Annotated in this window: 112 protein-coding genes, 1 pseudogene and 1 other annotated feature (1 of these 114 running past the window's edge); of the genes and pseudogenes, 48 read left to right on the forward strand and 65 right to left on the reverse strand. The window is 60.9% G+C overall.

Features of this window, described 5'->3' with window-relative positions:
• Positions 1-428: 428 nt before the first annotated feature.
• Positions 429-629, forward strand: coding sequence for a hypothetical protein (locus tag FHT79_RS05000; protein ID WP_047610309.1), 201 nt, complete (start codon positions 429-431; stop codon positions 627-629).
• A gap of 184 nt (positions 630-813) precedes the next feature.
• Here FHT79_RS05000 and FHT79_RS32035 read toward each other — a convergent pair whose 3' ends face one another.
• The 3 genes from FHT79_RS32035 to FHT79_RS05010 all read right to left on the reverse strand — a co-directional run bounded on the left by FHT79_RS32035 (position 814) and on the right by FHT79_RS05010 (position 3855).
• Positions 814-2031, reverse strand: a complete 1218-nt coding sequence (locus FHT79_RS32035; protein ID WP_246713927.1) for a hypothetical protein — start codon at positions 2029-2031, stop codon at positions 814-816.
• 234 nt (positions 2032-2265) lie between these two features.
• Entirely contained in the window at positions 2266-3606 is a 1341-nt protein-coding gene (locus FHT79_RS32040) for a DEAD/DEAH box helicase family protein (protein WP_246713928.1), read from the reverse strand.
• Positions 3607-3624: 18 nt separating this feature from the next.
• Positions 3625-3855: a hypothetical protein gene (locus FHT79_RS05010; RefSeq protein ID WP_246713930.1), complete on the reverse strand. Its 231-nt coding sequence runs from the start codon at positions 3853-3855 to the stop codon at positions 3625-3627.
• Positions 3856-4072: 217 nt separating this feature from the next.
• On the opposite strand from FHT79_RS05010, the gene FHT79_RS05015 reads away from it, so the two are divergent.
• Positions 4073-5092 carry a GlxA family transcriptional regulator gene (locus FHT79_RS05015; protein ID WP_018242426.1) on the forward strand — a complete coding sequence of 340 codons (1020 nt, stop codon included), beginning with the start codon at positions 4073-4075 and terminating at the stop codon, positions 5090-5092.
• A gap of 95 nt (positions 5093-5187) precedes the next feature.
• On the opposite strand, the gene FHT79_RS05020 is transcribed toward FHT79_RS05015, so the two are convergent.
• The 5 genes from FHT79_RS05020 to FHT79_RS05040 all read right to left on the reverse strand — a co-directional run bounded on the left by FHT79_RS05020 (position 5188) and on the right by FHT79_RS05040 (position 9746).
• Positions 5188-6519 carry a diguanylate cyclase gene (locus FHT79_RS05020; RefSeq protein WP_047610311.1) on the reverse strand — a complete coding sequence of 444 codons (1332 nt, stop codon included), beginning with the start codon at positions 6517-6519 and terminating at the stop codon, positions 5188-5190.
• Between the two features lie 186 nt (positions 6520-6705).
• Positions 6706-7536, reverse strand: a complete 831-nt coding sequence (locus FHT79_RS05025) for a response regulator (protein ID WP_047610313.1) — start codon at positions 7534-7536, stop codon at positions 6706-6708.
• Between the two features lie 417 nt (positions 7537-7953).
• Positions 7954-8568, reverse strand: a complete 615-nt coding sequence (locus tag FHT79_RS05030) for a TetR/AcrR family transcriptional regulator (RefSeq protein ID WP_028758629.1) — start codon at positions 8566-8568, stop codon at positions 7954-7956.
• A gap of 19 nt (positions 8569-8587) precedes the next feature.
• Positions 8588-9091, reverse strand: coding sequence for a DinB family protein (locus FHT79_RS05035; RefSeq protein ID WP_028758630.1), 504 nt, complete (start codon positions 9089-9091; stop codon positions 8588-8590).
• Positions 9092-9221: 130 nt separating this feature from the next.
• Positions 9222-9746: a DUF6428 family protein gene (locus FHT79_RS05040; protein ID WP_028758631.1), complete on the reverse strand. Its 525-nt coding sequence runs from the start codon at positions 9744-9746 to the stop codon at positions 9222-9224.
• A 42-nt stretch (positions 9747-9788) separates the two neighbouring features.
• Here FHT79_RS05040 and FHT79_RS05045 point away from each other — a divergent pair, with 42 nt between their 5' ends.
• From FHT79_RS05045 to arsK, 7 genes are read left to right on the forward strand one after another with little or no spacing between them, the layout of a single operon-like run.
• Positions 9789-10145, forward strand: a complete 357-nt coding sequence (locus tag FHT79_RS05045) for a metalloregulator ArsR/SmtB family transcription factor (RefSeq protein WP_028758632.1) — start codon at positions 9789-9791, stop codon at positions 10143-10145.
• Positions 10142-10321, forward strand: a complete 180-nt coding sequence (locus FHT79_RS05050) for a hypothetical protein (protein ID WP_028758633.1) — start codon at positions 10142-10144, stop codon at positions 10319-10321. The genes FHT79_RS05045 and FHT79_RS05050 overlap by 4 nt, the downstream gene beginning before the upstream one ends.
• Entirely contained in the window at positions 10321-10764 is a 444-nt protein-coding gene (gene arsN2 / locus FHT79_RS05055; RefSeq protein ID WP_047610321.1) for an arsenic resistance N-acetyltransferase ArsN2, read from the forward strand. Before FHT79_RS05050 ends, arsN2 begins: the two co-directional genes overlap by 1 nt.
• The gene (locus tag FHT79_RS05060) at positions 10761-11465 is read left to right on the forward strand and encodes an MIP/aquaporin family protein (protein ID WP_028758635.1); all 705 of its coding nucleotides are present in this window, start codon (positions 10761-10763) and stop codon (positions 11463-11465) included. Before arsN2 ends, FHT79_RS05060 begins: the two co-directional genes overlap by 4 nt.
• Entirely contained in the window at positions 11465-11893 is a 429-nt protein-coding gene (gene arsC / locus FHT79_RS05065) for an arsenate reductase (glutaredoxin) (RefSeq protein WP_028758636.1), read from the forward strand. Before FHT79_RS05060 ends, arsC begins: the two co-directional genes overlap by 1 nt.
• Positions 11868-12593 (forward strand): arsenical resistance protein ArsH, encoded by a 726-nt coding sequence (arsH, locus tag FHT79_RS05070; protein WP_028758637.1) that lies wholly within the window; start codon positions 11868-11870, stop codon positions 12591-12593. Before arsC ends, arsH begins: the two co-directional genes overlap by 26 nt.
• Entirely contained in the window at positions 12590-13822 is a 1233-nt protein-coding gene (arsK, locus tag FHT79_RS05075; protein ID WP_028758638.1) for an arsenite efflux MFS transporter ArsK, read from the forward strand. The genes arsH and arsK overlap by 4 nt, the downstream gene beginning before the upstream one ends.
• 21 nt (positions 13823-13843) lie before the next feature.
• Here the strand turns inward: arsK and FHT79_RS05080 are convergent, their stop codons facing one another.
• The 4 genes from FHT79_RS05080 to FHT79_RS05095 form a co-directional block, all read right to left on the reverse strand.
• A complete protein-coding gene (locus FHT79_RS05080) occupies positions 13844-14110 on the reverse strand; it encodes a hypothetical protein (protein WP_028758639.1) in 267 nt (88 codons plus the stop codon).
• Positions 14111-14222: 112 nt separating this feature from the next.
• Positions 14223-16760: a mechanosensitive ion channel family protein gene (locus FHT79_RS05085; RefSeq protein WP_028758640.1), complete on the reverse strand. Its 2538-nt coding sequence runs from the start codon at positions 16758-16760 to the stop codon at positions 14223-14225.
• A 91-nt stretch (positions 16761-16851) separates the two neighbouring features.
• Positions 16852-17403: a DUF924 family protein gene (locus FHT79_RS05090; RefSeq protein WP_028757186.1), complete on the reverse strand. Its 552-nt coding sequence runs from the start codon at positions 17401-17403 to the stop codon at positions 16852-16854.
• A 333-nt stretch (positions 17404-17736) separates the two neighbouring features.
• The gene (locus FHT79_RS05095; RefSeq protein ID WP_028758641.1) at positions 17737-19509 is read right to left on the reverse strand and encodes a membrane protein; all 1773 of its coding nucleotides are present in this window, start codon (positions 19507-19509) and stop codon (positions 17737-17739) included.
• Between the two features lie 265 nt (positions 19510-19774).
• Here FHT79_RS05095 and FHT79_RS05100 point away from each other — a divergent pair, with 265 nt between their 5' ends.
• Both FHT79_RS05100 and FHT79_RS05105 read left to right on the forward strand, forming a co-directional pair.
• Complete coding sequence (locus tag FHT79_RS05100; protein WP_028758642.1) at positions 19775-20242, forward strand: hypothetical protein; 468 nt, start codon at positions 19775-19777, stop codon at positions 20240-20242.
• A gap of 24 nt (positions 20243-20266) precedes the next feature.
• Positions 20267-20770 carry a CYTH domain-containing protein gene (locus FHT79_RS05105; protein WP_049816532.1) on the forward strand — a complete coding sequence of 168 codons (504 nt, stop codon included), beginning with the start codon at positions 20267-20269 and terminating at the stop codon, positions 20768-20770.
• A 4-nt stretch (positions 20771-20774) separates the two neighbouring features.
• Here FHT79_RS05105 and FHT79_RS05110 read toward each other — a convergent pair whose 3' ends face one another.
• From FHT79_RS05110 to FHT79_RS05120, 3 genes are read right to left on the reverse strand one after another with little or no spacing between them, the layout of a single operon-like run.
• Positions 20775-21713, reverse strand: a complete 939-nt coding sequence (locus FHT79_RS05110) for a DUF2950 family protein (protein WP_028757189.1) — start codon at positions 21711-21713, stop codon at positions 20775-20777.
• Between the two features lie 29 nt (positions 21714-21742).
• Complete coding sequence (locus FHT79_RS05115) at positions 21743-23128, reverse strand: DUF3300 domain-containing protein (RefSeq protein WP_047610337.1); 1386 nt, start codon at positions 23126-23128, stop codon at positions 21743-21745.
• A 42-nt stretch (positions 23129-23170) separates the two neighbouring features.
• Complete coding sequence (locus FHT79_RS05120) at positions 23171-23485, reverse strand: hypothetical protein (RefSeq protein ID WP_028757852.1); 315 nt, start codon at positions 23483-23485, stop codon at positions 23171-23173.
• A 323-nt stretch (positions 23486-23808) separates the two neighbouring features.
• Between FHT79_RS05120 and FHT79_RS05125 the strand changes: the two genes are divergently transcribed.
• The 5 genes from FHT79_RS05125 (at position 23809) to FHT79_RS05145 (ending at position 29323) form a co-directional block, all read left to right on the forward strand.
• Positions 23809-24150, forward strand: coding sequence for a DUF3302 domain-containing protein (locus tag FHT79_RS05125; RefSeq protein WP_028756256.1), 342 nt, complete (start codon positions 23809-23811; stop codon positions 24148-24150).
• Positions 24150-25307, forward strand: coding sequence for an HlyD family secretion protein (locus FHT79_RS05130; protein ID WP_028757851.1), 1158 nt, complete (start codon positions 24150-24152; stop codon positions 25305-25307). Before FHT79_RS05125 ends, FHT79_RS05130 begins: the two co-directional genes overlap by 1 nt.
• 55 nt (positions 25308-25362) lie before the next feature.
• Positions 25363-27054 carry a SulP family inorganic anion transporter gene (locus tag FHT79_RS05135; protein WP_210304718.1) on the forward strand — a complete coding sequence of 564 codons (1692 nt, stop codon included), beginning with the start codon at positions 25363-25365 and terminating at the stop codon, positions 27052-27054.
• Between the two features lie 132 nt (positions 27055-27186).
• Positions 27187-28029: a polyphosphate kinase 2 gene (gene ppk2, locus FHT79_RS05140; protein WP_183903023.1), complete on the forward strand. Its 843-nt coding sequence runs from the start codon at positions 27187-27189 to the stop codon at positions 28027-28029.
• A gap of 139 nt (positions 28030-28168) precedes the next feature.
• Positions 28169-29323: an AI-2E family transporter gene (locus tag FHT79_RS05145; protein WP_028756252.1), complete on the forward strand. Its 1155-nt coding sequence runs from the start codon at positions 28169-28171 to the stop codon at positions 29321-29323.
• A 35-nt stretch (positions 29324-29358) separates the two neighbouring features.
• On the opposite strand, the gene FHT79_RS05150 is transcribed toward FHT79_RS05145, so the two are convergent.
• From FHT79_RS05150 to FHT79_RS05190, 9 genes are all read right to left on the reverse strand, one after another.
• On the reverse strand, positions 29359-29595 hold the full coding sequence (locus tag FHT79_RS05150) for a hypothetical protein (RefSeq protein WP_028756251.1): 237 nt from the start codon (positions 29593-29595) through the stop codon (positions 29359-29361).
• A 110-nt stretch (positions 29596-29705) separates the two neighbouring features.
• Positions 29706-30071: a potassium channel family protein gene (locus tag FHT79_RS05155; protein ID WP_028757850.1), complete on the reverse strand. Its 366-nt coding sequence runs from the start codon at positions 30069-30071 to the stop codon at positions 29706-29708.
• Entirely contained in the window at positions 30068-31162 is a 1095-nt protein-coding gene (cax, locus tag FHT79_RS05160) for a calcium/proton exchanger (RefSeq protein ID WP_028757849.1), read from the reverse strand. Before cax ends, FHT79_RS05155 begins: the two co-directional genes overlap by 4 nt.
• A gap of 152 nt (positions 31163-31314) precedes the next feature.
• The gene (locus FHT79_RS05165; protein WP_244604787.1) at positions 31315-32178 is read right to left on the reverse strand and encodes an amino acid ABC transporter substrate-binding protein; all 864 of its coding nucleotides are present in this window, start codon (positions 32176-32178) and stop codon (positions 31315-31317) included.
• 71 nt (positions 32179-32249) lie between these two features.
• A complete protein-coding gene (gene potE / locus FHT79_RS05170) occupies positions 32250-33608 on the reverse strand; it encodes a putrescine-ornithine antiporter (RefSeq protein WP_028757847.1) in 1359 nt (452 codons plus the stop codon).
• An 18-nt stretch (positions 33609-33626) separates the two neighbouring features.
• On the reverse strand, positions 33627-35990 hold the full coding sequence (speC, locus tag FHT79_RS05175; RefSeq protein ID WP_028757846.1) for an ornithine decarboxylase: 2364 nt from the start codon (positions 35988-35990) through the stop codon (positions 33627-33629).
• Entirely contained in the window at positions 35987-38248 is a 2262-nt protein-coding gene (locus tag FHT79_RS05180) for an Orn/Lys/Arg decarboxylase N-terminal domain-containing protein (protein WP_097594258.1), read from the reverse strand. Before FHT79_RS05180 ends, speC begins: the two co-directional genes overlap by 4 nt.
• A gap of 164 nt (positions 38249-38412) precedes the next feature.
• Entirely contained in the window at positions 38413-39339 is a 927-nt protein-coding gene (locus FHT79_RS05185; RefSeq protein WP_028757844.1) for a cation transporter, read from the reverse strand.
• Between the two features lie 200 nt (positions 39340-39539).
• Positions 39540-39899 (reverse strand): hypothetical protein, encoded by a 360-nt coding sequence (locus FHT79_RS05190; RefSeq protein WP_244604781.1) that lies wholly within the window; start codon positions 39897-39899, stop codon positions 39540-39542.
• 256 nt (positions 39900-40155) lie between these two features.
• Here FHT79_RS05190 and FHT79_RS05195 point away from each other — a divergent pair, with 256 nt between their 5' ends.
• Entirely contained in the window at positions 40156-41526 is a 1371-nt protein-coding gene (locus tag FHT79_RS05195; protein ID WP_028757843.1) for an amino acid permease, read from the forward strand.
• Positions 41527-41538: 12 nt separating this feature from the next.
• On the opposite strand, the gene arcC is transcribed toward FHT79_RS05195, so the two are convergent.
• The 4 genes from arcC to FHT79_RS05215 all read right to left on the reverse strand — a co-directional run bounded on the left by arcC (position 41539) and on the right by FHT79_RS05215 (position 45104).
• Positions 41539-42477, reverse strand: a complete 939-nt coding sequence (arcC, locus tag FHT79_RS05200) for a carbamate kinase (protein WP_028757842.1) — start codon at positions 42475-42477, stop codon at positions 41539-41541.
• A 1-nt stretch (position 42478) separates the two neighbouring features.
• The gene (locus FHT79_RS05205) at positions 42479-43483 is read right to left on the reverse strand and encodes an ornithine carbamoyltransferase (RefSeq protein ID WP_028755964.1); all 1005 of its coding nucleotides are present in this window, start codon (positions 43481-43483) and stop codon (positions 42479-42481) included.
• Positions 43484-43520: 37 nt separating this feature from the next.
• Positions 43521-44750 carry an arginine deiminase gene (gene arcA, locus FHT79_RS05210; protein WP_063475211.1) on the reverse strand — a complete coding sequence of 410 codons (1230 nt, stop codon included), beginning with the start codon at positions 44748-44750 and terminating at the stop codon, positions 43521-43523.
• 147 nt (positions 44751-44897) lie between these two features.
• Positions 44898-45104 carry a hypothetical protein gene (locus FHT79_RS05215; RefSeq protein WP_028755968.1) on the reverse strand — a complete coding sequence of 69 codons (207 nt, stop codon included), beginning with the start codon at positions 45102-45104 and terminating at the stop codon, positions 44898-44900.
• Positions 45105-45545: 441 nt separating this feature from the next.
• Between FHT79_RS05215 and FHT79_RS05220 the strand changes: the two genes are divergently transcribed.
• The 3 genes from FHT79_RS05220 to FHT79_RS05230 all read left to right on the forward strand — a co-directional run bounded on the left by FHT79_RS05220 (position 45546) and on the right by FHT79_RS05230 (position 49301).
• The gene (locus tag FHT79_RS05220) at positions 45546-46793 is read left to right on the forward strand and encodes an ATP-binding protein (protein WP_127430346.1); all 1248 of its coding nucleotides are present in this window, start codon (positions 45546-45548) and stop codon (positions 46791-46793) included.
• Positions 46759-47427: a response regulator gene (locus FHT79_RS05225; RefSeq protein WP_028757838.1), complete on the forward strand. Its 669-nt coding sequence runs from the start codon at positions 46759-46761 to the stop codon at positions 47425-47427. The genes FHT79_RS05220 and FHT79_RS05225 overlap by 35 nt, the downstream gene beginning before the upstream one ends.
• 92 nt (positions 47428-47519) lie before the next feature.
• Positions 47520-49301: a hypothetical protein gene (locus FHT79_RS05230; protein ID WP_174824445.1), complete on the forward strand. Its 1782-nt coding sequence runs from the start codon at positions 47520-47522 to the stop codon at positions 49299-49301.
• Positions 49302-49364: 63 nt separating this feature from the next.
• On the opposite strand, the gene FHT79_RS05235 is transcribed toward FHT79_RS05230, so the two are convergent.
• Positions 49365-50324, reverse strand: coding sequence for a hypothetical protein (locus tag FHT79_RS05235; protein WP_183903024.1), 960 nt, complete (start codon positions 50322-50324; stop codon positions 49365-49367).
• Between the two features lie 157 nt (positions 50325-50481).
• On the opposite strand from FHT79_RS05235, the gene FHT79_RS05240 reads away from it, so the two are divergent.
• Positions 50482-51126 carry a helix-turn-helix domain-containing protein gene (locus tag FHT79_RS05240; protein ID WP_127430344.1) on the forward strand — a complete coding sequence of 215 codons (645 nt, stop codon included), beginning with the start codon at positions 50482-50484 and terminating at the stop codon, positions 51124-51126.
• Positions 51127-51203: 77 nt separating this feature from the next.
• The gene (locus FHT79_RS05245; RefSeq protein ID WP_047610366.1) at positions 51204-51563 is read left to right on the forward strand and encodes a hypothetical protein; all 360 of its coding nucleotides are present in this window, start codon (positions 51204-51206) and stop codon (positions 51561-51563) included.
• Positions 51564-51657: 94 nt separating this feature from the next.
• Here FHT79_RS05245 and FHT79_RS05250 read toward each other — a convergent pair whose 3' ends face one another.
• From FHT79_RS05250 to FHT79_RS05265, 4 genes are all read right to left on the reverse strand, one after another.
• Positions 51658-53592: a mechanosensitive ion channel family protein gene (locus tag FHT79_RS05250; protein ID WP_183903025.1), complete on the reverse strand. Its 1935-nt coding sequence runs from the start codon at positions 53590-53592 to the stop codon at positions 51658-51660.
• An 11-nt stretch (positions 53593-53603) separates the two neighbouring features.
• On the reverse strand, positions 53604-54812 hold the full coding sequence (locus FHT79_RS05255) for an alpha/beta hydrolase (protein WP_183903026.1): 1209 nt from the start codon (positions 54810-54812) through the stop codon (positions 53604-53606).
• Between the two features lie 393 nt (positions 54813-55205).
• Positions 55206-56270 (reverse strand): histidine kinase dimerization/phosphoacceptor domain -containing protein, encoded by a 1065-nt coding sequence (locus FHT79_RS05260; protein ID WP_183903027.1) that lies wholly within the window; start codon positions 56268-56270, stop codon positions 55206-55208.
• Between the two features lie 279 nt (positions 56271-56549).
• A complete protein-coding gene (locus FHT79_RS05265; RefSeq protein WP_183903028.1) occupies positions 56550-57995 on the reverse strand; it encodes an MFS transporter in 1446 nt (481 codons plus the stop codon).
• 567 nt (positions 57996-58562) lie between these two features.
• Between FHT79_RS05265 and FHT79_RS05270 the strand changes: the two genes are divergently transcribed.
• The 13 genes from FHT79_RS05270 (at position 58563) to FHT79_RS05330 (ending at position 70372) form a co-directional block, all read left to right on the forward strand.
• Positions 58563-59888 (forward strand): ABC transporter substrate-binding protein, encoded by a 1326-nt coding sequence (locus FHT79_RS05270; RefSeq protein ID WP_183903029.1) that lies wholly within the window; start codon positions 58563-58565, stop codon positions 59886-59888.
• Positions 59889-60011: 123 nt separating this feature from the next.
• Positions 60012-60980, forward strand: a complete 969-nt coding sequence (locus FHT79_RS05275) for a sugar ABC transporter permease (RefSeq protein WP_028757829.1) — start codon at positions 60012-60014, stop codon at positions 60978-60980.
• Positions 60977-61930 (forward strand): carbohydrate ABC transporter permease, encoded by a 954-nt coding sequence (locus tag FHT79_RS05280; protein WP_028757828.1) that lies wholly within the window; start codon positions 60977-60979, stop codon positions 61928-61930. Before FHT79_RS05275 ends, FHT79_RS05280 begins: the two co-directional genes overlap by 4 nt.
• Positions 61927-62139, forward strand: coding sequence for a hypothetical protein (locus FHT79_RS05285; protein ID WP_003560267.1), 213 nt, complete (start codon positions 61927-61929; stop codon positions 62137-62139). Before FHT79_RS05280 ends, FHT79_RS05285 begins: the two co-directional genes overlap by 4 nt.
• A gap of 3 nt (positions 62140-62142) precedes the next feature.
• Complete coding sequence (locus tag FHT79_RS05290) at positions 62143-63240, forward strand: ABC transporter ATP-binding protein (protein WP_028757827.1); 1098 nt, start codon at positions 62143-62145, stop codon at positions 63238-63240.
• Positions 63233-64240, forward strand: a complete 1008-nt coding sequence (locus FHT79_RS05295) for an ABC transporter ATP-binding protein (protein ID WP_028757826.1) — start codon at positions 63233-63235, stop codon at positions 64238-64240. The genes FHT79_RS05290 and FHT79_RS05295 overlap by 8 nt, the downstream gene beginning before the upstream one ends.
• Before the next feature lie 53 nt (positions 64241-64293).
• Positions 64294-65934, forward strand: coding sequence for a dihydroxyacetone kinase subunit DhaK (locus FHT79_RS05300; RefSeq protein WP_028757825.1), 1641 nt, complete (start codon positions 64294-64296; stop codon positions 65932-65934).
• 46 nt (positions 65935-65980) lie between these two features.
• The gene (gene dhaL, locus FHT79_RS05305; protein WP_028757824.1) at positions 65981-66601 is read left to right on the forward strand and encodes a dihydroxyacetone kinase subunit DhaL; all 621 of its coding nucleotides are present in this window, start codon (positions 65981-65983) and stop codon (positions 66599-66601) included.
• Complete coding sequence (dhaM, locus tag FHT79_RS05310) at positions 66598-66996, forward strand: dihydroxyacetone kinase phosphoryl donor subunit DhaM (protein ID WP_028757823.1); 399 nt, start codon at positions 66598-66600, stop codon at positions 66994-66996. Before dhaL ends, dhaM begins: the two co-directional genes overlap by 4 nt.
• Positions 66996-67340: an HPr family phosphocarrier protein gene (locus FHT79_RS05315; protein WP_028757822.1), complete on the forward strand. Its 345-nt coding sequence runs from the start codon at positions 66996-66998 to the stop codon at positions 67338-67340. The genes dhaM and FHT79_RS05315 overlap by 1 nt, the downstream gene beginning before the upstream one ends.
• Positions 67324-68919 carry a putative PEP-binding protein gene (locus FHT79_RS05320; protein ID WP_028757821.1) on the forward strand — a complete coding sequence of 532 codons (1596 nt, stop codon included), beginning with the start codon at positions 67324-67326 and terminating at the stop codon, positions 68917-68919. Before FHT79_RS05315 ends, FHT79_RS05320 begins: the two co-directional genes overlap by 17 nt.
• Before the next feature lies 1 nt (position 68920).
• Positions 68921-69328, forward strand: coding sequence for a hypothetical protein (locus FHT79_RS05325; RefSeq protein WP_028757820.1), 408 nt, complete (start codon positions 68921-68923; stop codon positions 69326-69328).
• 51 nt (positions 69329-69379) lie between these two features.
• The gene (locus FHT79_RS05330; protein WP_028757819.1) at positions 69380-70372 is read left to right on the forward strand and encodes a dihydroxyacetone kinase subunit DhaK; all 993 of its coding nucleotides are present in this window, start codon (positions 69380-69382) and stop codon (positions 70370-70372) included.
• Positions 70373-70436: 64 nt separating this feature from the next.
• On the opposite strand, the gene FHT79_RS05335 is transcribed toward FHT79_RS05330, so the two are convergent.
• Together FHT79_RS05335 and FHT79_RS05340 are read right to left on the reverse strand one after the other, a co-directional pair.
• Complete coding sequence (locus tag FHT79_RS05335) at positions 70437-71396, reverse strand: acetylxylan esterase (protein WP_028757818.1); 960 nt, start codon at positions 71394-71396, stop codon at positions 70437-70439.
• Positions 71397-71472: 76 nt separating this feature from the next.
• On the reverse strand, positions 71473-72255 hold the full coding sequence (locus FHT79_RS05340; RefSeq protein WP_028757817.1) for an alpha/beta hydrolase: 783 nt from the start codon (positions 72253-72255) through the stop codon (positions 71473-71475).
• A 223-nt stretch (positions 72256-72478) separates the two neighbouring features.
• On the opposite strand from FHT79_RS05340, the pseudogene FHT79_RS05345 reads away from it, so the two are divergent.
• A pseudogene (locus FHT79_RS05345) lies at positions 72479-72743 on the forward strand (FCD domain-containing protein); the annotation flags it as partial.
• 10 nt (positions 72744-72753) lie between these two features.
• Here the strand turns inward: FHT79_RS05345 and FHT79_RS05350 are convergent.
• The gene (locus FHT79_RS05350; protein ID WP_028757815.1) at positions 72754-73149 is read right to left on the reverse strand and encodes a hypothetical protein; all 396 of its coding nucleotides are present in this window, start codon (positions 73147-73149) and stop codon (positions 72754-72756) included.
• 420 nt (positions 73150-73569) lie between these two features.
• Between FHT79_RS05350 and FHT79_RS05355 the strand changes: the two genes are divergently transcribed.
• Positions 73570-74340, forward strand: coding sequence for a siderophore-interacting protein (locus FHT79_RS05355; RefSeq protein WP_183903031.1), 771 nt, complete (start codon positions 73570-73572; stop codon positions 74338-74340).
• Between the two features lie 156 nt (positions 74341-74496).
• Here the strand turns inward: FHT79_RS05355 and FHT79_RS05360 are convergent, their stop codons facing one another.
• From FHT79_RS05360 to FHT79_RS05385, 6 genes are all read right to left on the reverse strand, one after another.
• On the reverse strand, positions 74497-75708 hold the full coding sequence (locus FHT79_RS05360) for an FAD-dependent oxidoreductase (RefSeq protein WP_183903032.1): 1212 nt from the start codon (positions 75706-75708) through the stop codon (positions 74497-74499).
• A 1-nt stretch (position 75709) separates the two neighbouring features.
• Positions 75710-76939 (reverse strand): Atu1372/SO_1960 family protein, encoded by a 1230-nt coding sequence (locus tag FHT79_RS05365; RefSeq protein ID WP_028757812.1) that lies wholly within the window; start codon positions 76937-76939, stop codon positions 75710-75712.
• Positions 76940-76962: 23 nt separating this feature from the next.
• On the reverse strand, positions 76963-77625 hold the full coding sequence (locus FHT79_RS05370) for an amino acid ABC transporter permease (protein ID WP_028757811.1): 663 nt from the start codon (positions 77623-77625) through the stop codon (positions 76963-76965).
• Positions 77622-78281: an amino acid ABC transporter permease gene (locus tag FHT79_RS05375; protein WP_028757810.1), complete on the reverse strand. Its 660-nt coding sequence runs from the start codon at positions 78279-78281 to the stop codon at positions 77622-77624. Before FHT79_RS05375 ends, FHT79_RS05370 begins: the two co-directional genes overlap by 4 nt.
• Before the next feature lie 7 nt (positions 78282-78288).
• The gene (locus FHT79_RS05380) at positions 78289-79041 is read right to left on the reverse strand and encodes an amino acid ABC transporter ATP-binding protein (RefSeq protein ID WP_183903033.1); all 753 of its coding nucleotides are present in this window, start codon (positions 79039-79041) and stop codon (positions 78289-78291) included.
• Positions 79042-79221: 180 nt separating this feature from the next.
• The gene (locus FHT79_RS05385) at positions 79222-80100 is read right to left on the reverse strand and encodes an ABC transporter substrate-binding protein (RefSeq protein WP_028757808.1); all 879 of its coding nucleotides are present in this window, start codon (positions 80098-80100) and stop codon (positions 79222-79224) included.
• On the opposite strand from FHT79_RS05385, the gene FHT79_RS05390 reads away from it, so the two are divergent.
• The 3 genes from FHT79_RS05390 (at position 80042) to FHT79_RS05400 (ending at position 81942) form a co-directional block, all read left to right on the forward strand.
• Positions 80042-80200 (forward strand): hypothetical protein, encoded by a 159-nt coding sequence (locus FHT79_RS05390; RefSeq protein ID WP_183903326.1) that lies wholly within the window; start codon positions 80042-80044, stop codon positions 80198-80200. The genes FHT79_RS05385 and FHT79_RS05390 overlap by 59 nt on opposite strands.
• 63 nt (positions 80201-80263) lie before the next feature.
• Complete coding sequence (locus tag FHT79_RS05395) at positions 80264-81319, forward strand: helix-turn-helix domain-containing protein (RefSeq protein WP_028757807.1); 1056 nt, start codon at positions 80264-80266, stop codon at positions 81317-81319.
• Positions 81320-81435: 116 nt separating this feature from the next.
• The gene (locus FHT79_RS05400) at positions 81436-81942 is read left to right on the forward strand and encodes a MarR family transcriptional regulator (protein ID WP_183903034.1); all 507 of its coding nucleotides are present in this window, start codon (positions 81436-81438) and stop codon (positions 81940-81942) included.
• Between the two features lie 25 nt (positions 81943-81967).
• Here the strand turns inward: FHT79_RS05400 and FHT79_RS05405 are convergent, their stop codons facing one another.
• Entirely contained in the window at positions 81968-83269 is a 1302-nt protein-coding gene (locus tag FHT79_RS05405; protein ID WP_028757805.1) for an epoxide hydrolase family protein, read from the reverse strand.
• A 231-nt stretch (positions 83270-83500) separates the two neighbouring features.
• Here FHT79_RS05405 and FHT79_RS05410 point away from each other — a divergent pair, with 231 nt between their 5' ends.
• Complete coding sequence (locus tag FHT79_RS05410) at positions 83501-83917, forward strand: NUDIX domain-containing protein (RefSeq protein ID WP_047610413.1); 417 nt, start codon at positions 83501-83503, stop codon at positions 83915-83917.
• Between the two features lie 41 nt (positions 83918-83958).
• Here the strand turns inward: FHT79_RS05410 and FHT79_RS05415 are convergent, their stop codons facing one another.
• Both FHT79_RS05415 and FHT79_RS05420 read right to left on the reverse strand, forming a co-directional pair.
• Entirely contained in the window at positions 83959-85002 is a 1044-nt protein-coding gene (locus FHT79_RS05415) for a DUF3095 family protein (protein WP_047610415.1), read from the reverse strand.
• A 113-nt stretch (positions 85003-85115) separates the two neighbouring features.
• Positions 85116-85511, reverse strand: a complete 396-nt coding sequence (locus FHT79_RS05420) for an Ohr family peroxiredoxin (protein WP_047611672.1) — start codon at positions 85509-85511, stop codon at positions 85116-85118.
• 266 nt (positions 85512-85777) lie between these two features.
• Here FHT79_RS05420 and FHT79_RS05425 point away from each other — a divergent pair, with 266 nt between their 5' ends.
• On the forward strand, positions 85778-86575 hold the full coding sequence (locus FHT79_RS05425) for a class I SAM-dependent methyltransferase (protein WP_168333113.1): 798 nt from the start codon (positions 85778-85780) through the stop codon (positions 86573-86575).
• 22 nt (positions 86576-86597) lie between these two features.
• Here the strand turns inward: FHT79_RS05425 and FHT79_RS05430 are convergent, their stop codons facing one another.
• The 4 genes from FHT79_RS05430 to FHT79_RS05445 all read right to left on the reverse strand — a co-directional run bounded on the left by FHT79_RS05430 (position 86598) and on the right by FHT79_RS05445 (position 91117).
• A complete protein-coding gene (locus FHT79_RS05430) occupies positions 86598-87221 on the reverse strand; it encodes a hypothetical protein (RefSeq protein ID WP_183903035.1) in 624 nt (207 codons plus the stop codon).
• Between the two features lie 126 nt (positions 87222-87347).
• A complete protein-coding gene (locus FHT79_RS05435; protein WP_183903036.1) occupies positions 87348-87695 on the reverse strand; it encodes a CAP-Gly domain protein in 348 nt (115 codons plus the stop codon).
• Between the two features lie 130 nt (positions 87696-87825).
• Positions 87826-89148 carry an extensin family protein gene (locus FHT79_RS05440; RefSeq protein ID WP_127430330.1) on the reverse strand — a complete coding sequence of 441 codons (1323 nt, stop codon included), beginning with the start codon at positions 89146-89148 and terminating at the stop codon, positions 87826-87828.
• 151 nt (positions 89149-89299) lie between these two features.
• Complete coding sequence (locus FHT79_RS05445; protein ID WP_168333115.1) at positions 89300-91117, reverse strand: methyl-accepting chemotaxis protein; 1818 nt, start codon at positions 91115-91117, stop codon at positions 89300-89302.
• Between the two features lie 290 nt (positions 91118-91407).
• On the opposite strand from FHT79_RS05445, the gene FHT79_RS05450 reads away from it, so the two are divergent.
• Positions 91408-91794 (forward strand): acyl-CoA thioesterase, encoded by a 387-nt coding sequence (locus FHT79_RS05450; protein ID WP_049813453.1) that lies wholly within the window; start codon positions 91408-91410, stop codon positions 91792-91794.
• Positions 91795-91812: 18 nt separating this feature from the next.
• Complete coding sequence (locus FHT79_RS05455; RefSeq protein ID WP_168333116.1) at positions 91813-92400, forward strand: hypothetical protein; 588 nt, start codon at positions 91813-91815, stop codon at positions 92398-92400.
• Between the two features lie 117 nt (positions 92401-92517).
• Here FHT79_RS05455 and FHT79_RS05460 read toward each other — a convergent pair whose 3' ends face one another.
• The 5 genes from FHT79_RS05460 to FHT79_RS05480 all read right to left on the reverse strand — a co-directional run bounded on the left by FHT79_RS05460 (position 92518) and on the right by FHT79_RS05480 (position 96374).
• Positions 92518-93216, reverse strand: coding sequence for a DUF4405 domain-containing protein (locus FHT79_RS05460; RefSeq protein WP_127430328.1), 699 nt, complete (start codon positions 93214-93216; stop codon positions 92518-92520).
• 33 nt (positions 93217-93249) lie between these two features.
• Positions 93250-93732 carry a cytochrome P460 family protein gene (locus tag FHT79_RS05465; RefSeq protein ID WP_168333118.1) on the reverse strand — a complete coding sequence of 161 codons (483 nt, stop codon included), beginning with the start codon at positions 93730-93732 and terminating at the stop codon, positions 93250-93252.
• Positions 93733-93804: 72 nt separating this feature from the next.
• Positions 93805-94221 carry a carboxymuconolactone decarboxylase family protein gene (locus FHT79_RS05470; RefSeq protein WP_183903037.1) on the reverse strand — a complete coding sequence of 139 codons (417 nt, stop codon included), beginning with the start codon at positions 94219-94221 and terminating at the stop codon, positions 93805-93807.
• A gap of 26 nt (positions 94222-94247) precedes the next feature.
• Entirely contained in the window at positions 94248-95336 is a 1089-nt protein-coding gene (locus FHT79_RS05475) for an alpha/beta fold hydrolase (RefSeq protein ID WP_168333120.1), read from the reverse strand.
• A gap of 138 nt (positions 95337-95474) precedes the next feature.
• A complete protein-coding gene (locus FHT79_RS05480) occupies positions 95475-96374 on the reverse strand; it encodes a LysR family transcriptional regulator (protein ID WP_168333121.1) in 900 nt (299 codons plus the stop codon).
• A gap of 153 nt (positions 96375-96527) precedes the next feature.
• Between FHT79_RS05480 and FHT79_RS05485 the strand changes: the two genes are divergently transcribed.
• Complete coding sequence (locus FHT79_RS05485) at positions 96528-97517, forward strand: aldo/keto reductase (RefSeq protein WP_047610431.1); 990 nt, start codon at positions 96528-96530, stop codon at positions 97515-97517.
• Between the two features lie 69 nt (positions 97518-97586).
• On the opposite strand, the gene FHT79_RS05490 is transcribed toward FHT79_RS05485, so the two are convergent.
• From FHT79_RS05490 to FHT79_RS05515, 6 genes are all read right to left on the reverse strand, one after another.
• Complete coding sequence (locus FHT79_RS05490; RefSeq protein WP_168333122.1) at positions 97587-98759, reverse strand: DUF1501 domain-containing protein; 1173 nt, start codon at positions 98757-98759, stop codon at positions 97587-97589.
• A 12-nt stretch (positions 98760-98771) separates the two neighbouring features.
• Positions 98772-100283, reverse strand: a complete 1512-nt coding sequence (locus FHT79_RS05495; protein WP_168333123.1) for a DUF1800 domain-containing protein — start codon at positions 100281-100283, stop codon at positions 98772-98774.
• A 184-nt stretch (positions 100284-100467) separates the two neighbouring features.
• On the reverse strand, positions 100468-100815 hold the full coding sequence (locus FHT79_RS05500; protein ID WP_029868240.1) for a DMT family protein: 348 nt from the start codon (positions 100813-100815) through the stop codon (positions 100468-100470).
• 186 nt (positions 100816-101001) lie between these two features.
• On the reverse strand, positions 101002-102252 hold the full coding sequence (locus FHT79_RS05505) for an MFS transporter (RefSeq protein WP_168333124.1): 1251 nt from the start codon (positions 102250-102252) through the stop codon (positions 101002-101004).
• 414 nt (positions 102253-102666) lie between these two features.
• Positions 102667-103476 carry a class I SAM-dependent methyltransferase gene (locus tag FHT79_RS05510; RefSeq protein ID WP_028757582.1) on the reverse strand — a complete coding sequence of 270 codons (810 nt, stop codon included), beginning with the start codon at positions 103474-103476 and terminating at the stop codon, positions 102667-102669.
• A gap of 227 nt (positions 103477-103703) precedes the next feature.
• Positions 103704-104585: an NmrA/HSCARG family protein gene (locus tag FHT79_RS05515; protein WP_168333125.1), complete on the reverse strand. Its 882-nt coding sequence runs from the start codon at positions 104583-104585 to the stop codon at positions 103704-103706.
• A 100-nt stretch (positions 104586-104685) separates the two neighbouring features.
• On the opposite strand from FHT79_RS05515, the gene FHT79_RS05520 reads away from it, so the two are divergent.
• Entirely contained in the window at positions 104686-105609 is a 924-nt protein-coding gene (locus tag FHT79_RS05520) for a LysR family transcriptional regulator (RefSeq protein ID WP_183903038.1), read from the forward strand.
• Positions 105610-105630: 21 nt separating this feature from the next.
• Here FHT79_RS05520 and FHT79_RS05525 read toward each other — a convergent pair whose 3' ends face one another.
• The 4 genes from FHT79_RS05525 to FHT79_RS05540 form a co-directional block, all read right to left on the reverse strand.
• Positions 105631-107097 carry a SulP family inorganic anion transporter gene (locus tag FHT79_RS05525; RefSeq protein WP_183903039.1) on the reverse strand — a complete coding sequence of 489 codons (1467 nt, stop codon included), beginning with the start codon at positions 107095-107097 and terminating at the stop codon, positions 105631-105633.
• Positions 107098-107167: 70 nt separating this feature from the next.
• Positions 107168-107223 (reverse strand) — a sequence feature (sul1 is cis-regulatory element that is thought to sense ions involved in sulfur or methionine metabolism; They are found in Alphaproteobacteria).
• A gap of 137 nt (positions 107224-107360) precedes the next feature.
• On the reverse strand, positions 107361-107612 hold the full coding sequence (locus FHT79_RS05530) for a hypothetical protein (protein ID WP_025554522.1): 252 nt from the start codon (positions 107610-107612) through the stop codon (positions 107361-107363).
• A gap of 77 nt (positions 107613-107689) precedes the next feature.
• Positions 107690-108067, reverse strand: coding sequence for a response regulator (locus FHT79_RS05535; RefSeq protein ID WP_025554521.1), 378 nt, complete (start codon positions 108065-108067; stop codon positions 107690-107692).
• A gap of 298 nt (positions 108068-108365) precedes the next feature.
• Positions 108366-109154, reverse strand: coding sequence for a thioredoxin family protein (locus FHT79_RS05540; protein ID WP_168333128.1), 789 nt, complete (start codon positions 109152-109154; stop codon positions 108366-108368).
• 207 nt (positions 109155-109361) lie between these two features.
• Between FHT79_RS05540 and FHT79_RS05545 the strand changes: the two genes are divergently transcribed.
• Together FHT79_RS05545 and FHT79_RS05550 are read left to right on the forward strand one after the other, a co-directional pair.
• On the forward strand, positions 109362-110009 hold the full coding sequence (locus tag FHT79_RS05545; protein WP_168333129.1) for an ankyrin repeat domain-containing protein: 648 nt from the start codon (positions 109362-109364) through the stop codon (positions 110007-110009).
• 45 nt (positions 110010-110054) lie between these two features.
• Positions 110055-110579 carry a YHS domain-containing (seleno)protein gene (locus FHT79_RS05550; RefSeq protein WP_049812608.1) on the forward strand — a complete coding sequence of 175 codons (525 nt, stop codon included), beginning with the start codon at positions 110055-110057 and terminating at the stop codon, positions 110577-110579.
• An 18-nt stretch (positions 110580-110597) separates the two neighbouring features.
• Here the strand turns inward: FHT79_RS05550 and FHT79_RS05555 are convergent, their stop codons facing one another.
• Positions 110598-111785, reverse strand: partial view of an adenylate/guanylate cyclase domain-containing protein gene (locus tag FHT79_RS05555; protein ID WP_168333130.1) — the 3' portion only. Its footprint extends 1032 nt past the window's final position; the window shows 1188 of its 2220 coding nt (coding positions 1033-2220); the start codon falls outside the window, past its right edge; it ends in the stop codon at positions 110598-110600.

The following is a 111785-nucleotide window of genomic DNA, read 5'->3' on the forward strand; positions in this document are numbered from 1 at the left end:
CTAATCCCTTGACCAAATCCTGATCAGAAAACCATACTCAGAGGTGGCTCACTTCTCGGTGGAAAAACCGGCTCAGTTCCGCGTGGAAATCAACAGTCCGAATGATCGATTTCTGAAAAATAGTGATATTTCATAGCCTTACGGTTTTAAGCGCCGGATGCGAAAACAGTTTCGGAATGGGTGAATCAGTTTCGCTATACGTGATTTAGTTACGCTCTAGGCCGGGTTTTGTTTCGCTATAAAGCGGTTTCGACATGTCGAGGCCAGCCTAGGGCCGCCGGGCACGCTCCGATCATTCAATATCTTTGATGTTATCCATAAGCCCTATTCGTTTGAATGATGAGTTGTCTGGGGCCATATTGGCATTACGGACATGGACGAACCTCCCATCGATCCCCATGTCCTTGACCTAAGAAAGGAACCGGAAAATGACCACGCTCACCTATCGGGGTGGTGGCAAGACCCTCACCTCCAGCGACAGCCGCTTCGATCTGGCACATTATGCCCGCAAGCTCGTGCTCGCCTGGACACGCTGGCAGACGGCCCGCGAAATCGAAGCTATGCCTTTCGACATCCGCAAGGACATCGGCTGGCCGAGCACGGACGACAGCAAACACCGGACCATGTAATGAATGCGACATTCTTCCCAAGATAGGGGCGGCGTCTGCTTCGCGCAACGCCGCCTTTTTCGTCTTCCGAATTCCCGAATCTGCTTGTCGATTGTCGTTCGCCTTGCCGGCATTGGATGGCCCCGCAACTGCATATCAGGCGCAAACGCTGAGGCAGCTGGGAGCCCGCATCATACTTTCCCAATTACTCCCACCGGCTAATTCTATCGGTTTTCCTTGTAAACGCGGAAGCGAATGACTTCGCGCGGAATTGGAGCAGTTTCAGGCGACCCTGGACACTGCGCGTGTAAACAAGTTCCGAATAACCGACGTAACGATTCCAGTGCTGGGCGAAATATATGGCATCCTCCCTTTTCCGACCGATGATCGACGGGACTGCATGATAATCCACCCGGTTCAGCCGCCAGAATTTTGACGACCTGACGAGAATGTAGCGGGGATTCTGTGGGGGAACGAGCACTTCCCGTAGAGCGTCGAGAAAGCGGGACCGCTCAATTGTCGTGGCGCCCTCAAGCCGGCAGTAAATTATGCCGTTTTGGTCGAGCGTCGCCTCGACACTCACATTTCCCAACTCTGTCGTTATGACGCCCATATGATGCAGCGTCTCCAGAACGGTTATTCCCACTTGCTTCATGCTCCCTTCCAGGGAGCCGTTCCGCAGCAACAACAGACTGGCTTTGAGTGCGCCCGGCAAGCAGAAGATGGCCAGTAATGCGAACATAACGAACAGGACCAACTCCAGTTGTTGGAGCGATCGGATGTGCGTGACGCGAAAGCTGTGCAAGAATCCGTTCAAGATCATGCCGGCGAGTGCGGCGCTGTGCGCAAACAGAAACTTTGTCGTATTCCAGTTAACTAGCCCCTTGGGGGCATAGTTGCTCTCCAATGTTTCTTGCATCCTCGCAATGGCGCGTTTGCTGTGCAACGCACTATGCCAGCGGGATCTCAGTGATTTGCGGTCTGCAGCCCTCCGTTCCATCATTTTGTTGATGTCATCAACACCGCGCGCATTCCATTTGGCAGTACCCAGCATCAATCGTTGAAAACCGCTTTGGATCACCGGAGGCTCGCCAAAGGACAAAGCCTCAAACGCGTAAAATCGGCGTTTCAGCGCATCGACGTCGCTGCCCAAGTCTATTGTCATCGTGTCATATGGATCGGGCGCTTTTCTATCGGTCGATTTCCTCCCGAAGCGCAGCGGTATTCTCTGTTCGAGCTTTTCAGGGTCGATGACCGCCAGATGCCAGACGTTCGCAGCCTTCTGAGGGCTTCGAGGATCAATGCGAATGGCACGACCGCGCATCTGATTGGAGAGTACGTATGATCCCACCGTACTTGCCAGGATCAAAGTGTTTACGGACGGTGCGTCCCATCCTTCACCCAGCAAAGCCTGGGTGCCCACCAGGGCCGTGATCCCGCCGCGACTGAACAGTTCGGTGATTATATGGACGATATTGCGGCTCGGCTCGCCGCAGAGTTCAACGCTCAGAAAGCCAGCATCGAATACCGCCTGCTGATAACGGATGTGTTCGGCACCGATGCCTAGACGGTCTGCGATCTCGTCAAGAATCCCTTTTGATTCCGCCGGAATGACAACCAGGCTCCCCGTCAGAATTCCTACCTTGAGATCAAGTTCTCACCGCCGCAGCGTCTCGAAGATTGGCACGACGCCCATTCTCTCGATGGGCTGAAGGTCCGTGGGGGCAGTGGGCAGCGCATCCTTCCTTATATAGTCGGAGAGGATAACCATACGGAGTTCGTCACGCATCGACGCGCTTTCGAGCCGGGCAATATCGACGATCGCGTTGAGCTTGCTCACGCTTGATACCAGCAGCTTCTGAACCGATCGTGGATCAGTCAGTCGCACTCTGGCGTGCTCCACTGCCCTAATTTCCCTCAGCCTGTCTTGCTGGCAGCGGATTGCCTGTTCAGCTTCTTCGAAATCACTGCGATAGGTGTAGATAGCGCCGTTCAGCAATACCTCTATCCATTCAAGCGTCAAATCCGGTACTTCACGCGCCTTGACGCCGAGAATGTCGAGAGTCGACTGCGGCATGTCGACATATTGTGATTTCAGGAAGATCAGCATGCTGGAGAAAAAGCGTGCATCGTCCAGTATATGCTCCACATTCTCGATCGGCTGCGTAATCCATGGATGGCGCAGAATTGCCTCCTTGAATTCTGCACTCTCAAGCAGCGTTTCGATGAAGTCTCCGATCTGCGCACGAAACTCGGCCAGCTTCTGTGCTTCCAGCGCACTCGGCAGGCTGAAGTGGACATAATCCTGATGCGGGCAAAGATCGCCTTGCAACACAAGTTCCGGCACGGAAATTTCACCGTCGATCGGCCCGCAAAGCGCCTGATAGCGGTCCCATTCCTGAGGATCTACATCATAAGGAGGCGTCGCTGTCAGCGCGACGACTGTGGGCTGACCTAGTGCTTCCTTGAGCATCGTCAGGGCCTTCCACCACTCGTTTCTAAGATGGTGCGCTTCATCGAGCACAAGGGTGCGAACCTTCTCCTCGCGCAGCTTCGCGATGATTTTCTTACTCGCCTTCTCCGTTTCCTGCTTGCCTGGTTCACCGACTTGCGCCCCGTCGCTGCCCTCCTCTTCACCGTCGGGAATTTCTTCTTCGGACGGATGGCCCGAGAACGCCGCATGCAGAGCTTGATAGGTGATGATCGTGACGGTTCCGGGCGCTCTCACATCGTGGGAAATCCATTCCGGTTCGGCAAGGTCGGCGGGCAGGAACATCGTGCGCAGCCGATGCGCCCATTGGTCCCGGATGGTCTTGCTCGGAGCCAGAATCAAAGTCGCCTCACCGAGCCTGCACATCACTTCAAGACCTAAAACCGTTTTACCGGAGCCGGGTGCCGCGACAATATGCAATCCGTCATCGCCTAAGAGATTTGCAAGATCATCAAGTATCTTCTGCTGATATGCTCGCCACGTGCCCTGAAAAGCGAGGTCCTTCATTTAATGCTGCCTTTTGGATTAAATGCGACGAGTCGTTGTGGAACCTGCGACTAAAATACTCTTCGGGAAACACAGCACCATCTTGGCGTGGGTCATGCAGCGCCAGTTATGCTTCCCGCATGCCTTTTGGCTAAATTTCAACGACAGCGCAATGACATCAGCTGGCTGCAATGAATGCGACATTCTTCCCAAGATAGGGGCGGCGTCTGCTTTGCGCAACGCCGCCTTTTTCGCGGCCTGACTGTCCATTCCCAAGCCCTTTTCAGTCTTGAATTTCAGTCTCCCGTGAATCTGTCATCTGCGCTGTCCCCGGCCATCCCGATAGTTTGACCGGCCCAAACGTGGGCTATGTCGCATATTTGCTCTTCCCGGCCGCATTTTTCCATGCCAGTGTCGCTTTCAGGACATCGGCGCGACGCATTCCGCGCAACGAATGTGTCATCGCCCCTCGAGCATGGATTTCGCTATGAATAGGATGCAGATCAAGAAGCGTTCACTGGTCTTCTTTATGGTACCGCAATTCACCATGCTGCCCTTTTCGGCGGCCGTGGACACGTTGCGCATCGCCAATCGCATGCTCGGCTATCAGGCCTATACCTGGCGGCTGACCTCTGTCGACGGGGAAAAGGTCTATTCTTCCTGCGGCATCGGCGTCGAGGCCAATTCCTCGCTTGCCGAGGAACGTCGCCATCTCGGCGGCGAAAACCGGCCGGGCATGGTGCTCGTCTGTTCCGGCATCGATGTCGAGCAGTTCAACAACAAGTCGGTCAATGCCTGGCTGCGTGAATGCTACAATCGCGGCGTTGCCGTCGGCAGCCTCTGTACGGGCGCGCATGTGCTTGCCCAGGCCGGTCTCCTGAACGGCAAGCGCTGTGCCATCCACTGGGAAAACCTGCCGGGCTTTTCGGAAGCCTTCCCGCAGGCGGAGGTCTATGCCGATCTCTACGAGATCGACGGCAATCTCTATACTTGCGCCGGCGGCACCGCCTCGCTCGACATGATGCTGAACCTTGTCGGCGAGGATTTCGGCGAAAGCCTCGTCAACCGCATCTGCGAGCAGCACCTGACCGACCGCGTGCGCAACCCGCACGATCGCCAGCGACTGCCGCTGCGCGCCCGCCTCGGCGTGCAGAACGCCAAGGTGCTGTCGATCATCGAGCTGATGGAAGGCAATCTCGCCGAGCCGCTGTCGCTGATCGAGATCGCCGACGGTGCCGGCCTCTCCCGCCGCCAGATCGAGCGGCTGTTCCGCCAGGAGATGGGCCGCTCGCCGGCCCGCTACTATCTGGAAATCCGCCTTGACCGCGCCCGCCACCTGCTGGTGCAGTCCTCGATGCCGGTCGTCGAGGTCGCCGTCGCCTGCGGCTTCGTCTCGGCCTCGCATTTCTCCAAGTGTTATCGCGAACTCTACCATCGCTCGCCGCAGCAGGAGCGCGCCGAGCGCAAGATGACCATGGCGACCGCACGGCAGGCAGTTGCCGCCTGAGGCTATAAGAGGGCCGTCGCCGCTTGAGACGTTGGGAAAGGCCTGTCGCCGTCTGATGTGAAAGGCGGCGGCTTCACCCCCGCGCTGGGATGGCGTTATTGCGCCGCCTCTTCCGTCATTCTGGCGTCGGAATAGACCTGGTTTCGGCCGCGGTGTTTGGCCATGTAGAGGAACTGGTCGGCGGCGTTGAGGTAATTCTCGAAAGTCTCGTAACCGCCGATTTCGGCAATGCCGATCGAAATCGTAACACCGAGTTCCTCGTCGTCGGCCGTAACCTTCAGCCGCGAAATGTCCGAGCGGATCTCGTCGCAGAGCTTGGTCGCAGCAGCGGAATCCATCTGCGGAAAGAGGATGGCGAATTCCTCGCCCCCGAGGCGCGAGAGAAGATTTTCGCTGCCTTCGAAGATCGTAAACAGCCTGTTTGCGACAGCCTTCAGCACCTTGTCGCCGATCTCGTGGCCATAGGTATCGTTCAGCCGCTTGAAATGGTCGATATCGAGAATGGCCACGGAACTCGGCACCTTCAGCCGCAGGCACTCGTTCACCAGCTTCGGGCCGTTGTCGTAGAAATAGCGGCGGTTATAGAGGCCTGTGAGATAGTCGCAGGCCGCCGCCGCCCGCAGCTGCCGCATCTGCGCCAGCGTCTCGGCATTGTTGGCGATGCGGCATTGCAGTTCCTCGGCGACAAAGGGCCGGTAGACGAAATCGCTGGCGCCGGCCTTGAGGAAACTCGCCGAAAGCATGCGGTCGTTGGAGGCGGAAACGCCGATGACACGCAGCCTGTCAGAACCGAAGCGATGGCGGATGCGCCGCGTCAGCTCGTAGCCGCTCATATCGGGCATGTGGTGGTCGGTGACGACGAGTTCGATATCGCTGTAGGCCTCGAGCGCTGCCAGCGCCTCGAGCCCCGAACTTGCCTCGACGACGAGATATTGCTGCGCCTTCAGCAGGTCGACGAGCACCTGGCGCGCCGAGGCGACATCATCGACGACGAGCACCCGCGTCTTGCGGTTGGAGATCGCCCGCCGGACGGTGGCGACCAGATTGTCGAGCGCGAATTCATTGTCCTTCAGCACGTAATCGATGACATTGCGCTCCATGATCTTGTTGCGCGTGTTGAGATCGAATGTCGCGGTAAAGACGATCGCCGGGATATCGTGCTCGATCGTGCAGTCGAGTGCTTCGCCATAGGGCGAATCCGGCAGGTTGAGATCGACGACGGCCATGGTGTAGCCGTGACCGTCCTCGGCAAGTTCTTTGCGAAGAGCCTTCAGTGACGGGCAGGATTTGACGGCAAGGCCGAGCTCGGTCTGGAACCGGTGACAGAGCACGGCAGAAAACATCCGGGAATCTTCAACCAGAAGTATTTTTAGCCCGCCGGAGCGGAGCCCAATGCCATCTCGCTGAAAATCCGCTTGAAACGCCACAGCCGCTATTCCCCCATACGTCCGACGGGCTCGACTCGGCCCTCTCCCCGGGGCGGACGATAGCCGAGAGGCTTATGCGCGTGAAGGGGACAAATGAAAGCGACATTACCTCTAATTGCAAAAATTCGACGACTGTCCCCGACAGTCGCCTCCGCCCCCCTGCCGATACCGATGCCGGAAGAGCCGTCAGGCAACCGCCCGCTCCTTGCGCATCGATTGAATTTGCAGCAGCGTATCGAGGTTCTGGTTGACGCGGCAGTAGAACTCCTCGTCGATGAAGGGACGCAACATGAAATCATTGCCGCCGGCCTTCAGGAATCGTGCCGAAAGCAGCCGGTTCGACGAAGAGGAAACGCCGATGATGCGCAACTCATGCGAGCCGATATTGGAGCGGATGCGCCGCGTCAGCTCGAAGCCGTCGATGTCGGGCATGTTGTAATCGGTAATCATCAGGCCGATATCGCGATTGGCCTTCAGGATCTCCAGCGCCTTGCCGCCGTTCTCGGCGACGCTCACACGGAAATTGTAACGCTTCAGCCGGCTCGACAGCAGGGCGCGCGCCGTCGCACTATCGTCGACGATCAGCACATGGTGGCGATGATTGGTCAGGAACCGGCAGATCGATTCCGCCAGAAGGTCGACGGCGAAGATATTGTCCTTGAGGATATAATCGACGATGTCCTTGGCCATCAGCTTGTCGCGCATGCCTTCGTGGAAGGTGCCGGTAAAGACGATGGTCGGGATGGAAAGATCGACCAGATACTCGAGCGCTTCGCCGTTTTCGGCGCCGGGCAGGTTGATGTTCGAGATCGCCAGCGTGATCGGATCGGAAGACTTGTCGTAGGAAAACTGCAGATCCTCGAAGCTGCGGCAAATCTCGACATCGATGTCGAACAGCTCCTTGAGGCGTTTGCTGATCATCGAGGTGAATACGTTGGAATCTTCCGCGACAATAATGCGCGCGCCAGCAAACATTTCCCCGGAATATTGCATCCCCGAAATACCTAGAAACGCCATAGCAAACCTTTGATGTAAAATCTGTCCCCGGATCAAATCGATACATCAATTGATTTGAATAATTATTAATCAGCGCGCCGGGATATGAAGCGAAGAAGCGGCCCGATGGGATCGCCCCCGATTTCTTGCAGATATGCTTAAGAAATCAGGCGCGAAGCACCGCACTCTCGGCATCGAACGGGCTTTGCCGACAACGTCACATTACGAAGATCGCCACGCCGCAGCTTGTTCCCCTCATAATATAGCCTTTAGAGTGGCTGGACGGACTTGCGACAGGATTTCTGCCTTGCTTTCCAAAGCGTCTTCGTTGCCTCGTGCAGATCTCAGCAATGGAGCCCAGGCTATTCAACACGACCTGGCCGGGTGGATGCCGGATGTGGCAAGTGCCCTCCGGGGTCATCCCTGGATGCCCAGCGCTTAATCCATACCTGACGGCAAGCCCAGCGAGCGCAGGAAATGCGCCTCGATCGCGCGCAGCAATTGGGCGCGAGCAGCCGGTGTCTCGCCGATGCCGGGCCGATTGACCACACCGTGCAGGGCATTGAACAGGAACACCGCCGTGAAGCCGGGATCGTCGACCGACCAGGCATTCTCGCCAGCGCCAGCGGCAAGCAGTTCGCTCAGATGGTCGATCAGGATGTTGCGCGAAAGTCCTTCCTTCGTTGCGGGGGGTGCCGCCACGAAGGCGAGATGATGCAGCCCGGCCGCATCGAGATAGCCGGTGGCGCATGCCGTTGACCAGGCTGCCAGCTTGCCGTGCCAATCCTCCTGCCCTCGTCCTTCGATCGCCGCGACGATGCCATCCAGCACGCTTTGCACGAAACGGGCGCGCAGCGCCTGGAGAACATCGGCCTTCGAGGAGAAGTGCAGGTAGAACGTGCCCTTGGCGACCCCGGCCCCCGTCGTGATCTCCTCGATCGTCGTCTGCTCCAGGCCTTTTTCCAGAAAAAGCCGCTCGGCCGCGATCATCAACTCGTCGCGCCGCTCTTCGGCGGGCTTGGTTCTCGGTTTTGAAACAGGATCGGCCGGCATCGACGGGACTGCTCCACTCTCATTGACGGCGCGCGGGATCGGTCCTGTGCAGGTAGCCGGTAAACACGTCGCGCATTGCGGTGCTCTCGATATCAGGCAGCAGGCGACCGACTTCACCGCGATGATAACCGCCATGCGTCACCACATGGGCGAGCATCTCTTCGCGAGACATGCGCCCGCGTCCGCCATCGGTGAAGGTGAAGTCGACGACCTCCTCCATTTCCTGAAGGCTGATCCGCGAGGTGTAATCGATATACCAACGGTCGGTATCCCGGATATCGGCCGACAGCTGCGCCAAAGGCGGCGTTTCGCTGCTCCAGCTCGCCGCGTAGGTATGACCCAGCCCCTGAAGATTGGCAACGAAGATGCCATCGACGAGATGAGCGTGGTTGAGCACGCGAAGCGCCGACCGAAACGCGTCGGAAGGCGCGTCAGCTTCGAGCGCGTTCAAAGCATCGAGAAGCTCATCGTCGACGCTGGCTTTGTATTGGAACAGAGAGTTCAACAGGGTCTGCGCGCTCATTGCGATCTCCGGGCGTGAAATGGATGCCGCCGGTAGTAGCCGACAGTCTCGATTTATATGACTGACTGGTGGTCAGTCAATACTTTTTCAATTTCACTGCTACCGCTGCTCTGCCGCGATCTCATGAGTTTTACGCGCAGCAGCCGCTCTTTGCCGCGGCCGGACCGCAGCAGGCGGCTGCCCTGCTGCTTTCCTCCGCCAGCCAGCGGTCGCGCGGCTTGCAGCTTGCCGGCCGCGGCGATAGCTCGACATGCACGGCGCCGGCGCTGAGAATCGGTCTCGCGGCGCAATAGAGCTGCATCGGCCGCACGCCGTCACTGACCTCGAAGGTGAGCTTGGCCGAACCGTCGAGCTGCACATGCTCCGTCACCTTGCGGATGATGGAATAGAACTTGCCGGCCGGCATATGTGCGCGGTCGCCTTCCTCGATGTCCCAGAGCTGGATGAAGATCTCCGCCCATGCCTCGGGATTGGCGCCGCAGTCGAGGCCTGAGAATTGGCCCGCCTTGACCTCGGTGACATGATAGCCGGGCTTTACCGGCTTGCCGTCGTAATAAAAAATCAGCGGAGAATCCTTGGCGCCGCCAAGCATCTCGAGCAGCAGGCCGAGATCGATGTCGTTCTCTTGAATTTTGCTGTTGTCGATGATCTTCATATCAGTTAATCCTTGCTTCAACAGTTCAAGGATTATTGAAATATGGATCAACGTCAAGCCCTCATAGCGTTCGGCGCGCTGTCGCAGGAAACCCGCCTGCACATCGTCCGTATGCTCGTGGTTTCGGGTCCCGGCGGTATGGCGGCGGGCGCGATCGCGGAGAAGGCGGAGGTCTCGCCGTCCAATATCTCCTTCCATCTGAAGGAACTCGAACGGTCCGGGCTGATCGCGCAGCAGCGTGAATCCCGGTCGATCATTTATACCGCGAACTACGAGGCGCTAGGTGGCCTAGTTCGCTTCTTGATGGAAGATTGCTGCTCCGGGCATCCGGAAATCTGTGCCCCTGCCGCGAAGGTCGCGGCCTGCTGTGCGCCAAAAGGGAAGGAGAAACTGCAATGACCACTGATCGCGTTTACAATGTGCTCTTTCTCTGCACGGGCAATTCTGCCCGCTCGATCCTGGCGGAATCGATCCTGCAGCCTCTTTCCTCGATCGACAACCTCGCGCTTCAATCGCACCTGCATCAGATCGGCGCCATGGAAGGCACGACAGCAAAACCGTCCAAGGCCGGCTGATGGGTTTCGATTTGAACCAGCAGGCCTTGGAAGGGCCCGATGACAACCTTCGCGCCGTGCTCGCAGCCGCCGGACTTCCGGTCGATGACCTCACAGACCCCGGCCGAAGCTTCTACCGGTTTTCGCGCGGCGGCCAGACGGTCGGCTTCGGCGGACTGGAACTCTATGGCGAGGCCGCACTCCTGCGTTCCATTGTCGTGCTGCCCGATCAGCAAGGCTTTGGCTTCGGCCATACGATTACCCTTGCCTTGCTCGATCAGGCCCATAAGAAAGGTGCTGCTGCTGCCTATGTGCTGACTGAAACGGCCGCCCCGTTCTTTCAATCGCTCGGTTTTCTTCCGATCGCCCGCGATGATGCGCCCGCCGCCATCCTGACGACGCGCCAGGCCGCAAGCCTGTGCCCGGCATCCGCCGCCTTGATGGTCCGGAGCCTGCCGGCATGAGCGCGCCAGTGTTTCCGCTGTCTCGACGACTCGCCGCCGAAGCCCTGGGCACGCTGTTGCTGGTGGCAACCGTCGTCGGATCCGGAATCATGGCGGATAGCCTGACGAACGATACGGCGCTTGCGCTGCTCGCTAATACGCTGGCAACGGGGGCGGTGCTTGTCGTCCTCGTCACCATCTTGGGCCCGATTTCCGGCGCGCAATTCAATCCGGTGGTGTCGCTGGTTTTTGCGCTCCGGCGCGAGCTGCCCGCCTCTACCCTTCCGGCCTACATCGCCGCGCAGATCGTCGGCGGCATTGCCGGAACGATGCTCGCCCATGCCATGTTCGCTCTTCCCCTGCTGCAGGCCTCGGAAACCGTGCGGACCGGCGGCGCACAATGGCTCTCCGAATTGACGGCAACCTTCGGCCTCGTCTTCGTCATCTTCGCCGGTGTTCGCTTTCGCGCCGATGCCGTGGCATGGCTGGTCGGCCTTTATATCACCGCCGCCTACTGGTTTACCGCTTCCACGTCGTTTGCCAATCCCGCGGTCGCGATTGCCCGATCACTGACGCACACATTTTCCGGCATCCGCCCGATCGATCTACCGGGTTTTCTCGTTGCTGAAATCCTCGGCGCATTGCTGGCGCTGATGTTCGCGGGATGGCTGTTGATGGAATCCCGCAATCCTGAAACCCTGACCAAGACGGAATCTGCCTGATGACTATCGATGTGACGATCTATCACAACCCGGAATGCGGCACCTCGCGCAACACGCTGGCGATGATCCAGAACACCGGCATTGAGCCCAATGTGATCGAATATCTGAAAAACCCGCCGTCGCGCGAACAGCTGATCAAGATGATTGCGGATGCAGGATTGAGTGTTCGCGAGGCGATCCGCGAAAAGGGCACGCCCTTTGCGGAGCTCGGCCTCGACAACCCCGACCTTACCGACGACCAGCTTCTCGACGCCATGCTGAAAGATCCGATCCTGATTAACCGCCCCTTCGTCGTCACGCCGCTCGGCACACGCCTGTCGCGGCCGTCGGAACTTGTCCTCGAAATCCTCCCGGAAACGCATAAGGGCGCCTTCACCAAAGAGGACGGCGAGAAGGTGCTCGATGCGGAAGGCAAGCGCATTGTCTGATCTGCCCGCAGCATCTCCGATGCATCTGCATCAGCCGAATATGGATGCACTCAGGCCGACGTTCTCGACGCACAAGCCTCGCATCCTGATCCTTTATGGCTCCCTGCGAACGGTGTCCTACAGCCGCCTCCTCGCACAGGAGGCCGCACGGCTGCTCGAATATTTCGGCTGCGAGGTGCGGATCTTCAATCCCGAAGGTCTGCCGCTGCCTGACGAGGAACCGGCGAGCCACCCAAAAGTTCAGGAACTGCGCGAATTGTCGGCATGGTCGGAAGGCCAGGTCTGGGTCAGTCCTGAACGTCATGGCGCAATGAGCGGTATCATGAAAGCGCAGATCGACTGGATTCCGTTGTCGGTTGGCTCGGTGCGGCCGACACAAGGCAAGACGCTGGCGGTGATGCAGGTCTCCGGCGGTTCCCAGTCGTTCAACGCGGTCGGCCAACTGCGCATCCTTGGCCGCTGGATGCGGATGATCGCTATCCCCAATCAGTCCTCCGTCGCCAAGGCTTTCCAGGAGTTCGACGCGAACGGCCGTATGAAACCCTCATCCTATTATGACCGCGTCGTCGACGTCTGCGAGGAACTGGTGAAGTTCACACTGCTGACCCGTGATGCCTCGAACTATCTGACCGACCGCTACAGCGAACGGAAAGAGGAAGCCGAAAAGCTCGAACAGCGCGTCAGCCTCAGGTCCCTATGACAATCAGCGCCGAACGACCGCCGTTAGCCGCCATCGCCGCACTCGGGCTCACGCAGATCATCGGCTATGGCAGCCTCTATTACAGCTTCAGCATCCTCGCCCCTGACATGGCCCGTGATCTCAACTGGTCATCGGAATGGATCTTCGGCGCCCTCTCCGCGGCGCTTCTGATCGGCGGCCTGGCCGCACCGCTTATGGGCACATGGATCGATCGCTTCGGCGCGGGCAGGATCATGACATCAGGCTCGGCGATTGCCGCAGCCGCCCTTATCGCCTGCGCCTTCGCACCGGGAAAGATCGCTTTTATCGCGGCATTGATCGGCATCGAGGTCGCCTCGAACCTGGTGCAATATGGCGCCGCCTTCGCCTTGCTCGTGCAGATCAGGCCACGGGTTGCTCAGCGCAGCATCACCTACCTGACGCTGATCGCCGGCTTTGCCTCGACCATCTTCTGGCCGATCACCACGGCGCTGCACGCGCATCTATCATGGCAGAATGTCTATCTGATCTTCGCCGCGCTTCATCTCGCCATCTGCCTTCCCCTTCACGCCTGGCTCTCCCGTGGCTTCAGCGAGACCAGGAAACGGACCGGAGAGGCGGCCGCAAAACACGTCGAGCCGAGCCTTCAGCCGTCGGTGCGCCGGCCGGCCTTTATCCTGATGGTGACGGGCTTTGCTTTGGAGAGCTTCGTGAACGCGGCACTTCTGGTTCACATGGTGCCTGTGATGTCGGCACTTGGCCTCGGCGCCATGGCAGTGGTGGTCGGAACGCTCTTCGGCCCGTCACAGGTGCTCAGTCGCCTCATCAACATGGTCTTTGGTGAGAGCTTGTCGCAAGTGATGCTGGCGATCATCTGCGCCGTCCTGCTGCCGGCAGCCCTTGTCATCCTCATCGCCACCGCACCCTCGGTGCCCGGCGCTCTGGTCTTTGCAGTCGTCTTCGGCCTCGGTTCAGGCCTTAACAGCATCGTCTACGGAACCTTGCCGCTCGCGCTCTTCGGAAGCGATGGCTACGGCCGGCGGCAAGGACAAATCATGTCGGTCCGTCTCGTCGTCGCCTCGATGGCGCCGTTCGCACTCGCCTTCCTGATGGGCAGTCTCGGCGTATCATGGTCACTGTCGATCGCAGCATTGCTCAGCACCGTCGCCGTCGCCGCATTCTTCGCCATTCTGCGGCTGACGCGCCCGATTGCCCGGTCGGAAGCGGTTCCCAATCCCGGAGAAGCTTGAGCGCATCAATCAGTGCAGTCGCTACTTGACGACGGCCGAGCCCTTGACGATGTCGATAGTCTCGCCGCCGTCGAGTCCGATGCGGTCGCCGTCGGGCGTCGTCATGAAGCAACCGGAGGGGCAGAGGCTTTCCGAAGCGCCGGCATCGACCACAACCTCGACGCGCTGGCCGCTCTCGGTGATGACGAGCACGACGGCCGCCGGATCGGTGTTGGTAACGGATGCCGCATAAGCCGCGGGCGCGGCAAGCAGCGGGACAAGCAGAACGGCGGCAAATCTTGCCATCATGTGCGGCGGCGCTGGCGCGCCCTCCCCTCGAACGATCGGTGCTGCCCCCGGCAGCGATCCCGATGGAAGGGATCATGCACGCACACCCGTGAATGATGGCTGAATGACCCGTTCAGCTCTTGAGATTGCCGTCCGCCGTCCGGCTGCGCAATTGCCGCACCGGCCGCTCTTCCTCCTCCATGGGCTTATCCCCTGGATTTTCTTGGTCGCCCTTCCGATCCCTGCCCGCATCGACAAGGACGGGAGGAGCCTCTCGATGGATGGTGAGATCGCTCTGCGGCAACGGGATCTCGATCCCCTCGGCCTTGAAGCGCTGGAGGATCTCAATCCTCAAATTGTTGCGCACCGTCATGCCGTCGCCCATGTCGGCGAGGAAGAAGCGCAGCTCGAAATCCAGCGAATAGGGACCGAAACGCAAAAATTCGACATGCGGCTCGGGATTGCGCATGACGAGCGGAATCTTGGCGGTCAGTTCCAGCAGGATATCCATCACCTTCTGCGGATCGGCGTTGTAGCTGACGGATACGGGGATTTCCGAACGGCCGATCTTGTTGCGATGCGTCCAGTTGCCGACGAGCCCGTTGATCAGCTCCGAATTCGGCACAATGATCGACTGCTTGCGGAAGGTCTCGATCTCGGTGGCGCGCACCGAGATACGCTTGACTATGCCTTCGGCCGTGCCTGATACAACATGGTCTCCGACCTTGAACGGCCGCTCGACGAGCAGGATCAAGCCGGAGACGAAGTTGGAAACGATGTTCTGCAAGCCGAAACCGATGCCGACCGAAAGTGCTGAGGCGACGAGCGCGAAGCTCGACAGATCGATGCCGGCCGCCGAAACGCCGATGATCGCCGCGATGCCGACGCCGAGATAGCCGATGCCTGTTTTGACCGAATTGCGCACGCCGAGATCGACATGGCTTCTTGCCATCACATTGCCGTCGAGCCAGCGCTGCAGCCAGCGTGTCAGCAGGTAGACGCCGGCAAACAGCAGAATCCCGGTGCAGATGCCGAGCAGCGAGATGCTGATGCCGCCGAGCCTGACCTCGGTGAACAGCCGGTAGGCGATCAACTGCAGATCCTGCACATGGAAGCCCCAGAGCAGCAGGATCAGCGGGATGCCGACGAGAAGCGCCACCGCATAGATGGCAAGGCCGACGAGCAAGCCGGCCTGGTCGATCGCCACCGGCCCAAGCTTGAAGCGGCGCGTCAGGAAGCTTGCAAAGAAGGTGTCGCCGAAGCTTTCCTGCTTTGATATCGCCTTGCCGGAGAGCAGGCCGACATACATGGTGGCAACGACCGCGCCGGTGATGATGAGCTGCGTGGCGACGAAGCGCGCCAGCCCGACATAACCGCTCAGCGCGGTGAGGATGAGACCGGCGCCAACGACGCGCAGGATGATCCCCATGCCGCGCGGCCAATGCCGGCCCGGCGCATCGGGATCGCCGTTCTTCGCCAGCATCGGTTTGCCGAACGAGGCCGCGATCAGGATCAGGCCAATGATCAGCGCGGCAATCAGGCTCCTGACCACGGTCAGCACCAGCGGCGAGCCCATCGCCTCGCCGATCGTCCCGAACAGATAATCGAGCGCGTTGACGATCGCCATCGCCAGCAGGCAATAGCCGATCGAGCGTGCGCCGAGATTGGAAAGCCGGACGAGCCGCCAGCGAGGTTCGTCCGGTGCAAAGATGGCGTTGACGAAACGGCCGACGAAATAGACGAGCCCGATCGCCGCAAACAGGGCGCCGATGACAGGTGCGATGTCGGGCCGCAGAACATTGAAACTATTGAGGAAGAAGAACGAGGTGACGAGCAGTACCGAAAGCGCCAGGGTGCGGATCAGCGTCGACCAGAAGGCGATCGACAGCCGGCCGATATAGGACGGGTTCTCGATCGCCTCGTCCCGGCGCAGATACGAGCCGAACAGCCGATAGCTGCCGGATAGCAGAATGAGCGCCGAAGCAAGCGACAGGAAGATCGCGGCAAACAGCGGGAACCGCTTGAACTTCCAGACGAAAGAGGCCCAGCTCGACAAAGCCTGCGAGAATTCGCTGGCCTCGTGCACGAAAGCGCTCACGGCATCGTCGAGCACCGAGACGGAGATCTCGGTGCGCCTGAAAAGCGTGTCGGCGAAAAGCCGCCGCCGCATTTCGATGATTTCGTTGAGGAGCTTCGTCACCGCGATCGACAGGTTTTCGGCGTCACCGGTCACCGCGTTGATCTGCGCACGCTCGGCAGTCAGCGCATTGCGCTCGTCCGTGACAATCTTCGCCTCGGGCGGCTGCCCGTCCTTCGGCGGATCGCCGATCTCGGCAAGCCGGTTCTTGATCTGGTCGAACCGCGGCCGGAGATTGACCGATATGGTGATGACGGCGCGGCTAAGCTCGTCAGCCTTGGTGGCGAGCCCGACCAGGGCATCGTCATTGTCGGCACTCTGCTTGGCGCCGTCCTGAAGCGCCGTCAGTTGGACCTTCGCCTTGTCGATCTCCTTCGCCGCCTGATCGAGTGGCGTATCGGTAAGCGGTGCCTCCTGCGCGGCAGCCGGTGCCTGCGGCTCCTGGGCGAAGGCCGCAGCACCATTGAAATGCGCGCCCGCGACCGCCAGCGTCAGCAGAAGAATGGTGCGAAGCAGGATCGGTCTCAGCCGCAAAAGCGCCTCCGGAAGGGTTGTCGTCAGGATAGAATGCCTGCTTGTCATAGCAAAGAAAGGCGACAGAAAGGCGGAATATCCCCGGAAAGCCTCAGAAACCGGCATCGGGCCTGGAGAGATAGTCGCGCTCCGCCGCCGTCGACTCCCGCCCGAGCATGGCATTGCGGTGCGGAAAACGGCCATAGGCGGCGATCACGTCGCGGTGGCGGATCGCATAATCGCGATATTCCTCATCGCCAAGCGCGGTGAACAACGCCACCGAACGTTCCTGCTCGTCAAGGTCTTCGGCATGTTCGAAGGGCATGTAGAAAAAGGTGCGGCATGCCGCTTCAACCGCCTGGTCGGCGCCTGCTGCGAGCGCGAGCTTGGCTTCCCGAAGCGCCAGCCCGTCGGTCGCGACGGCAAGCGGGGTGCCGCGATAGATATTGCGGGGAAACTGGTCGAGCACGATGACGGCCGCCAGCCGGCTTTCCGGGTCGGCCCGCCATTCGTCCCGGACGCCCGCGGCAAGCGCCAGATGGGTATCGCGGAAGCCTTCGCGGATCTCGGCGTCAAGCTCCGGCGTCGCACGGAACCACAGCTCCCGGCCGCATCTGACGAACCAGAAATCATAGACTTCCCCAGGCCTGCGGATCGTCGTCATGCTTCCTTCCCTAGAGTGAATGGATTCAATTCAATCAATTAAATTATTGTAAATATTGGAAATTTTTATAAAATCAACCCCTTATTCGGCTGCCGGCACCTCTCCCCGTAAACGGGGCGAAGAGGATATGCCGCGACCTCTCCATCCCCGCCCCGTCTCGTTTGGCTCGTCCCTCGTCCCGTCAGAACACTAAGGGATTACACATCTCGCAAGGCCCAACCAGCGGCACATGCTTTGAAGTATTGTAGGCCATTGAAGAAGGTGATGGGGCCCGGCAGCTTGGAGGAGGCAGCCGCTCCAGCCTCAGAGCTTGGCGATGATCCAAGCTTCGCCCTATTGCACAGACAGGCCAGCGGCTTCAATTCCCGAAATAAAACGCTTTTGATCTTCGGTCCGCGCCAGCCGCCTGGCGACCTCCTGTCTGATGTTCGGGATCAATGCGGGTGACTCGCGCCTGATCCACTCAAGCTGTTCCTCTGCTTGCTGTTTTTTTCCAAGCGTGCCGAGAATGGAGAGCAATACGAGACGATGCATCGGATTGTAATTGAGGTCCGACATGCGCGACCATAGTTCCGCAGCCTGCGTATCGCCCCGCATGAAGGCACAGAGCGCCATTCCGACCTCGTAATATCCGCGTGGTCCGGCATTCTTGCCGACTGCCTCCGAAATCAGCGTGCAGCCTCTATCCCATTCCCCCGACATCGACAGGCGCAGGCCGTATTCACCTGCCACCTCGGTATCGTTCGGATTGCTGGCATAGGCGGCAGCGCCGGCGCTCAGGGCTCCGGCCGGATCATTGCCGAAAAAGTTGGCAAGCATCAGTGCCTGAAGAGCGCGTGCATTCTTTGGGTCGAGCCGCACGGCCTGCTCGGCAAGTTCCTTCGCGAGGTCGAGCGTGGCAGCCGTCGATTTCGTGTGAAGTTGGTATGAAAAGCGGAACTCGTCGAGATGAATCAACGAAAGAAGGGCGAAGATATTGGAATCGGACGGCACTTTTTCCACGGCCTGCTGCAGGCAGGATTTTGCCACCTCGTGCGCCTGCACGGTCATTTCGCTGCGGTAGCTATAGTAGGATAGAACGCATGAAAAAGCGTCCGTGCTTCCGGCGATGGTCGCGGTATCGGTCTGGAACATGACGCCGAACGGACGCGCGACCGCCGTCGCGATATCCCCGGCAAGGCTCGCTTGCGTTTGTGGGATGCCTTGCACCTTCATGTCGGCATCATAATTACTTGCCCAGATGACGGCGGCATCCGCCCGCCGCACGAGTCTGGCTGTCGAGCGCAGCTTGCTGCCTTCGAGCCGCACACTTCCTTGGAGGGCATAAAGCGGCTGCGACAAAACTTCGCCGGTTCTATTCCGCGGCATGGCGGTGACGACAACGATATCATTGAAGCGGACCAGCTTCTCGATGATGTCGTCGGTGATGCCGCGAGAGATGTCGGAGGCAAGGCTCCCGTCGGAGGCGCTTTCGAAACGCTCGACGATAATGGTAGGGCGATTATCAGCTCCTGATATCGTTTCACGCTCCGTGCTCGGCGACCCGACCTGCTGAAGGAGGGCCGCCGCCGAGGCCAGGACGATCACCGCAACTGCCGCAAGAAGCCAATATCGGCCCGGCGATAAGCGCCGGTCCGCCTGGTCCCGGCTGATCGTATCCGCAGCCGCACTGATCTGAGCGTTATTGTCGTCTGACGAGCTTGGCAGATCGGACTGCTTGAGCGGCGAGATATCATTGGGTTCAGCGCTGCTGATGACATCGAAGACCGGCGCGTAGCCGCCCTTGGGGATGGTGATGATGATCCGGTCCGCGTCGCCGGCGGTCAGGTAGTAGTGTTCCAGTTCCCGTCTCAGCCGACCGGCTTCGATGCGAACGCAGGGATCCTGTTGGGCATCGAAGTTCGCGTCTCTGCCAAAAACGGCCTGTGCGATGGTAAAGGCCTTCAGGTAGTCGCGACGGCCTGCAAGCGTTTCCGTGACCACGAATTCAAGGAAACGCCTTGCCCGTTCGGGAAGGCGGAATTCCCGGCTGGAAAGAATGCGCTGGAGTTGCTGCTGCACCTCCTCCTGTGAGGCGGTGACCCTGTTTATGCCTGCACTCGTCATCGGTTCCCCCAGACTCCGATTGCGAACAACCAGCTGCACGCAGTCCTAAACAGTAGTCCCCGTCAGGCGTGACGGCAATGCCGCCCAGCCGAATAACCTAACCAATGCTGACCGGATCCCATGAATAGCCAAATGACGGACGTAAGTCACAGTTTACGAAATGCCCGCGTAGGATACCGTATTCTACCGGCACCGACATGTATTTTACTGCCTTAGGCTCCACGCGCGCTCTATCATCGCCATGTATTCTCTGGAGGAGCCTGCGATGACATCACCTGAGACCTCTACACCCCATCCCATGACAAGCGCAGAGGAACTGCGCAAACGCGCTCTGGAGCTTCAGCTTGTCGAGATGGAGCGCAGCGAAAAGATCAAGGCGCGTGAAGCAAAGAAACACGCGGAGTTCGTCGAGGATTTTTTCCGCAAGCAGATTGGCGAAGCGGAACGCGCCGTCATCAAGCGGCTGGTCATGAAAGCGGCCGCAGACGGCAAATATGAGGCGCTGATTTACAGCTTTCCGTCGACCTTCTGCACGGACAGCGGCCGGGCCATCAACAACAACCTGTCCGGATGGCAGAAGACACTGCAGGGAAAGGCAAAGGAACTCCTCGAACTCTTCGAGGAAGTTGCCAGACCGCAGGGTTACGGGTTGAAGGCCATGATCATCAGCTTCCCGGACGGCATGCCGGGAGACGTCGGCTTCTTCCTCACTTGGGAGCCGCCCGTCGAGTGACCGGCAGCAGATAGAGGCATCAACTTGAAAGCAATCGAGATCGAGCGCAAATTTCTCGTGCGTAACGATAGCTGGCGCGATTGCGCCGGCATGTCGCATGTCCTGCAGCAGGCCTATCTGTCTCGAGATAAGAACTCGGTACGTGTTCGCTTGATCGACGACCGTTCTGCTTGCCTGACAATCAAATTCCACACAGCAGGGCTCGCCAAGGACGAATATGAATACGAGATTCCTGTCGAGGAGGCACGGGACCTGCTTCTCCATGCGACTGGCCACGTCATTGAAAAGACCCGCTACCGGGTTCTGTACGAGGGCAGAAACTGGGATGTAGACGTCTTTGCCGGAGTCTATGAAGGATTGACGCTCGCCGAGATCGAGATAGCGAGCGAAGATGATCTTCCGGCCCTGCCGAAATGGCTTGGCCGGGAAGTCACGGGCAACAAACGCTATTCCAATCGCGCCATGGCGGTTGCATCATGCAGCCGCCCCCGGGTGCATGGGGCGGTTGACGACCGCGCCGCGCTGTAAGACCCTATTCGCTTACAATGGTCCAATTGGCGTCCGGATTGAATTCCTTGATCGCGGCGGCGCGCTGCTCCGTTTGCGGCCCCAAATCGCGTTGATAGATGACGCTCATCCCGTTGACGACAAAGGTCTGCACGCCGGTCACCCGATATGTGACCGGCCAGGCGACGAGCGCAAAGCCACCGGTCATATAACCATTGATGACGTAGCTTTGTTTGCCGCCCAGTACATTGTCGCCCTGGGCGGTCAGGATGCGATAGCGGTATCCGAAATAACCTTCCCCACGTTTGGCGGCGCCGAAAGCGGCCGTCTCGACCAGCGCGCTTGCCGGGCTTTCCTCTGCAGAGACGCTGGGGTCCCAGTAGAGGCCGTCCAGCTTGCCCGGGCTGCTGATCAATTTTTTGGCAAACTCGTAAATACCGTCACCGTCGCGATCGTCGGACACATATTGATACTGCGCAGCCACATATTCATGCATCGTGTCGATCGTCGCGAGTTCGTTTTCGCCGATGCGCCGATTGATGATCTCCTCGAAGCCGCGCTGCGTGTCGAAGGACCACTTCCCGTCCTTGTCCTCAGTCAGCGGAAACGGCAGAGGCCAGAGTCGATTACCGATCACGACGATCTTGGCACCTTCGACGTCTTTCAAGCTCATCTGTCGTTCGGCGCCTTCCCGGATCAATCCATAAGCGATCATTGCCTCGTTGCTCGAGCGCAGCTTGTCTGCGTTCAGACCGAGCAGATCCCCAAGATCCCCGATATTGTTGGAGCCGAGCACCGATTTCAGCCGATCGAGTGCAAGAGACGGGCTGTCGAATTTCGGTGAGGGCGTTGCCGCCTTGTATTCGGCGAGATCCGTCTGCCCCTGCGAAAACGCCGGCTTCGTCGGCATCGTGCAGAGCGCTGTCGCAAGCATGAGCGGGATTACCATCGATTGACGTCTCATGATGTAACTCCATGGGCTCGTAAGGGGTGTCATCGCCGCCCGCCGCCACCGCGGCCGCCACCGCCACCGCGGCCGCCGCCGCCGCGAGACGGCATCGGGCGCGAGTGATGCTGGGGACGGGCTGCCGGGCGATGAGCGCCCATGCTTTGCGCACCTCGTTTCGAGGCGACGGTCTGCTGGCGGCCGGACTGCACGTTGCCGAGTGCGCTCGACTGGCGCCCGCGATTGTCGGGCCGGGCAGCCATCTGCGGTTTGTTGGGTTTCTTTACGGATTTCTGGGCGGGCTTGGAGGGGCGATTGGCCGATTTTTGAGGACGGGTTTCGGGCCGGGATACGTTCTGACGATTGGCGGCCGTCGGCCTGTTCGCCTGCGGTTTGGCCTTCAGTCCTTGCGCCGTGTTTTTTCGGATATCTTCCGCGCGAGCGGCCGTCCCGCGATTGCCCGGCCTCTGGCCTGCCTGGATATCTGCGGCTTTGTTTCGCAGTTGATTGCGATTGTCGGCCTGAAGTCCCGATTTGATCGACGACCGATCCAGCTTGGCAAGCTGGTCTTTGCCGATGCTCAGCTTGCTGCGGTCGACATTCGCCCAGTCGACGTCGTTCCACTTCATTTTTCCGTTGAAGTTGCGATTATTCAGACAATTGTTGCAATCGATGTCGATATCGCCGTCCCAGCGACCACCCCATACGCCCCAGTCGTCCCAATTGACGACGGCGGCCCAGGCAAGCCCGGTGACCGCTCCGGCAAAGAACGCGGCACCCGGATAGTAGTAGCTGTCGTAATAATCGGGATAATAGGAGATCGGCGCCGCGGCATAGTCCGGTTCATAAAGCATTTCCGGCGGATATTGCGGGATATAGATCTTCTCGGGATCGGTCGGACGGATAATGATGTTGTCGTTTTCGGTGACGACCGTCACCTTGTCATCCGTCTTAATGATGTTCTTTGCCACCGCCTCGTCGCGAAGCTGCTGGATGGCAATCAGCACGTCCTTCTGCTGATTGGCGAGCGCATCGGCGAGTGATTGAGTCCAATCGAGATCCTCGCTCATCATCTTGACAATGTCAGGGTAGTTGAGCAGCGAAACGACGCTGCCGTCCCAATCGCTTTTGGGCTTGAGATCGGCATTTTTCTTTTTCGCTTCCAGGAAACGCTGCGCTTCGATGATCTGCAGGGGAAAGAGGGAGGCGGCCGAAATCGCCGCGACCAGTTCGTCCGGATAAAGCGCGATCCGCGCCACCAGCACCTCGAGTTCATCCTCCGAAAGAAGGGCAGCCGCGGGTTGTTCTGCGCTCGACTGGGTGGGCGCCGCAGCCGGCGCAGGGGCCTGTGCTCGCACGGGGAAGGCTGGCTGCAGTGCAATGATCGCCAGAGCTGACAACCCACCAAGCAGTTTGCGGGAAATTGCTTTCATCGCACATTGACCTCCCTAGATTCAGTTGAATGACGGATGCGTTCACGGAGATTTCGGGCCGATGGCGGGTGACCGCCGGAGCACTACAATTTTCGACTGTGAAATCGCCTCCCTCATCTCTTTCAACAAGGCATCGACCAAGCCTGCATATTCCAGCCGCCGCGCTTCTCTCAACGTGTCGGGCAACTGTTCGACATGCGCCAAAGCCTGCTCCGCGGCAGCGAGATCCTCGCACATGCTATGAAAAGCCTCATCGACGTAGAAAAGCCGCTGCACCAGCCTTGCCTGGTCGGGAAAATAAGCCTCTGCCGTTTCCAGAGCGGACAGATATGTCGAACCACTTTCTCCCGACGCCATCTCCGCCCCCGCCGACGAAACTGCGCTAAGCAGTGTGGAAACTATATAACAGGCGGACCCGTCTGGAGACGTAAAATACGCGATCCTACGGTGGCTGGCTTCTGAAGGACGCATCCCATGCCCGATACGAGACGGCGAACGGGTTTCGTCTCGCCGATCTCGCTCCTTTCCTTCGAGCGCAGGCAATTCCCTCAGACGGGTCGCCCGCGAACGCCCCGATAGAGATTACGCGATGCTACGGGCCTTTGCGCCGAAACGGGCCTACAATTCCACCTTCGCTTGCGATCGACGGCTCGGGTAGACCAAGCCGGAAGGGAGGGGTCGTGTTTCTCGACTATTTTGCCTTGGGCGTATTGGCCTTTGTCGTGGTCACCCTCTTCTATGCCGTGATTGCCATTCACGACATTCCGCATCTGATCGCCAAGGCGCGCAATCACCCCCATCAGGATGCCATCCATGTCGCTGGATGGGTCAGCCTCTTCACGCTTCATGCGATCTGGCCGTTCCTGTTCATCTGGGCGACGCTTTACCGTGAAGACCGCGGCTGGGGTATCCGGCAGGACGGAAAATTATCGGCGGAAGCCGAAGCGAATGCGGAAATTGCTCGTCTCCATGCCCGGATCGCCGAGCTCGAGGCGCAAGCGCCGGAGAAGGAGACCGCCTGATGGATCTGCTCCTGATACTGACCTATGCCGCGATTTGCTGGACGATCTTCAAAGTATTCAGGATTCCGGTAAACCAGTGGACGCTCGCGACGGCCGTTCTCGGCGGGATCTTCCTCATCTCCACCCTGCTGCTTTTGATGAGCTACAATCATCCCTATTCGAGCGACGGGCGCATCTATTTCACTTCGGCTCCCGTTATTCCCGTCGTCGGGGGGCAGGTCGTCGAGGTGCCGGTGACACCGAATGCACCTCTGAAGAAGGGCGACATCCTTTTTCGCATCGATCCCCGGCCCTATCAGTTCACGGTTGATCAGAAGAAAGCCGCGCTCGCCGAAGCCGAGCAGTCCGTTCTGCAATTGAAAGCGGCCGTGGATGCAGCCAACGCGGCAGTCACGGGCGCCGAGGCCTCAAGGGACCGGTCCCGGCAGGCATTCGAGAAATTCCAGCAATCGAACGAGAATGCAAAGACGAATGGCAGGGGCGCCGTCTTTTCCGAACTCGAGGTCGAAAACCGGCGAGGCATCTATCTGACGTCGGAAGCTACGGTCGACACCGCCCGCGCACAAGCCGCGCAGGCAAGGCTCGCCTACGAGTCTGACATCAACGGAACGAACCCGACGGTTGCAAGGCTGCAGGCGGAGCTGAACAATGCCGAATACGAGCTTGATCAGACGGTGGTGCGGGCGCCGAGCGACGGCTACGTCACGCAGGTCTTCCTCCGCCCTGGAATGATGGCTAATCCCCTTCCGCTCAGGCCGGTCATGGTCTTCATCGACAGTCAGGACCGCATGCTGGGGGCAGCCTTCATCCAGAATTCGCTGCAGCGCGTCCACGTCGGCGACGAGGCCGAGGTCGCCTTCAAAGCCGTACCCGGCAAGATATTCAAGGCGCGGGTGCAAGAGGTCATCGATGTGATGGCCCAGGGCCAGCTGCAGCCGAGCGGCGCGCTGATCGACCCGCAATCGCCCGAGCGCCTATCGCCCGGACAAACGCTGGCTCGGATCGAGTTGCTCGAAAACACCGATGATTATCAACTGCCGGGCGGCGTGGTCGCGGAGGTCGCGGTCTACACCCACCATTGGCACCATGTCGCCGTTCTGCGCAAGGTGCTGCTGCGCATGAGCAGCTGGATGAACTACGTGTTCCTTGAACATTGATACATCATGCCAGCGGCAAAGAATAAGGAGCCAGCGGGTGATAGGAAGTCTTCCGATGTTGCGGGGCTTGGCTGGCTTCAACAGAGACTGGCTCCGCAGTGACATTCCGGCCGGGCTGTCGATTGCCGCAGTCGGCTTGCCGAGCGCCATCGCCTATCCCGCCATCGCCGGCCTGCCGCCGGAAACCGGCATCTATGCCAGCATCGTTGCTCCGATCGCCTATGCGATCTTTGGTCCTTCCCGGCTTTTGGTCGTCGGGCCTGACGCCGCGACCATGACCGTGCTGGCCGCCGCCATGGGCGCCATCATCGCAGCCGAACCCACGACGGCAGGTATCGACAGGGTCGCCATCGCGTCGGCCCTTGCGCTTGGTGTCGGCGTCTTCTGCATCGCGGCGAAACTGCTGAGGCTCGGCGTTCTCGCGAGCTTTCTCTCCCGTCCCATTCTGGTGGGTTTCTTCGCCGGCGTATCGCTCTCGATCCTTGTCGGACAAATCGGTCGTTTCACGGGGGTAAAGATCTCATCGGATGGACTGATCCCGCCGCTCGTCGAAATGCTCGCCAAGAGCAGCCTGATCCACTGGCCTTCGCTCATTCTCGGCCTGATCATGTTCGCCCTGTTATGGATCGTCCGGGCCTTTCGGTTCCGAGTTCCAGGCCCTGTTCTGGTGGTTGTCCTCTCGGTCGTCCTTTCGGCGATCTTCGACTTCCAAGGCCGGGGCATTGCAGTTGTCGGCGATATCCCAAGCGGAATGCCGAGCCTATCTCTGCCTGCATTGCATCAGATGCCTCTCGATAAGATCGTGCTCGGTTCGGCCGCGATCTTTCTCGTCAGCTTCGGCGCAGGCATCGTCGCGGCAAGAAGCTTCGGCTCACGAACCGGAGAGGAGGTCGACGCCAATCAGGAATTGATCGGACTTGGCGCCGCCAACATCGCGCCCGGCTTGTTCGGCTCGTTTCCCGTCAGCGTCTCGGATTCCCGAACCGCGATAAACCTGTCGACAGGCGGCGTCTCTCAGGTCGCTGGATTGGTATCGGCCGCGACGCTGATCGCCGCGCTTGTTTTCCTTCACAGTGCGCTGCGGATACTCCCCATTCCCGCGCTCGCCGCAATCCTCGCAACGGCGGCAATCAGCCTCATCGATATTCACGAATTGAAAAAGATCTGGCGCATCAGCCGCATGGAATTCATTTTTGCGCTGATCGCCATGTGGGGCGCAATCAGCTTCGGTGTTCTCAACGGCGTCATCGTCGCGGTTGCGGCAACGCTCGTCTATCTCTTGCGTCAGACGATGTTTCCCCGCGACGGTCTTCTTGGACGTATCGAGGGACGGCACGGCTTTTTCGATCTTGCCCGCTTTCCGGAAGCGCGCCCTGTCGAGGGGGCCGCCGTCTTCGCCATCCAAGGCAGCATTCTGTTTTACAACGCCGATTACGTGCGCCTGCGGCTGGCGTCCGTAGCGAAGGAACTCCCTGCCGAAACCAGATGCCTCGTGCTCGATGCCAGCGCCGTCACGCATATCGACAGCACCGGCGCAGCCGCGCTCGATGCCGTGGCCGAGATCCTGGCAAAGCGGAATATCGTTTTCGCAATGACCGACCTCAGCGAGGAAAGCCGCGGCATCCTCGAGCGCGCGGGGGTCGTCGAAGCGATCGGTGTTCACAATCTTTTCAACGGCAGGGAAGAGGCGTTGCGAGCGCTGATAGGAAATGTCGGCGAGACCGGCAGCACCGCGTCGGCAGGCTAAAGCATGTCGCGCAAAAGTGTGCAGCGGTTTTGCGGCAACGACATGCGTAAAAACAAAGAGCTAAAGCGCAAGGAGCGAATCTGAAAGATCGCGACGCGCTTTAGAATATGTTCGCGCAAGGGAGGTAGAGAAATGGACGAGAATTACGAGCCCGCAAAGACGTATGGAGGGGCAGGCCGCGTCGGAAAGGATAAAAAGAAAAAGAAATCATGGGACTATGACAAGGAAATCGAGCGACTGCAGGTGGAGTTGGCCCATTTGCAAGCCTGGATCAAGAAATCCGGTGCGAGAGTCGTCATCGTCTTCGAGGGACGGGATGCCGCCGGCAAAGGCGGCATGATCAAGCGCATAACAGAAAAGGTCAGTCCGCGGGTCTTTCGCGTCGTGGCACTGCCGGCGCCCACCGACCGCGAGAAATCTCAGATCTACATGCAGCGCTATATCGCTCATATGCCGGCCGCCGGCGAAATCGTCATATTCGACCGCAGTTGGTACAACCGCGCCGGCGTTGATCGGGTCATGGGATTTTGCAGCGAAAAGAAAGCGCAGCGCTTTCTTGAATTGGCGCCTCGCTTCGAGGCCGCGATCGTCGAAAGCGGCGTCGTTCTACTGAAATACTTCCTGACGGTCAGCGAGGAAGAGCAGGAACGCCGTTTCAGACGCCGGATCGACGATCCTCTGCGACAGTGGAAACTCAGTCCGATGGATGTTGAATCCTATCAGCGCTGGTGGGACTACACGCGTGTCTATGACGAGATGCTGCGGATGACCGACAGCAACCATGCACCGTGGTGGGTGGTGCCCTCGGATGACAAGAAACGTGCCCGGGTCAACTGCATCTCGCACATCCTGCAATCCATCCCTTATGAGCGGGTGAAGTTCGAAGCACCCGATCTCGGCAAACGTCAGAAGCGGCCGTCGGATTTCATGGAGGACCACAGCATCCGCCATGTCGTGCCGGACGCGACGTCATAAGACGACCTCAGCCTGAAGCAATTCCAGGCAAAGCGCGAAGCGCTTTTGCCGGGAATCGCGTCAGAACAAAAGGTTAGAGCAGTTCTGCGTTTCCGCGAAAAGCTGAACCGCTCTAGAACATGGCGGACGGGACGCAACGATGGAGACCACAGGCGATACGGCGGCGCAGGGAGCCGGGTCAGGGCAGATTTCGATAGAGGCGAGAATAAGCGATCTTGTCCGATTGGGCATCATCGGGCTTTTTGCCTATTGGACCATCGTTCTGATTGCTCCCTTTGCGCTGATCGTCATCTGGTCGGCCATCCTTGCGGTCGCCCTTTTCCCGATATTCGAGGCACTTTCGAGGCTGATCGGAAACAGGCCCGTCATCGCGGCCGCCATCATCGTCGTCTTTTGCCTCGTCCTGATCATTGCGCCCCTGGCCCTCGTTGCGGTCAATTTTGCCGACACCACGCAGGCGTTGATCGGCAAGCTGCGGACGGGGAACTTCACGCTCCCCTCGGCACCGGTCGCTATTCGGGAATGGCCCGTCGTCGGCGAGCGGATTCACGACGCCTGGAATCGGATTGCAAGCGATCTGGCCGCTACCATCATCAAGTTTCAGGCGCCCATTCGTGAAGTCACGGCCGTTATCGTCACGAAGCTCGCCTCGATCGGCGGCGGCGTTTTGAGCTTTGTCGTTTCGATCATGCTTTCGGGCCTATTGCTGACGCGATCAGCACGCCTGGCTGCAGCCATACAGGTGCTGGCAAGCCGGATCGCCGGTGAAAAGGGTGTCGGCTTTGCCCGGCTGGCGGGAGCCACGGTGCGCAATGTATCGCGGGGCGTCATTGGCGTTGCCTTCCTGCAAGCGCTGTTGTGCGGACTGTGTTTTGCCCTTTTTGACGTTCCGGGGAGCGGCCCCTTGACCTTTCTTGTGCTCGTCCTGTGCCTGATGCAGCTCGGGCCTGCGCTCATTCTTTTGCCGGTCATCATTTGGGCGTGGTTCTCCTGGCCCATGTCGATCGCCTTGGCTTTCACCGTCGTGACGATCCCCATCATGATCATCGATAACATACTGAAACCGATCTTGATGGCGCGCGGCCTCTCCACTCCAATGCCGGTGATACTGATCGGCGTCATCGGCGGCACCTTGTCACAAGGCCTGCTGGGGCTGTTTTTGGGGCCGGTCGTTCTCGGTGTCTTCTACGAACTGCTGAAAGCCTGGGCCTGGCCTTCGGTTTCGACCGGATCGGAAAATAGCCGCTCCGCGAGATTCGATGCTCAACCGGAACGCATCGAACACCCGCAATGACGATCGTCGAGGCGCCAGCGGCGGCCTGGCGGGACTCACCTGTTCTTGCAGTAGACGACAACCTCCTGCTCGATTTCGCGGCAGAGCTGTTCATACTCGATGATGAGCTTCTCTTCCCTCGGGCTCTTACTTCGGAACCGCTCCAGCGCATCGACAGCAAGATCGTAGGATTCAAACATCTCCGCGAGCGCTTCACTGGTCATGCTCTCCAGGAGATGCCGGATATCGGGGAGCCGCAACATCAGTTTTCTGCGGCCACGCTCTTTGCTCATGGATCAGCTCCGCATTCAACGTATCCCTGCAATGGATACGAAGTCACCAAGGTATCGGATCGTTCCCCGAGATCACGAATAAAATGTACGGCGGCGCAATCTGATCAAACCTAGCTGCCGTCTCGGTCCGTCACGCTCAAGGCTTTTACTGTGATAGCTGCAATGACGCCGGTCAGCACGATCCCTGCAAACCCGATGACCAAAGCGAGTATCCGTGCCGAAACATGTTTGGGCGTAAAGTCGCCGTAGCCGATGGTAAGTCCCGTCACGAAGGTAAAATAAAGCGCTTCATCGATCCGCCAATTTTCGATCCGCCAAATTGCCAGTCCGGATGCGACCATGATCGACACGATGCCGGAAAGGATCGGCCAGATGACACGCAGCTGCTGTGCGAGTGCGATGAAGAACAGCCTTCTCACCTGCCGGGTATGCGGTCCGCCGCCCGATCGCTCCTGTTTGGGAACGCGGGACCTCATCGCACTGCCGGCGGCAGGACGTACAGCGTTATGGCGAAAATCATGTACACCATCAGCACCAGGACGCCGACAAACCATGCCGATCGCCCGCTGTTGGTGACGAACATCGCAGTCACCGTCGCAAGGAACATCATCGTCACGGCACCCGGCCAGAATTGCAGATCCATCGGCGACGGACCGATGAAATAACTCGTCAAGACCAGAACGGGCGCAACGAACAAGGCAATCTGGGAAGCGCTCCCGAGCGCGATGCCCACGCTCAGATCCAGCCGGTTCTTGCGCGCGCCGGAAAATGCCGAGGCCATTTCGGCCGCACCGCCGACCAATGCGACGACGATGAAACCGACAAAGGCGGGGGTCATTCCGAAGGCCTCCGCCGCCTCCTGCACGGACTCGACGAAGATCTCGCTCACCAGGGCCACGATTACGGTGACGCCGGCAAGCGTGCCCAGAGCAAGGCCGATCGGCCACGGCGCTTCGCCGGCCTCGGCATGTTCCGTTGAAGAAAAAAATTCCCGATGCGTCCGAAGCGTGAACAACAGCCCAAGCCCGTACCCGACGATCAGCAAGGCAGCCAGGCTGAGACTGAGCGTTTGAGTGACTGGTGCGACCGATGCCGAGTCCAATCCACCAAGCGCCGAAGGCATCAGCAGGGCGATTGTGGCCAGGAAAAGCAGGCCGGCTTGAAGTCGCGCGCTGGCTCGGTTGAACTCCTGAATGTGGTATTTGAGCCCGCCGAGAAGAAACGAAGCACCCAGCATGAACAGCGTGTTGGTGACGATCGCTCCGGCGATGGATGCCTTGACCAGCGTATATTCGCCTGCCTGCAGGGCAGCCAGCGCGATGACCAGTTCGGTGAGATTGCCGAGGGTCGCATTCAGCAGCCCGCCCGCGGCGTCACCCGTCTTGGCGGCAACGGATTCGGTCGCATGGCTGAGCAGTCCGGCCAACGGGACGATGGCCAGCACCGACAGGACGAAAAGCGCCGTGTGGGCCTCGGGGAAGAGCGCCGCAGCTGCGAACACCACCGGCACGGCGGCCAGCAGCCAGAGCATGGGGCTATCGCGAATCTCTTTGAAAAGAAGGCTCAACCTTCACTCCCCTCTGATCACCTAGCCCCTGATTACCTGGCCCCCGATAACCTGGCCCCCGATTACCTGGATCGCGATGATCTGTTGCCGCTAGCTCCCGGCCGACGCCAATGATCCCTGTCTTGCTCGTCTTCCCTGATCTGCTCGCGGCCTCATTCCGGAAGAGCCGTCTGCTGGAAGAAGGTCACGACTGCGTCGTCAGGCTGGCCAAACCATGTTGTAAAAAACACCCGGAAATTCTGCGCCGCATAGGCCTGGCTCAGGGCGCGATCGACGGCCAAGCGAAAATCCTCGTCCCCGCGCGCCAGCTCGAGGCCGAGCGGTTCGTAGGTGAAATGACGCTCGAGGATTATGAGATTGCCGGAGCTGTCGCTGCGGGCGGCGGCATCCATCAGAAGCGGCATGTCGCCGAAGAGCACCGCCGAACTGCCGTCCAGGACACGCTCGATCCCCTGTTGATAGCTGTTCACGGGCGTCGCCGTTGCCGCGAGCTGAAAGGTCTTGATCCTGTCGGACAGCCAGCCTTCGCTTGTCGTGCCGGCTATCGAGGAGAATGTCTTGTGCTCGAGGATCGTGCGGGCCGGCGCGCCGCGCCAGACGGGCCGGCTCGATGGCTCGCCATATTGCAGAACCTCGCGCAGCGCCAGCGGAGCACTCGCATTGAGCAGCGCCCCGGTACCGCTCGGGAAGATCGGGAGTGAGAATGAGACCTGCTGCCTGCGGCTGAGCGTCACCGGCTCCGCCCCGCAGACAAGGTCCACCGTGCCATCCTGTATGGCACGCAGCTTGGCGTCGCCCGAAAGGGAAACCCATTCCACGTCGAGCTTCGGCAGGTTCAGCTGAGCCCTCAGGCTGTCGGCTATCCGGTTGCAGAGGGCAACCGCATAGCCATCGGGTTTGCCCTGCTGGGCATCGAATGAAAAAGGTCTCGCGTCGGGGTCGTAGCCGAATTTCAGCGCGCTGGACGTCCTGACGCGGTCGAGCGTCTGGGCGGGCGCGGGCGGTGCGACGGCCATCACGGCGAGGACAGAGGCGACAATTGCCGCCCAGCGACCATTTCTACCTGACATGTTTGGTCCTCCCTGTGTTACTCGGCCGGCGCCCGGTTCACGCCGCTGGCGAAACGCGGGGCGATAAGCCCGTAAATGATGAAAGCGATCCCTGTAACGATCATGCCGCCGAGTACCGCATCCTTGCCGGAGGCATAGATGGCGAAAACGCTGTAAGCCATGCCGACCAGGGCGATCGTGGCATTCAGCCGGTATTTCGCCGGCGGCACGCGAGCGGCCTTCATCATGACGAACAGGGCAGACAGCGCGATGATGTAAGGCAGCACATTGGTGACGACAGCGAGGTTGACGAGCGCGGAGAACTGCTCGCTCAAAGTCGGCGATATGGTCATCAGGGCAAGACCTGTCTGCACGATGCCTAGAATGATCATGCCGCTGACCGGCGCGCCCATCTCGTTCACCCGGGAAAATATGGACGGGAACATCCGCTCATCGGCAGCGGTTTTCGCCGTCTGGGCGATCGTGAACTGCCAGCCCAGCAAAGAGCCGAGGCAGGCAAGGACCGCCAGCGCCATGATGATCGAACCGATCGTCGGATTGAACATCGTGGCATAGGCCAGTGCGAACGGACCTGTTGAAGTGGCGAGCTCGGCATTCGGCACGATGCCCTGAATGACTGTCGTCGACAGGATATAGATGACGGCTGCCCCGAGCGTGCCGAACATACAGGCGAGCGGCACGTCACGCTTTGGGTTTTCGACGGCATCCGAATTCTGCGCCGCCGACTCCATGCCGAGGAAGGCCCAGAGCGTCAGCGAAATGCTCGATCCCATGCCCTGGGCCAGTGTCAGCCCTTTCGGATTCCAGGCAGCGCCGAATGTGCTTGAACTGAACCAGAGCCAGCCGATGATCGACAGCAGCCCGACCGGAAGGATGACGCCCCAGACTGTGATCGAACCGATACGCCCGGTAATGCGCGGACCGCCGAAATTGGCGGCCGTCGTCAGCCAGAGAAGCACGATCAGCGCCAGGCAGGTCATGATGGGCGTGGATGTCAGCACCGGAAAGAAGCCGGCGAGATAACCGACGGCCGAAATACCAATCGCCACATTGCCGATGGCGAGCGACAGGAAATACAGGAAGAACACCAGGAAATAGCCGTCTTTTCCATAGGCATCTTCCGCGTAGGCGGACATGCCCCCGGGGCGCTGATTGAACAATCCGGCCTGAGCAAAGCCATAGGCGATCGCCATCGAGCCGACGGCGGTCACCAGCCAGGAAAGGAGCGAGATTGCACCGACCTGCGCCATGTTGGCGGGGAGCATAATGATGCCCGACCCCATCATGTTCACGGCGACGATGAAGGTGAGCTGCACCAGATTCATCTTTTTCTTCGCGGTGGTCTCGGCCGCGAGATGCATCGTGTTGTCGGTCATGATGAAATCCTCCTGCCCCTACTCGCGAACGACATATGTGTGGAATTTGATCCGCCCCTCGACCCGCTCCTGGAACACGCCCTGGACCTCGTAGTTGAAACCCGGAAACCGGTTGAAGGATTCCTCGAAGGCGAGGAAATAGTCGCGCATGGGTCGAGCGCGGTCGTCCCAGCGCTCTCCCGGCACGATCACGCCGATGCCGGGCGGATAGATCAGCGCCAGCGTTGCCGAAATGCGGCCGGCGGCTTCCGTCAACGACACATAGTCGACATTGTTGGCGACCAGCGCTTCATAGGCCTGCTTCGGAGCGATGGCCGGCTCCGGGAAGCTCTCCGAGCGGAAGCAGAGACGCTGCAATTCCTTGACGCCGGCATCGCGATAAAAGGTATGCATTTCGCGGCAGACCTGGCGGACCGTATAGCCGGCATAGCGCTCGCGATTGGCCGCAAAGACGGTCGGCAGCACCTCCTGCAGCGGCGCGTCGCGATCCCAGAGATTCTTGAACTTGACGAGTTTGGCGACGAGCGTGTTCAGCTTGCTCTCGTCTTCGGCTGGAGTGAGCAGGAAAAGCAGGCTGTTGAGGTCGCATTTTTCGGCGACGACCCGCTGCTCGCGCAGATAGTTGGCGACGACGGTCGCCGGAATGCCGAACTCGCGATATTCACCGGTCTTGCGGTCGATGCCGGGCGTCAGCAGCGTAAGCTTGTTCGGATCGACCATCGTGTAATCAGGCGCATATCCGGCATAACCGTGCCACTTTGCCTGTGGATCGAAACGCCAGCATTGCTGCTCGCGCTTGAGCACATCCGTGGACACATCTTCCCACCGTACGGCTTCGAGGTCGGTGGTATGTTTTGAGCCCGAAATGGTGACCTTGTCCGGCACGAAGGGATCGAAGAACCATTGCTCTTCCGTGCCTGCGGCTTTGGACTCGTAGTGCTCGACGAAACCGCGCAGCTTCTTGCGCACCTCGATCCCCAGTTCGATGCAGCGGTCCCAGAGCATCTCGCCCGCCTTGCCCTCATGCACCTTGGCGTTGACGTCAAGCGAGGCGAAGAGCGGATAGAAGGGAGAGGTCGAAACATGCATCAGCAGCGATTCGTTGAAACGCTTGTGTTCGACGAACCGGCGCTGGCCGCTGATATGTTCGTCCCGCTTGTGGATCTGCGATGCCTGCGAGAAGCCGGCGCCCTGCTTGTGCACGGATTGGGTGGAGAACAGGCCAGGCATGTCCGCCCGCAGGTCTTTCAGGCGCATCGGGCTGTGGCCCTCGAAGAGCGGATGAAAGGCGTTGTAGCCGATCCAGGCCTCGTCCCAGAGCACGTAGTCGCAGAGATGACCGATCTTCTCCATGACCTGCCGGACATTGTAAATCGTGCCGTCATAAGTCGCGAGCTGGATGCAGGCTAGGCGGAAAGGCCTCTCCGCCTGCGCGCGGCTCTTGTCGGTGACAAGCGGATGTTCCTCGATCTTTTGCCGCAGCCAGCTCTCGTCCCAGGCCGCCCAGTCGACCGCGCCGATCATGCCGAAGGAATTGCGGGCGGTCGGCAGATAGATCGGGATGGCGCCCGCCTGAACCAGCGCGCCCTGATGCAGGGATTTGTGATTGTTGCGGTCGAAGAGCACGAGATCGCCGCTGCGCAGCACCGCGTTGGCGACCACCTTGTTGGAGGTGCTTGTTCCGTTCAGGATGAAGTAGGTGCGGTCCGCGCCGAAGATGCGCGCAGCCTGCTTCTGTGCTTCGACGGCGGGGCCTTCATGGATCAGGAGGTCGCCGAGATCGACGTCCGCATTGCAGAGATCGTTGCGGAAAATGCTCTCGCCGAAATATTTGAAGAAGAGCTGGCCGGCCGGTGATTTTCGATAGAACTGGCCGCCCTGATGTCCAGGGCAATCGAAGGCGATATTGGCCTCGCCGTCATAGGCCATCATGCCGCCGAAAAACGGCGGCAGCAGCGACTTGCCGTAATTGACCGCGCTGGAAACGATCTGCTTGGCATAGAAGGTCGGCGTCTGCTGGCCGAGATAGACGAAGCCATCCACCTCGCCGGCCATCTCGACGACATCCATATCCGCAATCGTCAGCGTATCCGCCATTGCCCAGATCGGCGTGCGAAAACCGATATCCCTGACCGAGCGGAGAAAGTTACGTGCCGCCGGCAGCTTGCCGCCCTCGACCGAGCCGATATAGGCGCCGACGTCAGCATCCTCAGATACATCAGCGGAATAGTCGTGCCGCAGCTCCACCTGGAAGCCCTGGGCGGTGATCTGCGCCACCAGTTCCTGGGCCTGAGAATTGTCGCGGTCGATGACGGCCACGATCTTCAGCATCTTGTGAAACGGTATGGCGACCGTCGGAGACTTCACATCGCGCGGGATCATTCCTGCCCCTCCTCTGCAATGCAATCGACAAGATAGCGGCGACCGCCGTCACCGGGCAAGAATCGAAGGCCGTGGATATCCGTCTCGAAACCGGGGAACTTCCGGTCGAAATCACGGGCGTAAAGCAGATAGTCCTGAATGGATTTCGTCGACTGGGTGATCCGCTCGCCCGGCATGATCAGCGGGATACCCGGCGGATAGGGTACGATCATCACGGCGAGGATGCGGTTCATGAGATTGTCGATCTCGACGCTCTCGATCCGCCCCTTGACCAGCCGGTCATAGGCGTCGGCGGGACGCAACGCCATTTCGGGCAAGACGGTGTACATCTCGCGCTGCGCCTTCGGCACATCGTCCTTGCGGTAGATCGCATGGATCTGTTCGCAGAGGTCTTTGAGCCCCATGCCGCCATAGGCTTCCGGATGGGAGGCGGCGAGTGCCGGCAGCGCGCGGGTCAATGGCGCATTGGCGTCATAGAGATCCTTGAAATTCAGGAGCTCGGTGACGAGCGTGCTCCACTTGCCGCGCGTGATGCCCATCGAGAAAAGCACCAGGAAGGAATAGAGGCCGGTCTTTTCGATTTCTATGCGTCGGGAGGACAGGAACTTCGTGATGACGGCCGCCGGTATCCCATGCTCGTCCATCGCTCCGCTTGCCGACAGGCCCGGCGACAGAATAGTGACTTTGATCGGGTCGACCATGACGTGGTTTTCGGCAAGGCCGGTAAACCCATGCCAGGCATCATCCGGCTTCAGAACCCAGTCGGCATGGATATCGGTCGGCGTCTGCTCGGCGACCGTCGGCTCCCAGACGTCAAACCACCAGCTGCCTTCCGTCTGTTGCCTCATCGTGTTCATCGCCCGGCGGAAGCTGATCGCCTCGTCGATCATCTCCTGGACGAGCGCGCGTCCCGCCGGTTGCTCCATCATCGCTGCGGCGACATCGCAGGAGGCGATGATGCCGTATTGCGGCGAGGTGGAGGTGTGCATCATGAAGGCTTCGTTGAAGCGGGTGACGTCGAGCCGCGTGGTCTCGGCATGCTGGATGTGGATCATCGAGGCCTGCGAGAACGCGGCCAGAAGCTTGTGCGTCGATTGCGTGGCAAAAGTGATGGCGGTTTTCGAACGCGCCGGCTTCGTAGACGAAATCCCGTGGAAGCCATCGTAGAATTCGTGGAAATTGGCATAGGCGTACCAGGCCTCGTCGAAATGCAGCACTTCGACTGCGTCGCCGAGCGATGCCTTGATCGCATCGACATTGTAGCACAGCCCGTCATAGGTCGAGTTGGTGATAACCATCAACCGGACCTTGCCGCTCGTCTGCCCGGCAAAGGGGCTTGCGGCAATCTTGCGACCAATCGATTCCGGGGTGAACTGATCCTTCGAGATCGGGCCGATGATGCCGAGCCCGTTGCGCGACGGCGTGAGATAGATGGGAGTTGCGCCCGTCATGATCAGCGAGTGCAGGATCGACTTATGGCAGTTGCGGTCGCACAGCACCAGATCGCCGCGCCCCACCATGCCATGCCATACGATCTTGTTTGCCGTCGACGTGCCGCCGACCACAAATAGGGTCTCGTCGGTGCCGAAGATGCGTGCGGCATTGCGCTCGCCCTCGGCGATCGGCCCGACGTGATCCAGCAGCGAACCAACGCTGCCGACCGATACGGAGATATCGGATCGCAGCGTGTTTTCACCGAAGAAAGTATAGAAGAGCTGGCCGACGGGGCTCTTGCGGAAAGCGACACCACCCCCATGGCCGGGCGTATGCCAGGAATAGGCGCCCTCGAGGGTGTAGTCCATCAGCGCCTTGAACATCGGCGGCGGCAGCCGGTCGAGATAGTTGCGCGCAGCCTGCGCTATGGCGCGCGCCATGAATTCCGCCGTATCCTCGAACAGCCGGAAGAAGGCGTTGGCGTGGCGAAGCACCCCGGCCGGGACGTCTTCCGCGGTCGTTTCGTCGCCGAAGAGGAAAATCGGCAGGCGGTCGTTCCTCTGCCGCTTGGCGGCCAATACCTCTCCCAACAGCTGCCAGCGCGTGGTCTTGTCCTCGCTCCCGTCGACGGATACCAGCCAGCAGGATTCGGTGTTGAAGATATGCACGAGGCGCCGCGCATCCTCGTAGGAAACGCCGGAGACGATCCGGAAGCCTTCCTTTTCGATTGCGGCCGCCAGATCGCGCATGCCGCGTCCTGCGGCGCTCTTGCCATCAAAGTCTTCGTCGATAACGGCTATCGGAAATGCCATCTGGAATTCCATGCGTTCCTCCGGAAACCGAGGGTCAAAGGCCGTGGCCGCTCTGCAGCGACGCGTATCTCAGCTGGAGGGATCGTACATGACGGGTGATGCACCGTCGTTGATTGCAATCAACCTGAGGCAAAGGATTTCGATATCGATGGGAACGCTGACGTCGCCTGTTCCGCCTATTCCGCCCATTCCGCGTCGGCCGTGAAGGCGATCGTCAGCCAGCGATTGGCGCTCTCGTCTCCGATCGAGGCCCCTATCTCGTCGCGGAGTGCGTCCCATTCCTCTACCGTCTTTGCCGGAAGCCCTTCCGGTACGATGAAGTAGAGTTCGATCTGCATTGCGCGGCCGACCCGGGCGACATAGGCGCGGTGCGAAAGGAAGCCGAGGCGGCGAACCGTTTCCGAGGCGACGCGGTCGACATGCTCCTGGAGATCGACAGGGGCGATCAGCAGGATCTCGCTCAACGCCTTCCGGACAGTGCCGATCGGAAGCGGGATCATGACCAGGCAGACCAGCGCCAGAACCGCGGGATCCATATAGCTGGCGACCCATGCGACGGGCGTCGCCTGCACAGCCATGCCGATCAGAAATGCAATCAGCAGCGCTAACGCGATGCCGCCGGACATGATCCACGCCTTGATGTCGAGCGAGATGAAATCGGATTTGATGCCGGCATTCAGCCTGATGCCAAGGAAAGCCATGGCGGCGCAGACAAGCAGGGTCGCCGCAGAATAGGCGACCGCCATGCCGAATTGCAGTTCGTGGCCGCCGTTCAGGATGCTGATGATCGCGCTGATCAGTGCATACACGGCGACCGTCATCAGCAGGCAGCCATTGAGCATCAGCACGATGGGCTCCAGATGCCAGAAGCCCATGGTAAAGCGGTTTCGGATTCTGCCCGACTGCGCGTCGCTCTGGGTCGATTGTATGATGAGGCTGGAAACCCAGAGCGCAAGCCCGGTCATCGCCGCATCGGCCAGCGAATAAACGCCGTCGAAGGCGATGGAGAACGATCCGGAAAGGATGCCGAAAACCACGCCGAGCGTAGCGACCACAACCGTCGCCGCGATCGAGATCCTGAGAAATCCCTGCTCGCCTAACATCATTGTCCCCGCCTCCGACACCTTTCGTTCCAATCGTTTTATGCTGGTCGTGAAGGTGAGACGAGGTGTGAGACGGAGTGGGCCCCCTTTTTCCATTGCCGGCCGCAGCCGCGCCATGGCAACCAGCCAATCATGCGGTGGGCGCGCAGGGAAGGCCGCGCGGCTGCCCCAGCCTGAAATTTACCCGGCACAAATGCCGCTCATTTTGTATAGAAGGTCATATTGCCGTTGCGTGCCCGCGAGACCCATTCGATGTCGTTCGCGGTAAGCTTCTTGGCCTTGAGCTGGGCCGCAAGCCATTTGTTCGCGCGAATTGCGTCTCTGATGGCTTTGACATGTTCTTCACTTCCCTGCTTAGGGTGTGAGCCTGTCTCCGAAAAATCCGCCATCCTGTAGCTAACGATCGTGAATCGTCTGTCGTGATAGGTTCTCACCGCCTCGGGCAGATTTTCGCTCCAGTTCATTCTCCTATATTCGCGTCGATTCTGCTGGGCCTCGACCGGAGCAATTCCGGCGGCGGCAGTGAATACGGCAAGTCCAATGATCATGGCCATCTTCATCGCTCTTACTCCCGAGAACTAAATGACGTTCGGTGTCGAAGATAGCTCATGCACCGACGCCAAGCATTGAGTACGATCAATGCTGTTCAAGCAGGTACATTGCCGATGGCCCGCATATTTTCTGATGCTTTCAGACCGTCGCCCACTACGCATTGAACCGGATTGCGGCATCTGTTCTTTGGGAGGAAGATTGCGTCCGGGAACAGATGTCCGAGGCGATATCGGCGTCGGAAAGGATGTTTATCGGGAGGGGACCATGACAACGTCGCCAAATGGCAAGAGCCTCGGACTTGCTGCCTGCACCGCCATCGTGGTGGGAAACATGGTGGGGTCGGGCTTTTATCTTTCGCCGGCCGCAGTCGCGCCCTATGGCAACCTTGCGATTATCGTCTGGATCGTCATGGGCGCCGGCGCGATCTGCCTCGGCCTCACCTTTGCGCGCCTGGCGCGCCTTGTGCCCGCTGTCGGCGGCCCCTATGCATATACGAGGCTCGCCTATGGCGATTTCGCCGGCTTCCTGATTGCCTGGGGCTACTGGATTTCCATCTGGACGTCGCTGCCGGTCATCGCCATTGCCTTTGCCGGCGTCATGGTCGATCTCTTCCCTGCTCTCGGCAACCGCTTCGCCGCGACCGTGCTGACGCTTGGCGTGATATGGGCGATCGTGCTCGTCAATCTTCGCGGCGTCCATGCGGCGGGTGTCTTCGCGCAGGTCACCACCTATGCCAAGCTGCTTCCCTTCGGCGCCGTCGCCATCATCGGCCTTCTCTTCATCGACACCTCGCATTTCTCCGAATTCAATCCGAGCGGACAATCGCTGCTGCAGTCGGTCGCAACGCTGGCGCCGCTGACGATGTTCGCCTATCTAGGGCTGGAATCGGCGACCGTGCCTGCAGGCGATGTCGAGAATGCCGAGCGGACCATCCCCCGTTCGACCGTGCTTGGGATCTCGATCGCCGCCGCCCTCTATGTCCTGGGCACCATTGTCGTGATGGGCCTCCTGCCGCGCGAACAGCTCGTTCGCTCGGTTGCGCCATTCTCCCAGGCCGCGGGGATCATGTGGGGACGGCCCGGCGAGCTGGCGATCTCGATTGCCGTGCTGCTCTCCTCGATCGGCGCTCTCAACGGCTGGACCCTGCTGATGGGGCAGGTCCCGATGGCTGCTGCCCGGGACGGGCTGTTTCCGCCGCTTTTTGCGCGGCTCTCCGCGCGCGGCGTGCCGGCATGGGGCATGATCATCTCAGCCTCGTTCGCAACGCTTTTGGTGCTTGTCCAGGCGATCGGCTCCGAAGGTTTCGCGGCGGCCTACCGGCTCATGGTCGGTCTGAGCACCATGGCCGCCGTCATTCCCTATGCCTTCTGCTCGCTTGCCCGAAGCCTCGTTGCTGGTGCCGCCCATGGGCGAATGCCACGGGTGAGCGCAATCGAGATCATCGCCTTCGTCTTTGCAATCTTCACCCTCTACGGTTCCGGCGCCGAACCGGTGCTATACGGCCTCGTGCTGTTGATGCTCGGCATCCCGGTCTATGTCTGGCAAAAACGAAATGCGACTGGCGCCACAGACAAGGAGACGGCAGCAGGGGGCGCGATACCGCGCCCCCTGCCCTCTCAGGATAAGTTTGCTTGAAAGATCGGGCGGTCAGCTGTGCCAGCTCAGGCCGGCAAAATTTTCATTGATGATCGTTCCGCGTTCGCCGCGCACCATTCCCGCAATGTCGGCAAGCGATCCGATGGCCGCGGTCTTGCCACCGGCCCGCGCAAAATGGCAGGCGGCATCGATCTTCGGGCCCATCGACCCGGCCGGGAAGGAAAACTGCTTGAAATCGTCGGGACGGGCCTGATGGATCGCCTTCTGGGATGGCTTGCCCCAATCGGTGTAGACGGCCTCGGCATCCGTCGCCATGATCAGGAGATCGGCTTGGAGCTCGCGCGCCAGCAGCTCCGAGCACAGATCCTTGTCGATCACCGCTTCGACACCGATCAGCTTCCGGTCGTGGCCCTTTTCGTACATTGTCGGAATGCCGCCGCCGCCCGCACAGATGACGATGGTGCGCTGTTCCAGCAGCCATCGGACCGGGCGGATCTCAAAGATGCGTTTGGGCGCCGGCGAGGCGACGACACGCCGCCATTTTTCGCCATCCTGCTTGAAAACCCAGCCCTTTTCCTTGGCGATCCGGTCAGCCTCGGCTTTCTCATAGACCGGGCCGACGAACTTCGTGGGGTTCTGGAAGCCCGGGTCGGCGGCATCGACCTCCACCATGGTCAGCAGCGTGGCCAAAGGTTGCTCGAACGGCAAGAGATTGCCGAGTTCCTGTTCCAGCATGTAACCGATCATGCCCTCGGTCTCGGCGCCGAGAACATCGAGCGGATAGGCTTCCTCGGGTTTGTAGGCCGCCCCCTGCAGCGCAAGCAGCCCCACCTGCGGCCCGTTGCCGTGGGTGACGACGATCTCATGTTCGGCCGCCAATGGCGCGATCGCCTCAGCCGCGACGCGCGCATTCCGTCTCTGGGTATCGGCGGTCATGGCTTCCCCACGCCGCAGAAGCGCATTGCCGCCAAGCGCAATCACCACACGCATGTCAATCTCCCAGGGTCGCGACAAGCAGGGCCTTGATCGTGTGCAGACGGTTCTCCGCCTGCTCGAAGGCGACATTGGCCTCGGACTCGAAGACGTCGTTGGTGACTTCAAGTCCGTTGTCCATGCCGTAATCTTCGGCGATCTGTTTGCCGAGCGTGGTTTCGGTGTCGTGGAATGCCGGCAGGCAATGCATGAACTTGGTCTGCGGATTGCCGGTCGCCTTCATCAGTTCCTGATTGACCTGATAGGGCGTGAGCAGCTTGATGCGTTCGCGCCAGACCTCCTTCGGCTCGCCCATCGAAACCCAGACGTCCGTATGGATGAAATCGACGTCTTTGACCGCCTCCTTCGGATCTTCGGTGACCAGCAGGCGAGCGCCCGAGGCCTGCTGAAGATCCCTGGCGATCTTCATATATTCTTCCGAAGGCCACAGCGATCTCGGGCCGCAGATACGCACGTCCATGCCGAGCAGGCAGCCGACGATCAACAGCGAATGCCCCATGTTCGAGCGGGTGTCGCCGACATAGGCATATTTGATCTGGGCGACCGGTTTGTCGCTATGTTCGCGCATGGTCATGACGTCGGCAATCATCTGCGTCGGATGATATTCGTCCGTCAGGCCGTTATAGACCGGCACCCCGGCATAACGTGCCAGCGTCTCAACGCCCTTCTGCGCCGAGCCGCGATATTCGATGGCATCATACATGCGGCCGAGCACTCGCGCCGTATCCTTGAAGGATTCCTTATGCCCGATCTGCGAGCCGGACGGATCGAGATAGGTGACGTTGGCGCCCTGATCCGAGCAGGCGACTTCGAAGGCGCACCTCGTTCGCGTCGAGGTTTTCTCGAAAATCAGGCAGATCTCCTTGCCTTTCAGGTGTTCCTGCTCGGTGCGGGCATATTTGGCCCGCTTCAGATCGCGGGCGAGATCAAGGAGGTAACGGAATTCCCGCGGTGTATAGTCCTGCACGGTCAGAAGCGATCGATTGCGCAGATTGAAGCTCATGGTCTTGCTCCGTCAGCCTGTTTCGTGGATGGAAACGTCAGTAAGCAGGGTCGCGCCAGATGGGACATGTCATGCAGTGCCCGCCACCGCGGCCACGGCCGAGTTCGGCGCCGCGAATGGTGACGACCTCGATCCCAGCCTTCCGCAGAAGCGTATTCGTGTAGGTGTTGCGGTCGTAGGCGACGACGACGCCGGGCTCGAGCGCGACGACATTGTTGCCGTCATCCCATTGTTCGCGCTCGGCCTGGTAGGAATTGCCGCCGGTTTCGACGGTGCGCAATCGCGGCAAGTCGAGCGCCTCGCTGACGACATCGAGCATTGGTCGAGTTTCAGGATGAATCTCGAACGTGCCGTCGTCGTCTTTCGGATACATGCTGTAGCAGCGGACCTGGTCGACGACCTCGGCAAACAGCGTGACGACATCGCGATCGCAAAAGCTGAAAACGGTATCCAGGTGCATTGCCGCACGGCTCTTCGGCATCAGGCAGCCGATCACCCTCTTCGCGGCCTTGCTCCTGAACAGCGCCTGCGCCACCTGACCGACGGCCTGATAGGTCGTACGCTCGCCCATGCCGATCAGGACGGTGCCGTTGCCGATCGGCATGACGTCGCCTCCCTCCATCGAGGCGTTGGCGAACTGATTGTCTGAATCGCCCCACCAGATCTGGAAATCACCGCCGAGGAAGATCGGATGAAACTTGTAGATCGCACGCTGGATCAGCGTTTCGGCGCGTCTTGCCGGCCAGAACATCGGGTTGCAGGTCACGCCGCCGTAGATCCAGCAAGACGGGTCGCGCTGGAACAGGGTGTTCGGAATCGGCGGGATGACGAAATCCGTCTCCGGCAAGGCGCTGAGCATCAGCGACTTTGCCTTGACCTCAGGCAGGTCGGAGATTGCGATGCCGCCGATCATGAATGCGGCAAGCTGCGTGGGCGGCATTTCGTCAAGCCACGGCCGCATCGCCTCGGCGATCTGCGAGCCGAGCACATTCGGAGTAATGCGCCGGTCCAACACGAAATCGCGCGCCTGTTTGTTGGCAAGCGCCTGGCCAAGCAAGTCGTGGAGCTCGAGAACTTCAACGCCCCGTTCCTGCATCTTCAGCACAAAATCAAAATGATCTTTCTGAGCCTCATGTACCCATAGGACATCGTCAAAAAGCAGATCATGGCAGTTAGCAGGTGTCAGTCGCTGATGAGCCAACGACGGTCTGCAAACCATGACGGTTCTCAATTTCCCGACCTCCGAGTGAACCCCGAAACCACGCATGTGGTCCTCCTTCCGGCTTTCCAGATCGCGGCCGCGTCGGCCGTCCTTCGAAAAGCAGACTATTTCGGCCCGATCGGTCGTGTCATTGATCGCAGACAATCCACGGCACAGTATGTTGCGATCCTTCCGCCGCTTTGGGGTGGGAGGTCATTGAAGACCCGGAACATCGCAGCGATGGATTTGCCATAGGCGCCAATGGGTGGGATGAATGTCGAGCGCGTCGCCGGTCACCGCATTGATCCAGCCGTCGGGGAGACGCTGGCAGGGGAAAACCAGGGCATGGACGCCTTCGTCGTCGATGACGGCGAGCTCTATATCCTGTTCGAATGGAGCTTCGACTGGCAATCGCCACATTACCAAACCCTCCCGACGATCCACCGGGTCAACCGGACACGAGGTTGTCATTCCGGCACACCAATCATCCAACCGGCAAGTTTTGGCCTGACCGGCGATCAGCCGGCAAGTGTGGGTCTTGTCTGCGGAAATAGATCCGACGAGCTTTGGCCATCGCTCGATCGCCGATGTTCCTTGCGGCTCGCCCGCCCACGGGCGGCCCGGCCACTTGCCCGCTGTTTGTCACCATAGTGGAACAATGAGACGGAGGCATTGAGCCGGATCAATGGCGACGAAGTCGGACGACGCGCTATGGGTTTGCGCCGAAGGTTCGCGGAGCAAGACCAATAGAGGCTACGCGATACTACACGGATTACCCGCCCAACGGTGGTATTGTGACCTCATTCTGGAGGAAAAGACGGTCCATGGGCCAAGACTTCTCAATGGACGGAGGAGACCATCATGTCCATCAAGATGGCGCCGCCGCGCGTCGTCGCCGAAGCCAGTTCCACCGTCGCAGTCGTCGCAGGACAAGTCCGATCCGGGACGTCGCAGGTGGTGTCTCACGAGCCGGTGCGCGCCTTGCGCGAAGGAAACGACGGGCTACGGATGGACTGTATCCGGCAACTCCACGAACACATGCCGGACGCCGTGTTTTTTATCGATGGCCGCCATAGAATTTCCGGCTGCAACAAGGCTGCGGTTGCCATGTTCGGTTATGAAGAGCGCGAATTGATGGGCCGAAAGATCGGCCTCGTCTGGCATCCGACGCCGAATGTTCGATTGAATGGGCGTTGGGCAGACCACGGGGCGGTGCGTGCCGGTCTGGCGATCACCAAGAGCGGAGTTCAATTTCCGACCGCACTTACCATTATCAGGAAGGATGATGAAAAAGGCGTCTTCACTGCGGCGATTTTTGAGGACTTTCGAACCGAACGCCAGACCTTGCAGCAAGTTCAGGAGCTGCAGCAAGAGATTGCCCGGCTTGCAAGAATGACTGAGCTGGGGGAGATGGCGTCCACTCTTGCCCATGAGCTTTCCCAGCCGCTGTCGTCTATCGCGGCCTATTCAGAGGGGTGCGGGCGCCTTGTCATGGGCAAGCGTCGCCGGCGCGGTGAAGAGCTTCACGAAGCACTGCTGGAAATTACGCAGCAGGCGCTCTGGGCAGGAAGTATCGTCCAGAACGTGAGAGAATTCGTCGAGCGTGGCGCTTCAGAGAGGAAACCGGAGGCGATGCACGAACTGATCCATAGGGCGACAAGGCTCGCACTCATTGGGTCGCGGCGAAAAGACCTTCACACCGACTTTCGGCTCGAAGCAGTGAAGAACACCATCCTTGGAAACCGCGTTCAGATCGTGCAAGTGCTCACGAACCTCGTTCGCAACGCCTTGGAGGCGACCGAGTGTGTCGAGCAGCCCTTGATTACGATCCGGACAAAAGACAATTCCTCGTATGTCATTGTCGACGTGTCCGACAATGGCTGCGGGATTGCAGCCGAAATGGAAGAGTCGTTGTTTCGTCCTTTCGTGACCGGCAAGCCGCATGGCCTTGGCATGGGCTTGGCATTGTCCAAGCGCATTGTCGAGGCGCATGGAGGCCGAATAAGCGCGCGTAGAAGTACAGAGAATGGTTCAGTCTTCTCGTTCTCGCTTCCGCTGGTGGAGACAGAAATCGATGGCGAACGACCTTACGATCCATCTCGTCGATGACGAGGAGGTATTGAGACGATCTTTGACATTCTTGCTGGTATCGGCAGGGTTTGCCGTGCGAGCACATAGTTGCGCAAAAGCATTTCTGGATATTCTGCCGCTTTCGGGCCGAAACTGCCTTGTGACGGATCTGCGCATGCCTGATGTCGACGGCATCGAATTGCTCCAGCGTCTGCGCCGGTTCGGCGTGGACGTTCCGGCGATCGTCATTACCGGCCAGGGCGATATCGCTGCAGCCGTTCAGGCGATGAAGGCGGGAGCGTCGGATTTCCTCGAAAAGCCTCTCAGGGAGGAAGCACTGATCGCGGCGATCAATCTGGCAATGGGACAAAGGCGGCCAGGCAGCGCAATCGCCGGTTCCGAAAGCGTCGCGGCACGGGTTCGTCAACTCACGGACCGCGAACATCAGGTTCTGATCGGCGTGCTCGACGGTCTGCAGAACAAGATGATCGCCTATCATCTCGGCATCAGCTCGCGCACGGTGGAGGTCCACCGCGCCAATGTCATGGCCAAGATGGGAGCTCGCAATCTTGCAGAGCTCATGCGCATGGCCATCGCCATCGACGCGGTCGAGCAGTCGACCGAAACCGGACGGATCTCACCGGCCAACACCTGGCCAGCCTGCGCGCGATAATTCGAAAAGCGGTGCTTGCAACTGGACGCTCCTCAGATATGATGCTTTAGAAAACGCTTATATAATTGCGTGATCTTGTCGTAGGGGCGATCATGAGAAACGCAACAAAGATCGATGTATTCAGCAGTCTTGGACCGACGGCTGAGGAAATCTGCCGGCAAGTCGAGCGAATTCTCGCAAGTGAAGAATTTCACGCGCCGAAGCGCGGGCGAAATTTTTTGGAATTTGTTGTCAGCGAGACGCTCGCTGGTCGATCAGGTTTCCTGAAGGCATTTACCATTGCAAATATGGTTTTTGGTCGGGAAGCGTCATTCGACCCGCAGAATGATCCGGTCGTCAGGATCGAGGCGGGTCGAATACGAAAGGCCCTGGAACGTTATTATCTCGTCGCAGGCCAGGCGGATGACGTCATTATTACGGTGCCGAAAGGCGGATACGTGCCGCATTTCGAATACACCCGCGACGCGCCAATGCCGGCTCGGCCCGAAAAAGACCCGGAAAATCCGCGGATCGGAGAATTTGCTGATCAAGATCATTCACCTCATGAGGCGCGCCGTCCGCCGCCGATTGCTCGTGGTCTCGGAACCGGTCTGCTGGCCATTCTTCTTCTTCTCGCCCTTGCATCGGCATTTCTTGTGGCGGGAAGTGCCCCGATCAGACCATTGCCGACGCATAAACATACCTCCCCGCCGACGGTAGCTGTCGAGGTTTTTGCAGAGAGCAACTCCGTCGATTCCAATTCGGATATCGCCCGCGGCCTGAGAGACGATGTTATCGGCCAGCTTGCCCAGCTCGAAGACATCGTCGTGGTCGCCGATCCGCCGCCGGGTGATCATGCCGCTGCTGCCGACTACGCGCTTCAGGGCAACGTCCAGACGGATGGAAGCCGGTTGCGCTCCGTTGCCAGGCTGGTGCGTCGGGCAGACGGGGCCGTCATCTGGGCCAATAATTTCGATGCCGATCTTCGCGCTCAGAACAAGCTCTGGATTCAAACAAATGTTGCCCGGCAAATCGCCAGTGCGATAGCGCAGCCCGACGGCGCCATCTTTCAGGCCGAAACAGCCATGATCGCGCAGGCGGCGCAGAAGGCAGACCAGGATGCCCGTGCCTGTATCCCGGCCTACTATAGCTATCTCCAGGCGATGACTTCGCAAAGCCATGGCGCGGTGCGCGAGTGCCTGCAACAGGCTATCCGGCGCACCCCCGATAATGCGACGTCATGGGCGCTCTTGTCCCTGGTCTATCTTGACGAAATCAGATTTCGCTACAGGCTCGGCACACCATCTTCGGCCAAGCCCCTCGAATTGGCAACGGCTTCGGCGCAGCGGGCGGAATCGCTGGCGCCGGATAATCCCCGCGTGCTTCGCGCCGTTATGCTGGTGAACTTCTTCCGTGGAGATATCGACAAGGCGCTGGCGGCCGGGACGGCGGCCTATGGCGCAGATCCCAACGATGTCGAAGTTGCGGGCGAGTACGGCTTGCGATTGGCGATGTCGGGCAAATGGCAATCGGGTTGCGAGTTGATATCGATCGCGCTTGACAAAAATGCCGGCCCCAGTGGCTATTACGAGGCGGGTATGGCGATGTGCGCATTTATGAGAGGCGATATCGAAGCGGCAGAACAATGGTCGCGAATATCGGATCTCGACGGCAACCCCATGCGCCGCCTTGCCTTGTTGTCCATTCTCGGAGCCGCGGGGAAGATGGAGGAGGCCAAGTTGGAGCAGGATTGGCTCCAGTCCCACGCACCGGCATTGATGACGAACATCCGCCAGGAGGTTTCGCTGCGCTTGCAACGCCCGGCGGATCAGGAAAGGTTCTTTGCCGGCCTGCGCGCCGCAGGGGTGGCCGTTGACCTGCCATCGGGAGGATAATGGCACGAACGATCCGGGTGGACGGTCCCGCCGGCGATGGGAAGGCGGTCGCTTGCTAGGGGGCTATGGAATCGGGTCTGCGCCACTCAGTTTCTGGTTGCTTGAAATTTCCATAACGATTTGAGCGGCAATTTCGTCCTCGACATCGAGAATGGTTTGATCGCGCAACTCGCGATCATATTGATTTGCCCAGACGACCGCGCCGTCGGCGCCGTTGATCAGGCGGACATGCAGATGCAGGACTGTGCCCTCGACAAGGATGCTTCCCTGCAGATTGAACAGCGAGCCGGTCGTCTCCATCCCGGATCGATCGGGAGCAAGCACGACGAGGTTGTCCACTTTCATGAGCTTGGCGATCAGCTGATCGGCCAGCCCCTTGGCAAAATCCGCGCCGCGCGCAGTACCGCCGAGGGCTGCGAAGGGTTCGACAACAATCCTGGTTTTGCTTTTCAACGTCGAGACGGCAGCCGGCGGCGTTTTCGGCGGCGACAGGTAGGATTCGAGCGGGCGGATGAGGGCGAGTACCGCCATTGCGCCGAAGAGCGCGGGAATGCCGATCGGCAGGAGAAGATCGCGATATCGCATCGATCGCTCATGCCCGGGATGGCGGTGCCTGTTCTCCCGATTTGGCGCATCGGCGGCCTCGACGTTCGAGGTGTCTTCATCGCTTGAAAAATGTGGAGCATAGCCCCCTTTGGGAATGGTGATTTGTATCGGGTCGCTGCTTCCGCAGACGAGATAGTATCGTTCAAGGGCGCGACGGATCCGCCCCGCTTCGATACGGACAACCGGATCGTTCTGTGCATCGAAGGAGGCATCGCGACCGAACACGGCCTGTGCAATCGTAAAAGCCTCGAGCTGTCCGGCGTGGCCTTCAAGCGTTTCTTCCACAATATATTGCAGGAAGCGGCGCCCGCGTTCAGGCGCAAGAAATTCCGGGCTTGCGAGTATACGATCAAGCTGCGCGCGAACGCTTTCGGTGTCTTGACGTGCCTGGCTGCCCCCTCCCTCTTCCGGTGCCATCTAGACCTCCCGCGATACCGCCGTATCACTCTCAAGGGGTGGAAGCATTATACACCCATCGGCGGTCGCGTGCTTCCGTAGCAATACGTAAGGGGTATCTCGAATACCGAGGCACGCAGCGATTGCTTATGCTGGACGCGGATGGGGGACCACGCACATGTTCCAGGGTCACGCGATCGGAAAATACACAACGGTTCCCGCCCACCACCATGGAGCGGTTTCCGCGACGGCCAAAGATCAGTCGATCAAACTCAGCGCCGACGAAACGATCTACAGCGAAGGCGAATATGCCCTTGCCATCTACCAGGTCGAAGCAGGCGCCGTGCGAATTTACCGCCTGACGTCGAGCGGCCAGCGGCATATCCTATCCTTCTGCGGCAAGGGCGAGTGGTTCGGGCTCGAAAACGGGAATGTCCGGACCGATTTTGCAGAGGCCATTTGCGAAACGCGCGTAAGGCCGTTTCGCACCAATCAGGACGCGGTCGTCCCCATCGATCTTTTGCACATTGCCCTGACGAACCTGGAAAAGGCGCAATGCAAACAACTCATCATCAGCGAGCAAAGCGCCTTGAAGCGCCTTGCAGCCTTCGTTCAGGAGATGGCCGACCGCCATCCCGAGGATCCGGAATTCGATATGATGATGTCTCGCAGCGATATTGCCGACTATCTCGGGCTGACGGTCGAAACGGTTGCCCGCTCTTTTACGAAGCTCCGGGAGAAACGCATCCTTCGTCTTGCCGGCAAATCACAACGGATTGTACGGCTTCTCGATCGCGATGCGCTCGTCGCCTTGACGATTTAGCAATGCAGAGTGTGACAGCGGCCTTTGCGAATCTGACGATACGCGCGGCGCTGCAGGCTACGATAGAGGATTGAACCATGACACATGCGTCCCGCCGAAAATCGATCGCATTGGCCAGAAGAGTTCTTGCAGGCCTGGTCGCCGCGCCGACTCTGGTCGCAGCTTTTCCACTGCACGCCGTCCATGCCGAGGATGATCCCTTCTCTCAGTTTCCGTTGGTCATCCATTGCAAGTACAACGAAACCTACCATGCCTTTTACATATCGCGTGTCTCGCAAGACGGCGTGGCGACCTATGTCGCATCCGATCGGATCGCCGGCACGATCACGCTCGATGGACAGGCAAAGGCGATCGGCGGCGCCGGCGGCGGCAGCTGCGTCGGCAAGACGCTGGTGGAGCTTCGTGCGTCTCAGCAGGCCTATGATCTGAAACCTTAGCGCATCGGCCCGAAAATCGGAATCGATTTTCGGAAAGCACAATGCGACGATTGAACGTGTTGGAGTATCCTTTCATCTGCCGTGGCCGGCGAGGTCACTTCGCCGGCGTCGCCGATTTTGCCGCCTGCTGCGCAAGGATCGCTTGAGCGGCCGCCGCGCCGCCACCCTTGTCGTCGCCTCCGACTTGCACCGTTGGCTGCGCGAATGCGATGCCGTTGGCCAGGAACAACTCGCGAATCTTGGCATAGGCTTTGCGACGGATATAAGTCTGCATGCCCGGAACCGTGGTCATGGCGAAGCTCAACACGATGCCGTAGTCGCCGAACTGCTCGACGCCCTTCATTTTCAGCGGCTCGATGAAGTGCTGGCCGAGTTCCGGATCTTCCATCAGATCGGCTCCGACCTTCTTGGTCAGCTTGCGCGCCTTGTCTATGTCGGTATCGAATCCGACGGTGATCCTGAACTTGTCGATCACCCAGTCCCGGCTCATGTTCTCGACGGCACCCAATTCGCTGAACGGCACCGTGAACACCGGGCCGCGATGATGGCGCAAACGCACCGAGCGCAGGCTGAAGCTCTCCACCGTCCCCTTGTAGTCCTTGGCCTGGATGTATTCACCCACACGGAAGGCGTCGTCGAGCATGTAAAAGACACCGTTGATCACGTCTTTGACCAAAGTCTGCGAGCCGAAACCGATGGCGACCCCGAAGATGCCCGCTCCGGCGATCAGCGGTCCGATCTGCACACCCAATTGGGCCAGCACGATCAGCCCCGCCATGACCGCGACAGCAACGGCCAATGCATTGCGAAGGATCGGGAGAAGTGTCCGAAACCGCGCGCGTCGGGCTGCGTCGGCCGGCGCAAGCGATGTCGTGCTGGTCGATACACGCAGCGTTCGATCGATCCAGCCCCGCGCCACTTGCCAAAGAAGGTCGGCGACCACGAGGATCAGGACGCTCTTCAGGCCGCCGTAAAACAGAGCCGCGATCATCGGGTCGCGCCGACCCAGCGTGTCTGGATTGAGACGCCAGACAAGCGCCAGCCATCCCACGGCGAGCGCGATAACTGCGGCGCGCGCACCGCGGGCGACCAGGATACCGCGCAGGCTGCCGGGATCGCTGGTGAAGGACAGCGCCATGCGGCCGACGGCATTCAGGACCGCCGGCAATATCAGCGCGTAGATGCCGATCCAGAACAGGCCCTTCATATTGAGGCACCAGACGAGCCACAGGACGACGAGGAAAGCCGTTAGCGCCGCCTTCCAGGCGCGGCTTCCTTCCCAGATCGACCACACGGACTCGATGGCAAAAAGCAGCCCAATCACGGAGAAGCAGTAGCTGATTGCGTCGCTGGCTTCAGGGGAAACGCCGAGCGGCTCGCCGACGGCTGCTGTCGCGCTCGCAAAGCTGATGAGCCCGAACAAGATCAATAGCCTCATCCGCAGCGACGAGCCCATCGCTACCGCGGACAGGAGTGCAGCCGCCAATCGAAACAGGATGAAAGCCGAGAGATAGGCAAGGAGCGTCACTCGCGCGAGCGGCGGCCATTCGACTGCGAAAAAGACAATGCCCATCGCGCCGGCGAATATGCCGACTGGGATAAGCCGGCCAAACAATGCCTCACGACGTGCGGCAAACCTGCGATACACCGCCTCGGCGGCGAGACCAATGGCGACCAGACCGCCGAATATGACGAATACCGGCGCATAGCCTCTGTCGGCAGCTTCGCGCCTTGCTCTCGTTGCCGCCGCCGTCACCTCTGCCGGAATCGCCGGGATCGCCGCCAGAATCGCGTTCACACGCCCCCGCACGCCGGCCTCCCACCTAGCCAAGGCCGAATGGCCGGCCGGTGAAACGGATGGCGCGGATCCGCTCTCCTGCTTGCGGCTATCGAGCCAGACTTTCACCTCGGGATCCTGCAGCAGGCGCACGAGTTCGTCGATCTTCTGCTGAGGGCTTACCGGCGGCGTTTGCGCCAAAGCGCTCAATGCGAAGAAAAAGGCGGCGGTGAAGGAAAGCAGCCATTTCAACCTGAGACTCCTCATTGCGTCAGCGTCTGTTGTTTCAGGTCGCCGTCGAGCGTCTCGTTGGCGGATCGTGGCGGCCTCCTCCACGTGACGGGCTGCTCGATGATCGCAACCGGCGCCGCGACGGCGGTGGCCGCTACAGTGCCGATATTTGCCACCGTGCCGCCGACGACAGCTGTAATGCCCTGGCCCAGCGTGACCTTGGAATCGGTAAGCGTCTGGCCGGTCATAAGGCGCTGGCCGATGAGTTGGACAATCTCGGGACTTTCCGCAAATTTGCCGTGATTGAGCTTGTCGTTGGTCTTCACCTTCGTCAGATCGATGGCGGTGATGCCGGCCTTTTCCAGTTTCGAGCGGTAGGGCTCTTCAGCAGGGTTGATCGCACCGAGACGGGATACACTTCCGGTGAGAAAGCTGGAGACTGCAAGAGCCTTGTCATCCTGGGAGACGAAGATCGTGAATTTCGGGCGCGGTTCGCCCATCTCCACATATTGTTTGGCGAAGACCTGAATGTCGATGTCGGGCGAGGCCAGGATGACATTGTGGATTTTCGAATTGACGTGACCGTCGCGTATCCCCATCTGCCGCAGGGATTCCATGGCAAGCCAGGTCCCCATAGAGTGGGCCATGACGGTGATGTCCTTGACGTTGGGATCGGCCGCCAGCGTGCGAAGCGCCTGCTCCAGCGCCGTGCGCGAATAGTTCGTACTTTCCTTGTCGTACTGATAGGCAGTGATTTCCGCTCGTGACGGCCAGGTGAACAGGACGGGCGTCGCCTGCATCTTGCTGTCGTGCACGATCTGCGCCAGCCGGAAGACGGAATCCTCATAGGTGTTGTTGAAGCCATGAATGAAGACGAGTGCATGCCCGCCGTTCACGTGCTGTCGGAACCAGACGCGGCCTTGCGCGACGGTGTCGATCTGCTGAACGTTCGTCACGGCAAAGTCGGTGGCGGGATCGGGGGGAAGGCGTTTAGGCCACTGAACCGTGCCGGCTTCACGCTTTGCCGGGATTGAAATGGAGATCTGGGTCAGATGTGGCTTGGAACTGCGCTCGCCGTTGAAGAGTGTGGCCGGGCTTCCGGAAGGCTCGCGCGTGGTCGCAACCAGCATGTCGACCCTTGATGTTGGCGGCGTCGATGAAATTGAAACGGGTGTCATCACGCCGCCCGGATGCCCGCAACTCGTTAGAAGAAGAAAAAGAGCCACGCTACGCTTTGCCATTCACGCATCCAGCAATCGCCCAGGAGGAGGCTTCGGAGCCGGAATACTAGCAGCTGGGTCGCAGCGGCGCCTGTAGCATCACGTAATATCTGTATGCTTTGAAAGCGATCGTTGCGCAGAGGCATGGATAGGAGTCACGTCCCGCACAGGCCGTCCGAGCGCAGCGAAAGAAAGCAGGCTTTGGCAACAGGTGTCGGATATAGCATAGCTTACGGCTATCCGACCGGAAGATCGTGTCCGGCACGATCTGGCTGCTGCGGGGCAGACTTCTTCCCCTGCCCGCTGCGGGTCGACCGTAAACAGATCATCGCGCTCTGGAGCTCGGGCGCTGCTTCAGGGGCGCGCAACCTTTCAAGAAAAGATCGGCCGGCAAGCCTTTAGGCTGCACAAACACTACTTCCCCTCATGCAACGAAAACACCAATGTCGCCTTGGTGCCGTCATGCCCGGGATCATAAGCGAAATCCGATTTCAAACTCGCGGCCATGGTCGTCAGAATGCGCGTGCCGAGGCCGGTTCCTCTGGCCGGGCTCGACGGGTCGAAACCGGCGCCGTCATCCTCGACGATGACGCGCAATGTCTCGTCCGTTTGGTCGACGAGGACGCGGATCTCGCCCGGCACGCTATCCGGATAGGCATATTTGAAGGCATTGGTGACAAGCTCGCTGACGATCAGCCCGAGCGTGATCACCTTGTCGGTCGCCAGGTTGACCGGCTCAGCAGTGAGCACGATGCGGTGTGGCCGCTTGTCGTCGCGCATCGAGGCTTCGAGTTCGGTGAGCAGGCTGTTCAGATATTCGTCGACCTGCACCGAGCCGACCTGCCGGTTGGTGTAGAGCCGGCGGTGCACGCTGGCGATGGCGTTGATGCGCATCTGCGTTTCATGCAGCGCATCGATCGCCACCTGGTCCTTGGTCATCGAAGACTGCATGCGGATCAGCGCGCCGACCAGGCCGAGGCTGTTGGCGATCCGGTGGTTGACTTCGGTAAGCAGCATCTCGGCAAGGTCGCGCTGCTGTCGGATCACCTCCTGCGCCTGCGCCGTTTCGCGGCGAAAACGCGCCCGCTCCAGCGCCTGTTCGAGGGCAGCGGCCAGCAGGTCGAAATAATCGGCTGAGATCTCCTTGAGCATGTAGTCATCGGCGCCGGCCTTCAGCGCCGCAACCGCGATGCTGGTATCGTCCGAACCCGTCGCATAGATGACCGGCGGATGATCCGGCATCGCCGTAATGCAGGGCAAAATGTCGAGGCCGGTCTCGTCAGCCAGGACATGATCGAGCACGACGGCATCGATACCGCCTTCGCCGAGTCTCGCAAGGCCGGCAGCGCCATTCTCAGCCCACTCCACCGAAAAGCCGCGCCGGAGCAGGTTCTTCTGCATCAGCAGGGCAAGCTCCTCGTCGTCGTCGATATAGAGGATGTGGATCAGGGCATCCGCATCGCCGCTAGAATTGCTCATTCCGTCTCCCGGCGTTCTCTCTGAGCGACGAACGCCCGCAAGCGTCCGAGTCGTCCGCATGGCAATGTCGTATTGCATTGACCGCCTGGGGTAAACAGCGGTTATCCCTCGCTCTTGTCGCAGGCGACGCGGAAGAAGGATGTCGGGCAGCCGGCATTTTCAGATCATGACCCTGGCCTGGGGAAGATCCCATGGAAGCCGATGAAAGAGGTTGGGAAACGAGAACCCTGAAGTAAGATCCATAAACGCCGAGTGGCCCGATTGGTTCCGCAGGCCAAGCTAATTTTTCTGGAATTTCCGATGGCCGGATACTTCCGCCCCCGCCTCCACCGGCAATTGCAGGAAGCGTAGCGACGAGACGATGCCGATCGCGCCGACCACGACGAAAGCCCAGCGAAAATCGGCAAGAACGGGATTGTCGGCGCCCCTGAGAGCCGCGGCGATATTGAGTACGGCCGCCGCCACCGCCACGCCGAGCAGCATCGACACCTGCTGCAGCATGCTCGACAGCGTCGAGGCCGAGCTTCGCTGCGCCGGGCCGATATCGGCAAAAGCCAGCGTGTTCAGCGCGGTGAATTCCATCGACCGCGACAGGCCGGCGAGAAAAAGCAGCGCATGGATGAAAAACGGCGGCGTCGCCAGCGAAAGGAAACCGCAGCCGACAATCGAAAGCGCCGCGATCAACCCATTGACCCCGAGCACGGTGCGGAAGCCGAAGAACCGCAGCAGCGGCGTCGTCACCGCCTTCATGCTGAAATTGCCGAGGAAATAGACGAGCAGATAGGTGCCGGCGGCAATCGAGCTCAGTCCGAAGCCGAGCTGGAACAGCAGAGGCAGTAGGAACGGCGTCGCGTTGATGGCCATCCGGCAGGCCGTGCCCGCCGACAGCGTCGACATCGAAAAGGTCTGGATGCGGAAGGCCGAAAGGTCGAGCAGTGGATTGTCGACGGCGAGAAAATGCCGAGTCGCCATGACCGAAAGCACGATGCCCGCCGCCAGCATTGAAATGATCGGCAAGAGACCGCCGTCCCATTTGACCGAAAGCTCCAACGCGGCAAGCAGGAAGGTCAGTCCCGCAGCGCTGAGGACGAAGCCCATCAGATCCAGCCGGCCGGGATTGCTCTCGCGCTGCTCCGGCACGAAGCGTAGCACCAGCGCCATGCCGAGAATGCCGATCGGGATGTTGATGAGGAAGTTCCAGTGCCAGCTGGCATAGGTGGTGATGAAGCCGCCGAGCACCGGGCCGATCACCGGCGCCGTCAGCGCCGGCCAGGTGATCAGCGCGATCGCCTGCACCAGTTCCGACTTGCGGGCATTCTTGAGCACGATGATGCGCCCGACCGGCGTCATCAGCGCACTGCCCGCCCCCTGGACGGCGCGCCACAGCACGAATTCCGCAAGGCTGCCGGAGAGCCCGCAGAACAGCGAGGCGCCGGCAAAAACGGCAATCGACATCAGGAAGATACGGCGCGCGCCGAACCGATCGCCGAGCCAGCCCGACAGCGGAATGAAAGCGGCCATCGTCAGCATGTAGACGGTGATGCCGATGCTCATCGACACCGGCTGCACGCCGAAGCTTGCCGCCATCTGCGGCAGCGAGGTGGTGACGATCGTGCCGTCGAGGATCTGCATGAAGAAGGAAACGGCAACGACCAGCGCCACGATTTTCGCCTGGCGGCTGCTCGCCGCCTCTTGCCCGTTCTCGCTCGTCTCTGCCGTGGTCATCGATCTGCCAATGAAAATTCCGGATGACGCGGCAGGGAAACGGGAAGGAAGCCGATCGGAGATCTGTCGCGCGGAGGCGCGCGGACATGGAAAGCCGCGCACTGGCTGAATACGCCCGTTGCAGCCGGCCGGAAAGGCTAAATCTCGCACTGCGCAGGAATATTCCCGATAGGGCCGGACGGCGGCCGACATCGATCCCCAGAAAGGATTCAAGAAAAAGGCCCCGCCGAAGCGAGGCCAAGCCTGATCCGCTCCGGGGAAAAACAGGAGCGGCGCACAATCCATATCGGGCGATCGATGTCGCAGCGAGGCCAGATGTCGCTGCTTTGGTACGCTTGCGGAGAAATTTCCCGATTTCGCGGAAAAGATTGCGCCCAGAAAGTCGCTGCCGGGTGGGCGCGACAGCTGTGCACTGCAGCAACGATTGCCGCTTGCAATGTTTATAAAAATAGTTTTCACTAAACATATTGCTAAACATGATGATTGAGGAGTTCATGTGAGCATTTTCTGAAACGGGTGAGCATGCGACGCCGGCGGGGAGCCGGCCCTTGGTTCTGGGAGGAACTTATGCAGAAAACATCGAAAGCCCTTTTGGGGTTGGCCACGGCATTCGTCATGTCGTCGGCATTGCCCAATCTCGCCAAAGCCGATGAACTGACGCTGTGCTGGGCCGCCTGGGACCCCGCCAATGCGCTGGTTGAGCTGTCGAAGGATTTCACCGCCAAAACCGGCACGCAGATGAAGTTCGAATTCGTTCCGTGGACGAGTTATGCCGACCGCTTCCTCAACGAGTTGAACTCCCATGGCAAGCTCTGCGATCTCATCATCGGTGACAGCCAGTGGATCGGCGGATCGGCCGAGAACGGCCACTACGTCAAGCTCAACGACTTCTTCGACAAGGAAGGCATCAAGATGGATGACTTCGTGCCGGCGACGGTCATCGGCTACTCGGAATGGCCGAAGAACACCCCGAACTACTGGGCACTGCCCGCCATGGGCGACGTCGTCGGTTGGACCTACCGTAAGGACTGGTTCGAGAAGCCGGAACTGCAGAAGGAATTCAAGGCAAAATACGGTTGGGATCTTGCAGCGCCGAAGACCTACGATCAGCTGAAGCAGATCGCCGAATTCTTCCAGAAGCGTGAGATCGACGGCAAGACCGTCTATGGCGCCTCGATTTATACGGAACGCGGCTCCGAAGGCATTACCATGGGCGTGACCAACGTCCTCTATGACTGGGGCTTCCAGTACGACAATCCGAAGAAACCCTATGACATGGAAGGCTTCGTCAACTCGGACGACGCGGTCAAGGGCCTCGAATTCTACAAGTCCCTCTATGATTGCTGCACCCCGCCCGGCAGCTCGAACGTCTACATGGTCGAATCCGCCGATGCCTTCAAATCCGGCCAGGTCGCCATGCAGATGAACTTCGCCTTCACCTGGCCCGGCCTCTATAAGGACGAAAAGGTCGGCGGCGACAGGATCGGCTTTTTCCCAAATCCAGCCGAAAAGGCGCATTTCGCCCAGCTCGGCGGCCAGGGCATCTCGGTCGTCTCCTACTCCGACAAGCGCGACGCCGCCCTGCAATATATCAAGTGGTTCGCCCAGCCTGATGTGCAGGCCAAATGGTGGGAACTCGGCGGCTTTTCCTGCCTGAACTCCGTCGTCAACGCGCCAAGCTTTGCCAAGAGCCAGCCCTATGCCCAGGCCTTCCTGGACTCGATGGCGATCGTCAAGGACTTCTGGGCTGAGCCGAGCTACGCCTCACTGCTTCAGGCCATGCAGAAACGCGTCCACAACTACGTGGTCGCCGGCAACGGCACCGCCAAGGAAGCGCTGGACGGTCTGGTGAAGGATTGGGGCGACGTCTTCAAGGACGACGGCAAGATCTAGCGCGTGGCATCACTGTTGCGTGTCATCCTCGCCAGGATGGCGGCCCGGATCGGCAGACGAGCCGGGCCGCCAGATCTGCCATATGCCAAAAGACCCCGTACCCCAATAAGACCAGGTGAAAACTTGACTATGTCCCATTCCTCCATCGTCGAGAAGGCAGCCGACGCAACAGCAAGGGCAACGCCGGCCTCGGTCGCCCGGCGCGTCCGCGGGCTCTCCGACAGGGCGATCGCCTGGCTGTTCATTGCACCGGCCATCACCTTGCTGCTGGCGATCAACATCTTCCCGCTGCTTTGGGCGGTCTATCTCTCCTTCACCAATTACCGCGCCAACCGGCCGAATGCGCCGGTCCAGGGTGTCGGCCTTGGAAATTACCAGCGCGTCCTCAACGATCCCGACATCTGGTTGGCGATGCAGACCACCGCGCATTTCGTCTTCTGGACGATCGTGCTGCAGACGGTGATCGGTTTCACGCTGGCCTATCTGATCGACCGCAAGTTTCGCGGCCATGCCTTCTGGACGACGATCATCCTGATTCCGATGATGCTGTCGCCTGCCGTCGTCGGCAATTTCTGGCGCTTTCTCTACGAGCCGCAGATCGGCCTCTTTGCCTATGCCGTGTCGCTGATATCAGGCATTCCGACATCGGAGATCCAGATGCTCGGCAACGTCACTCTGGCGCCCTGGGCGATCATCATCGTCGATACCTGGATGTGGACGCCCTATGTGATGCTGATCTGCCTCGCTGGCCTGCGCTCCATCCCCGATTATATCTATGAGGCGGCCGAGGTCGACCGCGCTTCGCCCTGGCGCCAGTTCTGGTCGATCACCGTGCCGATGGCCCTGCCCTTCATCATGCTCGCCGTGCTCTTCCGCGGCATCGAGAATTTCAAGATGTTCGACATGGTGACGCTGCTCACCGGCGGCGGGCCCGGCTCGGTCACCGAAGTCGCTTCGATCACGCTGAAACGCGCGGCCTTCGAAAGCTGGGCGACCGGCCGGGCCTCGGCCTTCGCCATCATCCTCTTCGTCGCGGTGTTTGGCCTCGCCAACATCTACGTCAAGGCATTGAACAAGGTGAAGCAACGATGAGCGCCGCCAACTCCGCCCATTCGGTCGTCGAACCGAGCCTTTCCAGCAAGCGCATCGCCGGCACCATCGTCGTCCTATACGCGCTGATCACCCTCATCCCACTCGTCTGGATCTTCCTGACCAGCATCAAGTCGCCGCCGGATTCGATCAGCTATCCCCCGAAGATCGTCTTCACCCCGTCGCTCGAAGGCTATTGCAACCTGTTCACGACGCGCACCCGGCAAACGCCTGATTATATCGCCTCGCTGCCGGCGCCGGTCGGAGCCTGCGATGAGGTGACGCGCAAGCGCAACATGGTGATCGCCGGCCCGTCGAACTTCCTGCCGCGCTTCGTCAATTCGCTGGTGATCGCCTTCGGCTCCACTTTCCTGGCAGTCTTCCTCGGCACGCTTGCCGCCTATGGCTTCTCGCGCTTCAAGGTGCCGCTCGCCGACGACCTGCTGTTCTTCATCCTGTCGACACGCATGATGCCGCCGATCGCCGTCGCCATCCCGATCTACCTGATGTACCGCGAACTCGGCCTGTCGGACACGGCGCTCGGCATGATCCTGCTCTACACCGCCGTCAACGTCTCGCTTGCCGTCTGGCTGCTCAAGGGCTTCATCGACGAGATCCCGCGCGAATACGAGGAAGCGGCGATGATCGACGGCTATACGAGGCTGCAGGCATTCCGAAAGGTCGTGCTGCCGCAGGCGACCACCGGCATTGCCGCGACGGCGATCTTCTGCCTGATCTTCGCCTGGAACGAATATGCCTTCGCCGCCCTTCTGACCTCGGGCGAGGCCCAGACCGCGCCGCCCTTCATCCCGACGATCATCGGCGAAGGCGGACAGGACTGGCCGGCGGTCGCCGCGGGCACGACGATCTTCCTGATCCCCATCCTCGTCTTCACCATTCTTCTGCGCAAGCAGTTGCTGCGCGGCATCACCTTCGGAGCCGTCCGCAAATGAGCCATCTGATCGAGACACGCACTCCCGCCCGTCCGAAGCGACCGTTCTTCCTGCGTCGTGGCCCGATGGAGACCATCGCGACCGTGCTGATCGGGCTCGGTTTCCTGATGCTGTTCCAGCCCTTCCTGCTGGTGCTCTACACCTATTCGCTGGTGACCCTGCTTGCAGGCACCGTCATGTTCATCATCGTTTCGAAATTCCCGGAGTGAACCATGGCGGATATCCGGATCGAAAATCTCCGCAAGGAATTCGGCAGTTTCGTCGCCGTTCAGGATTCGAGCTTCACCGTCCATGACGGCGAGTTCCTGGCGCTTCTCGGACCTTCCGGCTGCGGCAAGACGACGACGCTGCGCATGATCGCCGGCCTCGAGCTGCCGTCGAGCGGCAAGATCTATCTCGATGGCGAGGACGTCACTTTCAACCGCGCCAGCGCCCGCGACATCGCCTTCGTCTTCCAGCTCTTCGCGCTCTACCCGCATATGAACGTGCGTAAGAATATCGGCTTCCCGCTGCTGTCGCAGGGCATGGCCAAGGCCGAAATCCGAGGCCGCGTCGAGGAGACGGCGCGCCTGCTGCAGATCGACCATATTCTCGACCGCTCGGTGTCCGGCCTTGCCGGCGGCGACCGCCAGCGCGTGGCGCTCGGCCGTGCCATCGTCCGGCGCCCGAAATGCTTCCTGATGGACGAGCCGCTCGGCACGCTCGATGCCGAATTCCGCGAGGTCATGGTTCATGAGCTGCGCGAACTGCACAACCGCATCCACGCGACCACCGTCTACGTCACCCATGACCAGCACGAAGCAATGGCCATGGCCGACAAGATCGCCGTCATGAACCATGGCGTCATCGAGCAGTTCGGCACGCCGCAGGAGATCTATGCCAAGCCGGCGACCATGTACGTCGCCGATTTCATCGGCTCGCCGCCGATGAACTTCATGCGTTTCAACTCGGGCCTGAAAAGCGGCGACCGCTCCATCCTGCTCGACGGCATCGATGTCGCCGTTCCCGAGATCCACCAGGACATGGCCGAGAGCGAACTGGCGCTCGGCGTCCGGCCGGAGCATATCCGCTTCAGCGATGCCTCGGCGCTCCGCGGCGCCGTCTATGGCAGCGAATATCTCGGCACCAACCAGGTCGTCGCCGTGGAAACCCCGGGCGGCCTGATCAGGGCCCGCGTTCCAGCCAATCGCAGCTTCCGGATCGGCGAGAGGGTCGGCCTGGAATTCAATCCGGCGAAACTCGCACTCTTCGACTGCAGGTCGGGCCGCGCGGTGCCGTCCTCACTCTATCAGGAGACCCGGCATGGCTGATGTCGTCCTTAGGAATCTCGCCAAGCGCTTCGGCGACACCCAGGCTCTGGCCGATCTCGATCTTTCGATCCGCGACGGCGAGTTCGTCGTGCTGCTCGGTCCCACGGGTGCCGGCAAGACCACGACGCTGCGGCTGATCGCCGGCTTGGAAAGACCAGATAGCGGCCGCATCGAGATCGGCGGCCGCAATGTCGCCACTGAGGCCCCCGCCGAACGCGACGTCGCCTTCGTCTTCCAGCAATATTCGCTCTATCCGCATATGACGGTTTACGAGAATCTCGCCTTCCCGCTGAAGGCGCCGGTCCGCAAGCTGAGCGCCGAGGAGATCGATCGGCGCGTGCGCGAGGTCGCGCGCATGGTTCGGATCGACCATAAACTCGAGAACCGCTCGACCAGGCTTTCCGGGGGCGAAATGCAGCGTGTCGCGATCGGCCGGGCGCTGGTGCGCCGGCCGGCCATCTATCTGATGGACGAGCCACTGTCCTCGCTCGACGCCAAGCTGCGCGCCGAACTGCGCCTGGAACTGAAGCGTATCCAGAAGGAACTGGGCTCGACGCTGCTCTACGTCACCCATGACCAGGTGGAAGCCATGACCATGGCCGACCGGATCGGCATCGTCGCCGAGGGACGGCTGATGCAGGTGGGAACCCCGCGCGAGATCTACGGCAATCCCGCCAACCTGCATGTTGCCGCCCGCCTCGGCCAGCCGCATATCAACCTTCTGCCCGCCGACCTGCTGCCGGGCGGCCGTCCGCCGGCCGGCACGAAAACCGTCGGCGCCCGCACCGAACATCTCGATATCATTGTCGGCAAGGATGCCAATGCGGAGATCGACTGGATCGAGCATCTCGGCGACCAGAACCATCTGCATATCAGAGCAGGCAATCACAAGCTCGTCACACTCGCCGATCCATATCTGGCGATCGCGCCGGGCGACCGGATCAGCCTGACGCTGCGCGATCCGCTTTATTTCGATGCGGCTGGACAGCGCCTTTCCTGACCGGCAAACAGACATGACGACGGCATGAAAAACAAACAGACGGGTCTCAATCGATGAAACATTTCTTCAACCGCAGGGAAAACATCGTCACCGAAGCCTTGGACGGACTGCTTCTGACGAGCAGCAACGGTCGTCTCGCCCGCCTCGACAGCTTTCCCGACATCAAGGTGATCCTGCGTGCGGACTGGGACAAATCGAAGGTGGCGATCATATCGGGCGGCGGCGCCGGCCATGAGCCCTCCCATGCCGGCTTCGTCGGCAAGGGCATGCTGACGGCAGCCGTCTCCGGCGAGATCTTCGCCTCGCCCAGCGTCGATGCCGTGCTGACGGCGATCCGCGCCGTGACCGGCCCGAAGGGCGCCCTGCTGATCGTCAAGAACTACACCGGCGACCGCCTGAATTTCGGCCTCGCCGCCGAAAAAGCGCGCGCCGAAGGCTTCGACGTCGAGATGGTCATCGTCGCCGATGATATCGCCATCCCCGGCATCAACCAGCCACGCGGCGTCGCCGGCACGCTGTTCGTCCACAAGATCGCAGGTTATCACGCCGAAAGGGGCGACGATCTGCAAACGGTCGCGGCCCATGCCGCCGCCGCCGCCGGCGACATTGTCTCGCTCGGCATGTCGCTGTCCACCTGCAGCGTGCCCGGCCAGGCGCATGAGGACCGTCTCGGTGCTGATGAAGGCGAACTCGGCCTCGGCATCCATGGCGAGCCCGGTGTCGAGCGCATCACCCTGCAGCCGGTCGCCGATATCGTCGCCACCATGGTGGCGCGCCTGTCGCCTACGCTGCGCGAAGGCGCAAGCCATGCCCTCCTCATCAACAATCTCGGCGCCGTGCCGCCGCTCGAAATGACCGTCATCGCCAAAGCAGTACTGTCCTCCAGCCTCGCCGCTCGCATACGGCTGATCATCGGCCCGGCGCCGATGATGACTGCGCTCAACATGAACGGCTTCTCGCTGTCGCTGATCCGGCTGGATGCCGCGCGCGAGGCGGCGCTGACGGCGGCGGTCGAGCCGCATGCCTGGATGCCGGCCGTCGAGCGCCATGAGATCCGGATCATCGCCGCACCGAGAACATCAGCCGGCTTGAACGGCGCGGCCGTGGCCGGGGAAAACACCCGCAACCGGCGCTTGATCACGGCGCTCTGCGAGCATCTGATCTCGCAGGAAAGCGAGCTCAACCGGCTGGACAGCCGCGTCGGCGACGGCGATACCGGCTCGACGGTGGCCTCGGGCGCCCGCAGCGTGCTTGCCCGCTTGGACATGCTGCCGCTCGACCGACCGGCCGCAACGCTTGCCTCGCTCGGCGACATCCTTGGCACCAGCATGGGCGGATCGAGCGGCGTGCTGCTGTCGATCTTCTTCACCGCGGCGGCAAAGGCGATGGCCGATAAAGCCGATATATCAGCCGCCCTGCTTGCCGGGCTCGACAGGATGACGTTCTATGGCGGAGCCGGAGTCGGCGACCGGACGATGGTCGATGCGCTGTCGCCGGCCCTGCAGGCGCTCGAATCCGGCGATATCACCGCGGCGGCAAGGGCAGCGGCAGCCGGTGCGGAGTCGACGAAGACGATGATGAAGGCGAGAGCCGGACGCGCCTCCTATGTCGGCGAAAGAGATCTCGCGGGCGTCGCCGATCCCGGAGCCGTCGCGGTTGCCGGCGCGTTCGGCGTGGCGGCAAGCCTCGCCTGACCAAAGAGACGTTTGAAAGCCCGCGGGAGGCGCGGCGACAGGGAGGATGGCAGTGCAGGCGGAACCGGTGCTTGTGGCAGGATTGATCGAGGTGTGCCGCGCGACGATCGCTGATAATACCGATCACCTCTGCGCGCTCGACCGCGCCATCGGCGATGGCGATCACGGAACCAATATGCGGCGCGGCTGCGAGGCGGTGAGCGCCGAAGGCGAAAGCCTGTCCAGCCTGCCCTTTCCCGACGCCGTGGAAAAGATCGGACTGACGCTGGTGATGAATGTCGGCGGTGCGGCCGGGCCGCTCTACGGCACGCTGCTGATGGAGATCGGCCGCGAGCTTCGCAAAAGCGAGGAAAAGGCCGATTTTTCGCAGGTGCTGAAACAGGCGATCGATGCCGTCGCCAGACGCGGGCGGGCGCATGCCGGCGACAAGACCCTGCTCGACGTGCTCTATCCCGTGCATGCCGCGCTGGCGAAGCGGTCCCCGCTCGGTGACATCGCCCGCAAAGCCGAGCGCTCCGCCGACAGGACGGCCGCGATGAAGGCGATGCGCGGGCGCGCCGCCTATCTCGGCGACCGTTCGATCGGCCATGTCGACCCCGGCGCGTCGAGCTGCGCGCTGCTGACCACGGCGATCTGCCGCTATCTCGGGGAGCACCGTCAGCAATGAATGGAAAGACCACAAACGTAGGCATCGTGATCGTCTCCCACTCGCCGCTGGTGGCAAGGGGCATCGCCGACATGGTGCGGCAGATGGTCGGCGACTGCTTGCCGCTCGCCTGGTCGGGCGGCAACGTCCACGGCGAGCTCGGCACCGATGCCGGCGGCATCCTCAAGGCGATCGAGGCGGCCTGGTCCGATGCCGGCGTCGCCGTCTTCGTCGATCTCGGCGGCGCCGAGACCAACAGCGAGATGGCGATCGAAATGCTGGGGCTTCCCCGCGCGGCGCTCGTCTCCATCTGCAACGCGCCTTTGGTCGAGGGCGCCGTCATCGCCGCCGCCGAGGCGTCGGGGGGCGCATCGCTGGCCAAGGTCGTCGCCACAGCCGAGGAACTGTCCCCTTGATGACGAGCGGATTGCGTAGTGAAAAGCAGGAGCCCGAGCCATTGCACCTGAACTGCCAGACGGAAGTGGAAGTCAAGCACGGCGTCGGGCTGCATGCCCGTCCCTCCGTCACCTTCACGCGGCTTGCCAAGTCCTTCCCCTGCTCGATCGAGGTCGCCGTCAACGGCAGCGATGTCTGGCTGAACGGCAAGAGCATCATCAAGATCATGGGCGCGAGAATTCGCAAAGGTTCGATCCTCCGGATCCGCGCTGACGGTATCCTCGCCGAAGAGGCGATCCGCGCCCTAAAGGAACTCATCGAGCGCAACTTCGATGAGGAAAAGAAACATGGCCGAACCGCTTAGACTGAAAGCGAAGAGCGCATCCCCGGGCATCGCATCCGGCCCGGCCTTTCTCGCGGAAGAGCCGAAGTCTCCTTCCTCGGAGCGGCCGGACGTCCCCCCTGTGCCCAACGCGGCCGGCGGATACGGCGCGCTGGAGAAGGCGATCGACATCTCGATCGGCGAACTCGAGCGCCTTGCCGAGGGCACTGACCCCGAAAGCCGCGATATCATCGATTTCCAGATCGAGGTGCTGCGCGATCCGACGATTGCGGAAGCGACCGGCGCGCGCATGCAAGCCGATGAGAACGTCGTCTTTGCCTGGGTCACCACGCTCGACGCCTATATCGGCGAACTCGAAGCGGCCGACGAGGAGCAGATGCGCGCGCGCGCCGTCGACATTCTCGACATCAAGAACCGCGTGCTCGGCGCGCTCGCCGGCACCCCGATCGCCGATTTTCCGCCCGGCTCGGTCTTCGTCGGCAAGGACATGGAGCCCAGCCGCTTTCTCGCCCATGATTGGTCGAAGGGCGGCGGCATTGCGCTGTTTGCCGGCAGCGCCGCCGGCCACGTCGCCTTGCTCGCCCGGGCGAAATCGGTGCCGATGGTGGTCGGCACGGGTCGCTTTTCGGCCGCCGACGGAGACCCCGTCAGCGTGGATGGCGACGCCGGCGCGGTCATCCTGCAGGCGGGCGGCATGCTGATCCCGACACCGGCACAAGCACCTGCTGCCGACACCCAGACCGAAAGCGGCGAGCTGCGCACCGCCGACGGTGTGCCGATCCAGCTGTCCATCAACATCAACGATCCCGCCGAGATCGATGCACTCGATCCGGCAACGGCAGGCGTCGGCCTGATGCGCTCGGAATTTTCAGTTGCCTCGGTCGCCGATGCCGCCAATGAGGAACGCCAGCTGGCGATCTATCGCCAGGTGCTGGAGCGGGCGGGCGATAAGCCGGTGATCATAAGAATGCTCGATATCGGCGGCGACAAGCCGCTCGCCGGCCTCCAAGACCTGCCGGCCCTCGCCTCGGGCTTGCGGGGCATTCGGCTGTTGCTCGCTCAGCCGGAAATCGCCCGCGTGCAGGCCCGCGCCCTGCTGCGCGCCGCCGTCTTCGGCAGGCTGTCGGTGATGCTGCCGATGGTGACATTTCCCGACGAAATCGACAGGATACGGGACATATTTCGCGAAGAAGCCGAAAAACTCGGGCGCCGCGCCGTGCCCCACCGGATGCCGCCGATTGGCATGATGGTCGAGGTACCATCAGCCGCATTGATGCTCGACACCTTCGGCTCGGCCGCATTCTTCTCGTTCGGCACCAACGATCTCACCCAATATCTCGCCGCCTCGACCCGCGACAGCAGCGAAGCCGATACCGGCAAGGCGGCACCCGCCGTCCTCCGGCTGATTGCCCAGGCAGTCAAGCTGGCCGCCGGCAAGCCCACCAGCATCTGCGGCGACATGGCCGGCGATCCGCACTATCTGCCGGGGCTGCTCGCCGCCGGCCTCCGGCATTTTTCCGTGGCGCCGGCCCGGCGTCCCGCGATAAGATCGGCGATCATCGGCCTCAATGCCGATGGCACAAGGGCAGCCGGAGAATAGAATGGCGCGCGAAGACACCGAAGACGCCATTATCGCCTACAAGTCCATTCTGGCGCAGATCATCGACAACAGGCCATCGGGCACACGCCAGCGCCTGGCGACGGCGCTTGGAAAACATCGAAGCTTCGTCACCCAGATCACCAGCCCGACCTATGCGACGCCGCTGCCGGCGCGTCATCTCGCGACCATCGTTCGCGTCTGCCATTTCAGCGGTGCCGAACAGGAGCGTTTTCTCGAAGCCTATCAGGCCGCCCATCCCGGCAAGCTGCCGGACCTCGGCCATTCCGAGAAATTGCGGCACCTGTCGCTGATGGTGCCAGATTTCGGTGACGACAGGAAAAACCGCCTGCTGGAAGAGGCGATCTCGGATCTGGTGCAGAAAATCGTTGCGATATCGGGTGCGGAATGACGAGTGAACTGGTTGACGTAACGTAATGTCTTTAGCCTTGGGAGAGGCTTGATGAAGAAGTTCATGAACACTGCGGAAACCATGGTCGCCGAAAGCGTCGAAGGCTTCGTGCGCGCCCATGAGGCTTTCGTGGTGTTCGGGGCTGAGCGCAAATGTATCCGCCGCCGCCATCTCACGTCAGGCAAGGTGGCGCTTATTTCAGGCGGCGGCGCCGGCCATGAACCGATGCATATCGGCTTTGTCGGCCAGGGCATGCTGGATGCCGCCTGCGTCGGCCATATCTTCACCTCGCCGACGCCGAGCCAGATCATCGCCGCCATCGAAGAGACAGATACCGGCGCCGGCTGCCTGCTCGTGGTCAAGAATTACGACGGCGACCTGATGAATTTCGAAATGGCGATCGAGATGGCCGGCGACCGCCACAGCCTCGATATGGTCGTCGTCAGTGACGATATCGAAACGTCGAGAACAGGCGAGGGCCGCGGCCGGCGTGGCGTCGCCGGAACGCTCATCGTCGAAAAGATCCTGGGTGCTGCGGCCGAACGCGGCATGTCGCTTGCCGCATTGAAGCAGCTTGGCGAGGGACTGAACTCGCGGATGCGCTCGATGGGTGTGGCGCTCAACGGCGTGACGGTGCCGCAGACCGAACGCAGCACGTTTTCGCTCGGACCCGGCGAAATGGAAATGGGCGTCGGCATCCATGGCGAGCCCGGCCATGCCAGGCAGCCCTTCACCACCGCCGACGCCATCATCGGCCATCTCTGCGAGACCATCGCCGACGATATCACGGTGGCGCCGGGCACCTGCGCCCTGCTTTTCGTCAACGGCCTCGGCGGCACGCCGCCGGCCGAACTCTACCTCGCCTATAACAGTGCTCGCCGTTTCATCGAGGAAAAAGCCATGCCGATCGAGCGCTCGCTGGTTGGAACCTATGTCACCTCGCTCGACATGCAGGGACTGTCCGTCACCCTCGCCTTGCTGACCGAGGAGGAACTCGCGCTCTGGGACGCGCCGGTGGCTACGGCAGCGCTGCATTGGCCGTAACCGCATCCTGCCGTGCGTCTCTCCAGGAGATGACTTTATTCTTAAATCGATGCCGAATTGCGGTTTACGGCACTCCGAAGAATTGACCGACCCTGTCGCGGAGAGCGGCCTCTTGCTCAGCGCTGCCAGGATAGTCGAAATGCCCCGCATCCAGGATGAAGATCTCATTTGGTTTCGGTATCGCATTGGCGACAGCGAACTGGCAGGGCGGTGCCACCGCGGGATCGAAAAGGGCGACGGCCGTCAGCATCGGCACGTTGATCCGTCTGGCGGCGGTCGCCGCATCGTAGAAGCGCAGCGTCTCGAGCGCATTTCCGTGTTCTGCCTGATATTCCTGCACCGATTGGGCGCTGCCGACAGTTGGAAGCTTCAGCCGTAGTGGCTGGTGCCCGAAGCTCGGCAGTGCCAGATGGCCGCGATCGATGCGCTCATCATAGGCGATCGCCATCGCTCCGACACCGCCGCCGAAGCTGATGCCGCTATAGCCGATATGGCCACAGAGCCAAGGATAGAACGCCGTAAGCATCGAGACCGCAAGCCAGATATCCTCGACACAGCCGCCGATAATATAGGAGTCCGGCTTGTCGATATCGTGCAGCACATGCCAGGACGGATTCTGGGAGATTGGCGGATGGGCGCTGAGCGACAGCCCGCGGCAACAGGGAAAGAGGATCGCCGTTTCCTTGATCGGCAGCTCGAAATCAGGACGATCCCGCCCGCCGTAACCATGGCCGACGACCAGACCGCGCCGCACCTCCCCTTCACGCGGCAGGATGAGCCAGCCGCCGATCCGGAATGCGTCTGTGGAGAGATAGACGAGATCGAGCACATGCCAGTCGGGATGGGTGATTTCACTCCGGGAAAGCACCGGCTGCGGATCGACCGCCAGCGCCCTGCGATACCGCGCCTCCCAGAAATCGTCGAAACCCTCGGGCGCCTCCGGCGGTTGAACCCCGAGAAGCTCTTCGAGCCGCATGCCGTAGGTGGGATCGAAATCAAAGGGGTGTGTCTTCGGAATACTCATCCGGGCTTTGTCCCGTGAAACGGCGGGCTGCGCAAGCCTGGGATCCACGCCCGCCTCCACCAGCCGCGGGCCTGGCTCAGTCCGTATTCTGCCCCGCCGCCTCGAGGATCAGCCTCGTGATCTCGTCGGGATGAGAAATCAGTGAGAGGTGGCTGGCCTTCAGCTCGATCGTCTTTGCGCCCATGCGCTTGGCCATGAAGCGTTCAAGATCGGGATTGATCGTCCGGTCCTCGGTCGAGACGGCATACCAGCTCGGCTTGGAATGCCAGGCGGCCTGCGTTGTCTTGCCGGTCAGCAGTTCTTTCTGGAACGGTTGTTGCACGGCATAGAGCACTTTCGCCTTCGCCTCCGGCAGGTCGCCGGCGAAATCACGCAGGAAGGCCTCCTCGCTGAGCCGGCCCTCATCGCCGTCGAAGACGATGCCGGCCGAAGCTGGTGGAGTCGGGAAGGTCTTGGCGAGAGCGGTATAATCCTCGCCCGCATCCGGCGCCCGGGCTGCGACATAAACGAGCGCCGAAACATCAGGGTGAACGCCGGCCTCGGTCACGAGCATGCCGGAAAACGAATGCCCGACCAGAACTGTCGGGCCGTCCTGCCGGTCGAGCACTCGCTTCACGGCAGCGACGGCCTCGGGCAGCGTCGTCAGCGGATTCTGCACAGCGGTGGCATTGAGCCCGGCCGCCTGCAGGCGCGCGATCACCTCGGTCCAGCACGAGCCGTCGGCAAACAGCCCGTGCGCCAGCACGACGTTGCGCGCCTTCACCGGAGCGGATGTCGCGGCCATGCCGCGGGTGGCGAGCAGAGAAGTGGCGGCGCCGGCAACAAGGGCGGCCGAGAAAGTCCGTCTGTTCATCATCATGATCTGGTTCCTTGTGGGTCAAGAAATTGAAAGATCGAAAGCATGTCGGCTCAAGCCTGAACAACCGAAGCCCAGTCGAAATCGGCTGATCTACAATGCGATGTCGGGATGGTTCGCCCTGCCCGGCGCAAGGCGTCAACCTTCGCCCCGTTGCGCTCCCGCATATTCAAACTCGGCATTTGAAGCGGCTTCATCTATGCAGAAGCCTGCTTGCTGGAGACTTACGTATTCCCATCCGGTCCATGAAGCCATCCATCCCACCGCGCACAATGGCGTCCTTGCCGGCAGGCGTCGCCATGCGCAACCGCATGCCCCTTCCGGCGCACACACTGCGCCAGGGCGAACGGCTGCGCCGATCTCAGGACAAACATGAGGCTATCATGCAGGCGATCGCCGACGGCGAGATGGCATCACGGCGCATGCGCGCCCACATGCTGAACGCCGCCACCTCGCTCAGCCGGTTTATCGAGGCCGGCAAGCTGATATGAGCTTGACGTCCTACGGCACGGGGCAACGGTATTTATAGGCCATCAAGGTCGTCATCAGCTCGTCGCCGGTGGCCTCACGTATGCCGGGGTTCTCATCCAGGAATCTACACAACGTATTGCCGATCGCCTCAGCGGTGGTTCCAACCGGGACGCACAGGTTTACGCCGACGGAATTGGCAAAATAAGCCGAGTTCACCATCGCCTTCGGTGCAGGAACGGCTTCGGTGAAAATACGGCGGGCCAGATACTCGTCCCGGCTCCACTTGTCCAACCAACCCGCGACATATCCGACGACAAACTGCCGTGAGCCGCCGCAATCAGAATAAAGGAGATCACCGCTGGCAAATCCGGCGGGAATCTTTGCTGAAACCGTTGCCAAAAGGGTGGCGATAAGAATGCCCGACATCGTATCTCCAAAGCTCGCAATAGCGCAGAGCTTCGATCGGGAAAGTGTCGGAAATTAGCTTCAAACGTGTCATCTTTTATGCTGCATTCAAAAGTAGCAACCAGGGCAGATGGCGCTTGGGAGGTTATCGTGGCTGGGCGCCAAATCCCTCCTCCATCGGACGGAACCTGCCCGCTGATCGACCGATCATTGCCCGGCCCGGAACGGCACCGGAAAGTTAAACTTTGGCAATCATCGCCGTTGTCGGCTCCCTTGCGGTTGCACATGCCGCCGTCGTCGGCTACATCATGCCGTCAATGGTCGGGTCACCCGGCCACGTAAGCGTTAACGTCACTCAACGCGTATGATCGAACGGCTTTGCGGCTTCGATCTGCGCGACTGTGTCCTGCGGATCGAGCTCAAGAAAGCTTCTGAGGACACATGGACAACAATCAACTCAAAGATCAGACTTCACCTGCCCCCGGCATCGAACGGGTCTGCCACGACACGCGGCGGCGCACCCTCGCCGTCGACAGCGTCGTCGATGTCACCCCCGGTATGCGTCGCATCACATTGACCGGCGATGATCTTGCCGATTTCATCAGTCTTGCTCCCGACGACCACATCAAGATTTTCGTACCGGCCGCCGATGGCGGCGAAGAACGCCGGGACTACACGCCGCGCCGTTACGACAATGCTGAGCGGACACTGACCATCGACTTCGCCTTGCACGAGGCAGGCCCGGTGACCCGATGGGCAATCGACGCGCGCGCCGGCGACAGGCTCGAGATCGGCGGACCAAGGGGCTCCGCCGTGGTCTCCAAGACGGTAAAACGATGGCTGCTGATCGGCGACGAAACGGCACTGCCGGCGATCGGCCGCCGGATCGAGGAGAGCAGCGCCGGAACCGTCATCACCGCAATCGCAGCCGTCGCCGGCCCGCTGGAAGAACAGGCCTTCGAGACATCAGCCGAACTGCATATCCGCTGGGCGCATCGACCTCTCTCACAGGCAACCGATGCCACCGCCCTGCTGAAGCTCCTGAGCACGGTCGACATCCAGCCGGAGATCTTCATCTGGGTCGCAGCGGAAGCCTCGGTAACACGCGATATCCGCGCCTACCTGCTGGAACGGGGTTGCCCGCTCGGCTGGATCAAGGCATCCGGCTACTGGGTGTTCGGCAAGGCCGATACGACCGAGAAATTCGGCTAGGACCAACCCCGCATTCCGGATTCCATTTGGTGATGAGTTCTCACTCCCTTCGTTCCGGATTTTATGATCCGGAACGATCCGATGGATGTGAAGAGCTATGAATTGAGCGAAGTCTCGGCAGACTCTGCCCGAACGCACCGGGTGCCAGCCACCGACTTATTGAAAGAGATCAACCACGCGGCGGGCAGAGCCTAATGCAAGCGTCCATCCCAACATGCCGTGACCGGCATTGATGTAAAGACCTTTGATGCGTCGGGAGGCGGCGATAATGGGCTTGGAGGTCGGAGTCATAGGCCGCTCGCCCGACCATCTCATCAGTTCATCCGATCGCTCGAAAAGGTCGGGCAGCACCGCCGACGCGGCCAGCTTGAGCGTGTCGAAACGTCTGGCATCAAAACCGGCCCCAGGACGCTCGATGTCTGCCAGTCCGGCGACACGAAAACGGTCGCCGATGGCAGCAAAGGCAAGCTTTCGCTTGACGTCTGTCAGGCTGATACTGGGTGCAAGGCCAGTTCTTGGAATGGTGAGCGAGTAGCCTCTGACGGGGCGTATGTCCCGGGCCTCAGGCAAATCGGATATGAGGGAACCGATCTGCGGTCCTGCCGCAACGATGGCGGCATCGACGCGAAGCTCGTCGCGGTCCTCGAACCTCAAGCCTGTCAGCACGCCTCCCGTTTGGACGAAGCTCGAGACCCTCCTGCCGAAAAGCGCCGACACCTGCCCGCGCTCGATCATCCAGATGGTGAGCTGGCGGCAAAATCCAGCCGCATCGCCGAGGGCATCACCGGGAGTGTAAACGGCGCCGGCAATCTCTCCCTGATACGCGGCGAGTGCAGGTTCGATGTTTTCCGCCTCCATCCGCGTCAGCAGGCACTGTTCGAAGCCAAGGGCATTCTTGCGCGCCACACTGGAGTCGGCGGCAGCAAAACTTTGCCGATCGGCATAGAGATGCAGCTTTCCGGCGACACGGTAATCGAATTCGACATCGGTTTCCTTAAGCAGGATGGCGAGTTCGTGACGGGATTGCTCGGCAAGGCGCAGGATGTCCTGCGTATTGTTCCACCAACGCCTGAGCGATGTATTGGCAAGAAATTTCAAACCCCAGCACAGAAAGTCCCGATCGAGTTGCCACTGGATCCGAAAGGCCGGATCGCGGCTCATTGCAATGGCTGGCAGATGCTTCAGCAAGGCTGGCGACGCCATTGCGTCACCGTAGGCCCAGGACAGCTGCGCGGCGTTGCCGGCACTCGCCCCCATGCCCGGCTCGCTTGCCGCATCGATAAGTGTCACATCATGCCCCGCCCGGGCCATCAGATAGGCCGACGATACGCCGATGACGCCGGCGCCGATCACCGCAACGCGCGCCATCTCAAGCCTCATCGCCGACGACGGCTGTCAGCTCGACTTCAACAGGAACCCCGCGCGGCAGGGATGTTACGCCGATCGCGATGCGGGCATGCGCCCATCGATCCGGGAAAAGCGCTCGGAGCAGTTCCGAAGCCCCATCGACGACGGCGCCGTGGCGCTCGAAAGCAGCATCTGCCGCGACATAGCCCGCCAGCCGGACGAAGCCCAGGATGTTGCCGAAGCCGCCAGCAGCCGCCTCCAGCTGCGCAAGCGCATTGAGAAGCGCCCAGCGCGCGCATTCCCGCCCCTCTTCGATGGAGACGTCCGCTCCGAGATGTCCCGTCTGCAGCACGGCGCCATCCTTCAGCGGCACCTGACCGGAAACGGTGATGATATTGCCGGTCCGCACAGCCCCGGAAAACGCGCCTGGCGGCGAGGATGCTTCCGGCAGAGCAAGCTCGAGCTGTGCCAGCCGTTCGCGCACGCGATTGCTTCCAACCGATGAAACATTGCGCGCCTTGCGGGCTGCCGCTTCTGCGCTGCGGCCGACGAAGGCTCTCATGATATTCCTGTCGAGTTCGGTCAGCCGGTATTCTGGGTGCCATTGAATGCCCAGACAAAAGCCGTCCGTTTCTCCTTCGAACGCTTCGATGGTGCCGTCCGGCGCCCGCGCAGCGACACGGAAGCGTCCGTCGCCGGCCAAAGCATGGCGGTGCAGGCTATTGACGCGCGCTGGACCTTTCCCGACCCAATTGGTGAGCACGCTGTCCGGCTCGACCGTGATCTCGTGCGCCAACACATCGGGAATCCCTTGCGGGATGTGGGATATGGCGGCGGCCGGCAGCTCGGTGCGAAATTTGCCTCCAAGGCATTCCCCGATCAGTTGCATGCCGTGGCAGATGCCGAGAAGCGGCTTGCCCGTTTTCAAGGCCTGCTCGATCAGCTGAATTTCGAACCGCCTGCGTGCGCCTGTCACCTCGGTCCCCGGCCGCGCACCGGTAAGGACGATTCCATCCGCAAGAGCCAACGCCGATGACAGGTTCTCGGTATTGTAAGGCAGGATCAACGGAATTCCCCCGGCCTCGGCTATGGCGTCCGCATAGTTGGCGCGCACCACATACTCCGTCTCGGTCGGTACACCAGGCGCCTCGCTGATGTCGGGCGTCATGAGGATCACCGGCGAACGAGGTTCATGCGATTGCGTTGCATGCCGACGGTCGTCGCCCGTGGCAACGGTCGTTTTGATGGTCATGGTCTTGGCCTTGTGATGACGAGTTAGCGGGCGGCCGGAAGGGCTAGCCGGCGCGAGAGGACCGAGAAAGGCCAGGCTATCGCGAAATAGCAGAGGCCGACGGCAATGTAGATCTGCAAGGGCAGGAAATATTCCGTCGCCATCGACCGCCCGGTGAGGACCAGTTCGTTGACGGTAATCAGCGAAGCGAGCGAAGAATCCTTGAGCAGCGAAACGAAGGTGATGATCATCGGCGCCAGAATGACACGCGCGACCTGCGGCAGGATGATCAGGACAAAACTCTGGGCCGGGGTGAAGCCCGCAGCCAGTGCTGCCTCGCTCTGGCCGGCCGGTATAGCCTTCAGGCCGGCGCGGAAAAGCTCTGCGACCTGGGCCGCGAAACACAATGCCAGGCCCGCAATCGCCGCGCCGAAAGCATCAAAGACGATCCCGATACCCGGCAAGCCGAAATAAAGCAGAAACAAAACCGCCAGCAGCGGCACGCCGCGCACGATCGTCACATAAAGGTCCGCAAAATACCTTAGCGCCGCGAAACTGGATTTCTGGCAGAGCGACAGCAGCAGGCCAAAAACGAATGCCAGGACAAAGGCACAAACGGAAAGCAAGGCCGTATTCATCATCGCCCGCAGCAGCAGAGGCAGCCATTCGGCACCATAATCGCCATAAGGCGCCAGGAAAGCGCTCATCCTTTCAATCTCCCGTAACGTCTTTCGAGGAACCGCGTTGCCTGCATCAATGGCAAGCTCAGCAACAGGTAGAGTGCCGCCGCCGTCGCGTAGATCATTGTTGTCTGGAAGGACGACGTCACCATGGAACGGGCAAAGAACATGATTTCCGGCGCCGCGATGGCCGAGACGACGGATGTATCCTTGAGAAGCTGCACCGCGTAGTTCCCGAGCCCTGGAAGCGCTATCCGCATGGCCTGCGGCGTCAGGATCTCAAAGATCGTCTGGAGCGGGGTCAGCCCTGCGGCAAGCGCCGCCTCCGCCTGCCCGCCCGGCAGCGCGGCGAAACCGGCGCGAAAGATTGCGCAGGTAATCGCCGCTCCGATGAGCCCGAGGCCCAGGACGGCCGCCGTGATCGACGTCAATTTCACGCCGATGCTGGCAAGCCCGAAATAGAGGATGAACAGATGCGTCAAGGCCGGCACATTGCAGAGGATCTCGCAGCAGGCATCGATCGCCAAATCGATAAGCTTGATCCCGGCAAATTGCCTGAGCAAGGCGAGAAGGAACCCGAAGGCGGCTGCGAGCGCCAGTGAGGCGATCGTGACGAAAGCGGTTACGCCAAGCCCGGCGACAAGTCCCTCGACGATCGAGAAGAATATGGAAAATCCGGTCATGGCGCGCCTAATGCCGGATCTTATTCAGAAACGCTTGCGTGCGCGCTTCGCGGGGAGCGGTGATGACCTGGCGTGCCGGTCCGGCTTCGACGATGGTGCCGCCGTCAAGAAACAGGACGCGATCGGCAATGTCGCGCGCAAACGCGATCTCGTGCGTGACGATCAGCATCGTGCGCCCCTCGGCCGCCAGTTCCTCCATCACTTTCAGAACCTCCTGGACCAGTTCGGGATCGAGTGCGGATGTCGGCTCGTCGAACAGCATCAGCTTCGGCTTCTGAGCAAGCGCCCGCGCGATCGCGACACGCTGCTGCTGGCCGCCGGACAGTTCGAGCGGTGAGGCGTCGGCGCGGTGTGTCATATGGACTTTGGCCAACATCTCCAAAGCCAGTTCGCGTGCCTCGGCAGCAGGCAGACCGCGCACCTTGCGCGCCGCGATCGCCACGTTTTCCGTCACCGACAGATGCGGCCAGAGATTGAAGAGCTGGAAGACCATGCCCATCTCGGCGCGCTGCGGTGCCAGTTGCCGATCACTCATGACATGGCCGTTGCGCACACCGATCCGCTCGCCAGCGAGGCGGATCTCGCCGGCACTGGGCTTTTCCAGAAAATTCATGCAGCGCAGACAGGTGGATTTCCCGGAGCCGGATGGACCGATCAGGGCAATCTTCTCACCTGGCGCGACATCGAAATCGATGCCTTTGAGAACTTCGATAGGACCATAGCTCTTGCGCAGGCCTGCAACGCTGAGAAGCGCATTCATCGCCGTTTCCTTATGCGATCATATCTAAAGCGCCGCGCGTCTTTTCAGACGCGCCAATGACGCTGTAGCACTTTGAATTGCTGCATAATTTTCTCCTGAAATCGATTCTGATTTCAGGAATTATGCAGTAGGCGGAGAGGGACGAAAGCCGCCAATTGCAGCTTCCGTCCGCACGGCCGTTCAGCCGCCAGCTGCGCAGGAGGGCAGCTTGTAATCTGCAGGGCGATCCACGCCGGCGCGGAAGTTTTGGCCCACAGGCTTGAACCAGACATCCGACGACAATCCGTAGCGGGCGCCGATTTCCTTCATCTCGCAGGTCTTCCACATGTCGGCGATGATGGCGTCCATCTTCTGGCGCAGATCGTCGTTCTTCTGATTGAGGCCATAGACGACCTGGCCGAGACCGGTCAGCAGCGGGAAATCGGGACTGTTATCGGTGAAGGCAAGGAAGTGCATATTCCAATCAGGGTTCTGCTTGATGGCGTAGGAGATCACCGGCGGATCGCCGATGACAGCGTCGATGCGCCCGGCGATAAGATCGCGGACGGCCGCATCGGAAGTGTCGTAGAGCGAGAGCTGGAGATCTTTGATGCTCTTCAATTCCGGAATGAACGAAAAGCCGGTGATCGTGCCGATCTTCTTGCCTTCCAGATCGGAAAGCTTGTCCCAGCTGGTCTTTGTCGATTGCATGATGCCGTTCTTGAAGTAGTGGATCGGTTCGGACAGGGTCATGATCTTCGTACGCTTTTCGGTCCAGCCCATGGTGCCGAGCATGACGTCGACGCGGCCTGACTGAACCGACGCGATCGTACCCGACCATTCCATGAGCGCAGGCTGGATCTTGAGGCCGAGCTTGTCGGCAATGCGCTGCATGATTTCACCGTCATAGCCGACCAGCTTCCCGTCCTGCCAGCCGGAGCCGGGCATGTCGCCGGTGAAGGCAACCGTCAGCTTGCCCTGCTCGGCAAGCTCGAAAGCACTGGCGATAGATGAAAGGGACATGAAGCTGCCTGCCAGCAGAGCGCACGTCACCATCCTTCTCGAAAGAGAAAGTGCCATTGTTCTGATCCTTGATTTGTTGGTTCCCCGGTCCGGTGGTTTCCGTTCCCCGGATGTCGCGTTCGACGAGAGCAAACTTGACACCGAAGGTCGCCCTTGAATTTTACAAATCGGACATTTTCTTTGAAAAAAGGACATGACTTCTCTATCGTTGCCATGCGCCATGATCACATCCGAGAAACCTTCCGAAGTATCAGCCAACGAGCCGGACTATGTGCGCTGGCTCGACGATCTTTGGGCCGAGCGGCTTCTGGCCGCACGCGACCGAAAGGCCGATCTTTCCATCGGCATTCTCCTCTGGCCGACCTTCCCGATGATGTCGCTGACGGGTATCGTCGAGCCTCTGAGGCATGCGGCGGACTTTGCCGACAATTCCCGTCCATTACATTGTCGCTGGTCGATCATGGGGGCTCCGGGCCATGCAGCGGTGGCCAGCTGCGGCATCCGGGTTCACGCCGATGCGCCCTACATCAACCCGACCGACTTCGACTACGTCGTGGTTATCGGTGGCCTGCTGCCACATCTGCGCGCCGCACCCGGCAAGCATCGCGACTATCTCAGGGTGGCGGCATCGGCAGGTGTGCCGGTAATTGGCGTTTGCACGGGCGCCTTCGTATTGGCACAAGAGGGACTGCTCGCCGGACGGAAGGCGTGCGTTCATCCCTTTCACGCAGAGGATTTCCGGATTGCCTTCCCGCGTCTTGCCTTCTCCACGCGCGATGACTTCCTGATCGAAAACGGCCGCATTACCGTGCCTGGCGGCGTATCGATCCTGTCGCTGATGACGGAACTGATCCGAACGCATTGCGGACCGGATCGGGCGGCCAAGGCCGTGCACCAGCTTTCGCTGACCGAGCAGAAGCACATGAGCGCCTTCGATCACGGCCGCGCCACAACATTTCGCCGCACAGAAGATTCGCGCATACAGCGAGCCGTCGTTCTCATCGAGAGTCGGAAAGGCCGCGACGTCTCACCGGAACAGGTGGCCTCTCTGGTCGGCTTGTCGCCGCGCCAGTTCGCGCGTCTCTTCCAGGACAATATCGGCATGACCCCGAAGCGCTTTATCGTCGAGACGAGATTGCGTTACGGGCGTTTTCTGGTCGAAAATAGTACGCTTCCCATGACAGCCATTGCCTTTGAAATCGGATTCTCCGACTCCGCCCATTTCGCGACCGCTTTTCGCAAGAAGTACGGGAAGCCGCCCAGGAGTTTCCGCTGATCTTTGCCGAGTGCCCACAAGCGGCAGGATTGAAAACCGACTTCAACACCATTGCGATTTAATCGGATACGATTTATATAGATCTGATCGTTAGAAAGCCTGGACAGGATGAACCGATGCCGACGTCTAAAGCAGCTAAGGGGCCGGATGTGCCCGAGCCCACCTCGCCTCAGGCAGGCGCAGACGGCAGGAAACTTTCGAATTTCCTGTGTTTCGCGGTCTATTCGGCAAATCTCGCCTTCGGCCGCGCCTATAAGCCGATCCTGGATGAGCTTGGCCTGACCTACACCCAATATATCGCCATGGTGGCTCTCTCCGAAGAGGACGACCAAACCGTCGGCGTGTTGGGGGAAAAGATGTTCCTCGAATCCAACACCCTGACGCCCATCCTCAAGAAGCTGGAATCGAATGGTTATATCACCCGTCACCGCGATCCCGCCGACGAACGGCAGGTGCGGGTCAGCCTGACGCCGGCGGGACGCCAACTCGTTGAAAGCGATCCCGCCAACGCGCTGCTTGGCGCCACCGGCCTCGGCGACGACTTTCCCGTCGTTCAGAAATCGGTGACGACGCTGCGCGACAACTTGCTGCAGTCAATGCTGGGCGAACCGGGGAAATCTTGAATCAGTCGCCTGATTCCGCCTGGGTCTACTGCCGCAGCGGCCGGAACGCAGTCCTGAGCTCGGCAGTGAAAGCCATCGGCTGTTCCCAGGCGGCGAAGTGACCGCCTTTCGGCAACCGGTTGTAGTGGATGAGCTTCGGATAAGCCTGCTCCGCCCAGCTCTGCGGCGCCTGGTAGATCTCATCGGGGAAAGCGCTGACCGCCACCGGGATCTTTATGCCCCTGGGATCGAAGAAGCCGCCCGACGGATGGTGCGCGTTGTCCCAATAGAGGCGTGCCGAGGAGATGGCGGTGTTCGTCAGCCAATAGAGCGTGACGTTGTCGAGAATATCGTCCTTCGTCAGCCCCTCGGGCTCTCCGTCGAAAACGCGGGCGATCATCCGGTAACTGCGGATGTCGTGATCGAGCATCCACGACGCAAGCCCGACCGGCGAGTCGACGATCGCGTAGAGCGTCTGCGGCCGGTTGTTCATCTCGATGGCATAGCCCAGCCCATTCTTGTAGAAGTCGTCGAGCTGATCGAAGGCGCGCCTTTCGTCCGGCGACAGGTCGGCGGGCGCCGGACCGCCAGCGGCAAGAGCCTTGGCGATGTCAGCAGGAACCGTAGCCGCCATGTTCGTATGGATGCCTAGCAATCCAGGCGGCTGCTGCACCGCCATCAATTCGGTGACCGCGTTGCCCCAGTCGCCACCCTGCGCCACGAACCTGGTGTAGCCGAGACGTTGCATCAGCGTCACCCAGGCGTGCGCGATGCGCGGCGGGTTCCAGTTCCCCGACCCCGTCGGTTTCCCGGAAAAGCCGTAGCCCGGCAAAGACGGGATCACCACGTCAAATGCGTCCTCTTCGCTCCCGCCATGCGCCGTCGGATCGGTAAGCGGCTCGATGATCTTCAACTGCTCGATGATCGAGCCGGGCCATCCATGCGTGACGATCAACGGCAGCGCATTTTTATGCTGGGAGCGCACGTGAATGAAGTGGATATCCAGCCCGTCGATCTCGGTGATGAACTGCGGCAGCGCATTGAGCCGCGCCTCCATCTTGCGCCAGTCGTAATCCGTCGCCCAATGGTTCGCGAGTTTCTGGATCGTTGCGAGCTGCACGCCCTGCGTATCGTCCGTGACGGTCTCCTTGTCAGGCCAGCGAGTCGCTGCCACGCGCCGGCGCAGATCATCCAGCGCCTCCTCGGGGAAGTGGACGCTGAAGGGGCTAAGCCCGTCGCCGTTCGCCTCAGCGCCGCGCGTCCCGGCAAGCATGCTCATGGCTCCGGCGGCGGCCGTGGCGGCAAGCAGCTCGCGCCGCGTGGGCGTTGATAGGGATGTGGGTGGCATGACGCTTTCCTCTCCGTTTGATCTCTTCGGAAACGGACGAAGATCGAGTGACCGACCTCGTTCGCAGCAGCAGGTCATTCGCGTCTGTCCGGGGACTATGCTCCCCAGCAATAGAGGGGTCAACTTACCCTGTCAGGCTATGTCTCGACTATCTCGATGAACGACCGGTCCATTGCAAGAAGCCGTAGCTGCGGGCAGCATGCGCGAGATCGATTGGGGAGAGGAGAATGCATGCCCGACATCGCGATGGGCGTCTTGAGCCGGAACGGAACCGTTCTTCTGGCAAGACGCAGTTCAAAGCGCAAGGTGCACCCGGATCGCTGGAGCCTTCCGGGCGGCCATATCGAAGAGGGCGAAGACGCCGAGACGGCAATGTGCCGGGAATTGATCGAAGAAATAGGCGTGGCGCCGGAGCGCTGGCAGTTTGCAGGACGGTTCGCATCGGAAGGCCCGCCCGAAGCATTCACCACATTCTATGTCTATCACGTCGATAAATGGTACGGCCAGCCGCGACTTATTGCTGATGAACATACCGAACTCAGATGGTTCACCGCCGCCGCGATAGAAACAGAAGCCGAATTGGCGTTGCCTCAGCTCACTGAAATGCTGGCGAACCTGGCTGGCCGGGAAACACGCCCGCCCGCTTAGGTTTCTTGGCGGTCACGACGTCTCGCCGGCTGAACCGGTCTTCAGCGAGCATGATGCTGTGCGTCGCCAAGTGCCCCTTGCTCCATCATCTCGGCCGCCCTGGCATAACCGCCGCCCATTCCGTCGAGGAAATGCAGATGTGAATCCGGCCTGTCCGACGGCACGAGACAGGTCATCAGCGCATGCGACTGCCGATGCAGTCCGAAGTTGATCTCGCCGCGCGTCCTCGCCGCAACGAGCATGGCTTCGACCCTGTCGATCTGTTCGGGCGTGCAATCCAACGTCAGGCGCAAACCGTCGTCGAACTTGCGGAAATCCGAATTGGCGGCGACCTCAGACCAGCCTTTCGCATCGACCTGTCGCCCACTGTCCTTGGGAATAGCCATATCCCCCGACAGCGGATGAAACCGGCGCCGCGCGGTATCGAAAACCGCAAGCACCCGTTTTGCCAGCGCTGCAAAGGCCTCGGGACTGGTATGGTCATTCGGCTCGACCAGCAGCGACAGGATCTCGCCCTGCCGGCTCGGAAACGGGGTCCAGTCACAGCTGAGGCCGGTCAGATCAGGCTTCGTCGCATAGCGTCCCGGCTTGACCAGATACCGACCGTTCTTGATCTGCTGCTCCGCCCATTTGAGGCCGCCTCCTGCAAACATCGCATAGGTCGCACTTTCCGAAGCCGCGTAGCGCGCAACGCGCACGTCGCGCCCACTGGTACGGATTTCCCGCACGGTGACGAGCCCGATACGCAGGGTAAGACCAAGATCGGCTGCGGCAAAGCTCGCCACCTGCCGCAATGCCGATGTCGCGGCCATGATGCCCTGCGGCGGCAGAGCGAATGCCGCCCCGTCTCCGCGAAACACGAAGGGAAAATCGAACGATTCCCAGGCATTGCCGAGCGCCGCGATCACAGATGCGCCCGCGAAGTTCACGTCTTCATAGCGCCCCGAGCGGATCGCCGAGGTCGAGTTGACGACGTCGGTGATGCCGATCAGCCAATCATCAGGCAACGGCTCATAGACATCAGGATCGAGCACGCGTGAAAACTCGTCATAGGCCTTGTGCGGCTGGGCGTGGCTATTGATCATGGCATGTTCTCCAGATCGGCAAGGTTTCCGGTGCTGCTACATCAGGAAGGGGGTCTGCCGGCCGATCGGCAGGCCCTTCACATCACTGACAGTGAGGTCCTCCCTTCCCCCGCTCAGAGAAGCGTGGTCTCGACGTCGATATTGCCGTGTGTCGCCTTGGAATAGGGGCAGATGCCATGGGCTGCCTCGATCAATTCCTGCGCAACCTCGCGATCGATGCCGGGCAGGCTGACACTGAGGCGCGCCCTGAGGAAGAAGGAGCCGTTATCGACGTTGAGATCGATCTCCGCATCGACCTCGGGACCGGCCGGCAGGGTGATCTTCCGCTGTGATGCGGCAAGCTCGATGGCGCCGATATAGCAGGCCGACCAGGCGATTCCGAACAGGTTTTCGGCAGCTGGATGCGGTTGCGGCAGCTTGATGTCGATCGTGCCGTCGCTACTGCGCGCAGAGCCGTTGCGGCCGCCGGAGATGTGGGTCTTGCCGGTAAAGAGAAGCTTCTCGGTCATGATGATATCCTTTCGGTTTGGGTTTGTACGCATCCGATTTAATCGGATGCGCTCTAATACGCCTCACCAAAATCGATGTCAACACCATTCCGATTTAATCGGATACGATTTATTTTGATAGTCAAACTCGCCATACCCGGACAATCCTCAACAGCGATATGCGAGAGGTCCGACCTGCAAGTCATGTCTTGTCGGGCGACCGAGCCCTCTATACGCTCTGCTCACAAGCTCGAGCCGATGCCCCCGTGAAGAGCCAGAGAGATGGGATGTCCTCCATAACAGAAGACAATGCGGGCCACTATGGCGACAGCCGGAAGCTCGCCGCGCGGGCTCGACTGCATAGCCAATACACCATCGCCGAGACGGCATGGTTTCCATGGGTTGCGGCGCAGCTGCCGGTGAAGCCGGGCGATCGTATCCTCGACATCGGCTGCGGGCCGGCTTGGTTCTGGGCGGCAACGGCAGGTCTGCTGCCGGAGAATCTTGACCTGACGCTCGCCGACCTTTCGCCTGGCATGGTCGACGAGGCGGTGGCGCGCTGCAGCGCATTGCCATTTGGCTCCGTTCGAGGCCGCCAAGCCGACGCCACCGCGCTTCCCTTCGAAGACGGCGCCTTCGATGCCGTGGTCGCGATGCATATGCTCTATCACCTGCCCGACCCGAGCGCCGGCATCGCCGACATGTCAAGAGTGCTGAGGCCGGGCGGGTCTTTTGCGGTCACAACCAACGGCGCCGGCAATATGGGCGAGATCTACGCGCTGACGACCATCTTCGGAAGCGCGCCATCCGATCCGGCTGCCGAAGCCTTCGGATATGACGCTGCCGAGCAATCGATGCGGTCACAGTTTGGAAACGTCTCCATGTCGCAGCATCCGGCAAAGCTGCGGATCACCGAGCCCGAGGATGTATTCCTGGCGCTGACCTCCTACCCGCCCGGCGACAGCGCCGGCGAACTCGAGCTCACCAAGCTCCGTCAAGCCATTGCCGATGCGTTCATGCAATCCGACGGCGTCCTTGAGGTTCGTAAAGAGACCGCGCTGTTCCTGAGCAGGAAGGCGGCCTGATCAGGATCGCGGGTTGCTGGCCCTACGGCCGCGGCGGCCGGCCGTCATCGAACAGCGTGGCCAGCCACTGGTAGTATCGCGGCTGTTTCTCCCGCAGCTGGCTGCGTGAATAAGGCGGCCGGTCGATGTCGCCGAACAGGTAGACGCTGGCCGTGACCGCGAAAAATTCGTGATCATTGCTCATCATGTAGGAATCGCCCGGCCAGACCCCCCGGCCGATATCGAAGAATTGCTTGACATCGGCATTGCCGAATCCGTCCGGAAGCATCCGGTCGTGATGGGCATGCAGAAGTTCATGCAGGATGATCGGCTTGTCGGACGCAAGACCCCTGACGCGCAGGTCGATGCCGGTCTTGCTGCTGTAGTGGCCGGGCCCGGCCTTTGCGGCGGCCGGATTGGCCCAGATCCTGATCGACCGCATAAAGGTGAGGACATCGGGTTTCAGATCGACATGCTCGACAATATCGAGCTGCCGTTTGACGGCCGCGACCATCTCCCGGTCGGGCTCCGCGCCCCTGGCATTGGTGAGATCCACCTGCCATCCGCGATAGGTGAAAACCAGCGGATCGGCGGCCGCCGTTCCCGTTGCCGCGATCGTGATGGCGATGACGGCGCAGACCGCCAGGATTCTCGAAATCAGCCTCATAGAGCGCCCTCAAACCTGCCCCTCTCGGACTGTCGCACAGGCAAACTAGATCGTATGTTCACAGGAAGAAAGTGGCCTGCCCCCGCGCCCATGAAGTCAGGAAAATGCTGATGTCACCGGGGGCGCTCAGACCTTCTCTTTCTTCTTGATCTTTTCCTTTGGCTCCACCGGCGCATCCGGTGTCGGCGCCAGAAGCTTGCGCAGCGATGCGATCTTGTCCTTGACCAGCGGCCGGAAGCGCGTTGCGCGGTAAGGCATGTCGGCCGCACCATAACCTTCCGGCCCGTCATCATTGCCGCGATGGATTTCCGCGAGCTTCACCCCGATGAACGTGCCGTCGACATAGTGGGTATATTCGCCCACCCAGCGGATCGTATAGATCTCGCCCTTGCGGATGAGTTGGTCGATGCTGACATGCTTGAAAGTATCGTTGATGCAGACGACCTTCTGGCCGACATGGAAATAATAGCTCATGGATCAAACTCTCGAAAGGCAATCCGCCTGACCGATCTATAGCGCGCGCCGCGGCGGGGATGAACCATTTTCTGCCAGCCGGGGCGATTGCTACGATATCAACCGCACCCGCGCCGTTCGCTTTAAGATGTCAATCGCAATAGGCCTTGCCGCTCTTGCGGGAGCGCAGGTCGAAGTGGAAGTGGTTCCAATGTTCCGGGTTGCTGCCCGGCCCGAGGACGGTGTTGAAATAGCGGCAGCTATCGGTGCGCACCGCCTTCAGCAGCCGGCCCTCGCGCAACGAAAACAGGCCCTTCTTGCGCACGTCGATCTCGTGGCCGTTCTTCAGCACGAACTTGCCGACGTCGATGGCGTTGCCGCGGGCGTGTTCCGACATCGGATTGTATCTCTGCCGGCTGTTGTTCATGCGGCGGCAGGAATAGCCGCCGAGCGGCTGGATCGTCTTGATGCCGGTCCAGTAGCGGAAGCGCGCCGACGGCGCCAGCTCGTTCTTCACCCATTTGGCGAAGGCGAGCGTCACCTGGCAGTTCAACGTCACGGCCGGCTTCACGCCGATATTGCCGGAAAGCCCCTTCAGCGATACCGGATAAGGCACCTGACAGGCCGGCCCGTTCGAGATTGGCGGCTTTTCATCGAAGAGCACGCCCATGCGCTTCAGCTCGCGCCGGCAGGCAAGCTCAGAGGACGGCATGACGCTGGGATCGACGGGTGCCGCCGGTTCGCTCATCATCGGATTGTTCGGCCGCAGCATCGCGACCTCTTCGCTCTCGTCCTCTTCGGGAACCCGGGTCGGCGCCACGACAGGGCTGCCGTCGCTCCAGGCGGGCGCCCGGCTCATCTGTGCCTCGGCCGCCGGCTGCGGCATTGGCTGCTGCGCGGGCTGGCGCATCGGCTGGTTGAGCTGCGTCGGATTGTCGGTGCCGATGCCGTCGACAACCGGCTCGGTGGCATTGCCTTCGGCGATCTGCTGCTGTTGTTCCTGCGCCAGCCCGACGACCGGCTGGGCCCCGAGCTCATCATCCATGTTGACGCCGCCGGAAGGGATCGCAAGGTTCTGCGTGCCGCCCCAATTGCCGCTCGGCTGGCCCGCCGCCAGCGCCTCGTCGCTGTCGATCATTGGCAGCCGCCGCGACCCCGGTGCGGTCTGCGCCGGTGCGACTCGTGCCGCGTGGCCGGTGCCGGCGAGGTTTGGTGTATCAAGATAATCGACGGAGCCTTGCGTATTGCCGACGACCGCGCTGGAAACCGGATAGGAGGCCTGGCTCTCCACCGGCGCCATGCGCACGGCAGGCGCCATGCGCGCAGCCCCCCGTGCCGGTGAGATCGAGCTGACCCTGGTGCCGCTGTCGACATTGGCCGGCGGCACCAGCCCATCACTGATCGAACAGGTCGTCAGCGCCGCCGAGAGGATAACGGGCAAAAGGGTTCGCCGAGGAAAGGAAACAAACGCCATACTCTTATCGCTTCCGCAGGCTGGCTGGGCAGTGACCGAAAAAACTCACTTCAATTTTAGTTAAAAACGGTGAATGAAAACTTACCGGCACAATCTGAACGCGACGCAATTGAAAAAGGCCGGTTTCCCGGCCTTTAATCTCTCCGCTTCCTCACGCTGCCCGTGTGTATCGGGCCACCGCCGATGGCTCCGCGCGCAGGCGGAAATTCGCGAGCAGCGTCTTCAACTGGGTGCTCTCGTCAGCGAGCGTACGGCTTGCCGCCGTCGTCTCCTCGACCATCGCGGCATTCTGCTGGGTCATCTGGTCCATATGGTTGACGGAACCGTTGATCTCGTTCAGCCCGGTCGACTGCTCGCGCGCCGCCGTCGCGATCGAGGCGACATGATCGTTGACCTGGTTGACCAGCGCCTCGATCTCCAGCAGCGCCTCGCCCGTCGAGCGCACCAGCGCCACACCGCCCTCGACTTCCGTTGCCGACCGGCTGATCAGTTCCTTGATTTCCTTGGCTGCATTGGCGGACCGCTGGGCGAGTTCGCGCACTTCCTGCGCGACGACGGCAAAGCCGCGACCCGCCTCGCCTGCCCGCGCGGCCTCCACACCGGCATTCAATGCCAGAAGGTTCGTCTGGAAGGCGATTTCGTCGATGACTGAGATGATCTGGTTGATACGGCTCGACGATTCCTCGATCCGGCCCATCGCCGTCACTGCATTGCGAACGATATCGCCGGAGCGTCCGGCGCTTGCCTTAGTCTCGGCCACCATCTCGCGCGCCTCGTTCGCGCGCTCGGATGCCGTCTTCACCGTCGCGGTGATCTCGTCGAGCGCTGCCGCCGTCTCTTCGAGCGCGGCTGCCTGCTGTTCGGTACGCTTCGACAGGTTGCCGGTCGCCTCGCTGATGTCGGAGGCGCTGTCGTTGACGACGCGGCTCGATTCGGCGATCGCATGGATGACGCCGTTCAGCGCATCGACGGCGGCGTTGAAATCGCTCCTGAGCTTGGCGTAACCCTCGCCGATGTCGCCGATCGAAACCGTCAGGTCGCCGCCTGCGAGCTTCTCTAGGCCAACGCCGAGCGCCTGCATCGCTTGGGTCTGTCGTTCGGAGGCCGAACGCAGGCTTGCCTCGTTGCCGCGGCGCTCTTCCTCGATCTGCCGCTGCCTTTCGTCTTCCCGGCCGCGCAGCGCGCTACGCTCGTCAACGGAATCACGCAGCACCAGCAGCACCTTGGCCATCTGGCCGATCTCGTCGCGGCGGTCGCTGCCGGCAATCTCCACCGATGCCTCTTCGGCTGCGATCGCGTTCATCGCCGCCTTCAGCCGGGCGATCGGCACTGTCACGCTGCGCACGATGGCATAGGCGATGGCCATCGTGGCGGCAGCCCCGAGCAGGCAGAGCACCGCCGCCCAGATCGCGTTCTGGCGATAAAGCGCGGCAAGGTCATCCGCATAAACACCAGTGCCGACGATCCAGCCCCAGGGCTCGAAACCGGCGACATAGGAATATTTCAGCACCGGCTCTTCGGCGCCCGGCTTCGGCCAGTAATAATCGACGAAGCCCTTGCCGTCCTTCTTCACCTTGTTGACGAATTCAACGAACAAGAACTTGCCCGTGGGATCCTTCATCTGCGAGATATCGGTACCGTCAAGCTGCGGCTTGATCGGGTGCATCACCATGGCGGGACGCATGTCGTTAATCCAGAAATAACCGTCGGCGCCGTAGCGCATCGCGCCAATCACCTCCTTGGCCGCCGCCTGCGCCTGTTCGCGGGTCATCGTGCCCGCCTGTTCCATCTTGTAATATTTGTCGAAGATACCGAGCGCCGTCGCCTCCATCTTCTCCAGCCCCGCCTTCCGCTCCGCTTGCAGCTCGGAATAGGAATAGTTCAGAAAGAAGATCATCGCCGCTGCAAGCACGGCAAGCGTGAAGCCGACGAGGCAGTAAAGGCGGGTGGAAATCTTGACGTTGCGCATGAGGTTCCCGGCGATTCTTTTAAGTGAGATCGATCGCATTCTGAATTGCCGGAATTACTGGAGCGTAAAGCTTAATTAGAAGACGATTAAATAACGTAAGGTCAGGCCGAAACGCCTGAAATCAACCGTTTGAAATCGAATGAGATTTCGATCTGCGAAGGCTGCAACATTTTTCCCGTCGGCTGCCTTCAGCGCCCGGCCGTGCCGTCTTTTACAGCCCACGGCCTTTGCACTAGGGTGATCCGCAGTGAATCGCCGGCCCATGGCCCATACCAGATGGAGAAGACGTGATGACCGATGCCGCCAAGCCGAGAGGCGAACTGACGCTCAGGACGCTTGCCATGCCCGGCGATGCCAATCCGGCCGGCGATATCTTCGGCGGCTGGGTCATGGCGCAGATGGACCTTGCATCCGGCATCCGTGCGGCCGAGCGCGCCAAAGGCCGCGTCGTTACCGCCGCGGTCAAGGAGATGGCCTTCGAACTGCCGGTCAAGATCGGCGACACGCTGTCGGTCTATACCGATATCGAGCGTGTCGGGCGTACCTCGATCACACTGATCGTCGAAGCCTGGGCGCATCGTTCGCGTTACAACCAGCAGGAAAAGGTCACGGCCGGCACCTTCATCATGGTCGCGCTCGACGAAGAGGGCAAACCGAAGCAAGTCCCTGTGGAGTGACAGGCCGGGATCGAAAGCATGGAAACGGTCAGCTCGCCGGAGGTCTTCCTTCACATCAAGGTGGTGATGGGCATGGTCATCAGCCTGTCGCTCGCCAGGGTGCTGACCGGCGTTGCCGGCATCGTCCAGCATCCTGGTAAGGCCAAAGTCTATCCCATCCATCTCGGCTGGGCGCTGTCGATGTTCCTGTTCATCATCCACATCTGGTGGTGGGAATATCGCCTGCAGGCCGTGCCTGCGATCGGCTTCGGCATCTATCTCTTCCTCGTCTGCTTCTGCAGCCTGTTCTTCCTGCTTTGCGCCCTGCTCTTTCCGGCTTCACTCGACGAATATGGCGGCTACGAGGAATATTTTATTTCCCGGCGCAAATGGTTCTTCGGCATTCTCGGCCTCACCTACGCCATCGATATCCTCGACACGGCGATCAAAGGCCAGGAGCGCATCCTCTCGCTCGGCTGGGAATATCCCGCCCGCAACATCATTTACATCATCCTCTGCGCCATCGCCGCCTGGACCCCCAACCGCCGCTTCCACACCGCCTTCATCACCGCCAACCTGCTCTACCAGATCAGCTTCATCTTCCGGCTCTATGATGTGCTGGGGTGAGACGTGGTCCCGCGAAGCGGGAGCAATCGATCCAGTGAATCGATTGCAACGTCGAACGCCCTGAGCCCAAGCGAAGGGCCGGCGGCCGCAAGTTCCATCCGCCCACTAAACCACACATCACTCCCCGGCATCCGTCACCCGCCGCACCCCACCCGCCCATCGCAGCCATCCTGCTGCATAATGCGCAGCACAAGCACACGCCCCCAGGATCGCGACGTGATGCAAAAAGAAGCCCGCGGTCGACTCCTGAAAGTCCCAGAAATCGATCGATGGCCTGGCCAAGAGCCTGTCTCCGATGCCCGTGACCACCATGCTGTGAATGCCGTAAGCCGCAATTGCGCCCGCAACGGCACGAATGGCTGCGGTCCGGATCGCGTTTGGCGACCCGGCCCGCAATAGCCTGCCCGCGACCGCTGTGATCATCGACCAGTGAAGGCCGAGATGGACAGCTGCGAGGATGAACGCCCAGTAGGCAGCAAGGATGTGAATTTCACGCGCCGTCGGTCCACCGCTGACGGGAAGGAAAGCAAACACACTGCGCGACATCAGCAGACTGGTCACCAGCAATGCGGCCATTACCAGGGCAATCGAGATATTCGAGGCGATTGTCACGAGCCCAGGCCTGCCCCGCGCCGCCCTTGGAAGCCTCGCCCACCACCGCCTGTTGAAGACATTGTGCGATAGGAGAAGGACGAACATACCGCTTCCGATCAGTTCATGTGACGTGTTGTCGAGCCACCAATAGGCGAGCGCGACCAGAAGCAGCCCGGCGGCCGTGAAGTCCAACACCAAGCGTATCAGGAATAGCGGGCTCATGACGCGGCGCTCTCGCAGCGGCTTCGATCTCCTCTAGTCAATGACAGCTCCGTCGAAAGCCTTGAGATCATCAAGCGTGTAGAGGAAGTCTTCGTCGGCCCGGGAGGAATGGCAGGATTGGCACCGCGCCGTGTTCTCGGCCATGTTGACGCTGCCGTCAGGCTTGAACCATTGGAACTGCCAGTCGCCGGTGCGACGGTCTTCGTCATAGTCGCCGCCCCAGCCGGAGCCCTTTTCCATAACGAAAGTGCGATAGACTTGCCCGTCGCGGTAATCGACCAGCACGAAATGCGTGCCCGGCGGAACAGGCTGCCCGTTCTTCACCGCCTGGATGGCTTCCTTCGTCGTCATGATGTGCTCGGTCACGTTGCCGCGTCTGACGGTGGTGTAGTGAACGAGACCGGCCAATTTGGGCATCGTCGTCCGGTTCGGCTCAGCGTCGACCTTCCAGCCGACGAGAGTGACGGCGCCGGCCACGGCAAAGAGAATTGCAATGCGTTTGATGAAATGACGCATGGATGTCTTTCCTGGTTTTGTGCGGAAGGCGTTTGGGCGACCGGCTCCGGCAAAAGCGGAAGGCCGCTCGCCTCATTCACTTGCGAAAACGTCTTTCGCGATGGCAACGGCCGAGACAGCACTCGGCCAGCCGGCATAGAAGGCAAGGTGGGTGATCGTCTCGATCAGCTCGTCCTCGGTCACGCCGTTCTGGCGGGCCCTGGCCAGATGGGATCTCAACTGGTCGGGCCGATTCATGGCGATCAGCGCCGCAACGGTGATGAGGCTGCGATCCCGCTTCGACAGCTGCGGGCGTTCCCATATGTCGCCATAGAGGACGTCGTCGGTCAGTTCAGCCAGCTTCGGTGCGGTCGCGCCCATCAGCTGTTGGGCGCGCGACCGCCGGGACTTGTCGTCGCCTTCGGCGGGTGTCTGAGCGCTGACGACGCCCGGTAGAACCGCCAACATCATGCTGGCCGACAGCATCAGGTTCCCCAACAGTTGTTTCATGGTCTTCACCTCAAGATTTCCGGGAATCAGTCGAGCTTCTTCTCGCTAAGGAAAGCCGAGACCAAGTCAGCGATCTCAACGTTGTTCAGGTCGGAGAACGCGAAGTGGGTGTTGCCGCGGATGCCGATCTCCGGAAGATGCACGACGGTGACATCGCCGCCATGCCTGTTCACCGTGTCCCGCCACAGGCGGGCCATTGCCAGGCGCACCCGCCAGCTGTCCTGCGCCGGCATCGTCGTCGGCTGGTCGGGAATGTTATCGCCGTAATAGATGACGATCGGGATCTTCGTCAGCTTGAGAAAATCGTCCATCGGCACCGGCACGCCCTTCAGCGTGTCGAAGGCGCTCGGCATATCGGCGGGGACCTCGCCTGCCGGGAACACGAAGCTGCTGCCGGGTTCGAAGGCGATGATGGCTTTGACTTTGTCGCTCTTGATGGCCGTCAGCCAGCCGGGTCCGCCGCCCTGCGAGTGGGTGAACAACACGGCCGGGCCGATCTTCTCGAACAGCTTTGCCGCCGCATTCGACGCGACCTCCATATCGAACGGCCCGGTGTTCGGCGTCATCGCGCGAAAATACTGGTTCAGCGCTTCCGGATCACGGGAGAATTGCACGCCGTCGAAATAGTTCGGCCAGATGCCGACGCGAAACTGGTTGAACCAGAGCTGCTCATCCGGCGTCGGCTTCACTGTTGTCTCGACCATGGTCCGCCCGGCCCCGCCCCGGCGCGGCTGGTCGACGAGATAGGTGGAGAAGCCTCGGCGCAGGAAGAGGTTCTGGAAGCCTTCGCGGCCGTCGGGCGTCGTCTCCCAGGTCTTGGAGAATTGTCCGGCACCGTGCCACATCACGATCGGATACTGACGCGGGTTGACCGGCACCTGGTAAAAGGCAAAGGCATGATCGCCGTGATAGGTCTGGCCTGTGGGATCGAGAGGCTTCAGCGGATCGAAGGTTCCGGGCGCCGTCGTGCTGGTTCCCCCGACGGCAAAACTGCCCTGCTCCTGGATGACCAATGGCTCGGACTTTGCCGCATCGGCAGCCGTCGCCAATGGCGCGGCAAGCTGTGCTGAGGCAAGCAGCAATGCGGCCAGGGTGTTGGACAATCCATATCGCATGGCGGCTTCTCCCGTTTCAGATGGCGAGAAGGTAGCGGCATCGCAGAGAAAGGATTAGACGGCTCGGACAGCTAGGGTCTATTAGTTCAGCTAATCAATCACGATCTTTTGATAAGCCGTGATGGAATAAAATCGACATTACTTTCCTCTGTAACGGAGCGCGTCGACGAACAGCGTGAATGCCGGAGACGCATGCCGCCTGTTCGGATAGTAGAGATGGTATCCTGGGAAAGGCTGGCACCAGTCTTCCAGAACCCGGATCAGCCGCCCGTCTTCGATATAGGACTGAACCTGGTCCTCGGGCATGTAGGCCAGTCCCAGCCCATCCAGCGCCGCGCCCATCCGCATGGCGATGTTGTTGAACACCGTCTGCCCCTCGACACGGACGCGCAGTTCGCGGCCGTCCTTCTCGAACTCCCAGGGATATATCGTCCCGTGCGTCGGCAGCCGAATGTTGATGCAGTTGTGCGCCGTCAGGTCCTGAGGAACACCAGGGCGCGGATGCTGCTCGAAATAGCAGGGCGCGCCAACGACCGCCATGCGCATCTCGGGGCCGATCCGGACGGCGATCATGTCTTTCGCCAATTGCTCGCCGAGCCGGATGCCGGCGTCGTAGCGCTCGGCGACGATATCGGTCAGGCCGTAGTCGACGATCACCTCGACGTTGATATCGGGATGATCTGGAAGAAAGCGCGCCAATACAGGGGCAAGAATGGAAATCGCGGAGTGCTCGCCTGCCGTGATGCGAATGGTGCCGGCCGGCCGCTCGCGCATTTCGCTCAAGGCGGCGATCTCGAACTGGATTTCTTCAAATCGCGGCCCGACCCGTTCCAGCAGGCGTTCACCTGCCTGTGTCGGCGACACGCTTCTGGTCGTGCGAGTCAAAAGGCGAAGCCCGAGCTTCTCTTCGAGACCGCGCACCGTCTGGCTCAACGCCGATTGCGACACGCCAAGCTTGGCGGCGGCCCGGGTGAAGCTGCGTTCCCTGGCGACGGTGAGAAAGGCCACGAGTTCGTTGAAGTTGTTGTCCTGAGGCATTCATTAGTCCGTCTTATAGGTTCATGCGCATTACAGCATCTAATCGAAAGCTGGCACGAGGACTAAGTTCACGTCAACTCAACTGCGAGACCGGCGGCACTGAATCGTCGCCTTCACCCTCAAGCCCACACAAAGCCACGAACGGATACGACCATGAAAACACGCAATATCGGCGATCTCGAAGTCTCCGCACTCGGTCTCGGCTGCATGAGCATGAGCGCTGCTTACGGCCCGCCCGCCGACGAAGGCGAGATGATCAGATTGATGCGCACCGCCCATCAGCAGGGCGTAACCTTGTTCGACACGGCCGAAGCCTATGGCCCTTTCGTCAATGAAGAGCTTGTCGGCAAGGCGCTCGCACCTATCCGCGACCAGGTGGTCATCGCCACCAAATTCGGCTTCGATATCGACCAGCAGACCGGTGAACGCCGCGGCGGCACCAACAGCCGCCCCGAACATGTCAAGGCGGTTGCCGATGCTTGTCTGCGCCGTCTGAAGACCGACCGCATCGACCTGTTCTACCAGCACCGCGTCGATCCCGCCGTGCCGATCGAAGATGTGGCCGGCGCCGTCAAGGAGCTGATCGCAGCCGGCAAGGTCAAACATTTCGGCCTTTCCGAAGCCGGCGTTCAGACGATCCGCCGCGCCCATGCCGTCCAGAAGGTGACTGCCGTCCAGAGCGAATATTCGCTCTTCTGGCGCGGCCCCGAGGCGGAACTGCTGCCCGCCCTTCAGGAACTCGGCATCGGTTTCGTGCCCTTCAGCCCGCTCGGCGCCGGTTTCCTCACAGGCAAGATCGACGAGAACACCAAATTCGATCCGAGTGATTTCCGCAACAGCGTGCCGCGCTTTTCACCTGAGGCGCGCAAGGCCAATTTTGCGCTCGTCGACCTGATCAGGCGGATCGGCGACCACAAGGGCGCAACACCCGCGCAAATCGCCCTCTCCTGGCTACTGGCCCAAAAGCCATGGATCGTCCCGATCCCGGGAACGACGAAGCAGCATCGACTGGAAGAGAATCTCGGGGCTGTCGACATCGACCTTCTGGCCGACGATCTCGCCGAAATCGACGCGGCCCTCTCCGGCATCCAGGTTCAAGGCGAGCGGCTTCCCGAAGCAGCACTGAAGATGACCGGTCACTAAAGGCCCTCTCTCCAGCCTCGTCCTTCGAGACCCCTGCGGGCACCTCAGGATAAGGCTGGTCGCCAGGCCTTACGCCTTGAGAAACTGCGACCCCTTATCAAACCCCAGCCCCGGAAAGATCTTCCCCGTCAGATCATCCGCACTCACATCGAACTGCCGGTAGAGCATCGCTGCGGCCAGTTCGCGCACGTCCGCGGTCGGCATCAAGTCGCGGTCGTCGAGCAGTTGGCCGTCGCTGACACCGGGCCAGCGGCCGAGGATGCGGCCGCCGTTGATGGCGCCGCCTGATAACACCGCGCAGCCGCCGGTGCCGTGGTCGGTGCCGGCCGAGCCGTTCTGGCGGACGGTGCGGCCGAATTCGGTCATGGCGAGCACCACCGTCTTTGCCCAGATCTCAGGCCCGAGCGTGGTCTTCAGCGTGTTGATCGCCTGCGAAAGGTCCTGCACCGGCCGCTTGAACTGGCCGGCCTGGCCGATATGCGTGTCCCAGCCGGTGATGGAGAAGCTGGCGATGCGGTAGTCGCCCTTCAGCATATTGGCCGCGAGCGCGGCCACATCGGCGGTCTTTTCACCGCGCTGGCCATCCGGCTCGACCATCATCGCGGCGGTGTCGGCCCGCGTCGCCTCGGCGAGTGCTGCGGCAAACGGCGGATCGCCGGCATAGAGCCGCGCCAGGAACTGCATCTCGTCACGCGCCGGCGACAGATTGGAATCCGACGCCCAGACATCGACATTGTTCGGCCCGGAGAGGATCAGCTCCGTCGAGGTGTTGACGTCGATCGCCCTGCGCGCATCCGAGCGCGGGATGACGGCGAGCGCCCGGTTCAGCCAACCGGTCTTTTCCTCGGCGACGTGCTCGCCGCCGGATTCCAGCATATCCTGCCCGTCGAAATGGCTGCGCTGGTCGCGATAGGGCGTCGACACCGCATGCACGAAGGCGAGTTCCCCGCTCTTCCAGAGCGGCATCAGTTCGGCGGCGGCAGGATGGAGGCCGAAACGCCCATCGAGATCGAGAAGCCCGGTGTCGGGCGTCAGCGCCAGGGTCGGCCTGAGCGCCGCAAAACCGGCATCGCCATAGGGCTGCACCAGGTCCAGCCCGTCCATCGCGCCGCGCAGCACGATGGTGATGAAGCGGTTGTCACCCGGCATCGCCGCGAAGGTGACCGGGGTGAAGGCGGGGGCGGCGGCGAGACAGCAGGCCGACGTCAGAAAGCCACGGCGGGAAAGCAGGATCTGGCTCATGGGCAGACGCTCCTATCGGCGATTGAATTCGGGGGAAGCCAGCACCAACGTCAACCCGCTGATCTTGTTCGGCGCTTGGGAGACCACGCGGATCGTCTCGTCGCGGGCTGCATCGGCAAGCGTCGATTTCAGGAATTCGCGCGGATCCTCGTCTCGGCCGAACTGCGCTGCGGCCCGTCTTGCCCAGGCCAGCCGTTCGGCAATCTGGCTGCCGGTGATCCAGGCGGAGAAGCCTTCTTCGAAACCGGCCGGGCTCGGCGGCAGCCAGATCGGCTGGCCCATGCGCTTCAACGCACCCTGCCCCAGCGCCCGCGCCGTCCGGAAAGCCTTGAGACGCTTGTCTCTTGCCTCGCCGGCGGGATCCGTCGTCACCGGTGATCCCGCCATGCCAGGCGTATTGGCGGCCATGTCGCCCTCTTCAGTGCCCTGCTGGTTGGCCGCCAGGAAGCTGCCGACGACGCCGTTGACCGGCCCCGCATTCAACGCCCTGAGACCCGCAACGACATAATCGAAGGGCTGGCGCGCCTTGGCGCCCTCGTCGCGCCAGGCGGCGGGATGGTCGAGCATGGCGGTATAGACGGCCGTCAGATCGCCATCCGTCTTCTTCCAGGCTTCAACCATGTCGGACACCATGCCCTCGTCGGGCTGGTCGGAGACGAAATGCACTGCGAGTTTGCGGCTGATATGCGCCGCCGTCTTCGGATGGACGGCGAGATCATCGAGCAAATCGAGATAATCGTCGCGCGAGCGCCTGTTGCCACCATAGCTGACGCCGAGCACCTGATGCGCGCCGGGCTCCGATATATTCGGCCGGAAGGCGATATCCATCTCCTTGCGGTCGATGGTAAGCCCCGTCAGTACCATGGCTGCCGCCGTGACATCCGCCTGGCTATAACCGCTGCCGGCGCCGAGTGTGTGCAGCTCCAGCAGTTCGCGGCCGAGATTCTCGTTCAGCCCCTTGTTGCGCTTGATGCCGCCGGCCGAGTCCGGCCCGAGCGAATCCGCCTGGTCGAGATAGATCAGCATGGCCGGATGGGCAGTGGCGCTGCGCAGCAGATCGCCGAACCTGCCCGATATGAACGGCCGGATCGCCTCGGCCTCGTAGAGCGGCACGATGAGGCGCATCGGCAGGCTCTTGTTGGCGCTGGTGGAGAAATGATCGGTCCAGAAGGTCGCCAGCCGCTCGTAGAAACCGTAGGGCGATAGCACCGCCTGCATCAGCCGCAGGTTCGAATCGTGCTGGAACTGCTGCTGCGCCTGGCGCTGCACCCCCTTGCGCATCTCGCGCTGCACCGTATCGTCAGTCACCGTCTTGGCGTCCTGCCGGATTTGCGTCAGCTGCGACTGCAGGCTGAGAATCGCCCGGTGGCGCATGTCCGGGCCGCCCATGGGAAAATCCGGCATCGCCGCCGCCCCATTGCGCAGCTGGCCGATGAGCTCGTCCTTGCTGTCAGGTGGCGCCTGGCCCGGCCGCAAGCCATAGCCGAACCGGATCGCCGCCATCGTCGGGAAAGACAGGCTCATGGCAGATCACCTCCTGATCAAGGCTGAAGCAATTCCAGCAAAAATGCACAGCGGTTTGCGCCCGGAATTGCGCAAAACAAAAAGCTTGAGGTGACAGGCTGCCAGCCGAATGCGACCGCAATCTGTAGGAAATGCGGCGATATCGAGACATGGACGATTTGTAATCTGTTGAAAAGGCTAAAGTTTATGCACGGAAGATGAAGGATGCACCAATTGCGATCAGGGCGAAGCCGATCGCATGGTTCCAGGTCAGGTTCTCGCCGAGCCAGAAGATCGAGAAGCCGGAAAAGACGATCAGCGTGATCACCTCCTGCATCGTCTTCAACTGCGCCGTCGTATAGACCGCCGAGCCGATACGGTTCGCCGGCACCGCCAGGCAATATTCGAAGAAGGCGATCCCCCAGCTGACGATGATGGCGAGGAAGATCGCGCTGCTCTTGTGCTTGAGATGCCCGTACCAGGCAAAGGTCATGAAGATATTCGAGGCAAACAGCATGACGACGGGCCAGATGGCGGCGGGAGAAAAAGACATGAAGAAACTCGGAGGGCTGTTAAGGGAAAGTTGACCGGCGAGATACCGGCGGGCCTTACCTAGCATGCTGGCGTTCCGCCGCAAGTCCCCGGGCATGGACCGATCGTCTCACGCCATCGAGGCGATGCGGATCGCCGAGTTAAAGGCCGGCGACATCAGCCGCCGGCCCTCGTACCGCAGGCAGCGCTAGATTCGCATCGCGCCATGCGGCTCCTCGGCCTCCTCCGTGCCGAAGCGGACATCCTTCTTCTCGTAGCCGAAGCCGGCGAGAGCCGCGACGAACAGCGCCACTACCGCCGCAACGATTAATAGCGCGTAGGCATAGTCGCCGTCCCAGCGGGCAGCCAACCCCGCCTGCAGCGTGGCATTGCCTGAGGCGAGCAGGTTGCCGAGCTGGTAGGCAAAGCCCGGAAAGGTGCCGCGCACCTCATCCGGCGACAGCTCGTTCAGATGCACCGGCACGATGCCCCAGGCGCCCTGGACGAAGAACTGCATCAGGAAGGCGCCGATGGCGAGCAGCACCGGCCCCGGCGCATAGGCCCAGAGCGGTGCCACGGGCACGGCGATCAGCGCGGCGATGACGATTGCGCGTCTGCGGCCGATCCGCTGCGACAGCGCGCCAAAGAATAACCCGCCGCAGATCGCCCCGATATTGTAGACGATGGCGATGGCGCCGACAGTGTAGCTCGAATAGTTGCGTTGGGTCTCAAGGAAGGTCGGATAGATGTCCTGCGTGCCATGGCTGAAGAAGTTGAACGCCGTCATCAAAAACACCGCCCAGATGAACAGCGGAATGTTTTCGCGCAAGACCGTCAGGAATGGCCGCCGCCCCTCGGCCTGCCGCTTCAGGAAGGCCGGGCTCTCTTCGACATTGCGCCTGATGTAGAGCACCAGCAGCGCCGGCACCGCGCCGACGAAGAACATGCCGCGCCAGCCGATGACCGGAAAGAGCAGGAAGAATACGATCGAGGCGATCAGATAGCCCGAGGGATAACCCGCCTGCAGAATGCCCGAGACGATGCCGCGGCTCTCCTCCGGCACCGTCTCCATGACAAGCGAAGCGCCGACGCCCCATTCGCCGCCCATGGCGATCCCATAGAGCGCCCTGAGGACCAGAAACATGGTGAGCCCCGTGGAGAAGCCTGTCAGGAATTCAAACAGCGAATAAAGCAGCACGTCGGCCATCAGTGTGATGCGCCGACCGTAGCGGTCGGCCGCAAGCCCGAAGATCAGCGCGCCGAGCGCCCGCATGGCAAGTGTCAGGAAGATCGCCACCGAGACGGCGGGGACGTCTGTGTGGAATTCCTCGGCGATATATTTGAGAACGAAGACGAGAATGAAGAAATCGAAGGCGTCGAGCGTCCAGCCGAGATAACTGGCGATGACGGTGTTGCGCTGCTGCGGCGTCAGCCGGCGCAGGCTTTCCAAAGCGGACATATGAATTCCTCCGTCCGAAAGCGGCGGCGAGGCGGGCAATTCCGGATGCCGTCGGAAGGGGTGCCCGAAACGGGCGGGTGATGCTGTCGACAATTGCGTTCGCTGTGGGCGACAGCGGGCAATAACGTCATCAATCCTGCCGCTGTTCCATCACGATTGGCGTGATCGGGTCACACGCGGCTCCTTGTCGCAGGCATGCGACTGGCCAGCGCCCTGCCCTTTGGGCGCGACATTCTCCAACGTCCCTCATCCTGATGCGCCGAGCCCGAAGGGCGAAGCCTCGAAGAACACGCCGCAACGCCGCTCCCTGCGTCCATTTGATGCCGCCCCGCATCCGCCCCATCCTTGGGGGTCTCTGCGCGGTGCCTCAGGAGGAGGCTCTCTTGGACTTGCGCCATACGCAGCAAGCTGTGCCTAGCCTTCCGCTGGCACCTGCCCCCGGCACGCCCACGCCACCGACGCGAAAGACCGCGGCCCATCGGGCTCACCCGCCTCGTATGCCGCCCTGACGGCGGCATCGACGGCCCTTCGCTTCGCCGGATCCAGCCCTGCGACATATTTACCGAGCGGCCCCTCACCGGCAGCGATTGGATCCCAGTAGTCCTCGAAGGAAGAATACTCCATCCGGATCAGCAGCGACGTCTCCTCGACATCGACAAGGCCCTGCGCGATGAAGCTCTCCTTCATTTCTCCCGGCCGCATCATCGGCTGAAAACAATATTTGCGGCGCAAGGGCAGCGCATTCTCGTCGAGCATCACCACGGTATCCCACATCATTCGCATGCAGGACATGCCGCCATAATGGTCCCAGACGGCCGCCGCGACCACGCCGCCCGGGCGCACAACGCGAACCATCTCGGACACCGCCTTTCCCGCCTCCGGCACGAAATGCAGGACGAGCAGCGACATCGCCCGGTCGAAGCGGTTGTCCTCGAAAGGAAGAGCGCAGGCATCGGCCTGCTGGATCGTTATTCGCGGATCGGTGTTCCGCCGGGTTGCGGCCTCGACGAAGACCGGCGAATAGTCGACGGCGACGATCTCCCGCAGGCCTGGCGTTTCCGCCAAAGTGAACGCCAGGCTGCCGGTCCCGCAACCGACATCGAGCACGCGATTACCATTCGCGAGACCGGTGAAATCGATCAGCATCGGCGCCAGCCTTCTGCTCCAGCGCCCCATCAGCCGTTCATAACCATCGGCACTTTCGACGTTGAAACTCGACGGCATCGAAGCCTCCTTCTCAAGGACACAAGTCTTCGATTGAATACTAGGATTCACCGGCGACTGTGCAAGCGGGCACGATCGCCTGCATCCTCGGCTCGAGGCCGAGGATGCCGAGAAGTTGGGCTATCGTTGCCCCTCTTTCGACGTGGCCGTAAGGCGATTGCCGGCCGATCCACCTCCGTCAGATGTCATCAGCCGGCGATATCACCGGCCGGCGATACCGCATCAACTCAGCCGCCCGCCCTACCGAGCACACTCCAATCGAAGCCCCGCGCCCAGTCGGCGTAGCTGTGCCAGCCGACCTCAGGAAAATCGCGGCGCAGGGCGGCGATACCGGCGTCGTAGCCGGTGCGGTCGAACCATTCGAACATCAGCGCCGTATCCTCGCTCTGCTGCCGTATCGCCGCGATCGGCAATTCCTGGAAGCGAATCGGGCGGCCGAGCACCTCGGACAAGATCTTCACCTGCTGCTCGCCCGACAACTCGTCGCCGGCAATATCGAAACGCTTGCCGAACACCTGTTCGCGCCGCTCGGCCAATGCCGAGACAAAAGCACCAATGTCATCAATGGTGATCTGTTGCAGCACGCGCGTCGGCGGCAGCGCGGCGGCGTAGACGCCCTGGCGCAGGCCGTCGATCGCCCAGGGTGCCACGGTGTTTTCCATGAAGGCGACGGGCGCGCTGATCGTATAGGGTATGCAGAGACCGGCGATATGCTTCTCGACCAGATACTTACTGTCGAAATGCGGAATGCCGGTCTTCTTGTCGGCATCGGCGACGGAGGAATAGATCAGGTGGCCGACGCCGGCGGCCTTTGCCGCATTGGCGACGGCAATGCCCTGACGGGTTTCCGCGTCCGTTCCGGCCTCGTAGCTGTTGCCCATCAGAAACATCGTGTCGACGCCCTTTGCCGCCGTCGCCACGGATGCCGCGTCGTCAAGATCGCCGGCGACGACCTCGACTCCCGCCGCGGTCAGCCGTTTTGCGCCTTCGCTGTCCGGCCGGCGGCTAATCGCCTTGACGCGATGTCCCCGCGCGATCAGGGCGCGCACGACCGCGCCGCCCTGCTGGCCGGTGGCGCCTGTGACCAGAACGCTTCGTGTGTTACTCATCTGTCTACTCCTTGTTGTGACGGATACAGCAAAGTTAGGGTCTGTCGCATTGAACCATAATGGCCTATAATTGAGAAACATCGTACCATGTGGAGCTACAATGCTCGATCTCAACGATATCATGATCTTCGCCCACGTCGTCGAAGCGGGCAGCTTCACCGCCGCCGCGCGCTTGCTCGGCATGCCGAAGACGACGGTCAGCCGCCGCATCGCCGAGCTGGAACGCGAACTCGGCGTGCGGCTGCTGCAGCGCACGACCCGCAGCCTCAACCTGACGGCTTCAGGGCGTCTCTACTACGAAGAAAGCAGCCAGGCGCTACGCACCATCGAAGGCGCCAACCTGCGGCTTGCGGAAGCGCGTGCGGAGCCTGCCGGCACGATCCGCATATCGGCGCCGGTCGGCTTCGGTGGCCATTTCCTCCAGGATGCGATCTTTGGATTTCTTTCGACCTACCCGAAGACGAGGGTCGAACTGCGCCTGACCGACGACAGGCTGAACCTCGTCGAAAACGGCATAGACTTGGCCTTCCGCACCGGTGTCCTCGAGGATTCTACCTTGGTCGCCCGCAAACTCGGCTCGATGCACCGCCTTCTCTGCGCAAGCCCGGATTATCTCGCCCGCTGCGGCCCGCCCGCTGCGCCTGAAGATCTCGTCCGCCACGACTGCGTCATCGCCGGCCAGTCCGTCCATGCGCAATGGTTGCTGGAAGGTCCGCGCGGTCAGGAAACGATCGCGGTTTCGGCCCGCTTCGCCGCCAACGAGATGCAGGCGGTGATGGCCGCCGCGATCGCCGGCCACGGAATCGCCCAATTGCCACACCGATTTGCCGAAGCCTGCATCAAGGACGGGCGGCTTCGCCGCGTTCTCGACGGCTATACGACCCCGGCCGGCGGCTTCCATGTCGTCTATCCCAGCAGCCGACACCTGCCGCCTTTGGTCAAAGCATTCATTGAACTGGCCGTCACACGGCTGAACGCCACAGGAACTGGCGGGAGCGAGGAATTCGCCATCATATCGCCGTAGGATGAAATCCGACCTTCGCCGTTAGACCTCCTTCAACACCACCTTGCCGTCGAGACTTCCGATCAAAGTCGCGCTGGCTTGGTTAAGGCCCGCGACCTCCACGGCTATGTCGTGCGCCCTAAAACGATGGACGACCTTGTCGAGCGCAGCAACGGCCGTGATGTCCCAGAAATGCGCTTCGGACACGTCGATCAGCACGGTCTTGCCGATCGCGTCCTGAACGTCGAAAGCCTCGACGAAGACATCGGCGGAGGCAAAAAACACCTGGCCGGACACGCGGTAGGTCAGCCGCCCGGTCGTTGCGTCGGGCGCGACGTCCACCTGCAGCAGGCTAGCAACCTTGAAGGTGAAGAACACGCCGCTGAGCAGCACCCCGACCGTCACCCCGAGCGCCAGGTTCGCGGTGAAGACGGTGACGATGACGGTCGCCACCATCACGGCGCTCGACATCCTGGGATGGACCACCACGGCTCGGAGCGACGACCAATCGAACGTGTCGATCGATACCATGACCATGATCGCCACCAGTGCGGCGACGGGAACCTCGGACACCCACGGCTTCAGGAGCACCATCAGGATCAGCAGGAACGCGCCGGCAAACAGCGTGGAAAGCCGGCCGCGCCCGCCATATTTCACGTTGCTGACTGTCTGGCCGATCATGCCGCAGCCGGCAATCCCGCCGAACAGGCTCGCGGCCGCATTGGCGAGACCGAGACCGGTACATTCGCGGTTCTTCGAACTCGGCGTATCCGTGAGATCGTCGACGACACTCGCCGTCATCATCGATTCCAACAGCCCGACCATGGCGATGGCAAGTGCTGGTCCGGCGATGATCCTAAGCGTTTCCAGCGTCAGCGGCACAGCCGGCCAGCCGAACACCGGAAGCGATTCCGGCAGCTTGCCAAGGTCAGCGACGGTCAGCACGGGAAGCCCGAGCACCATCGACGCGACGGTCAGGATCAGGATGCAGATCAGCGGCGACGGGATCGCGGTGGTGATCCGCGGCGTCAGGTAAATGATAACAAGCCCGGCGATCAGCACGGCATATTCCATCCAGCCGGCACCGACAATATGCGGCATTTGCGCGGCAAAGATCAGAATAGCTAGCGCATTGACGAAGCCGGTGCGGACGGATTTCGACACGAAGCGCATCAACACGCCAAGGCGCAGCAGGCCGAAGCCGATCTGGATTAACCCCGCCAGCAGCCCGGCCGCGAAGAGATAGGGCAAGCCATGGGCATGCACCAGCGGCGCTGCGACCAGCGCCACCGACCCGGCGGCGGCCGAAATCATCGCCGGGCGTCCACCGGTAAAGGCAATGACGATGCTGATCACGAAAGAGGCAAACAGACCGACTTCGGGATCGACTCCCGCCACGAAGGAAAAGGCGATCACCTCGGGGATCAGGGCGAAGGTCGCCACCGCTCCGGCGAGCATTTCGCGCATAGGATTGGCGGACCAATCACGACGGATGGAGGAAAGCAGCATGGGATAGATTCTCGCAAAGCATGGCCAGACCCGCTCTGGCGAGCGTTCGCGTGACGGCATGCAGGTTTTGCGTTGTCTGGCGGATCGGCGGCCAGAAGAGCCACCCGGGGTCTCACCGGGTCCGTTGTGAATGCCTGCGGTATAGACGAAATTTTTACCGCAGCGCAACATTCAACTGAACTGAAATGAAAAATGTAAAAGTCAACGAGCAGCCTCAAATGCTCGAGGTGCGCGCACCTTGCGCCCTCTGGATTGAGGAGCCTTCACTGCCAGAGGAAGTCCGGCCCTGTGCTTTGGGACGTCAGCTTGAGCGTCCCATCCGGTTGAACGACATAGGTTTCGAAGACGCGGTAACCGAAATCGCCGAGAAAGGTATTCTTGACCACCGTTCCCGGACGATAGGGCGAATGGAGGACCTTTCCGCCATAGGTGAGGCTGCCCGGAAGAGGCTGCGGATCCCCTGCGCTGGCGCAAGCGCTGAGAATGAAGAGAACGGCAATGAGCGCGTGCTTCATCCGGACTATCTCCTCAGGAAGGCGCCAACGGTCTGAATGACGCCGATCTTCTTCTTATCACAACATAGCCTTGCTGTTCAGAACGCAGCCTTGCTGCTGTCGAAGTCTTTGCGTCGCGCCGCCGCCCGCGAGAGCGCGCTGGCGACCCTCTCGTCGGTAAAGGGCTTGGCGATCACATCAAGTGCACCGTCGATACCGTGACCGACGCTCTCGGGACTGCCGGTCACGAAGATGACGTCAACTCTATGGCGATCGATCAGCCGGCGCGCGAGCTGGGCGCCGCTCAGCCCGTCGGAGAGACTGAGATCGACGAGCGCGACATCGCTTCTTTGAGCGTGGGCGAGAGCCTGCTCCACCGTCGAGACCGGCCCAATGGTCTGGTGTCCGGCCTCTTGCGCGATGCGCTCGAGTTCCAGAGCGATAAAATTCTCGTCTTCAACGATCATGACCTTCATGCATAAGCCTCCCCATAGACGGCCTGTCAGGCGCACTGCCGGTAGCGACTACAACGCAACCGTCCCCGAAAAGTTTCCACTTTGAGAAGAATAAGTTGGCGATCAGCGGGCAGCGTCGCGTTACCGGCCCGCCACTGGTCCTGTGGGGAAACCGGCCGATGGCGCGGTCGCTCCGGCATCGGGAAAGCATGGGCCGCGGCCGGCAAGGCAACGGCTCTATGGCAGGCGGCCAAGATTCGCCGGCGCGGCCCGACGGACCGGCGCCTGCAGGCCGCTGATCCGCAGCCGCCTGCCTCCCTCACGGTTTCTCGTTTGCGCTCTCGGCCCGAAACGCCGCCTCCCCTGCATCAGACACCTCGACCCACTTCTTGTCGGGCTCGGCGTCCGGCACATAACTGTCGTGCCAGTTCCACCACTTGTAGGTCGGGGTCTGGGGGTAGCCCTTGGGCGAGTCTTCCCAGACTTCCTGGCGGCCGAGCGGGGTGATGTCGAGGTAGTTCCAGGTGCCGCCCATCTGCTCGTCGCCACGGTTGTTGATGAAATAGGTGCGGAAGATGCGCTCGCCGTCGCGGTAGAACACGTTGGTGCCGTGCCACTCGTCGACGCCGAAATCCTTGTCGAAGCTGTCGGTGATGGTAACCCACGGCATCGTCCAGCCCATGCGCGCCTTCAGCCGCGTGATGTCGGCCTGCGGCGCCCGCGAGGCAAAGACCAGCGTCGTGTCGCGGGCGTTGAGATGGGCGACATGGGCGACCTGATCGGCCACCATCGAGCAGCCGCGGCAGGCATGCTCGGGCCAGCCGAACACGCCGGGTTCGTAAAAGGCGCGATAGAGGATGAGTTGGTGTCTGCCTTCGAACAGATCGAGCAAGCTGACCTTTCCCCCGGGACCTTCGAACGCATAGGCCTTTTCGACTGCCATCCACGGCATGCGCCGGCGCTCGGCGGCGAGCGCATCGCGAGCCCGGGTCTCGGCCTTTTCCTTGACCAGCAGCTGTTCGCGGGCCGCCTCCCAGGCCTGCGGCGACACGACTGGCGGCTTGTGCATGGCTTGTCCGCTTTTTCCATTCTCGGCTGAAGCAGTCATGGTTCAATCTCCTCATCAGGGCAAATTCCCGGGTTTGGAAGCCCGGTTCATCGCGCATTGGTCTGAGATAGTTTCGCATCGGAAATCGGACAGGGGGAGTAACAAGTGTGACCGTATTCCCCGGAACCGTTGGTCGCAGCCGCAGCGCATGCGTGGTGTTGACCACGAGCGCGTCCATTAGCGTAATCTTGTTTACGGTCGGGACGCGTGCTAAAACGCGACAAAACGGCGCATGCGAACCCCAATCAAGCCGAGATCGTGCCCGTGAATGTTTTTATCGCGACTGTTGCTGCGCTTCTAATGGGCGTGCTGCCATCATGGGCCGGTCCTTTGCACCAGGCGGCTAGGGATGGCGATGTCGCACGCGTCAAACAGTTGCTGGATCAGGGCTCCGATCTGTCGGAGGTCGACGAGGCGGGCGAGCCGGCGCTGATTATCGCGTCATTGGCGGGCCATGCCGATGTCGTCGTTCTTTTGCTGGATCGCGGCGCCGACATCGAAATTCGCAACAAGGGTGGGCTGACGGCACTGCATGCGGCAGCCTATGGAGGAAATCTGGAGGTGGTGAAACTGCTTGTCGCAGAGGGAGCTGTCGTCAACGACAGGAAGAATTTCTATCAGATGTCGCCGCTGCACGGCGCCGCCGAAGAGGGCCGCACTGAGGTGGTCGCTTTTCTGTTGACGAAGAATGCGGATGTCGAAGCGACGGAAAGAAATGGGTACACGCCTCTCACTCAAGCCGGGTGGCGGGCGCATTGGGATACGGCCAAATTACTCATAGAAGCCGGTGCTGTTTGCCAGAAAGCCGAGCTTGTAGGCGAACCGCTCTACAAGGAATGCACCAAACGGCAATAGCATTTCGCTTGAGGTAACAGACCGCGTCCGGGAACGGAGCTTGTTATGTCTTATCATGTGCAAAAATGCGGAAAGCGGGTGGGCGTAACCGTTGGCGCTACGGTCATGCTGCTCTCCTTCCTTCAGCCTGCGGGGGCCGAGGAACTCGTCAATACCGGCTATTTCGGAAATGTTGCGATCAAGGGTTACGACCCGGTCGCCTATTTCACGGAAAATCAGGCCGTCGAAGGATCCGAGACATATTCCTATCACTGGCTTGGCGCGACCTGGTATTTTTCCAGCGCTAAAAATCGCGACCTCTTTAAGGGCGATCCGTCCAGATATGCGCCGCAATATGGCGGCTATTGCGCCGATGGCGTGTCCTTCGGGACGGTGACCACCAATATCGATCCGAAAGCCTGGCGGATCATCGATGGCAAACTCTATCTCAGCTATGATCCCGGGGCGGCGGAAGGCATGGAGAAGAATCCGACCAAGGTGACCGACTCCAAGAAGCATTGGTCCGAAGTTCAGCAGACACTGATTTCGGAGAAGATGCACACCGTCTGGCAGCAACCGGCGACGAAATGAAGCCCATCGCCCGGCGCGTCAGGGCGTAAGTGAAAAGAACGTCAAGGCGCGTGGCGTAACGTGTATGTATGAGCTGTCACGCTGCTCATCGGAGGTGTTGCGGTAAACATATCCGCACACCATCCGGTCGAGGAAATAGCCGTCGAATTTTTCGCAGATTCTGTCGCCTCGCACCTCGATCGTGCCGGTGATGTTGGTATTGGCGCTGCGATAGGCCGTATTTCCCGCTCTGTCGAAATACTGCATGAAATCCGTGCCGTTCTTGTGCTTGCCGCTCCAGCTCTTGCCGTCGACGAGATGGCGCAGCTCTGCCTCGCCGAGCCTGTCGGCTTGATTACCTGCAAAACCGAAGGGCCATTCGGGAATGCCGGCCTTTCGTAATCCGGCCAGATGGCGCTGCAGATCACCGTCCTGCCAATAATCATAGAGATAGCCGTAATAGGTCAGATTGCTCTCCGGGAAGAGCTCCAGCAGCTTTGCCGTCTCCGCTGCGGCCCTGGTTTGATTGCCCTGATCCGCATAGGCAGCCGCCAGATATTCGCGCGCCGGCTCGACCTTCGGCAGGCTGTCGAGCGTCGGCTCTATCAGCGAGATCGCCCGCTGGTCGTCGCCGGCGGTATAAAAGACGATCCCCGCCAGCAGTTGAAAGCTCGGCGCCGGCGATGGGTCGAGCCGCAAGGCCTTCTCCATCTCGGCGACGGCCTGGCCCGCGCTTCCGGTGTGAACGAGGATGAGCGCGAGATTGGCGGCGGCCTCCGCATCGTTCGGCTGCATCGCGACGGCCATATTGGCGGAGTTCCTGGCCTCCGTCTCGCGCCCGTCCACCCATTGCAGCAGGGCAAGGACGGTGTGCGCCCTGGCATTGTTGGGATCGAGCTTGAGCGCCTGCCCGGCGGCGTCATAGGCGATCTTGCGGGCAACGGCAGCCGACCAGAGATAATTGTAGTCGTTGCGCCAGACATCGACGGCGACGCGCGCAATGCCCGCATGGGCATTGGCAAAGCCCGGATCGAGATCGATCGCTTTCTGGTAGAAGGAGAGCGTCCGGCGGTAGGTATCGACATCCCTGAAGATGAAGCCCTCCTGCTCGGCCCTCATGTAATAATCATAGGCTTCGAGATTTTCGGTCGGGATTCGGGCCAGTTGGTCGCGCTCGCGCGCGCTGAGCTTGACCGACAGGGCCGCGATGATCTTGCCGATCACATC

Origin of the sequence: Rhizobium sp. BK212 (assembly GCF_014197475.1) — a bacterium.
Classification (GTDB): domain Bacteria; phylum Pseudomonadota; class Alphaproteobacteria; order Rhizobiales; family Rhizobiaceae; genus Rhizobium; species Rhizobium anhuiense.

Bases quoted from the DNA above. Each gene is read 5' to 3' on its own strand.
- FHT79_RS05000 (WP_047610309.1), top strand. From the start codon at position 429: ATGACCACGCTCACCTATCGGGGTGGTGGCAAGACCCTCACCTCCAGC.
- FHT79_RS32040 (WP_246713928.1), bottom strand. From the start codon at position 3,606: ATGAAGGACCTCGCTTTTCAGGGCACGTGGCGAGCATATCAGCAGAAG.
- FHT79_RS05010 (WP_246713930.1), bottom strand. From the start codon at position 3,855: ATGGACAGTCAGGCCGCGAAAAAGGCGGCGTTGCGCAAAGCAGACGCC.
- FHT79_RS05015 (WP_018242426.1), top strand. From the start codon at position 4,073: ATGAATAGGATGCAGATCAAGAAGCGTTCACTGGTCTTCTTTATGGTA.
- FHT79_RS05025 (WP_047610313.1), bottom strand. From the start codon at position 7,536: ATGGCGTTTCTAGGTATTTCGGGGATGCAATATTCCGGGGAAATGTTT.
- FHT79_RS05030 (WP_028758629.1), bottom strand. From the start codon at position 8,568: ATGCCGGCCGATCCTGTTTCAAAACCGAGAACCAAGCCCGCCGAAGAG.
- FHT79_RS05035 (WP_028758630.1), bottom strand. From the start codon at position 9,091: ATGAGCGCGCAGACCCTGTTGAACTCTCTGTTCCAATACAAAGCCAGC.
- FHT79_RS05040 (WP_028758631.1), bottom strand. From the start codon at position 9,746: ATGAAGATCATCGACAACAGCAAAATTCAAGAGAACGACATCGATCTC.
- FHT79_RS05045 (WP_028758632.1), top strand. From the start codon at position 9,789: ATGGATCAACGTCAAGCCCTCATAGCGTTCGGCGCGCTGTCGCAGGAA.
- FHT79_RS05050 (WP_028758633.1), top strand. From the start codon at position 10,142: ATGACCACTGATCGCGTTTACAATGTGCTCTTTCTCTGCACGGGCAAT.
- arsN2 (WP_047610321.1), top strand. From the start codon at position 10,321: ATGGGTTTCGATTTGAACCAGCAGGCCTTGGAAGGGCCCGATGACAAC.
- FHT79_RS05060 (WP_028758635.1), top strand. From the start codon at position 10,761: ATGAGCGCGCCAGTGTTTCCGCTGTCTCGACGACTCGCCGCCGAAGCC.
- arsC (WP_028758636.1), top strand. From the start codon at position 11,465: ATGACTATCGATGTGACGATCTATCACAACCCGGAATGCGGCACCTCG.
- arsH (WP_028758637.1), top strand. From the start codon at position 11,868: ATGCGGAAGGCAAGCGCATTGTCTGATCTGCCCGCAGCATCTCCGATG.
- arsK (WP_028758638.1), top strand. From the start codon at position 12,590: ATGACAATCAGCGCCGAACGACCGCCGTTAGCCGCCATCGCCGCACTC.
- FHT79_RS05080 (WP_028758639.1), bottom strand. From the start codon at position 14,110: ATGATGGCAAGATTTGCCGCCGTTCTGCTTGTCCCGCTGCTTGCCGCG.
- FHT79_RS05090 (WP_028757186.1), bottom strand. From the start codon at position 17,403: ATGACGACGATCCGCAGGCCTGGGGAAGTCTATGATTTCTGGTTCGTC.
- FHT79_RS05095 (WP_028758641.1), bottom strand. From the start codon at position 19,509: ATGACGAGTGCAGGCATAAACAGGGTCACCGCCTCACAGGAGGAGGTG.
- FHT79_RS05100 (WP_028758642.1), top strand. From the start codon at position 19,775: ATGACATCACCTGAGACCTCTACACCCCATCCCATGACAAGCGCAGAG.
- FHT79_RS05110 (WP_028757189.1), bottom strand. From the start codon at position 21,713: ATGAGACGTCAATCGATGGTAATCCCGCTCATGCTTGCGACAGCGCTC.
- FHT79_RS05115 (WP_047610337.1), bottom strand. From the start codon at position 23,128: ATGAAAGCAATTTCCCGCAAACTGCTTGGTGGGTTGTCAGCTCTGGCG.
- FHT79_RS05120 (WP_028757852.1), bottom strand. From the start codon at position 23,485: ATGGCGTCGGGAGAAAGTGGTTCGACATATCTGTCCGCTCTGGAAACG.
- FHT79_RS05130 (WP_028757851.1), top strand. From the start codon at position 24,150: ATGGATCTGCTCCTGATACTGACCTATGCCGCGATTTGCTGGACGATC.
- FHT79_RS05135 (WP_210304718.1), top strand. From the start codon at position 25,363: ATGTTGCGGGGCTTGGCTGGCTTCAACAGAGACTGGCTCCGCAGTGAC.
- ppk2 (WP_183903023.1), top strand. From the start codon at position 27,187: ATGGACGAGAATTACGAGCCCGCAAAGACGTATGGAGGGGCAGGCCGC.
- FHT79_RS05145 (WP_028756252.1), top strand. From the start codon at position 28,169: ATGGAGACCACAGGCGATACGGCGGCGCAGGGAGCCGGGTCAGGGCAG.
- FHT79_RS05150 (WP_028756251.1), bottom strand. From the start codon at position 29,595: ATGAGCAAAGAGCGTGGCCGCAGAAAACTGATGTTGCGGCTCCCCGAT.
- FHT79_RS05155 (WP_028757850.1), bottom strand. From the start codon at position 30,071: ATGAGGTCCCGCGTTCCCAAACAGGAGCGATCGGGCGGCGGACCGCAT.
- FHT79_RS05165 (WP_244604787.1), bottom strand. From the start codon at position 32,178: ATGGCCGTCGCACCGCCCGCGCCCGCCCAGACGCTCGACCGCGTCAGG.
- potE (WP_028757847.1), bottom strand. From the start codon at position 33,608: ATGACCGACAACACGATGCATCTCGCGGCCGAGACCACCGCGAAGAAA.
- speC (WP_028757846.1), bottom strand. From the start codon at position 35,990: ATGATCCCGCGCGATGTGAAGTCTCCGACGGTCGCCATACCGTTTCAC.
- FHT79_RS05180 (WP_097594258.1), bottom strand. From the start codon at position 38,248: ATGGAATTCCAGATGGCATTTCCGATAGCCGTTATCGACGAAGACTTT.
- FHT79_RS05185 (WP_028757844.1), bottom strand. From the start codon at position 39,339: ATGTTAGGCGAGCAGGGATTTCTCAGGATCTCGATCGCGGCGACGGTT.
- FHT79_RS05190 (WP_244604781.1), bottom strand. From the start codon at position 39,899: ATGAAGATGGCCATGATCATTGGACTTGCCGTATTCACTGCCGCCGCC.
- FHT79_RS05195 (WP_028757843.1), top strand. From the start codon at position 40,156: ATGACAACGTCGCCAAATGGCAAGAGCCTCGGACTTGCTGCCTGCACC.
- arcC (WP_028757842.1), bottom strand. From the start codon at position 42,477: ATGCGTGTGGTGATTGCGCTTGGCGGCAATGCGCTTCTGCGGCGTGGG.
- FHT79_RS05205 (WP_028755964.1), bottom strand. From the start codon at position 43,483: ATGAGCTTCAATCTGCGCAATCGATCGCTTCTGACCGTGCAGGACTAT.
- arcA (WP_063475211.1), bottom strand. From the start codon at position 44,750: ATGCGTGGTTTCGGGGTTCACTCGGAGGTCGGGAAATTGAGAACCGTC.
- FHT79_RS05215 (WP_028755968.1), bottom strand. From the start codon at position 45,104: ATGTGGCGATTGCCAGTCGAAGCTCCATTCGAACAGGATATAGAGCTC.
- FHT79_RS05220 (WP_127430346.1), top strand. From the start codon at position 45,546: ATGTCCATCAAGATGGCGCCGCCGCGCGTCGTCGCCGAAGCCAGTTCC.
- FHT79_RS05225 (WP_028757838.1), top strand. From the start codon at position 46,759: ATGGCGAACGACCTTACGATCCATCTCGTCGATGACGAGGAGGTATTG.
- FHT79_RS05230 (WP_174824445.1), top strand. From the start codon at position 47,520: ATGAGAAACGCAACAAAGATCGATGTATTCAGCAGTCTTGGACCGACG.
- FHT79_RS05235 (WP_183903024.1), bottom strand. From the start codon at position 50,324: ATGGCACCGGAAGAGGGAGGGGGCAGCCAGGCACGTCAAGACACCGAA.
- FHT79_RS05240 (WP_127430344.1), top strand. From the start codon at position 50,482: ATGTTCCAGGGTCACGCGATCGGAAAATACACAACGGTTCCCGCCCAC.
- FHT79_RS05245 (WP_047610366.1), top strand. From the start codon at position 51,204: ATGACACATGCGTCCCGCCGAAAATCGATCGCATTGGCCAGAAGAGTT.
- FHT79_RS05255 (WP_183903026.1), bottom strand. From the start codon at position 54,812: ATGGCAAAGCGTAGCGTGGCTCTTTTTCTTCTTCTAACGAGTTGCGGG.
- FHT79_RS05260 (WP_183903027.1), bottom strand. From the start codon at position 56,270: ATGAGCAATTCTAGCGGCGATGCGGATGCCCTGATCCACATCCTCTAT.
- FHT79_RS05265 (WP_183903028.1), bottom strand. From the start codon at position 57,995: ATGACCACGGCAGAGACGAGCGAGAACGGGCAAGAGGCGGCGAGCAGC.
- FHT79_RS05270 (WP_183903029.1), top strand. From the start codon at position 58,563: ATGCAGAAAACATCGAAAGCCCTTTTGGGGTTGGCCACGGCATTCGTC.
- FHT79_RS05280 (WP_028757828.1), top strand. From the start codon at position 60,977: ATGAGCGCCGCCAACTCCGCCCATTCGGTCGTCGAACCGAGCCTTTCC.
- FHT79_RS05285 (WP_003560267.1), top strand. From the start codon at position 61,927: ATGAGCCATCTGATCGAGACACGCACTCCCGCCCGTCCGAAGCGACCG.
- FHT79_RS05290 (WP_028757827.1), top strand. From the start codon at position 62,143: ATGGCGGATATCCGGATCGAAAATCTCCGCAAGGAATTCGGCAGTTTC.
- FHT79_RS05295 (WP_028757826.1), top strand. From the start codon at position 63,233: ATGGCTGATGTCGTCCTTAGGAATCTCGCCAAGCGCTTCGGCGACACC.
- FHT79_RS05300 (WP_028757825.1), top strand. From the start codon at position 64,294: ATGAAACATTTCTTCAACCGCAGGGAAAACATCGTCACCGAAGCCTTG.
- dhaL (WP_028757824.1), top strand. From the start codon at position 65,981: ATGGCAGTGCAGGCGGAACCGGTGCTTGTGGCAGGATTGATCGAGGTG.
- dhaM (WP_028757823.1), top strand. From the start codon at position 66,598: ATGAATGGAAAGACCACAAACGTAGGCATCGTGATCGTCTCCCACTCG.
- FHT79_RS05315 (WP_028757822.1), top strand. From the start codon at position 66,996: ATGACGAGCGGATTGCGTAGTGAAAAGCAGGAGCCCGAGCCATTGCAC.
- FHT79_RS05320 (WP_028757821.1), top strand. From the start codon at position 67,324: ATGGCCGAACCGCTTAGACTGAAAGCGAAGAGCGCATCCCCGGGCATC.
- FHT79_RS05325 (WP_028757820.1), top strand. From the start codon at position 68,921: ATGGCGCGCGAAGACACCGAAGACGCCATTATCGCCTACAAGTCCATT.
- FHT79_RS05330 (WP_028757819.1), top strand. From the start codon at position 69,380: ATGAAGAAGTTCATGAACACTGCGGAAACCATGGTCGCCGAAAGCGTC.
- FHT79_RS05335 (WP_028757818.1), bottom strand. From the start codon at position 71,396: ATGAGTATTCCGAAGACACACCCCTTTGATTTCGATCCCACCTACGGC.
- FHT79_RS05340 (WP_028757817.1), bottom strand. From the start codon at position 72,255: ATGATGATGAACAGACGGACTTTCTCGGCCGCCCTTGTTGCCGGCGCC.
- FHT79_RS05350 (WP_028757815.1), bottom strand. From the start codon at position 73,149: ATGTCGGGCATTCTTATCGCCACCCTTTTGGCAACGGTTTCAGCAAAG.
- FHT79_RS05355 (WP_183903031.1), top strand. From the start codon at position 73,570: ATGGACAACAATCAACTCAAAGATCAGACTTCACCTGCCCCCGGCATC.
- FHT79_RS05360 (WP_183903032.1), bottom strand. From the start codon at position 75,708: ATGGCGCGCGTTGCGGTGATCGGCGCCGGCGTCATCGGCGTATCGTCG.
- FHT79_RS05365 (WP_028757812.1), bottom strand. From the start codon at position 76,939: ATGACCATCAAAACGACCGTTGCCACGGGCGACGACCGTCGGCATGCA.
- FHT79_RS05370 (WP_028757811.1), bottom strand. From the start codon at position 77,625: ATGAGCGCTTTCCTGGCGCCTTATGGCGATTATGGTGCCGAATGGCTG.
- FHT79_RS05375 (WP_028757810.1), bottom strand. From the start codon at position 78,281: ATGACCGGATTTTCCATATTCTTCTCGATCGTCGAGGGACTTGTCGCC.
- FHT79_RS05380 (WP_183903033.1), bottom strand. From the start codon at position 79,041: ATGAATGCGCTTCTCAGCGTTGCAGGCCTGCGCAAGAGCTATGGTCCT.
- FHT79_RS05390 (WP_183903326.1), top strand. From the start codon at position 80,042: ATGAAGCTGCCTGCCAGCAGAGCGCACGTCACCATCCTTCTCGAAAGA.
- FHT79_RS05385 (WP_028757808.1), bottom strand. From the start codon at position 80,100: ATGGCACTTTCTCTTTCGAGAAGGATGGTGACGTGCGCTCTGCTGGCA.
- FHT79_RS05395 (WP_028757807.1), top strand. From the start codon at position 80,264: ATGATCACATCCGAGAAACCTTCCGAAGTATCAGCCAACGAGCCGGAC.
- FHT79_RS05400 (WP_183903034.1), top strand. From the start codon at position 81,436: ATGCCGACGTCTAAAGCAGCTAAGGGGCCGGATGTGCCCGAGCCCACC.
- FHT79_RS05405 (WP_028757805.1), bottom strand. From the start codon at position 83,269: ATGCCACCCACATCCCTATCAACGCCCACGCGGCGCGAGCTGCTTGCC.
- FHT79_RS05410 (WP_047610413.1), top strand. From the start codon at position 83,501: ATGCCCGACATCGCGATGGGCGTCTTGAGCCGGAACGGAACCGTTCTT.
- FHT79_RS05415 (WP_047610415.1), bottom strand. From the start codon at position 85,002: ATGATCAATAGCCACGCCCAGCCGCACAAGGCCTATGACGAGTTTTCA.
- FHT79_RS05420 (WP_047611672.1), bottom strand. From the start codon at position 85,511: ATGACCGAGAAGCTTCTCTTTACCGGCAAGACCCACATCTCCGGCGGC.
- FHT79_RS05425 (WP_168333113.1), top strand. From the start codon at position 85,778: ATGTCCTCCATAACAGAAGACAATGCGGGCCACTATGGCGACAGCCGG.
- FHT79_RS05430 (WP_183903035.1), bottom strand. From the start codon at position 87,221: ATGAGGCTGATTTCGAGAATCCTGGCGGTCTGCGCCGTCATCGCCATC.
- FHT79_RS05435 (WP_183903036.1), bottom strand. From the start codon at position 87,695: ATGAGCTATTATTTCCATGTCGGCCAGAAGGTCGTCTGCATCAACGAT.
- FHT79_RS05440 (WP_127430330.1), bottom strand. From the start codon at position 89,148: ATGGCGTTTGTTTCCTTTCCTCGGCGAACCCTTTTGCCCGTTATCCTC.
- FHT79_RS05445 (WP_168333115.1), bottom strand. From the start codon at position 91,117: ATGCGCAACGTCAAGATTTCCACCCGCCTTTACTGCCTCGTCGGCTTC.
- FHT79_RS05450 (WP_049813453.1), top strand. From the start codon at position 91,408: ATGACCGATGCCGCCAAGCCGAGAGGCGAACTGACGCTCAGGACGCTT.
- FHT79_RS05455 (WP_168333116.1), top strand. From the start codon at position 91,813: ATGGAAACGGTCAGCTCGCCGGAGGTCTTCCTTCACATCAAGGTGGTG.
- FHT79_RS05460 (WP_127430328.1), bottom strand. From the start codon at position 93,216: ATGAGCCCGCTATTCCTGATACGCTTGGTGTTGGACTTCACGGCCGCC.
- FHT79_RS05465 (WP_168333118.1), bottom strand. From the start codon at position 93,732: ATGCGTCATTTCATCAAACGCATTGCAATTCTCTTTGCCGTGGCCGGC.
- FHT79_RS05470 (WP_183903037.1), bottom strand. From the start codon at position 94,221: ATGAAACAACTGTTGGGGAACCTGATGCTGTCGGCCAGCATGATGTTG.
- FHT79_RS05475 (WP_168333120.1), bottom strand. From the start codon at position 95,336: ATGCGATATGGATTGTCCAACACCCTGGCCGCATTGCTGCTTGCCTCA.
- FHT79_RS05480 (WP_168333121.1), bottom strand. From the start codon at position 96,374: ATGCCTCAGGACAACAACTTCAACGAACTCGTGGCCTTTCTCACCGTC.
- FHT79_RS05485 (WP_047610431.1), top strand. From the start codon at position 96,528: ATGAAAACACGCAATATCGGCGATCTCGAAGTCTCCGCACTCGGTCTC.
- FHT79_RS05490 (WP_168333122.1), bottom strand. From the start codon at position 98,759: ATGAGCCAGATCCTGCTTTCCCGCCGTGGCTTTCTGACGTCGGCCTGC.
- FHT79_RS05495 (WP_168333123.1), bottom strand. From the start codon at position 100,283: ATGAGCCTGTCTTTCCCGACGATGGCGGCGATCCGGTTCGGCTATGGC.
- FHT79_RS05500 (WP_029868240.1), bottom strand. From the start codon at position 100,815: ATGTCTTTTTCTCCCGCCGCCATCTGGCCCGTCGTCATGCTGTTTGCC.
- FHT79_RS05505 (WP_168333124.1), bottom strand. From the start codon at position 102,252: ATGTCCGCTTTGGAAAGCCTGCGCCGGCTGACGCCGCAGCAGCGCAAC.
- FHT79_RS05510 (WP_028757582.1), bottom strand. From the start codon at position 103,476: ATGCCGTCGAGTTTCAACGTCGAAAGTGCCGATGGTTATGAACGGCTG.
- FHT79_RS05515 (WP_168333125.1), bottom strand. From the start codon at position 104,585: ATGAGTAACACACGAAGCGTTCTGGTCACAGGCGCCACCGGCCAGCAG.
- FHT79_RS05520 (WP_183903038.1), top strand. From the start codon at position 104,686: ATGCTCGATCTCAACGATATCATGATCTTCGCCCACGTCGTCGAAGCG.
- FHT79_RS05525 (WP_183903039.1), bottom strand. From the start codon at position 107,097: ATGCTGCTTTCCTCCATCCGTCGTGATTGGTCCGCCAATCCTATGCGC.
- FHT79_RS05530 (WP_025554522.1), bottom strand. From the start codon at position 107,612: ATGAAGCACGCGCTCATTGCCGTTCTCTTCATTCTCAGCGCTTGCGCC.
- FHT79_RS05535 (WP_025554521.1), bottom strand. From the start codon at position 108,067: ATGAAGGTCATGATCGTTGAAGACGAGAATTTTATCGCTCTGGAACTC.
- FHT79_RS05540 (WP_168333128.1), bottom strand. From the start codon at position 109,154: ATGACTGCTTCAGCCGAGAATGGAAAAAGCGGACAAGCCATGCACAAG.
- FHT79_RS05550 (WP_049812608.1), top strand. From the start codon at position 110,055: ATGTCTTATCATGTGCAAAAATGCGGAAAGCGGGTGGGCGTAACCGTT.